The organism is Ruegeria sp. YS9, from assembly GCF_024628725.1.
In the GTDB taxonomy this organism is placed as follows: domain Bacteria; phylum Pseudomonadota; class Alphaproteobacteria; order Rhodobacterales; family Rhodobacteraceae; genus Ruegeria; species Ruegeria atlantica_C.
The window spans coordinates 1528712-1641693 of record NZ_CP102409.1; the positions used below are offsets into that span (position 1 = coordinate 1528712).

At 58.6% G+C, this 112982-nt stretch carries 105 protein-coding genes and 6 tRNA genes (2 of these 111 running past the window's edge); 51 read left to right on the top strand and 60 right to left on the bottom strand.

The window, feature by feature from the left end:
• Nucleotides 1-106, bottom strand: the start of a protein-coding gene (gene alaS / locus NOR97_RS07795; RefSeq protein WP_170344226.1) for an alanine--tRNA ligase. 2567 nt of this gene lie to the left of the window's left edge; the window shows 106 of its 2673 coding nt (coding positions 1-106); the start codon lies at nucleotides 104-106; its stop codon lies off the left edge, out of view.
• Between the two features lie 176 nt (nucleotides 107-282).
• The gene (gene recA / locus NOR97_RS07800; RefSeq protein ID WP_152458025.1) at nucleotides 283-1350 is read right to left on the bottom strand and encodes a recombinase RecA; all 1068 of its coding nucleotides are present in this window, start codon (nucleotides 1348-1350) and stop codon (nucleotides 283-285) included.
• Nucleotides 1351-1542: 192 nt separating this feature from the next.
• On the opposite strand from recA, the gene NOR97_RS07805 reads away from it, so the two are divergent.
• Nucleotides 1543-2136 (top strand): sulfotransferase family 2 domain-containing protein, encoded by a 594-nt coding sequence (locus NOR97_RS07805; RefSeq protein WP_257600758.1) that lies wholly within the window; start codon nucleotides 1543-1545, stop codon nucleotides 2134-2136.
• 5 nt (nucleotides 2137-2141) lie between these two features.
• On the opposite strand, the gene NOR97_RS07810 is transcribed toward NOR97_RS07805, so the two are convergent.
• From NOR97_RS07810 to guaB, 3 genes are all read right to left on the bottom strand, one after another.
• Nucleotides 2142-4433: an ATP-binding protein gene (locus tag NOR97_RS07810; protein ID WP_257600759.1), complete on the bottom strand. Its 2292-nt coding sequence runs from the start codon at nucleotides 4431-4433 to the stop codon at nucleotides 2142-2144.
• Between the two features lie 109 nt (nucleotides 4434-4542).
• Entirely contained in the window at nucleotides 4543-5700 is a 1158-nt protein-coding gene (locus NOR97_RS07815) for an RsmB/NOP family class I SAM-dependent RNA methyltransferase (RefSeq protein ID WP_257600760.1), read from the bottom strand.
• 92 nt (nucleotides 5701-5792) lie between these two features.
• Entirely contained in the window at nucleotides 5793-7241 is a 1449-nt protein-coding gene (gene guaB / locus NOR97_RS07820) for an IMP dehydrogenase (protein ID WP_170344221.1), read from the bottom strand.
• Nucleotides 7242-7457: 216 nt separating this feature from the next.
• Here guaB and NOR97_RS07825 point away from each other — a divergent pair, with 216 nt between their 5' ends.
• On the top strand, nucleotides 7458-9503 hold the full coding sequence (locus tag NOR97_RS07825) for an ASKHA domain-containing protein (RefSeq protein ID WP_257600846.1): 2046 nt from the start codon (nucleotides 7458-7460) through the stop codon (nucleotides 9501-9503).
• A 43-nt stretch (nucleotides 9504-9546) separates the two neighbouring features.
• On the opposite strand, the gene NOR97_RS07830 is transcribed toward NOR97_RS07825, so the two are convergent.
• From NOR97_RS07830 to NOR97_RS07880, 11 genes are all read right to left on the bottom strand, one after another.
• Nucleotides 9547-10662, bottom strand: coding sequence for an alpha-hydroxy acid oxidase (locus tag NOR97_RS07830; protein WP_257600761.1), 1116 nt, complete (start codon nucleotides 10660-10662; stop codon nucleotides 9547-9549).
• Complete coding sequence (gene comE, locus NOR97_RS07835; protein WP_170344217.1) at nucleotides 10662-11216, bottom strand: sulfopyruvate decarboxylase subunit beta; 555 nt, start codon at nucleotides 11214-11216, stop codon at nucleotides 10662-10664. Before comE ends, NOR97_RS07830 begins: the two co-directional genes overlap by 1 nt.
• Complete coding sequence (comD, locus tag NOR97_RS07840) at nucleotides 11213-11719, bottom strand: sulfopyruvate decarboxylase subunit alpha (RefSeq protein WP_117868908.1); 507 nt, start codon at nucleotides 11717-11719, stop codon at nucleotides 11213-11215. The genes comE and comD overlap by 4 nt, the downstream gene beginning before the upstream one ends.
• A 49-nt stretch (nucleotides 11720-11768) precedes the next feature.
• Nucleotides 11769-12179: a universal stress protein gene (locus tag NOR97_RS07845; protein ID WP_170344215.1), complete on the bottom strand. Its 411-nt coding sequence runs from the start codon at nucleotides 12177-12179 to the stop codon at nucleotides 11769-11771.
• Between the two features lie 23 nt (nucleotides 12180-12202).
• On the bottom strand, nucleotides 12203-13183 hold the full coding sequence (locus NOR97_RS07850; RefSeq protein ID WP_170344213.1) for a zinc-binding dehydrogenase: 981 nt from the start codon (nucleotides 13181-13183) through the stop codon (nucleotides 12203-12205).
• On the bottom strand, nucleotides 13180-13941 hold the full coding sequence (locus NOR97_RS07855) for an SDR family NAD(P)-dependent oxidoreductase (RefSeq protein WP_257600762.1): 762 nt from the start codon (nucleotides 13939-13941) through the stop codon (nucleotides 13180-13182). Before NOR97_RS07855 ends, NOR97_RS07850 begins: the two co-directional genes overlap by 4 nt.
• On the bottom strand, nucleotides 13934-15241 hold the full coding sequence (gene hisD, locus NOR97_RS07860) for a histidinol dehydrogenase (RefSeq protein ID WP_257600763.1): 1308 nt from the start codon (nucleotides 15239-15241) through the stop codon (nucleotides 13934-13936). The genes NOR97_RS07855 and hisD overlap by 8 nt, the downstream gene beginning before the upstream one ends.
• A gap of 12 nt (nucleotides 15242-15253) precedes the next feature.
• Complete coding sequence (locus NOR97_RS07865; protein ID WP_170344209.1) at nucleotides 15254-16582, bottom strand: TRAP transporter large permease; 1329 nt, start codon at nucleotides 16580-16582, stop codon at nucleotides 15254-15256.
• A gap of 11 nt (nucleotides 16583-16593) precedes the next feature.
• Nucleotides 16594-17106, bottom strand: coding sequence for a TRAP transporter small permease (locus NOR97_RS07870; RefSeq protein ID WP_170344207.1), 513 nt, complete (start codon nucleotides 17104-17106; stop codon nucleotides 16594-16596).
• Between the two features lie 111 nt (nucleotides 17107-17217).
• Nucleotides 17218-18363 (bottom strand): TRAP transporter substrate-binding protein, encoded by a 1146-nt coding sequence (locus tag NOR97_RS07875; RefSeq protein ID WP_171362834.1) that lies wholly within the window; start codon nucleotides 18361-18363, stop codon nucleotides 17218-17220.
• A 23-nt stretch (nucleotides 18364-18386) separates the two neighbouring features.
• Entirely contained in the window at nucleotides 18387-18572 is a 186-nt protein-coding gene (locus tag NOR97_RS07880) for a hypothetical protein (RefSeq protein WP_170344203.1), read from the bottom strand.
• Nucleotides 18573-18706: 134 nt separating this feature from the next.
• Here NOR97_RS07880 and NOR97_RS07885 point away from each other — a divergent pair, with 134 nt between their 5' ends.
• Nucleotides 18707-19729 carry a LacI family DNA-binding transcriptional regulator gene (locus NOR97_RS07885; protein ID WP_257600764.1) on the top strand — a complete coding sequence of 341 codons (1023 nt, stop codon included), beginning with the start codon at nucleotides 18707-18709 and terminating at the stop codon, nucleotides 19727-19729.
• A 124-nt stretch (nucleotides 19730-19853) separates the two neighbouring features.
• On the opposite strand, the gene NOR97_RS07890 is transcribed toward NOR97_RS07885, so the two are convergent.
• The 6 genes from NOR97_RS07890 to NOR97_RS07915 all read right to left on the bottom strand — a co-directional run bounded on the left by NOR97_RS07890 (nucleotide 19854) and on the right by NOR97_RS07915 (nucleotide 25404).
• Nucleotides 19854-19927, bottom strand: a tRNA-Gly gene (locus NOR97_RS07890).
• A 70-nt stretch (nucleotides 19928-19997) separates the two neighbouring features.
• A complete protein-coding gene (locus NOR97_RS07895; RefSeq protein ID WP_257600765.1) occupies nucleotides 19998-20825 on the bottom strand; it encodes a polyphosphate kinase 2 family protein in 828 nt (275 codons plus the stop codon).
• A 125-nt stretch (nucleotides 20826-20950) separates the two neighbouring features.
• Nucleotides 20951-22012 (bottom strand): methyltetrahydrofolate cobalamin methyltransferase, encoded by a 1062-nt coding sequence (locus tag NOR97_RS07900; protein ID WP_170344199.1) that lies wholly within the window; start codon nucleotides 22010-22012, stop codon nucleotides 20951-20953.
• A 9-nt stretch (nucleotides 22013-22021) separates the two neighbouring features.
• Nucleotides 22022-22948, bottom strand: coding sequence for a methylenetetrahydrofolate reductase (locus tag NOR97_RS07905; RefSeq protein ID WP_257600766.1), 927 nt, complete (start codon nucleotides 22946-22948; stop codon nucleotides 22022-22024).
• A gap of 25 nt (nucleotides 22949-22973) precedes the next feature.
• Nucleotides 22974-23270 carry a virulence factor gene (locus NOR97_RS07910; protein WP_117868895.1) on the bottom strand — a complete coding sequence of 99 codons (297 nt, stop codon included), beginning with the start codon at nucleotides 23268-23270 and terminating at the stop codon, nucleotides 22974-22976.
• A 247-nt stretch (nucleotides 23271-23517) separates the two neighbouring features.
• Nucleotides 23518-25404, bottom strand: a complete 1887-nt coding sequence (locus NOR97_RS07915; RefSeq protein WP_257600767.1) for a PhoX family phosphatase — start codon at nucleotides 25402-25404, stop codon at nucleotides 23518-23520.
• 180 nt (nucleotides 25405-25584) lie between these two features.
• Between NOR97_RS07915 and NOR97_RS07920 the strand changes: the two genes are divergently transcribed.
• Nucleotides 25585-26697 (top strand): Ppx/GppA phosphatase family protein, encoded by a 1113-nt coding sequence (locus tag NOR97_RS07920; protein WP_170344196.1) that lies wholly within the window; start codon nucleotides 25585-25587, stop codon nucleotides 26695-26697.
• Nucleotides 26697-27419: an RlmE family RNA methyltransferase gene (locus NOR97_RS07925; RefSeq protein ID WP_170344195.1), complete on the top strand. Its 723-nt coding sequence runs from the start codon at nucleotides 26697-26699 to the stop codon at nucleotides 27417-27419. The genes NOR97_RS07920 and NOR97_RS07925 overlap by 1 nt, the downstream gene beginning before the upstream one ends.
• Here NOR97_RS07925 and NOR97_RS07930 read toward each other — a convergent pair.
• The 3 genes from NOR97_RS07930 to NOR97_RS07940 all read right to left on the bottom strand — a co-directional run bounded on the left by NOR97_RS07930 (nucleotide 27416) and on the right by NOR97_RS07940 (nucleotide 30459).
• Nucleotides 27416-27556 carry a hypothetical protein gene (locus NOR97_RS07930; RefSeq protein WP_170344194.1) on the bottom strand — a complete coding sequence of 47 codons (141 nt, stop codon included), beginning with the start codon at nucleotides 27554-27556 and terminating at the stop codon, nucleotides 27416-27418. The genes NOR97_RS07925 and NOR97_RS07930 overlap by 4 nt on opposite strands.
• Nucleotides 27557-27694: 138 nt before the next feature.
• Nucleotides 27695-29596 (bottom strand): cytochrome c3 family protein, encoded by a 1902-nt coding sequence (locus NOR97_RS07935; protein ID WP_257600768.1) that lies wholly within the window; start codon nucleotides 29594-29596, stop codon nucleotides 27695-27697.
• Nucleotides 29593-30459, bottom strand: a complete 867-nt coding sequence (locus NOR97_RS07940) for a YihY/virulence factor BrkB family protein (protein WP_257600769.1) — start codon at nucleotides 30457-30459, stop codon at nucleotides 29593-29595. Before NOR97_RS07940 ends, NOR97_RS07935 begins: the two co-directional genes overlap by 4 nt.
• 159 nt (nucleotides 30460-30618) lie before the next feature.
• Between NOR97_RS07940 and NOR97_RS07945 the strand changes: the two genes are divergently transcribed.
• The 8 genes from NOR97_RS07945 (at nucleotide 30619) to NOR97_RS07980 (ending at nucleotide 39057) form a co-directional block, all read left to right on the top strand.
• On the top strand, nucleotides 30619-31704 hold the full coding sequence (locus tag NOR97_RS07945; protein WP_257600770.1) for an AI-2E family transporter: 1086 nt from the start codon (nucleotides 30619-30621) through the stop codon (nucleotides 31702-31704).
• A gap of 3 nt (nucleotides 31705-31707) precedes the next feature.
• Complete coding sequence (locus NOR97_RS07950; RefSeq protein WP_257600771.1) at nucleotides 31708-32814, top strand: acetoin utilization protein AcuC; 1107 nt, start codon at nucleotides 31708-31710, stop codon at nucleotides 32812-32814.
• A gap of 122 nt (nucleotides 32815-32936) precedes the next feature.
• The gene (locus NOR97_RS07955; protein WP_257600772.1) at nucleotides 32937-33914 is read left to right on the top strand and encodes a MoxR family ATPase; all 978 of its coding nucleotides are present in this window, start codon (nucleotides 32937-32939) and stop codon (nucleotides 33912-33914) included.
• A 17-nt stretch (nucleotides 33915-33931) separates the two neighbouring features.
• Nucleotides 33932-34879 (top strand): DUF58 domain-containing protein, encoded by a 948-nt coding sequence (locus NOR97_RS07960; protein WP_257600773.1) that lies wholly within the window; start codon nucleotides 33932-33934, stop codon nucleotides 34877-34879.
• Nucleotides 34876-35349 (top strand): DUF4381 domain-containing protein, encoded by a 474-nt coding sequence (locus NOR97_RS07965; RefSeq protein WP_257600774.1) that lies wholly within the window; start codon nucleotides 34876-34878, stop codon nucleotides 35347-35349. The genes NOR97_RS07960 and NOR97_RS07965 overlap by 4 nt, the downstream gene beginning before the upstream one ends.
• Nucleotides 35349-36332, top strand: coding sequence for a VWA domain-containing protein (locus tag NOR97_RS07970; protein ID WP_257600775.1), 984 nt, complete (start codon nucleotides 35349-35351; stop codon nucleotides 36330-36332). Before NOR97_RS07965 ends, NOR97_RS07970 begins: the two co-directional genes overlap by 1 nt.
• Nucleotides 36333-36334: 2 nt before the next feature.
• Complete coding sequence (locus NOR97_RS07975; RefSeq protein WP_257600776.1) at nucleotides 36335-37831, top strand: VWA domain-containing protein; 1497 nt, start codon at nucleotides 36335-36337, stop codon at nucleotides 37829-37831.
• Nucleotides 37828-39057 carry a hypothetical protein gene (locus NOR97_RS07980; protein ID WP_257600777.1) on the top strand — a complete coding sequence of 410 codons (1230 nt, stop codon included), beginning with the start codon at nucleotides 37828-37830 and terminating at the stop codon, nucleotides 39055-39057. Before NOR97_RS07975 ends, NOR97_RS07980 begins: the two co-directional genes overlap by 4 nt.
• Nucleotides 39058-39060: 3 nt before the next feature.
• Here NOR97_RS07980 and NOR97_RS07985 read toward each other — a convergent pair whose 3' ends face one another.
• The gene (locus NOR97_RS07985) at nucleotides 39061-39741 is read right to left on the bottom strand and encodes a Crp/Fnr family transcriptional regulator (protein ID WP_257600778.1); all 681 of its coding nucleotides are present in this window, start codon (nucleotides 39739-39741) and stop codon (nucleotides 39061-39063) included.
• Nucleotides 39742-39939: 198 nt separating this feature from the next.
• Between NOR97_RS07985 and NOR97_RS07990 the strand changes: the two genes are divergently transcribed.
• The 3 genes from NOR97_RS07990 (at nucleotide 39940) to cls (ending at nucleotide 44066) form a co-directional block, all read left to right on the top strand.
• Nucleotides 39940-41541 carry an arylsulfatase gene (locus NOR97_RS07990; RefSeq protein ID WP_257600779.1) on the top strand — a complete coding sequence of 534 codons (1602 nt, stop codon included), beginning with the start codon at nucleotides 39940-39942 and terminating at the stop codon, nucleotides 41539-41541.
• 99 nt (nucleotides 41542-41640) lie between these two features.
• Nucleotides 41641-42630 (top strand): HAD family phosphatase, encoded by a 990-nt coding sequence (locus tag NOR97_RS07995; RefSeq protein WP_257600781.1) that lies wholly within the window; start codon nucleotides 41641-41643, stop codon nucleotides 42628-42630.
• A 23-nt stretch (nucleotides 42631-42653) separates the two neighbouring features.
• Nucleotides 42654-44066 carry a cardiolipin synthase gene (gene cls / locus NOR97_RS08000; protein ID WP_257600782.1) on the top strand — a complete coding sequence of 471 codons (1413 nt, stop codon included), beginning with the start codon at nucleotides 42654-42656 and terminating at the stop codon, nucleotides 44064-44066.
• Here the strand turns inward: cls and NOR97_RS08005 are convergent.
• Nucleotides 44063-44497 (bottom strand): potassium channel family protein, encoded by a 435-nt coding sequence (locus NOR97_RS08005; RefSeq protein ID WP_257600783.1) that lies wholly within the window; start codon nucleotides 44495-44497, stop codon nucleotides 44063-44065. The genes cls and NOR97_RS08005 overlap by 4 nt on opposite strands.
• A 173-nt stretch (nucleotides 44498-44670) precedes the next feature.
• Here NOR97_RS08005 and NOR97_RS08010 point away from each other — a divergent pair, with 173 nt between their 5' ends.
• The 3 genes from NOR97_RS08010 to NOR97_RS08020 are packed head-to-tail and all read left to right on the top strand — an operon-like array spanning nucleotide 44671 to nucleotide 48759.
• A complete protein-coding gene (locus NOR97_RS08010) occupies nucleotides 44671-45318 on the top strand; it encodes an ABC transporter ATP-binding protein (protein WP_257600784.1) in 648 nt (215 codons plus the stop codon).
• Nucleotides 45315-47729, top strand: coding sequence for an ABC transporter permease (locus tag NOR97_RS08015; RefSeq protein WP_257600785.1), 2415 nt, complete (start codon nucleotides 45315-45317; stop codon nucleotides 47727-47729). The genes NOR97_RS08010 and NOR97_RS08015 overlap by 4 nt, the downstream gene beginning before the upstream one ends.
• Entirely contained in the window at nucleotides 47719-48759 is a 1041-nt protein-coding gene (locus NOR97_RS08020) for a lipocalin-like domain-containing protein (RefSeq protein ID WP_257600786.1), read from the top strand. The genes NOR97_RS08015 and NOR97_RS08020 overlap by 11 nt, the downstream gene beginning before the upstream one ends.
• Before the next feature lie 94 nt (nucleotides 48760-48853).
• Here NOR97_RS08020 and NOR97_RS08025 read toward each other — a convergent pair whose 3' ends face one another.
• From NOR97_RS08025 to NOR97_RS08040, 4 genes are all read right to left on the bottom strand, one after another.
• Entirely contained in the window at nucleotides 48854-49285 is a 432-nt protein-coding gene (locus tag NOR97_RS08025) for a universal stress protein (RefSeq protein WP_257600787.1), read from the bottom strand.
• Nucleotides 49282-51891: a TRAP transporter permease gene (locus NOR97_RS08030; RefSeq protein WP_170344174.1), complete on the bottom strand. Its 2610-nt coding sequence runs from the start codon at nucleotides 51889-51891 to the stop codon at nucleotides 49282-49284. Before NOR97_RS08030 ends, NOR97_RS08025 begins: the two co-directional genes overlap by 4 nt.
• Before the next feature lie 98 nt (nucleotides 51892-51989).
• A complete protein-coding gene (locus tag NOR97_RS08035; protein WP_170344173.1) occupies nucleotides 51990-52958 on the bottom strand; it encodes a TAXI family TRAP transporter solute-binding subunit in 969 nt (322 codons plus the stop codon).
• A 616-nt stretch (nucleotides 52959-53574) separates the two neighbouring features.
• Nucleotides 53575-53660, bottom strand: a tRNA-Leu gene (locus NOR97_RS08040).
• A 147-nt stretch (nucleotides 53661-53807) separates the two neighbouring features.
• On the opposite strand from NOR97_RS08040, the gene NOR97_RS08045 reads away from it, so the two are divergent.
• Both NOR97_RS08045 and NOR97_RS08050 read left to right on the top strand, forming a co-directional pair.
• Nucleotides 53808-54386 (top strand): YqaA family protein, encoded by a 579-nt coding sequence (locus NOR97_RS08045; RefSeq protein WP_152458071.1) that lies wholly within the window; start codon nucleotides 53808-53810, stop codon nucleotides 54384-54386.
• Nucleotides 54383-54853 carry a disulfide bond formation protein B gene (locus tag NOR97_RS08050; RefSeq protein WP_257600788.1) on the top strand — a complete coding sequence of 157 codons (471 nt, stop codon included), beginning with the start codon at nucleotides 54383-54385 and terminating at the stop codon, nucleotides 54851-54853. The genes NOR97_RS08045 and NOR97_RS08050 overlap by 4 nt, the downstream gene beginning before the upstream one ends.
• Here NOR97_RS08050 and NOR97_RS08055 read toward each other — a convergent pair.
• Nucleotides 54850-55437, bottom strand: a complete 588-nt coding sequence (locus NOR97_RS08055) for an HNH endonuclease (protein WP_257600789.1) — start codon at nucleotides 55435-55437, stop codon at nucleotides 54850-54852. The genes NOR97_RS08050 and NOR97_RS08055 overlap by 4 nt on opposite strands.
• Nucleotides 55438-55650: 213 nt before the next feature.
• On the opposite strand from NOR97_RS08055, the gene NOR97_RS08060 reads away from it, so the two are divergent.
• Together NOR97_RS08060 and NOR97_RS08065 are read left to right on the top strand one after the other, a co-directional pair.
• Nucleotides 55651-56256: an rRNA large subunit pseudouridine synthase E gene (locus NOR97_RS08060; protein WP_257600847.1), complete on the top strand. Its 606-nt coding sequence runs from the start codon at nucleotides 55651-55653 to the stop codon at nucleotides 56254-56256.
• A 32-nt stretch (nucleotides 56257-56288) separates the two neighbouring features.
• On the top strand, nucleotides 56289-56714 hold the full coding sequence (locus NOR97_RS08065; RefSeq protein ID WP_171115781.1) for a VOC family protein: 426 nt from the start codon (nucleotides 56289-56291) through the stop codon (nucleotides 56712-56714).
• A 40-nt stretch (nucleotides 56715-56754) separates the two neighbouring features.
• Here the strand turns inward: NOR97_RS08065 and NOR97_RS08070 are convergent, their stop codons facing one another.
• Together NOR97_RS08070 and NOR97_RS08075 are read right to left on the bottom strand one after the other, a co-directional pair.
• On the bottom strand, nucleotides 56755-57420 hold the full coding sequence (locus tag NOR97_RS08070) for an alpha/beta hydrolase (RefSeq protein WP_152458076.1): 666 nt from the start codon (nucleotides 57418-57420) through the stop codon (nucleotides 56755-56757).
• Nucleotides 57417-58049, bottom strand: a complete 633-nt coding sequence (locus NOR97_RS08075) for a DNA-3-methyladenine glycosylase (protein ID WP_257600791.1) — start codon at nucleotides 58047-58049, stop codon at nucleotides 57417-57419. Before NOR97_RS08075 ends, NOR97_RS08070 begins: the two co-directional genes overlap by 4 nt.
• Before the next feature lie 97 nt (nucleotides 58050-58146).
• On the opposite strand from NOR97_RS08075, the gene NOR97_RS08080 reads away from it, so the two are divergent.
• Nucleotides 58147-59373, top strand: coding sequence for an MFS transporter (locus NOR97_RS08080; RefSeq protein WP_257600792.1), 1227 nt, complete (start codon nucleotides 58147-58149; stop codon nucleotides 59371-59373).
• On the opposite strand, the gene NOR97_RS08085 is transcribed toward NOR97_RS08080, so the two are convergent.
• Genes NOR97_RS08085 through cysS form a run of 3 tightly spaced genes read right to left on the bottom strand, consistent with a single transcriptional unit; the run spans nucleotide 59374 to nucleotide 63184 of the window.
• The gene (locus tag NOR97_RS08085) at nucleotides 59374-60150 is read right to left on the bottom strand and encodes a squalene/phytoene synthase family protein (protein ID WP_257600848.1); all 777 of its coding nucleotides are present in this window, start codon (nucleotides 60148-60150) and stop codon (nucleotides 59374-59376) included.
• 2 nt (nucleotides 60151-60152) lie between these two features.
• Nucleotides 60153-61787, bottom strand: coding sequence for a citramalate synthase (gene cimA / locus NOR97_RS08090; protein ID WP_257600793.1), 1635 nt, complete (start codon nucleotides 61785-61787; stop codon nucleotides 60153-60155).
• Nucleotides 61787-63184: a cysteine--tRNA ligase gene (gene cysS, locus NOR97_RS08095; RefSeq protein WP_257600794.1), complete on the bottom strand. Its 1398-nt coding sequence runs from the start codon at nucleotides 63182-63184 to the stop codon at nucleotides 61787-61789. The genes cimA and cysS overlap by 1 nt, the downstream gene beginning before the upstream one ends.
• A 218-nt stretch (nucleotides 63185-63402) precedes the next feature.
• Between cysS and NOR97_RS08100 the strand changes: the two genes are divergently transcribed.
• A complete protein-coding gene (locus NOR97_RS08100; protein ID WP_170344164.1) occupies nucleotides 63403-63747 on the top strand; it encodes an MmcQ/YjbR family DNA-binding protein in 345 nt (114 codons plus the stop codon).
• Between the two features lie 56 nt (nucleotides 63748-63803).
• Nucleotides 63804-64991, top strand: a complete 1188-nt coding sequence (locus tag NOR97_RS08105; RefSeq protein ID WP_257600795.1) for a pyridoxal phosphate-dependent aminotransferase — start codon at nucleotides 63804-63806, stop codon at nucleotides 64989-64991.
• Nucleotides 64992-64999: 8 nt separating this feature from the next.
• Here NOR97_RS08105 and NOR97_RS08110 read toward each other — a convergent pair whose 3' ends face one another.
• Complete coding sequence (locus NOR97_RS08110; protein ID WP_257600797.1) at nucleotides 65000-65530, bottom strand: outer membrane protein; 531 nt, start codon at nucleotides 65528-65530, stop codon at nucleotides 65000-65002.
• Between the two features lie 400 nt (nucleotides 65531-65930).
• Between NOR97_RS08110 and NOR97_RS08115 the strand changes: the two genes are divergently transcribed.
• Entirely contained in the window at nucleotides 65931-67475 is a 1545-nt protein-coding gene (locus NOR97_RS08115) for a trimethylamine methyltransferase family protein (RefSeq protein WP_257600798.1), read from the top strand.
• A gap of 45 nt (nucleotides 67476-67520) precedes the next feature.
• On the opposite strand, the gene NOR97_RS08120 is transcribed toward NOR97_RS08115, so the two are convergent.
• Complete coding sequence (locus tag NOR97_RS08120; RefSeq protein ID WP_257600799.1) at nucleotides 67521-67766, bottom strand: hypothetical protein; 246 nt, start codon at nucleotides 67764-67766, stop codon at nucleotides 67521-67523.
• A gap of 540 nt (nucleotides 67767-68306) precedes the next feature.
• Nucleotides 68307-71927: a vitamin B12-dependent ribonucleotide reductase gene (locus tag NOR97_RS08125; protein WP_257600800.1), complete on the bottom strand. Its 3621-nt coding sequence runs from the start codon at nucleotides 71925-71927 to the stop codon at nucleotides 68307-68309.
• A gap of 542 nt (nucleotides 71928-72469) precedes the next feature.
• Between NOR97_RS08125 and NOR97_RS08130 the strand changes: the two genes are divergently transcribed.
• A complete protein-coding gene (locus tag NOR97_RS08130) occupies nucleotides 72470-72904 on the top strand; it encodes a hypothetical protein (protein WP_257600801.1) in 435 nt (144 codons plus the stop codon).
• Nucleotides 72905-72915: 11 nt separating this feature from the next.
• Here NOR97_RS08130 and NOR97_RS08135 read toward each other — a convergent pair.
• The 4 genes from NOR97_RS08135 to pdxH form a co-directional block, all read right to left on the bottom strand.
• A tRNA-Pro gene (locus tag NOR97_RS08135) sits at nucleotides 72916-72992 on the bottom strand.
• Nucleotides 72993-73035: 43 nt separating this feature from the next.
• A complete protein-coding gene (locus tag NOR97_RS08140) occupies nucleotides 73036-73503 on the bottom strand; it encodes a DUF192 domain-containing protein (RefSeq protein WP_257600802.1) in 468 nt (155 codons plus the stop codon).
• Between the two features lie 5 nt (nucleotides 73504-73508).
• Nucleotides 73509-74015, bottom strand: coding sequence for a cold-shock protein (locus tag NOR97_RS08145; RefSeq protein ID WP_174818371.1), 507 nt, complete (start codon nucleotides 74013-74015; stop codon nucleotides 73509-73511).
• Nucleotides 74016-74157: 142 nt separating this feature from the next.
• On the bottom strand, nucleotides 74158-74763 hold the full coding sequence (gene pdxH, locus NOR97_RS08150) for a pyridoxamine 5'-phosphate oxidase (RefSeq protein ID WP_170344157.1): 606 nt from the start codon (nucleotides 74761-74763) through the stop codon (nucleotides 74158-74160).
• A 135-nt stretch (nucleotides 74764-74898) separates the two neighbouring features.
• On the opposite strand from pdxH, the gene fabI reads away from it, so the two are divergent.
• The 5 genes from fabI to trpE all read left to right on the top strand — a co-directional run bounded on the left by fabI (nucleotide 74899) and on the right by trpE (nucleotide 80861).
• Nucleotides 74899-75705, top strand: a complete 807-nt coding sequence (fabI, locus tag NOR97_RS08155) for an enoyl-ACP reductase FabI (RefSeq protein ID WP_171725420.1) — start codon at nucleotides 74899-74901, stop codon at nucleotides 75703-75705.
• A 4-nt stretch (nucleotides 75706-75709) separates the two neighbouring features.
• Nucleotides 75710-76219 carry a xanthine phosphoribosyltransferase gene (gene gpt / locus NOR97_RS08160; protein WP_170344155.1) on the top strand — a complete coding sequence of 170 codons (510 nt, stop codon included), beginning with the start codon at nucleotides 75710-75712 and terminating at the stop codon, nucleotides 76217-76219.
• Between the two features lie 21 nt (nucleotides 76220-76240).
• Nucleotides 76241-77416, top strand: a complete 1176-nt coding sequence (locus tag NOR97_RS08165; RefSeq protein WP_257600803.1) for an aminotransferase — start codon at nucleotides 76241-76243, stop codon at nucleotides 77414-77416.
• Between the two features lie 80 nt (nucleotides 77417-77496).
• Nucleotides 77497-79338: a peptidylprolyl isomerase gene (locus NOR97_RS08170; RefSeq protein ID WP_257600804.1), complete on the top strand. Its 1842-nt coding sequence runs from the start codon at nucleotides 77497-77499 to the stop codon at nucleotides 79336-79338.
• Between the two features lie 11 nt (nucleotides 79339-79349).
• On the top strand, nucleotides 79350-80861 hold the full coding sequence (gene trpE, locus NOR97_RS08175; protein WP_257600805.1) for an anthranilate synthase component I: 1512 nt from the start codon (nucleotides 79350-79352) through the stop codon (nucleotides 80859-80861).
• A 58-nt stretch (nucleotides 80862-80919) separates the two neighbouring features.
• Here trpE and NOR97_RS08180 read toward each other — a convergent pair whose 3' ends face one another.
• A complete protein-coding gene (locus NOR97_RS08180) occupies nucleotides 80920-82353 on the bottom strand; it encodes a polysaccharide deacteylase family 2 protein (RefSeq protein ID WP_257600806.1) in 1434 nt (477 codons plus the stop codon).
• A 198-nt stretch (nucleotides 82354-82551) separates the two neighbouring features.
• Here NOR97_RS08180 and NOR97_RS08185 point away from each other — a divergent pair, with 198 nt between their 5' ends.
• The 6 genes from NOR97_RS08185 (at nucleotide 82552) to lexA (ending at nucleotide 87377) form a co-directional block, all read left to right on the top strand.
• Nucleotides 82552-83133: an aminodeoxychorismate/anthranilate synthase component II gene (locus NOR97_RS08185; protein WP_257600807.1), complete on the top strand. Its 582-nt coding sequence runs from the start codon at nucleotides 82552-82554 to the stop codon at nucleotides 83131-83133.
• Nucleotides 83130-84149: an anthranilate phosphoribosyltransferase gene (gene trpD, locus NOR97_RS08190; RefSeq protein ID WP_257600808.1), complete on the top strand. Its 1020-nt coding sequence runs from the start codon at nucleotides 83130-83132 to the stop codon at nucleotides 84147-84149. The genes NOR97_RS08185 and trpD overlap by 4 nt, the downstream gene beginning before the upstream one ends.
• Nucleotides 84146-84958 (top strand): indole-3-glycerol phosphate synthase TrpC, encoded by an 813-nt coding sequence (trpC, locus tag NOR97_RS08195; RefSeq protein ID WP_257600809.1) that lies wholly within the window; start codon nucleotides 84146-84148, stop codon nucleotides 84956-84958. The genes trpD and trpC overlap by 4 nt, the downstream gene beginning before the upstream one ends.
• The gene (gene moaC / locus NOR97_RS08200) at nucleotides 84958-85431 is read left to right on the top strand and encodes a cyclic pyranopterin monophosphate synthase MoaC (RefSeq protein ID WP_171725424.1); all 474 of its coding nucleotides are present in this window, start codon (nucleotides 84958-84960) and stop codon (nucleotides 85429-85431) included. Before trpC ends, moaC begins: the two co-directional genes overlap by 1 nt.
• Entirely contained in the window at nucleotides 85428-86600 is a 1173-nt protein-coding gene (gene glp, locus NOR97_RS08205) for a gephyrin-like molybdotransferase Glp (RefSeq protein WP_257600810.1), read from the top strand. Before moaC ends, glp begins: the two co-directional genes overlap by 4 nt.
• Nucleotides 86601-86678: 78 nt before the next feature.
• Nucleotides 86679-87377: a transcriptional repressor LexA gene (gene lexA / locus NOR97_RS08210; protein WP_152458099.1), complete on the top strand. Its 699-nt coding sequence runs from the start codon at nucleotides 86679-86681 to the stop codon at nucleotides 87375-87377.
• Here the strand turns inward: lexA and NOR97_RS21150 are convergent.
• Both NOR97_RS21150 and NOR97_RS21155 read right to left on the bottom strand, forming a co-directional pair.
• A complete protein-coding gene (locus NOR97_RS21150; protein ID WP_306980013.1) occupies nucleotides 87371-88690 on the bottom strand; it encodes a ComEC/Rec2 family competence protein in 1320 nt (439 codons plus the stop codon). The genes lexA and NOR97_RS21150 overlap by 7 nt on opposite strands.
• Nucleotides 88606-89451 (bottom strand): ComEC/Rec2 family competence protein, encoded by an 846-nt coding sequence (locus NOR97_RS21155; RefSeq protein ID WP_306979958.1) that lies wholly within the window; start codon nucleotides 89449-89451, stop codon nucleotides 88606-88608. The genes NOR97_RS21150 and NOR97_RS21155 overlap by 85 nt, the downstream gene beginning before the upstream one ends.
• Nucleotides 89452-89529: 78 nt before the next feature.
• On the opposite strand from NOR97_RS21155, the gene gltX reads away from it, so the two are divergent.
• The gene (gene gltX / locus NOR97_RS08220; RefSeq protein WP_257600811.1) at nucleotides 89530-90930 is read left to right on the top strand and encodes a glutamate--tRNA ligase; all 1401 of its coding nucleotides are present in this window, start codon (nucleotides 89530-89532) and stop codon (nucleotides 90928-90930) included.
• 121 nt (nucleotides 90931-91051) lie between these two features.
• A complete protein-coding gene (gltA, locus tag NOR97_RS08225) occupies nucleotides 91052-92347 on the top strand; it encodes a citrate synthase (RefSeq protein WP_257600813.1) in 1296 nt (431 codons plus the stop codon).
• Nucleotides 92348-92482: 135 nt separating this feature from the next.
• On the opposite strand, the gene NOR97_RS08230 is transcribed toward gltA, so the two are convergent.
• Complete coding sequence (locus NOR97_RS08230; protein WP_257600814.1) at nucleotides 92483-93550, bottom strand: PA0069 family radical SAM protein; 1068 nt, start codon at nucleotides 93548-93550, stop codon at nucleotides 92483-92485.
• Between the two features lie 270 nt (nucleotides 93551-93820).
• Between NOR97_RS08230 and NOR97_RS08235 the strand changes: the two genes are divergently transcribed.
• From NOR97_RS08235 to NOR97_RS08245, 3 genes are all read left to right on the top strand, one after another.
• Nucleotides 93821-94519: a B12-binding domain-containing protein gene (locus NOR97_RS08235; RefSeq protein ID WP_152458104.1), complete on the top strand. Its 699-nt coding sequence runs from the start codon at nucleotides 93821-93823 to the stop codon at nucleotides 94517-94519.
• A 146-nt stretch (nucleotides 94520-94665) separates the two neighbouring features.
• Nucleotides 94666-95703 carry a Hint domain-containing protein gene (locus NOR97_RS08240; protein WP_257598791.1) on the top strand — a complete coding sequence of 346 codons (1038 nt, stop codon included), beginning with the start codon at nucleotides 94666-94668 and terminating at the stop codon, nucleotides 95701-95703.
• Between the two features lie 77 nt (nucleotides 95704-95780).
• Nucleotides 95781-96440 (top strand): DUF1638 domain-containing protein, encoded by a 660-nt coding sequence (locus tag NOR97_RS08245; protein WP_257598792.1) that lies wholly within the window; start codon nucleotides 95781-95783, stop codon nucleotides 96438-96440.
• A 2-nt stretch (nucleotides 96441-96442) separates the two neighbouring features.
• Here NOR97_RS08245 and NOR97_RS08250 read toward each other — a convergent pair whose 3' ends face one another.
• A complete protein-coding gene (locus tag NOR97_RS08250; RefSeq protein ID WP_170344138.1) occupies nucleotides 96443-96853 on the bottom strand; it encodes a SufE family protein in 411 nt (136 codons plus the stop codon).
• A gap of 139 nt (nucleotides 96854-96992) precedes the next feature.
• On the opposite strand from NOR97_RS08250, the gene NOR97_RS08255 reads away from it, so the two are divergent.
• Complete coding sequence (locus NOR97_RS08255; RefSeq protein ID WP_170344137.1) at nucleotides 96993-97523, top strand: hypothetical protein; 531 nt, start codon at nucleotides 96993-96995, stop codon at nucleotides 97521-97523.
• Between the two features lie 6 nt (nucleotides 97524-97529).
• Here the strand turns inward: NOR97_RS08255 and rnd are convergent, their stop codons facing one another.
• The 3 genes from rnd to purM all read right to left on the bottom strand — a co-directional run bounded on the left by rnd (nucleotide 97530) and on the right by purM (nucleotide 100441).
• Entirely contained in the window at nucleotides 97530-98687 is a 1158-nt protein-coding gene (gene rnd, locus NOR97_RS08260) for a ribonuclease D (RefSeq protein WP_257598793.1), read from the bottom strand.
• A gap of 114 nt (nucleotides 98688-98801) precedes the next feature.
• Entirely contained in the window at nucleotides 98802-99398 is a 597-nt protein-coding gene (purN, locus tag NOR97_RS08265; RefSeq protein ID WP_170344135.1) for a phosphoribosylglycinamide formyltransferase, read from the bottom strand.
• The gene (gene purM, locus NOR97_RS08270) at nucleotides 99395-100441 is read right to left on the bottom strand and encodes a phosphoribosylformylglycinamidine cyclo-ligase (RefSeq protein ID WP_257598794.1); all 1047 of its coding nucleotides are present in this window, start codon (nucleotides 100439-100441) and stop codon (nucleotides 99395-99397) included. Before purM ends, purN begins: the two co-directional genes overlap by 4 nt.
• A 107-nt stretch (nucleotides 100442-100548) precedes the next feature.
• Between purM and NOR97_RS08275 the strand changes: the two genes are divergently transcribed.
• Nucleotides 100549-100625, top strand: a tRNA-Ile gene (locus NOR97_RS08275).
• 52 nt (nucleotides 100626-100677) lie between these two features.
• On the opposite strand, the gene NOR97_RS08280 is transcribed toward NOR97_RS08275, so the two are convergent.
• Nucleotides 100678-101235, bottom strand: a complete 558-nt coding sequence (locus NOR97_RS08280) for a hypothetical protein (protein ID WP_170344133.1) — start codon at nucleotides 101233-101235, stop codon at nucleotides 100678-100680.
• Nucleotides 101236-101333: 98 nt separating this feature from the next.
• Nucleotides 101334-102653 (bottom strand): ATP-binding protein, encoded by a 1320-nt coding sequence (locus NOR97_RS08285; protein WP_257598795.1) that lies wholly within the window; start codon nucleotides 102651-102653, stop codon nucleotides 101334-101336.
• 44 nt (nucleotides 102654-102697) lie between these two features.
• On the opposite strand from NOR97_RS08285, the gene NOR97_RS08290 reads away from it, so the two are divergent.
• The 3 genes from NOR97_RS08290 to NOR97_RS08300 all read left to right on the top strand — a co-directional run bounded on the left by NOR97_RS08290 (nucleotide 102698) and on the right by NOR97_RS08300 (nucleotide 103965).
• On the top strand, nucleotides 102698-103612 hold the full coding sequence (locus NOR97_RS08290) for an MBL fold metallo-hydrolase (protein WP_257598796.1): 915 nt from the start codon (nucleotides 102698-102700) through the stop codon (nucleotides 103610-103612).
• 76 nt (nucleotides 103613-103688) lie between these two features.
• Nucleotides 103689-103763 (top strand) — tRNA-Asn (locus NOR97_RS08295).
• 127 nt (nucleotides 103764-103890) lie between these two features.
• Nucleotides 103891-103965 (top strand) — tRNA-Asn (locus NOR97_RS08300).
• A 21-nt stretch (nucleotides 103966-103986) separates the two neighbouring features.
• Here NOR97_RS08300 and NOR97_RS08305 read toward each other — a convergent pair.
• From NOR97_RS08305 to zwf, 4 genes are all read right to left on the bottom strand, one after another.
• Complete coding sequence (locus NOR97_RS08305) at nucleotides 103987-105606, bottom strand: long-chain-fatty-acid--CoA ligase (protein ID WP_257598797.1); 1620 nt, start codon at nucleotides 105604-105606, stop codon at nucleotides 103987-103989.
• Nucleotides 105607-105792: 186 nt separating this feature from the next.
• Nucleotides 105793-107397 (bottom strand): glucose-6-phosphate isomerase, encoded by a 1605-nt coding sequence (gene pgi / locus NOR97_RS08310; protein WP_257598798.1) that lies wholly within the window; start codon nucleotides 107395-107397, stop codon nucleotides 105793-105795.
• 4 nt (nucleotides 107398-107401) lie between these two features.
• Nucleotides 107402-108073 carry a 6-phosphogluconolactonase gene (gene pgl / locus NOR97_RS08315; RefSeq protein ID WP_257598799.1) on the bottom strand — a complete coding sequence of 224 codons (672 nt, stop codon included), beginning with the start codon at nucleotides 108071-108073 and terminating at the stop codon, nucleotides 107402-107404.
• Nucleotides 108070-109524, bottom strand: coding sequence for a glucose-6-phosphate dehydrogenase (gene zwf / locus NOR97_RS08320; protein WP_257598800.1), 1455 nt, complete (start codon nucleotides 109522-109524; stop codon nucleotides 108070-108072). The genes pgl and zwf overlap by 4 nt, the downstream gene beginning before the upstream one ends.
• A 163-nt stretch (nucleotides 109525-109687) precedes the next feature.
• On the opposite strand from zwf, the gene NOR97_RS08325 reads away from it, so the two are divergent.
• Complete coding sequence (locus tag NOR97_RS08325; RefSeq protein ID WP_257598801.1) at nucleotides 109688-110641, top strand: radical SAM protein; 954 nt, start codon at nucleotides 109688-109690, stop codon at nucleotides 110639-110641.
• On the opposite strand, the gene NOR97_RS08330 is transcribed toward NOR97_RS08325, so the two are convergent.
• Together NOR97_RS08330 and NOR97_RS08335 are read right to left on the bottom strand one after the other, a co-directional pair.
• A complete protein-coding gene (locus NOR97_RS08330; RefSeq protein WP_257598802.1) occupies nucleotides 110642-111304 on the bottom strand; it encodes a hypothetical protein in 663 nt (220 codons plus the stop codon).
• A 98-nt stretch (nucleotides 111305-111402) separates the two neighbouring features.
• Entirely contained in the window at nucleotides 111403-111672 is a 270-nt protein-coding gene (locus tag NOR97_RS08335; RefSeq protein WP_152458119.1) for an usg protein, read from the bottom strand.
• 193 nt (nucleotides 111673-111865) lie between these two features.
• Between NOR97_RS08335 and gyrA the strand changes: the two genes are divergently transcribed.
• Nucleotides 111866-112982, top strand: the 5' end (the start) of a protein-coding gene (gyrA, locus tag NOR97_RS08340; RefSeq protein WP_257598803.1) for a DNA gyrase subunit A. 1610 nt of this gene lie beyond the right edge of the window; 1117 of the gene's 2727 nt are visible here — the first part of the coding sequence; its start codon is at nucleotides 111866-111868; its stop codon lies beyond the right edge, outside the window.

A 112982-nucleotide genomic window follows, 5' to 3' on the forward strand; every position in this document is an offset into this window, starting at 1 on the left:
GCGTCGGGTCGTTGCGCGGCACCAGCGGGCTGGACGCCACGACCTCATGCCCCTGTTTTTCAAAGTAGTTCAGAAAGGTCGATCGGATGTCGTTCAGGGTTGGCATAGGGCTCTCTCGGCGCACAAAAAAATTGGTCCCCGCAGGTTTATCCCCCTGTCAAACGAGTGTCCACAGCAGAGGCGTATCCGAACGAAACAAGGCGGCCCGGGGGACCGCCTTGTTCATGGTGTTTTCAACACAACACGTCGGACCGGAAACGTAACGCCCCCCGTCAGCGACCGTCAGGCTTCAAGGATGTCATCATCTTCGGCTGCGCCCGGAGGCATGTCGAAATCCAATCCGTGAGCCGCCCGAATCTTGTCTTCGATCTCAAAGGCAATGCGGCTGTTGTCGCGCAGATACTGTTTGGCGTTCTCACGCCCCTGCCCGATCCGTTCGTCGCCGTAACTGAACCATGACCCTGACTTTTCGACCACACCGGCTTTGACACCCAGATCCAGCAGTTCGCCCATCTTGCTGATGCCCTCGCCGTACATGATGTCGAATTCCACCTGCTTGAAAGGCGGCGCAACCTTGTTCTTGACGACCTTGACGCGCGTCTGGTTGCCGACAACTTCGTCCCGGTCCTTGATCGCGCCGATGCGGCGAATATCCAGACGGACCGAGCTGTAGAATTTCAGAGCATTCCCGCCGGTGGTGGTTTCGGGGCTGCCGAACATCACGCCGATTTTCATCCTGATCTGGTTGATGAAGATCACCATACAGTTCGAGCGGCTGATCGAGCCGGTCAGTTTCCGCATCGCCTGGCTCATCAGACGGGCCTGAACGCCAACATTGCTGTCACCCATATCGCCTTCCAGTTCGGATTTCGGCGTAAGCGCCGCAACCGAATCGACCACAACCATGTTGACCGCGCCCGAACGCACCAGCGTATCGGTGATCTCAAGCGCCTGCTCTCCGGTATCGGGCTGCGAGATCAGAAGCTCATCCAGATCAACGCCCAGCTTTCGGGCATATTGCGGGTCCAGCGCGTGCTCGGCGTCGACAAAGGCGCAGACGCCGCCGCGTTTCTGCTGTTCTGCAATGCAATGCAACGTCAGCGTCGTCTTCCCCGAGCTTTCGGGGCCGTAAATCTCAACGATCCGCCCCATCGGCAGACCACCAATTCCCAACGCTATGTCCAGCCCGAGCGAGCCTGTCGAACTTGCGTCGATGTCCTGTTTGGCGCCTTCGCCCAGCTTCATGATGGAGCCCTTACCGAACTGCCGTTCGATCTGGGCCAGCGCGCTGTCGAGCGCCTTTTGCTTGTCTGCGTTTTTCTTGTCGCTCATTGTCAGAAGATCCGCCATTGTCCTGTCGCCTTCCCTTTTGTCACACCCTTGATCGGGCGGCAATCGCTGCTTTGTTCGCCTCTTGTTCCTTATGGGACCAAAAAGAGAACATTTCAATAAAAACTTACAGGGTTTACTCTTCTTCAATTGTATTAAGGAGTCGTTTACGACAATCTGCGCGCATAGCCGGGTGACAATTGGAGCAATTAAATGCTTGTTTTCTTTGAGGAACGCCTTGCCTTCCTTGCCGTTCCGAAAACCGGCAGCACGGCTTATCACACAGCGTTGCGGGATCGCGCTGATATCGTCGTCACTCATCCGCCCGAGCTCAAACATGCTCCGGTGCGCAGGTATGATCGGTTTTTCCAGAACATTTTTCGCAAGATGTACGATACCGAGATGGAGATCCTGGCAGTTGTTCGCGAACCCGTTGACTGGCTGGGCAGCTGGTATCGATTTCGCAGCCGCGCCGACCTGATCGGTCACGTCCATTCGACCCGAGACATGAGTTTCGACACGTTTGTGCAGGCCTACATGACAAACCCGCGCCCGGATTTTGCCGATGTTGGCAGCCAAAGCCAGTTTTTCCGTACCCGCAGCAATGGTCGCGGTGCCACTCATATCTTCAAATACGAAAACCAGGACAAAATTCTCGACTTCCTGCAAGCGCGACTGAACATGCAGATCGACCTGCAGCAAGAGAATGTATCACCATCGGGTGATCTGACGCTGACGCCCGAGACACGGCAGAAATTTCATAAAAGACACGCAGAGGAATTCGCGCTCCACGATGCAGCATTGTAGGATGTTCAGTTCAATTGTTGGAAAACCGCCTCGGTCAACTGGTTGAGAGAAAACGGCTTGGGCAGGAAGGTCGAATTGGCGATCTCGGGTTCTGAATCGCCAAAGGCACCTTCCGTATAACCCGATACGAAGACCACGCGGGCCTCCGGGCGTGTTTCCCGAGCTTTGCGCACCCAGGTCGGCCCATCCATGCCGGGCATGACCACATCCGTCACAAATACGTCGACGTTCAAAGACGGATCCTCCAGAAGCCGCAGTGCTTCCTCGGCCGAATCCGCCTCCAGCACGGTATAGCCCTTGAGCCGCAGAGCCCTGGTTGCGAAGGCGCGGACCGGCGCTTCGTCTTCAACCAAAAGCACGACGCCCTCTCCTTGCCGGGCACTTTGGGATTCGGGTTGCGCCGGAGAATGCTGTTCCGCCTCTGCCACTGTGGCGCAAACCGGTAGAAAAACGGTGAATTCAGTGCCTCGGCCCACCGTGCTGTCGACAAAGATGAAACCGCCCGTCTGCTTGACGATGCCATAGGCCGTTGAAAGCCCAAGCCCTGTACCCTCGCCCGTACGCTTTGTCGTATAGAACGGCTCGAAGACCTTTTGCAGTTTGTCGGCAGGTATTCCCACGCCGCTGTCCATTACCCTGACCGTAACATATTCGCCTGGCTGGACGGTCGCCCTGTCCCTGCTGAGCGGTTGCGACAGGTTCAACACTTCGGTCTCGATACGTATTTCGCCCCCGTCCGGCATGGCATCGCGCGCGTTGACGACCAAGTTCATCAACACCTGTTCCAACTGCCGTTTGTCCGCCCGAACCGGCTTTAATACCGGATCATGGCTGAGGGTCAGCAGAACTTTCTCGCCCACCAATCGGTTCAGCAAGTGAATGAGGTCCGAGATCGTGTCACGCAAATCCAGAACTTCGGGCCTGAGAGTCTGTTTGCGCGAGAATGCCAGAAGCTGGCTGACCAGCGCAGCGGCCCGGTTGGCGTTCTGATTGATCTGCACCAGATCCCCGTAGTCCGGGTCATTCTGATCGTGGCGCAACAACAGCAGATCGCAGTGCCCGGAAATGGCCGTCAGCAGGTTGTTGAAATCATGCGCGACCCCGCCGGCCAATTGACCCACAGCCTGCATTTTCTGCCCTTGGACAAATTGAGCTTCCAGAGTTTTCAACTCGGTCGCATCATTCAGGACCGCGATAAGACAGATCTTGCCATCGACAACGACACGGCTCAGCGTGACCTGTACGAAGACCTCCTTGTCTTTTCGGGTCAACTGAAGAAACTCGGATCGTTGCGCGTCTTCTTGCGCGGCTGTCCGCGCCAGCCAATCCAGAATGGGGTGCCCCATACCCCGCATGATGTCGGCTATGTTGGTGCCTTCCAGGTTTTCATTTCCCAGCAACTTGTTCGCCAACCTGTTGGCATTCAGAATGGCCCCCGCCGGAGACAGGGTGAGAACCGGAACCGGAAGATCTGCAAAAGACGTGCTGGCCCCGGGCGCCTGAGTTTCAATGAGCGGCACCAACCCAAGGCTTCGTTCCTTGCTGGATCGGGAAAGCTCCGTCACAGCCACCGGAATCATTCCGTCCTGTGACTTGATAATGTTTGAGGCTCCGACCTGGGGGTCAACATCACCGAAGATGTCGCGAACCCGTTCGGGATGCGGCCCAAGCAACTTTTTCGCCGCCGGATTCGGGCACACCACGTCATCCACGCATCCGATGGTCAGAACCGGCAGGTTGAGAGACTGCCAGCTTTCCTGTTCTGACTGTTGAAACCGCCAGCAAAAAATGTCGGGAGCCAATTGAAACACGGTGACACTGTTTGTGTTTCCCCTGATCACGCAGTCTTCGCGGGCCCGACCGAAGGAACGGGCCTGAGATTGCAACCTCAACAAAATCACCTGAGGGGTCGAGAACGTCGAACCGAGGCAGCTTTCAAGGCTGGCTCCTTTCGCCGCGCCGAACTGTTCCCGCGCTGATGCGTTGGACGCCAGAATGTCGCCATAAGCATTTGCGATCAGGAAGGGTGACTCTTCCTGTTCTGCAAAAGCGGCCATGACGGCGGTGGTTTGTTGCGCGTGTCTGGCGGCGACCTGGCCTTTGATCACGACGCACAATACCACAATCAAAAGCGAAATCCCCGCGACCATCATGCCCGTGGTCCAATCCGGTGGCAGCAACCCGACCAAGGGCGCAATGCCGATCAACAACGCCACCGCCACCAACGACCAAAGACGAGATGCCGGGGGCGTGTGGGCAAGAGATGGGTCGCTGAAAAATTCTGCTGTGTCAGACATATACGGCTCGGGCGCAAAGTTATCGGCTATAACGGCCAAAATTGGTTAATTCCCGCTTAACGGCGTTTGGAAAGCGGCAATCTACCCAAGGTTGTTATTTGCCAAAAGCTCAGCGCGTCAAGTGCGACGTAAAGAACCCGTCAGATTCGTGTGTAACGTGCCACGTTTTCCGGTAGGTTTCCCGCCACTGGGAAAAATGATCCAGAAAATCGTCTATGATCGCGCCGTTTTCAACGTTCAGAACCGAACAGGTTGCGTAAGCCAACAGGCCGCCCGGATGCACCAAAGGAGCAATGTCGGATAAAATACGGGCCTGAATGGTGGTGAGGTCCCGCAAGCGATCCTCGGTCAAGGCCCATTTCCCGGCTGGCGCCCTTCGCCACGATCCGCTGCCAGAGCACGGCGCATCAACGAAAACAACATCAAACGGATCAACACCTGAAAGGTCATCGGAGTTGAGGATGGTTATCTTTGCGCCTGCTCGTTCCGCCCGCGTCGGAATATCTTTCATGCGGCCGGAATTCACATCATGTGCGTACACTTCGACGCCCTCGTGCGCTGCAAGTGCCAGCGCCTTGCCGCCACCACCCGCGCAATAATCCAGAACGCGCATTCCCGGCCGCAGATCCAGCGCGGCCACAACCGCCTGGCTTGCAGCGTCCTGAAGCTCGACCAGGCCCCGGGCATAGGCCTGACTTTGGGCAATGCGCCGGGCCCCCTCTGTCACTTCAAGGGCGGTTTGGCATGCCTGAACCGGATGGGCGACAATACCCTCGGACTTCAAGGCGTCGATGGCCCCGCCCAGATCGGTCTTTCTTAAGTTGACCCGCAGATGAACGGGCGCCCGGTTCTGCAATGACATCGCGCAAGGAACCAAGGCGTCCTTCAGAGAGTCAACGAACCGAGGCCACAGCCACTCCGGAACGTCATATTTCTCGGCCTCGGACGCGAAATCCCGCGTCGTTTCCGTTTCCTGAACCGGCATCGGAGCGTGACGGTTGCCGGTGAACAACTCGGCCAGATCACCGCCTGACGCACGGGTCGCACCGATCATCAAACCGCGCCCGGTGTCGGACCCTCCCAACGCAGCGTACGAGCGCTTGCGTCGCAGCGCGTCGAATACGTGATCGCGAATGGCCGCCCGATCCTTGGACCCTGCGAAACGACTGCGCCGCGCCCAGCCGGTGAGTGCTTTTTCGACCGGCGCGCCAGCCAGAATATCATCCAGAATTTCGATCGAGGCCTGAACACGGGCGGCGGGTGTCATGGTGGAATACCTCGGCGGAAATGGGCCCGGCTGGCCGATCCAATTGGTAAAAAGGCACCCGCTCGCGGGTGCCTTGTGTCTTGCTGGATGGCTTACATGACCCGGTAGTTCGGGCTTTCGCGGGTGATCTGAACATCGTGCACGTGGCTTTCCTTCAGACCGGCGCCGGTAATTTTCACGAAATTGCAGTTCTTGCGCATCTCTTCGATGGTGGCGCAGCCGGTATACCCCATCGCCGCACGCAAGCCGCCAACCAACTGGTGGATCACGGCACTGGCCGAACCTTTGTAGGGCACCTGACCTTCGATGCCTTCGGGCACCAGCTTGTCATTGGCTGCATCTTTCTGGAAATAGCGGTCGGCCGATCCGCGCGCCATTGCGCCCAGGCTGCCCATCCCGCGATAAGATTTGAACGAACGACCCTGATACAGGATCACCTCGCCCGGGCTTTCGTCGGTGCCCGCAATCATCGACCCGACCATGGCACAGGATGCCCCGGCGGCAATCGCCTTTGCAAAGTCACCCGAGAACTTGATACCACCATCCGCGATGACCGGAACGTCGCCCGCTGCTGCCGCACAATCGCTGATCGCGGTCAACTGAGGAACACCAACCCCTGCCACCATCCGTGTGGTACAGATCGACCCCGGGCCAATACCCACCTTGATCGCGTCGGCTCCAGCATCGATCAGCGCCTTGGTCGCCTCGCCGGTTGCAACGTTCCCGGCAATGATCTGAACCTCGTTCGACAGGGTCTTGACCCGCCTCACAGCGTCCAGCACGCCCTGAGAATGACCATGCGCCGTATCGACGACGATGATGTCGACACCCGAATCCACCAATTGTTCGGACCGTTCGAACCCGGCATCCCCGACCGACGTCGCCGCAGCGACCCGCAGGCGACCCAGACGGTCCTTGCAGGCGGTTGGGTTCAAAACGGCCTGTTCCGTATCCTTCAGCGTCAGAAGACCGGTCAGCTTGCCTTCGCCATCGACAACCAGCAGCTTTTCGATACGGCGCGCCCGCATCAGGCTTTTGGCTTCTTCCAGATCGGCCGGTTCCTGTAGCATCGCCAGGTTTTCCGAAGTCATCATCGCGTGTACCGGCGTATCGTCCGAGTTCGCAAAGCGCATGTCGCGGTTGGTCAGGATACCCACCACGCGGCCCTGCTCGTCGACGACTGGAAAACCGGTGAAGTTGTAGCGCTGTACCAGCGCGTTGGCGTCGGCCAATGTCTGATCCACCCGCAACGTCACGGGGTTATAGACAATACCGGATTCGAATCGCTTGACCCGGCGGACTTCGCGGGCCTGTTCTTCCACCGAAAGGTTCTTGTGTACCACACCGATGCCGCCCGCCTGCGCCATGGCAATGGCCATTCGCGCCTCGGTCACGGTGTCCATGGCCGAACTCAGCAGCGGGATGTTCATGGTGATCTCGCGCGTCACACGCGTGGTCGTATCCGCCGTTGCCGGCAGCACGGAAGATGCGCCCGGAACCAGGAGAACGTCGTCAAAGGTAAGTGCCTCACGAATCTGCATCTGAATACCCCATGCAAAAGCCCGTTTGGCGGTGACCCTATTACACGGATTGAACCAAAGGAAAAGCCCTTGGGGGCAACTCTTTGGCTCTGGCTGTCGATGCAGTGGAAGAAAACGACGCTCGTTGTGCAGATCGTGCCGCTGATGGCCTTTCCCTTTTCGCTCAAACCCATATCTTGCCCGGCATACGCGCGAATATGAAAAGGTATGTCACTGATGACCACCGACCCTCTTGTCGTCTTTACGCCATCCGGCAAACGCGGGCACTTCCCCGTCGGCACCCCCATACTGACGGCGGCCCGTCAATTGGGGGTGGATCTGGATTCGGTCTGCGGGGGCCGCGGCATCTGTTCAAAGTGCCAGATCACACCCAGCTATGGCGAATTTCCCAAGCACGGCGTCACGGTGTCCGAGGGCGCGCTGAGCGAATGGAACGCCGTCGAACAGCGTTATGACGACAAGCGCGGGTTGAAACCGGGCCGCCGTCTGGGCTGCCAGGCCTCGGTTCAGGGCGACGTGGTGATCGACGTACCGCCGGAAAGCCAGGTACACCGGCAGGTCGTGCGCAAGGCGGCCGCCGCGCGTGCCATCACGATGGACCCGGCCACTCGCCTTTATTTCGTTGTGGTGGAAGAACCCGACATGCATTCGCCCACCGGCGATCTGGAACGGCTCGAGCGGGCGTTGCGCGAGCAGTGGGACATTGATGCCGTCACGGCGGACCTGACGCTGATGTCCAAACTTCAACCGGTTCTGCGCAAGGGCAAATGGGAAGTCACCGTGGCGGTCCACAAAGGTCACAAGGACAGCGTGGCGCGTATCGTCGAAATCTGGCCCGGCCTGCATGAAGGCGGGCTGTATGGTCTGGCCATCGACCTCGGATCGACCACCATCGCCGCGCATCTGACCGATCTGGAAACCGGCGAGGTCAAGGCATCCTCTGGCCTCATGAATCCCCAGATCCGGTTCGGTGAAGACCTGATGAGCCGTGTTTCGTATTCCATGATGAACCCCGGCGGCGATCAGGAGATGACCAGGGCCGTGCGCGAGGCGATCAATGACCTGGCCACGTCGATTGCCGAAGAGGCGGGCATCGATGCCTCTCTGATCGTGGAAACGGTATTCGTCTGCAACCCGGTCATGCATCACTTGCTGCTGGGGCTGGACCCGGTGGAACTGGGTCAGGCGCCGTTTGCACTGGCAACGTCGGAAAGCATCTCCCTGCCCGCGCGCGAGATGGATCTGACCACCATGAACCCACGCGCGCAGGTCTATATCCTGCCCTGTATCGCGGGCCATGTGGGCGCGGACTGCGCGGCGGTGGCCCTGTCCGAAGAACCCGGCAAGTCCGAAGATCTGGTTCTGATCGTCGACGTGGGCACCAACGCTGAAATCCTGCTGGGCAATACCAGCCGCGTGCTCGCCTGTTCCTCGCCCACCGGGCCTGCCTTCGAAGGCGCTCAGATCAGTTCTGGCCAGCGCGCCGCACCCGGCGCAATCGAAAGAATCGAGATCGACCCCGTCACCAAGGAACCCCGGTTCCGCGTCATCGGGTCCGATAAATGGTCCGACGAAGACGGCTTTGATCTGGATATCGCCACGACCGGGATCACCGGCATCTGCGGTTCGGGTATAATCGAGGCAGTGGCCGAGATGCGTATCGCTGGCCTGCTGGACGAAGGCGGCCTGATCGGATCGGCGGAACAGACCGGTACGGCCCGCTGCGTGCCTGAAGGTCGCACACACGCCTATCTGATCCACGACGCCAGCGCCGAAGGTGGCCCCCGCATCACCGTCACGCAGGGTGACATCCGCGCCATTCAGCTTGCGAAATCCGCATTGTACGCAGGCGCACGCCTGCTGATGGACGAAATGGGCGTCGAAAAGGTGGATCGCGTGGTTCTGGCCGGTGCGTTCGGCGCGCATATCTCGACCAAACACGCCATGGTGCTGGGGATGATACCCGATGCGCCGCTGGAGAAAGTCTCGAGCGCGGGCAACGCCGCAGGTACCGGCGCGCGTATCGCGCTGTGCAATATCGGATCGCGCGCCGAGATCGAACGCGTCGTGCGCGAGATCACCAAGATCGAAACCGCCATCGAGCCGAAGTTTCAGGATCATTTCGTGGCCGCCAATGCGATCCCGCACAAGACCGACCCGTTCCCGGAACTGGCCCAGGTTGTCACACTGCCCAACCCAAGCTTCAACACCGGCGGCGAGACCGAAGCAGGTGGCGGACGTCGTCGCAGGCGCCGCGGTTAAACCGACAGTTCAGTGACCCGTGGGAAACCTCGGGTCATTGTCCTCACCGATAACAGGCGTTGCGTCGGACCTCGTCCAGCGACGTGACGCCTAGTTGGGCCATGGCGATGCTCATTTCTTCGCTGAGTACCGACCATAGCTGTTCAAGGCCCGCTTCGCCTTCGGCCGCTATTGCAAACTGAAGGATACGGCCAAAGAAGGCAAAGTCCGCCCCGTTCGCAAGTGCCTTGAGGACGTCTTCACCCGACCGCAACCCGCTGTCGTAGAAAAGCGGAAAATCCGGGCCGACGGCCTTGCGTATCTCAGGCAGAACCGTGATTGGCGCGGGAGCACTTTCCAACTGGCGTGCACCATGGCTTGAGACCTGAATGGCGTCCACGCCCGCTGACTTGAGCCTTTGCGCGTCGTCTGCATCCAATACGCCTTTGACCACCAGATTCCCGGCCCACTGGTCGCGCAGGCGGGCCAATGTCTCCCACGTGGCCTTGGCGCGGCTTTCGGTTCGGTCGAAATCGTAGCCATCCATCAGGAAATTCGCCATTTCCGGCTTGCCTTTCAGCAGCACCGGCAAGGACCACCGCGGGTGCAAGGCAAAATCCATCACCTGCTTGGGACCCATTTTGAAGGGCATCTTGAACCCATGGCGCAACTCGCGCGGGCGTCGTCCAACCTCGGGCACATCCACGGTCAGCACCAGTGTTTCATACCCCGCAGCCTTGGCGCGATCGACAAGCTTGAACGTGCCGCTGCCATCGCCGCTGAAATACAGCTGAAACCAGGCATGGCCTTCAGCTTCGACGATCAGATCCTCCATCGCGGTCGAGGCGACAGTCGAAACCCCAAGCGGCACTTCATGGCGTGCTGCGATGCGGGCCAGCATCAAGTCGGCCCCCGGCGCGGACAAATTGCACATGCCCATCGGCGCGATACCAAACGGGCGTTCCGCGGGCCGGTCGAACAGGGAACTTGCCAGAGATCTTTCACTGACGTCGCGCAGGATACGCGGGCGCAAGGTCATTGCATCCAAAGCGGACCGATTGCGACCGGCACCCATCTCGGCCCCGGCTGCACCATCAATATAGTCGAACACCATCCACGGAAGACGCCGCCGCGCCAGGCGGCGGGCGTCCTCGGCACTGTGGATGGCGCTTGCGCCCATCAGGCCTGAACGGCCTTCATGAAACGGTCGCGGATGACGACCGGATCCATCGTGATCGGCGGCATCTTGGCGTTGCCGCTTTCACATTTGCTGACGACGATTGTCATCTGTTTGGCATCCAGCGCCTCTTGCAGCACGCGTCCGGTGTCTTCGGCGGCACATTCGATCACGCGCTCACACCCGGCTGCTTCGGCCATTTTGGCCAGAGAGGTCTTTTGCCCGGCATAGGTCGGCTGATCGCCGGTCGAACCGTACGAACCATTGTCAACAATCAGCAGGATATAATTGTCTGCCACGTTGTTGGCGATGGTCGGCAACGTCCCCAGATTGGTCAGGATCGAGCCATCCCCATCAATGACGATCACCGGTTTAGGCTGGGCCAGCGCGAGCCCCAGACCGATCGAGGACGCCAGGCCCATTGTCCCCAGCATGTAGAAATTGCTCGGCTGGTCGTCGATGGCGTGCAGTTCCTGGCTGGGAATGCCGATGTTGCAGACAACCAGTTGATCACGCAGGATCGGGGCGATTTCTTTTAGTATTTCAGAACGGATCATTGGTCGCCATAGCCTCCCCAGAAATTGGCGTCGGTCAGGATGGCGACCGGCTTGTTGCACATGAATGTGTATTTCAGGATCGCGTCGAGCTCCTCGACATCCGCCTGATGGTGGAAGTGGTAGGTGGGGATGTTCAGCTGGGCCAACAGCGCCTTGGTGTGAACCGCCATTTCAACCTGGCAGGCAATGGGCTCGCGCAGTTCGCCCCGGTACGAGATCAGCATCGGCAGCGGCATACGGTAATACTGAATCAGCGTCGCCAGCGTGTTGATCGTCACGCCAATGGCCGTGTTCTGCATGATGATCGCGGGACGCTTGCCGCCCATCCACGCCCCTGCACACAGGCCCATCCCTTCGTCTTCCTTGTTGGACGGAATGTGATAGATGCCATCACGCTCATCGATTTCCGCGATGACACCTGCCAATTGCTTGCACGGGACAGTGGTGACAAACGAGATATCGTTCGCCACCAGATCGTCGGTGATCTTCTTGTCTATGTTCATGATCCAGCTTTTGGTCCTGTTTGGGGCGCTAGACGCGCGATTGAGGAATTCAGGCCCTTCGGTGCACGTGCACGGCACAGGGGGCATGGCGGACGACGCGCGAAGCGGTCGATCCTAGGAAGTAGTCGCTCAGGTCCGGTTTGTGCGAGCCGATTACGATACAGTCGACATCTTTGCTGCTGGCATAATCGATGATGGACCGTGCGGTATGACCTTTGACGATTTCGGCCGTCACCCCTTCAAGCCCCTCGATTTTTTGCAGCAATTGCAAACGGGCCCTTTCGAAACCTTCGGCGACAACCGATTTGTCCAGATAGGCGCTGACCGATCCCTGAGGCATCTCGTAGACATGCAGCGCAATTATTTCCGCGCCCTTTCCTGACAAGGCCCGTGCGATTTCCAGCGTGTGTTGCGATATGCCGTGATCCAAAGCCAACGGGACCAGTATTTTCGTGTACATGAAGGTCTCCAGTTCTGTCAGTTCTATCCCCAGGGTTTCAGGATAATCTTGGGTGCGGCCACGGCGCCAGATCGGATATCGCAAAACGCCTGCGCACCGTCGGCCAGGGCGCGTTCTTCGATCCAGTCCAGAGCCCCCAGCCGCCCGTCAAAGATCGCCTGAGCCGTCTGGCGAAAGTCCTTGGCGGTGTAGGTGTAAGTCCCGATGAATGTGATTTCCTGCAAGGTCATCCGGCGAATATCCAGACCACCGGCATCCTCACCCAACCCCACATGCGCGATCACGCCCCCCGGCTCGGCCATGGCCGAGGCAACTGACCGCGTCGCAGCATAGCCCACGGCATCTATGACCAACGGGTAAGTCCCCTTGGCTGAACCCACCAGCGCAAAGCTCTCGATTTTCGCCAGGTAGGTCCGACGCAGCTCATTTGGTTCCGCGATTGTCACGTCATCGACGCCCATTGCCCGCAAGGCCAAGGCCGCCGCAAGGCCGATGGCCCCGCCGCCGATCACCAGTGCGCGACGGTCCATTGCCGGATGCAGCGCCTCGATCCCCAACCGGACCGTATGCCAGCTTACCGCCAGCGGTTCCGCTAGCGCGGCTTTGGCAAACGATATATCTTCCGGAACTTCGACAAGATTGCTGGCAGGCATGGTGACGTATTGCGCGAACGCCCCTTCGCGCGGCGGCATCGAGATGATCTGGCGATCCGGGCACAGGTTTTCCCGGCCGGCAAGGCAGGCCGCGCATTGACCGCAGCTGACCAGCGGGTTGATCGTCACACGATCACCGGCGCGTTTCCCGTCAACAATCACACCGGCCGCCTCGTGCCCAAGGATCAGCGGTGCCGGACGACGCGCATCGTGTCCCAGATAGGCGTGCATGTCCGATCCACAGATGCCGACCGCCTCGATCCGGATCAAATGTTCGGATGGACCGGCCTCGGCATCCGGCACCTCACCGAACACCATCTGTTCCACACCTTGGTAAACCAGCGCCTTCATTTGGCCGTGAACCCTCCATCAACCATAAGAACCTGCCCCGTGACATAGCCGGACGCGTTCGAGCACAAAAACAGGATCGGTCCATCGATGTCCTGCATCTGTCCATTGCGCCCAATGCAGGTTTGAGCGGCGTTCCTCTCTGCGCGCTCGGGGTCGTCGAACACGGCCTGCGTCAGTTCAGTGGGAAAGAACCCCGGACCGATCGCGTTGGCGGTAATGCCAAAGGGCGACCAGGCCTCGGCCATCGCGCGGGTCAGTTGCCCGATCCCGGCCTTGGTGGCCCCATAGGCAATGCCGCCCGGAAACGCGCGCGTTGTTTGCAGCGAGGCGAAATTGACGATACGCCCCCAGCCCTTCTTTTTCATTTCGGGCACCATGGCCTGACTGAGGAAAAACGGCGCGCTGAGGTTCAGTGCAAGCGTGGCATCCCATCCTTCAGGAGTAACATCGTCGGCAGCCTCGCGTGTGTTGACCCCAGCCGCATGTACAATGATGTCCGGCGCTCCAAACTTCGAATTGACCGTCTGAACCAGCTCGCCCATTCCGTCACGATCCGAAACATCGGCGACCACCGCTTCTGCGTTGTTGCCGATTTCGGCCTGCATCTGCGCCAACGCGTCGCTGCGCCGGGCCACGCCGACAACACGCGCGCCGGCTGCGGCAAGTGTCCGCGCCACCTGCCGTCCCAGCCCCGAACTGGCGCCGGTGATGCAGGCCACCCGGCCCGTCAGGTCAAACAATGCGCGCGGGTCATCCATCGGCGGTCAGGTCGAACGTTTCATCCGGGAAATACTTGGCCAGACGCACATCCGCTGCACGGGCGTGACCCTCCATTCCTTCCAGTCGGGAAATCCGGGCGGTTGCTTCGGCGATCGATTTGGAACCTTCACGCGTGGCCCGCTGCCAGGTGACGATCTTCATGTATTTGTGAACACTCAAACCGCCGGTATAGCTGGCCGCACCGGACGTTGGCAGAACATGGTTCGTCCCGGTCGCCTTGTCTCCGTAGGACACGGTGGTTTCCTCACCCAGGAACAGTGAGCCATAACACGTCAACCGATCCAGCCACCAATCCAGTTCCTCGGCCTGAACCGTCAGGTGCTCGGGCGCATATTCATCGGAACAGGCGGCCATCTCTTCGCGGTCGGAACAGACGATGACTTCGGCATAGTCGCGCCACGCGGCCGAGGCATTTTCGCGGTTCAGCTCTGGCAGATCGTCGATCAAAACCGGAACCAGCTCCATGACTTTCTGCGCAAGGTCGCGATCATCCGTTACCAGCCAGACGGGCGAATTGTACCCGTGCTCTGCCTGACTGACCAGATCGGTTGCCACCACATGGGCGTCCGCGGAACTGTCGGCAAGGATCAGGCTGTCGGTCGGACCCGCGATCATGTCGATGCCAACCTTGCCGTACAGGATGCGCTTGGCTTCGGCCACGAACTGGTTGCCCGGCCCCACAAGGATATTGGCGCGCGGCAAACCGAACAAACCATAGGTCATGGCAGCCACGCCCTGTACACCGCCCATGGCCAGAATGCTGTCGGCTCCGCAGATATGCGCGGCATAGACAATCGCGGGCGCAACACCTTCGCCCGGTCGCGGAGGAGAACAGGCGGTGATATGACGGCACCCGGCGACCTTGGCCGTTGTCACCGTCATGATCGCGCTGGCGATATGGCTGTAGCGCCCACCGGGAACATAGCATCCTGCCGCATCCACCGGGATCGCCTTTTGCCCCGCAACGAAACCGGGAACGATCTCCATCTGTACGTCCGACACGGTAGCCTTCTGCGTCTCGGCAAAGCGTCGGACGTTGTCATGGGCAAAGCGTATATCGGCCTTCAGTTTTTCCGGCACCAGCGCGATGGCAGCATCAATCTCGTCCTGCGTCATCAGGACGTTTCCTTCGAACTTGTCGAACTTGACTGCGTATTCCAGCGCCTTGGCATCGCCACCGGCCTCGATATCGGCAAGGATGGTCTTGACCGTATCATGCACCTCTGAGGCATGTGATTGAGCGGTTAAAGTCGCCTTTTTCAAATATTCACGAGGCATGTTCAGCAGGTCCTATTGGTAGATTTCAGGAAGCAGTGTGGTCGACACAGCAGGCACGTAGGCGATCAGGATCACCACGATCAGCATGGTCAGTACGAAAGGAATGGCCCGGGCGGCAATCTTCAGAATGGACTCACCGGTAATGCCAGATACGACGAACAGGTTCAGACCCAGCGGCGGCGTGATGAAGCCCACACCCAACGCGGTGATCATCATGATGCAGAACTGGATTTCGTTCATGCCGATATTGTCGGCCAGCGGTTTCAGGATTGGTGCCAGGATCACGATGTTCGGCGTTGTCTCCATGACGCAGCCCGCTGCGATCAGGATGCCGATCATCAGCAAGATCAACAGATACGGATCATCGGTAAGCGACGTGACCGAGGCCACGAAGCCCTGTGGCACGCCCATGATCGCCAGTGCTTCGGCCAAGGGTGCCGAGAAGGCGATGATCGGCAGGATGACTCCGTTCACCTTGGCCGAACTGACCAGCATCGATGGAAAGTCCGCCAGCGTCAGTGTGCGCAGGATGAAGCCCATTATGATGGTGACGACCACGGCGGTTGCGCCGGCTTCGGTCGGGGTCAGGCGACCTGAGAAGATGCCGTAGAAAATGATCCCCGGTACGATGAACGCGTACCAGCCCGATTTCAGCGCCTTGCCCAGATTGGCCAGCCATTCCCCCATGGTCATCATGCCGCCGCCCTCATAGGCGTAAAGACGGTTCATGATGATGTTGGTAATCAGGATCGACACCAGGATGGCCAGACCCGGGATCAAGGCTGCTAGAAACAGGGTCGAGGCGGAAATACCCAGCACGAGGCCGATGATGATATAGGCGATCGAAGGCGGGATCAGGATGCCGGTACAGGCACCAGCCGCAACCAGAGCACAGGCATAGGGACGCGGATACCCGCTTTCCACCAGCCGATTGATGGTCATGCGCCCCACCGCAGCCGCCCCGGCAGCATCCGACCCTGAAATCGCGGCAAACATACCGCAGACCAGAACCGTGGCCGACCCGAACCCGCCCTTGGCAAAGCAGGTCAGCGCCTCGGCTACATCCAGAAATTTGCGCGACAGACCGGTCCGCACCAGAACGTCCCCGGTCAGGATGAACAATGGCACAGCGGTCAGGGCAAATGCGTCGATACCTGTGAACAGGCTTTCTCCGACCAGGCTGAGAGGTAGATCACCGGACATGATCAGCATCACGATCGCCGCTGTTCCTATGGCGGCCCAAACGGGCACGGCCAAGGCGATCAGGCCTACGAACAGGATCACCGGCAGGTAAAAATCCCAGCCCAGTTCAACGGTTTGATTGAGGGAATTCCAAAGCATCCGTATTCTCCTCAGTCAAACAGCTTGTCGCCTTCGAAGACGGGGGTGCCGTCACGAAGTGATTTCAGGTCACGCAGGAAGGATTGGATCAGCCGCCATATCATCAGGGCAAATCCAGTGGGCACGGCCATAAGAAACCAGACTTTCGAGACCCGAAGCCCATCCGTGACCGAGCCAAACTTGGCCGAAACGTGAACCGCCTCATACGACCAGTAGAGCGCGATGATCGCCACGCCGAACATCACCAGATCGCCAAAAATATAAAGCACCGCTTTGGGTCGTGGCCCGATGTAGTGCATGATCACATCGATCCGTATATGCGCCCGCTCTTTCACCGCAGCGGCAGCACCGATCCAGGCAAGGTAGATGAAGGAATACCGGACAATTTCCTCGCCCCAGATCGACGAATAGGCAAAAATCTCGCGCCGCAGCACCTCGATGGCCATGGTAATCACCAGCATCACGTAGAACACCAGCAGCAACCAGCGCTCTGCATTCCGGTCTATGTTTTGAAGAATGGTCATCTGATCCTCCGGCGCAGATACAGCCTGACCCACGCCTAGCTTGGCGGGATGTTGTCGGGCTGACTGAATGTAAAGTTCGTGGACGCCTGTCAGGCGTCCACGGCTTGGGCCTTAGGCGTCGTGGACGTAATATTTGCCTTGAGTACCGGCGGCTTCGACCAGCTTTTCGAAGTTTTCCATCGATCCGGCCAGTTCCATCTTGAACGGATCCCAATCGGCGTTCTGATACCCGCCTGCATCCTGCCATTCCGCCAGTTGATCGTCACTGAGCGAATGGAACTGCACCCCGGCCTTGTTCAGCTCGGCCATGGCATAGGCGCGGGCCGACGGAACCTTGGACAGGTTCTGGTGGCTGGTCATTTCCGATCCCCACATGATGCCTTCCTGTACATCGGCAGGCATCGAGTTGAACCATTCCAGGTTACAGGAATAAACCTGGCTGTCCGGCACCGCCTGCGTGAAGGTCACATGGCTGAGGATATCCTTGAAACCGAAGACATAGAGCGCGCCAACCGAAGGATCGAGCGCATCCGCAACGCCCTGCTTGATGGCCGACGGGGTCTCGCCCCAGGCTACCGGCGTCGGGTTGGCGCCGACCATCCGGTAGTATTGTTGCAGCATCTTCGATCCCGGCACGCGGAACTTGATCCCGCTCATGTCACCGGGGGTGAGCACGGCATTGCCGCCCTGACGAACTGCAACCACGCGCGGGTCGATGTTTACATAGAACAGGGCCTTGAATCCTGCGGCCTCGACCTTGGGGTGAACCTCATTTTTCCACGTGTCCGAATGGACAAGGTTGGTGAAACGCTGGTTCGAGCCGCACAGGTACGGCATGTTGATCAGGTCGACTGTCGACGCGAACGGCGCGAAATTCGACAGCGAATGCTGCGCGGCCTGAATGGTGCCGCCCTGCACCTTCTGGACCAGTGCGCCACCCGCACCAAGCTGACCGCCGGGGGCCAGTTTGACATAGACCTTGCCGTTTGTGGCGTTCTGAATGTTTTCTTTCAGGTCCAACTGCATGATCGGATAGCTGCGCGACGCGCCAAGCACATAGGCCGTGGCCACGGTCATCACGTGATCTGCGGCCTTTTCACGCTCGCTCTCTTCCTTCGCGGTCTGCGCAGCGGCCTCGGAAGACCACAAAACACCCCCTGCCCCAGCCACCATTGCGGCCGTGAACGCGCCACTGGCGCTCAGTTTCAGAAAATTGCGGCGCTCGGCCGATGCCAGTTCGGTCTTGTCGGTTTTCATCAATTGCCCTCCCAAGCAAAAGTTCAGCTGCCGTCTTGTGCGTTCCGGTCAGCTTCCTTTTTCAGAATTGCGACAACGAACAGGATCGAAGCCGCGAACAGAACCAACATCTCTCCAACGTCGCCAAGAAACGCGCTGCTCGCAAAAGCACCCAAAGCGACATTTGCGAAATAGATCGCAAAAACGATGACTGATGCAGCGAGATACATTTCCGGGACTCCCTTCAGAATCGGCTCAAATACCTTTGTAAGCGCTTACATCATAAATGCAAGCGCTTACATAAACGCTTTCATCCTTGGAAGAATGCGACTAACTTAGGCGAACCGGAATTAAGAGTTCGAGAATGTCAAAACATCGGTCCGCACCGACGCTGGATGACGTTGCCAAGGCAGCAGGCGTTTCCACTGCCACCGTGTCACGGTGCTTGAACACCCCGCAACAGGTGGTCGAGGCAACGCGGAAACGTGTTCTGTCTGCCGTGGACTCCCTGGGATACACGCCGAACTTTGCAGCACGCGTGATGGCTGCACGGCGTTCTTTCACGATTGGCGCGATAATCCCGACGATGGAAAATGCAATCTTCGCAAGGGGGTTGCAGGCGTTTCAAGAGGAGATTCACAAACAGGGCTACACCTTGCTGGTCTCCAGTTCGGCCTATCAACCGGCCGCAGAAGAAGAACAGATCCGAACGCTGGTTGCGCGGGGCGCCGACGGGCTGTTGCTGATCGGGCATGACCGTGACGCGCAAATCTACGACTATCTCGAAAGGCGTAAAGTGCCGGCCCTGGTCGCGTGGTCCTTCCTGCCAAACGAACCAATACCGTCCGTCGGGTTTGACAACAGACGGGCGATGGAGGCTTTGACAAGCAAGATCATCGAATTAGGCCATACGCGGTTGGCAACGATTTCAGGCATCAGCAAGGGCAACGACCGTGCGCGCCTGCGGATCCAGGGGATAAAAGACGCGATGTCCCGACATGACCTTTCGCAAGACGATCTGGTCGTGATCGAAACCTCGTACGAGATTGAAAATGGCGCCGAGGCATTCAAGCATCTCATGTCGAATGACAACCCGCCGACCGCGGTTTTGTGCGGCAACGACGTTCTGGCCGTCGGTGCGGTGCGGCAAGCTCAGCAGATGGGACTTCGGGTACCCGAAGATGTATCGATCACCGGATTTGATGATATCGAGCTTGCGCGCATCGTCGCCCCTGCCCTGACAACTGTCCATGTTCCTCATCGTGACATGGGACGCAAGGCTGCTTTGGCGTTGATACAGATGATCGAATCCAACGCACCGGGCAAATCTGTCGAACTGCCGACCCGCATCGTAGGCAGAGAGTCTCTGCTTGGCCTCAACAGGTAGCGCCGGCTTTATCAACCCGTTGAGCAGATCCACGGAAACATGCGCCGGTTAGATCCGTAAAGGTGGCGGAAAGCCACGCGGCGTCATCTTTTTGATTGATTAACAGCACTTTACAGATCGTTGCTGGAGCGGGTAGCGGGAATCGAACCCGCGCGTTCAGCTTGGGAAGCTGACAGGCTACCATTACATCATACCCGCCCTGTAAGATGAAATAGCACCAGAACAACCAGACGTTCAACCCGGATCGCAACCAACTTTTTTCGGTTTCTTACTCGGTTCGGGCCCGCAGGCTGTCGATCAGGGACTGGTCGACATCCAAGGCGGCGCCTGCTGCCTCCAAAGTTCGGCGATCGAGATGCTGGGGGTTCAGATCCACCCCTTTTGAAAACGCGTCAACAATGGCCTTCATGGCTGTGATCCGCGCGTATTTCTTGTTGTTGGACGGGATCACATGCCAAGGCGCAACTTCCGTCGACGTCCGCGCCAGCATTTCATCCACGGCCACTTCAGCGACATCCCATTTTTTGCGGTTTCTGAAATCTTCGTAAGTCAACTTCCAGCGTTTCATCGGATTGGTCAGACGCTCGGTAAAACGGCGCATCTGCTCTTCCTGTGAAATGTGGAAGAACAGTTTTACGATTCGAGTCCCGTCATCGACCAGCATTCGTTCGAAATCATTGATTTCCTGATACGCGGCCCGCCAGCGCGTTTCCGGGGTCAGTTTTTCGATCCGCTCCACCAGAACCCGACCATACCAGCTGCGGTCGAAAGCGGAAATCGCTCCCGAAGGCGGCAGGCGTTCCCAGAACCGCAGCAGATAATGCCGGTTGAGATAGTAGTTCCGAGGCGCGCCGATGGGCCAGACCTTGAAGCTGCGCGGGTCCAGGGCCTGACTGATCCTGCGAATGGTTCCGCCTTTTCCGGCAGCGTCCCACCCTTCGAACACCAACACACCTTTGAGCCCATGAAACAGATAGGCTTGCTGAATTCTGGCCAATCTTGTCTGCAATTCGACCAACTGACCAAAGTAGGCTTTTTTGTCCAGTTTCCTGGTCAGATCCGCATCCGAGAGTTTTGGGGGGTGATGTTTACTCATGCTGCCACCTGATCGATGCATCCTGGATCAGGATATCCTGAAGCCTTCTGCAAATTCGACATTGATCAGGGTCAAATGAAAAGGCCGGGCGCTGAGCCCGGCCTTTGCTGTCCGTGTCCTTCAGATCAGGCGCGGCGGCGACGGCCACCACCGCGACGGCCACCGGCGGCGCCGGCGGCGCCCGCCTCGTCCGGTGCTTTGTTGAACCGGATCCACTCACCGCCATGCGGGTCGTTGTTGGTCAGCAGGTTGGCGGCGCGAATGGCCTCCATTTCCTTACCGGCGCGCGGCTTGGTCGAGCCAAGACCGAACAGCTGGCAGAAGGTTTCATCATCCATGTCCGCAGGCAGAATGACACCCTTGGCTTCAATCTCGGCCTTTTTCTCTGCGATCTTCTTGGGCCCTACAGGCAACGCAACAGGGTTCATGATTGCCGAGGTCATACCAGCACCCATCGCCATTGGAAGGAAAGCGTTGTTGATGCCGTGGCGATTTGGCAGGCCGAACGACACGTTGGACGCACCACAGGTGGTGTTTACGCCCAGCTCTTCGCGCAAGCGACGGACCAGCGCGAATACCTGCAGACCAGCAGTTGCCATCGCACCGATGGGCATGACCAGCGGGTCGACCACGATGTCATGCGCGGGAATGCCGAAATCAGCCGCGCGCTCGACAATCTTCTTGGCCACTTCGAAACGCACATCGGGATCTTCCGAAATACCCGTGTCGTCATTCGAGATCGCCACAACCGGCACGTTGTACTTCTTGACCAGCGGCAGAACCAGCTCCAGACGCTCTTCTTCGCCGGTGACCGAGTTCAGCAGAGGACGCCCTTCAGCCGCCTCAAGACCGGCCTCCAACGCACCCGGCACCGACGAGTCGATGCACAGCGGCACGTCAACCAGACCCTGAACCAGTTCGACAATCTGGCGCATCAGCGGCGGCTCGGTCTCGTTCGGGTTGGGATTCGAGTTGTAGACAACGCCCGCATTGATATCCAGAACGGTCGCGCCAGCTGCCACCTGAGCCAAGGCGTCCTTTTCAACGGTCGAAAAATCGCCCGCTTCCAGCTCGGCGGCCAGTTTCTTGCGGCCTGTCGGGTTGATCCGCTCACCGATCACGCAGAACGGTTCGTCAAAGCCCAGGACGGCTGTTTTTGTTTTTGATTCTACGACTGTTCGGGTCATGTCCGTTCCTTAGGAGTTTACAGGCTTTGCCGAAGCGCCGCCGTTATTGATCGCCCAGTTGGCGTTGGTCTTGATTCCGCCCAGCGGGAAGAAGTGCACATTGGTGATGTTGAAATCCGGGTTGGCCGCCTTGTGGTTTGCCAGTTCGGTCACGACATCGGTCGGCTCGTAGGGCAGCAACAGCTTGGAGACATCCATGGCGCGCTTTTGCAGAACCTTCAGCGACGGCCCAACGCCGCACGCGATGGCGAATTTGATCAGGGTTTGCAGCTTGGCCGGACCCGCGATTCCGATATGGATCGGCAGATCGATACCCGCTTCTTTCAGGCTGTCGGCCCAGGCGATGATCGGCTTGGCGTCAAAGGCGAACTGGGTTGCCAGCGCCATTTCGGCATCCGTGGTCTCGTTGAACTTCTGCTTCCAGCGCAACGCGTCATCGACATTCTTGGTCGAGCCGTCCGGGTCGATGTCCTTGTTGCCTTCGGGGTGGCCCGCCACGTGCAGGCGCTTGAAGCCCGCCTTGTCGAACAGACCGGTTTCCAGCAGCTGCATCGAGCTGTCGAAATCGCCGTGCGGGTTGGCGACACCGCCGGCCAGCAACAACGCCTGTTCAACGCCTGCTTCGCCCTGGTACATGGCGATCCAGTTTTCCAACGTCGCCGCATCCTTGATGATCCGAGCCGGGAAGTGCGGCATGACAGGGTAACCTTCCGCCGCAATCCGCTTGGCGGTCTTGACCATGTCTTCGATCGGCGTGCCCTCGATATGGGCGATGTAAACGCGCGTCCCCTCGGGCAACAGCGCGCGGAAGTCATCGACCTTTTCGGCGGTACGCGGCATGACCTCGATCGAATAGCCCTGCAAAAAGGCTTCGACGGTCGGATTTACTGGGCCGTTTTCGACCGCATCACGTTTCTTGAAGTTCAGCAAAGCCATTTCGGCCTCCCATAAAGTCTGGGGCTCATGCCCAACCGTCATTGGCGATCAGCGCTTTGACGCGGTCCTGATCGTATTCCGTTTCCAGACGCACAGCTTCGGCTTCGGCAATCTCGGCAGGATCGCCTTCGACCGCGAAAGGTTCGGCTTTGCGCCATTCGGCCAGATAGGCATCACTGTCCTTGGCGTTCACCTTCATCGCGGCACGGTCGATGGCTTGTTCAAACCGTTCCTCCAACTGCCGCTTTGCGCCACGACGGCCTTTGCCGACGATGACCTGAGCGGGAATGTCGCGCCAATACACGATGGTGACGTCAGGCATTGCTGTGATTCCTCCTAACCCGATGGGCCGGTTCTAAACTTCAATGTAGGCCTGGGTCGGTCGATTTTCGACACACGGCGCTTTTCCAGCGACGTTTTTGCCCACGGTGGTGTATCGGGCTTGTAACCAGTTTTCCGGCAAACGCGCATATCATAATTCTCATCGTCACTATGAAAGCGCTGCATGAAAAAGAAAAACCCCGGACGGGAAAAACCGCCCGAGGCAAGAAGTGATGGGTCAAATGGCCTTAGCCGACCAGACCGCCATCTTCGCGGGTAATGGCGACAATGGCCGAACGCGGCACCGAGTCACCGCCTTCAGGCCAGTGGCTGTTGCCTTTTTCGCCCGGGTGCTGAATGCCGACGAACATCGTACGACGGTCCGGCGACCAGCTGAGACCGGTGACCTCGCATCCATTCGGTCCAACCAGAAAGCGGCGGATTTCACCGGTGACAGGGTCACCTGCCAGCATCTGGTTGTTGCCCTGACCGGCAAAGTCACCTTCGTTGCCGTAATTGCCATCGGTCTGGATCCACAACAAGCCATTGCTGTCGAACTTCAAACCGTCGGGCGAGTTGAACATGTTGTCGGCGTTCACGTTCTCGGATCCGGCATAGGCGTCTTCGTGGACCGTGGGATTGCCTGCCAGCACGTACAGATCCCAGCCGAAGCCAGCCGCAGCATGATCGCCGCCATCCGGACGCCAGCGAAGGATCTGACCGTAATGGTTCTTGTCCCGCGGGTTCGGGCCGTTGGTCGAGGTATCGTCGCCCCCTGCATTCGGCTTGACGCCACGGTTCTTGTTGTTGGTCAGGCAACAGTAAACCTCGGGCGCGTTTGGATTGGCCGCGACCCACTCGGGACGATCCATGGTGGTTGCTCCAACCGCCGAACCAGCCTGACGGGTGTGGATGCAAACCTCGGCCTGCGATGCAAGCCCGGTGGTTTCAGGTGTCAGATCGAGCCACTCACCGGTTCCGTCGTCGTTGAACTTGGCAACCGAAAGTGTGCCTTTTTCCAACAGCGCGTTGGTATCCACACCAGCGGCATAAACCCCTTCCGAGACAAAGCGGTAAAGAAACTCGCCGCGTTCATCATCGCCCATGTAAACGACGACACGGCCGTCGTTGTTCACTATGACTTCGGCGTTTTCGTGCTTGAAGCGTCCCAGTGCTGTCAGCTTGCGCGGTGTCGATGCCGGATCGGTCGGATCGATCTCGACGACATAACCGGCACGGTTCGGTTCGTTTGGGTTTTTCGAGACGTCGAAACGGTCGTCGATCTTGGCCCAGCCATAACCCCAATCGCTGGCCGATACGCCATAGCGCTTCAGTTCCGGGCTGGTCTCGTGGTTTTCATCCTCAGCCGAGAAGTAACCATTGAAGTTCTCTTCACAGGCCAGATACGAGCCCCACGGTGTCATGCCGTTTCCGCAATTGTTCCATGTTCCCTTGCACGTCGTGCCGGACGGATCGGCGGCGGTTTTCATCAAGTCATGGCCGGCGGCCGGACCCGTGATGGTCATTTCGGTCTGCGGTGTAACGCGGCGGTTATACGGGCTGTCCTTTACGATGCCCCAGTTGCCATCGGTGTTCGCGATTTCCACGATCGTGACACCATGCGCCATCATGCCCTTTGCGATGTCGTCATCGGATGCTGGCTTGGCGTCCGGATTGTTGCCCCAAAGAATGCCGCGGTTGGTATATTCGTTGTTCACCACCAGCAGAACATGGCCGTCGTGGAAAAACACATCCTGGCCATCCGTGTTGTCACCAAATGCGCGTGCCTGACTGGCCGCCGTGCCTCGGGTGTCATGATCGAATTCCGGAACGTCCGACCACAGCGGATCACCCCAGCGCACCATGACCTCGGCCTTGTAGCCCGAAGGCACAGTCACTTCGTCCGCCGTCGAAACCGGAATCGCCTCGAACGAGAAACGGTCCGCCGCCGCGCGGGCACCTGTCGGCAGAACCGAGCCGCCAACGGCAGCGAAACTGCCCATCGCCAGAACGCCCCCCATAAACCCGCGACGCGACAACGCACGCTCGACAACGCGGTCAAAGTCACATTCTTCGGGTCGTGGGCTTATGATTTCATCGTATTCATCAAAAGAAAGGGTGTGATCGTCTTTCATGGCAATCTCCATACCTGGCTGTAAGCTCGTAAAGAATCCTGCTGAGGGTTCCGTGGATGCCCATCGCACCCCAGTATGAACGGCACGTGACACGCGCGTTAATTTCAAACTTGAAATCACTTGCACGTCGGCGATCCCCCGCCTAGGGTCGGGGTAACTCGAAAATCGGAGGGCGTAAAAATGGCGCCCAAGCGTCCCAAAGGTGCGGGCGCGTTCCCGAAAGCGGTCGAAAGCCCCGCGCCGGCAAGACCCGATCCGGATGCTCTTTATGCGGCACTGGATCTGGGGACAAATAGTTGCCGCATGTTGATAGCCCAGCCCAAGGGAAGTGGGTTTCATGTGGTCGACAGCTTCTCCAAATCCGTGCAGTTGGGCGCGGGTCTGGAACGCACCGGACGACTGTCGCGGGCGTCGATGTCGCGCACCGTTCAGGCATTGCGAATCTGTCAGCAAAAGCTGAAACGCAACAAGGTCAAACGGATGCGTCTGATCGCCACCGAAGCGTGCCGCCGCGCCAAGAACTCGCGCGAATTCATCCGGCAGGTGAAGCGCGAAACCGGGCTCACGCTTGAGATCATTCAGCCCGAGGAAGAAGCCCGTCTGGCGGTGATTTCCTGTGCCCCGCTGGTTTCGACCAAGACCGAGCAGTTGTTGGTCGTCGACATTGGAGGCGGTTCGACCGAATTGGTCTGGATCGACATATCGTCCGTTCCACGCCGCGACCGACCCGCGGCCATCATGCGGCTGCATCACGGGTTTCACACTGTCGACAGCCCTTTTCCCGCGGCCAAGGTCGTTGACTGGATCAGCGTACCGCTGGGCGTCGCCACGCTGCGGGACCAGTTCAATGATGTCGAGGATGACGCCGCCCGTTTCGCGTTGATGAGTTGGTTTTTCGAGGAAAACCTTGCCGATTTTGCGCCCTACAAGGACGAACAGACGCGCGAAGGGTTTCAGATCGTCGGCACCAGCGGCACGGTCACCACCGTGGCGGCCTCGCATCTGGGCCTCAAGCGGTATGACCGGACCAAAGTGGACGGGCTGCGCATGACCAGCGATCAGATTGACAAAGTCATACGCGGGTATTTAGAACTCGGCCCTCATGGGCGGCGCCGGGACCCTCGCATCGGTGAAGACCGGCAAGCCCTGATCATGTCCGGTTCGGCCATATTGCAGGCTTTGCTTCGTTGCTGGCCCACTGACCGCCTTTCGGTGGCGGACCGGGGGCTGCGCGAAGGTCTGCTTTATGCACAGATGAGCGCGGACGGTGTATTGGAAGACGGACCGTTCTGATGGCGAAGACACCAAGTGGAAAAAACAATTCAGGCCGCGGACAGCGCGACCTGAAGGTCAAGGTCAAGACAGCGCGCGGGCGCAAGCTCAGCTCGACCCGCTGGCTCGAGCGGCAGTTGAACGATCCTTATGTAAAACGCGCTCAGGCCGATGGATATCGTGGGCGAGCGGCATATAAAATTCTGGAACTGGACGACAAATTCCGCTTTCTGGTGCCCGGCGCGCGCGTGGTGGATCTGGGTTGCGCGCCCGGTGGCTGGTGTCAGGTCGCCGTCAAGCGGGTGAACGCGCTGGGCGAGAAATCAGGCAAACGGATCGGATCGGTGCTGGGCATTGACCTGCAAGAGGTCGAACCGGTCGCCGGCGCCGAGATCCATGTTCTGGACTTCATGGAAGATGACGCCGACCAGAAGGTCAAAGACTGGCTGGACGGCAAGGCAGACGTCGTGATGTCGGATATGGCCGCGGCATCATCTGGTCACAAGCAGACCGATCACCTGCGAATCATGGCGCTGTGCGAAGCCGCAGCTTATTTCGCGTTTGACGTTCTGGAAGAAGGCGGAACCTTCGTCGCCAAAGTTCTGGCCGGTGGTGCTGAAGGCGATCTGCAAAAACTGCTGAAGCAGAAGTTTCAGAAAGTTGCCAACGTCAAACCGCCTGCGTCACGCTCGGACAGTTCGGAAAAATTCGTTGTGGCAACAGGGTTTCGCGGCGATTCTTAATCATCCAACCGAATGCGATTTCCGCTCAGGCGTTGTTCGCGCAACGACGTGGCCGCCATGCCCTGCAACATCAATGTGTCACCATGGGTCAGGTATTCAGGTTCGCGGCTGCGCAACTCTTCAATACGTTGCGCCAACGAAATAGATCGTACACCCGTTGGTCTCTGCTTTGACACTTCAATGGACATCCTTCACCTCTGAACAGCACACCTGAAATGTTGTTAGCGGGGAATTTTGCCGCGAACATGGAGCAAATCGGGCACGTATATGCCGGTTCAGGGGCTGAGTTGTTGCGACAATTGCAGCAGGTTCGGATCATCCGGCAGCCTGTCCAGCGCCTCTTGCAGCACTATGCGCGCAGCTTCCGGACCGCGATTGATCTGCGCCAGTTGTACCAGCATCGGCCACGCCTCGGCCCGCTGCGGGTCCAGCGTCACAACTTCGCGAAAGGCCTGTTCAGCCGCAGGAGCATTGCGAAGCGTCAAAGCCATGCCCCCCAGTACAAGGTGGGTTTCCGGGGCATCCAGCCTATTCGAAATCGACTGCTGCCATTCCGACATGCCCTGCCCAAGCTTGGCCCGTTGCTCGGCCGTCAAGCCCTGCGGCGGTATGCTCAAGAACTCTTTGGCGGCAGCGATGCGCACGTTTCGCAGAGGATCAGACAGCAACGGCTCGAGCCTGCGCACCTGATCTGCCGGGCTGGCCTGACGCTGTAGCACCACTGCATTCGCTCGTATCAGCGGGTCATCTTCCTGCAAAAGCGACGCTGTGACAGCGGCTATCTCTGGCGAGCCAAACGGCTGCATAAGATATGCGGCGGTTGCTCTGACGATCCCGGGCTGCGACGCATCCATTGCGACGGCAAGCAAACCCTCGGGCGTGTCGAGCTGCCCTTCGGCCGCAGCCTTGAAAACTGTCCCGTAATGCGGGCGTCGATTTGGCGATTCCGGAAACCAGCCTTCAATCTGGCTTGCAGCCCAGGCCTGGTCCTGGTCTTGATGGCAGTCCGTGCAGGCATCAACGCCCAGCCCAAGATCCGGTCGCGGTATGCGAAAGCTGTGATCGCGTCGACCGTCGACACCCATATAGGTCCGCTGGATCATATGGCAGCTTTTGCATTGGGCCCCTTCCCCGCCTTCCGGGTGATTGTGATGCGCAGGCGTGTCATAGTCCTTTGCGGCAAGGGTGGCGAATTCCGGATTTCCGGCAGGCGAATGGCACTGTGTGCAAACCCCGTTTCCTTCGGCTTTCAATTCTGCGCTGTGCGGCTCGTGGCAGTTCATGCATCCGACGCCCTGCGCGTACATCTTGGATTGCAGGAACGAGCCGTAGACGTAAACCTCATCCAGTATCTGCCCGTCGGGATGATAGGTCCCGGGGCGCAGCACAGCCAGATTATACGCATCATGGTACGGAGTTCCCGGAACCGGGTTTCCGTTGCCATGCGCCTCGCGCCGGGAATGACATCCGGCGCATTGCTGTATTTCTTCTTCGGTCCGCCCCTTGCCCCAACTCAACAGAAAGCCGGCATTGCCCAGGCCATCTGAAGACCCCTGTTCCCGGACCCAATCGATATGTGCGGACCCCGGCCCGTGGCAGGACTCGCACCCGACCCCGATTTCGACCTGCTGAGACGTGTAGGATCTGGTTTGAGGATTGTAGTTCTTCTCAAAACCCGTGGCATGACATTCAGCGCAGCGCGCACTCCAGTTCTTGTAGGGGCCTGTCCAATGCAACCCGTCATCAGGCGGCAGGTCCTGATCAGGGTACAGGTGATACCAGCGCTTTTGCTCTGTGTCCCAAACCACGTCGAAGCTTTGCAAACGGCCCGGTTCGGTCTCGAAAAGGTATTGCTGCAAGGGTTCGATTCCAACGACGGAATGCACGTCATATTCCGTCGTCGCACCGTCTTTTTCCGTTACGCGGGCCGAGTACCTGCCTGCCTCACGTTTGAACTGGACGGACATACCGTCATGATCGAACCGAGTTCCGTCAAAATCGGCCGCAAGAGCGCCGTCAGTGGTATCTGTCCACGCCAGCGCATGATGTGACCCAGCCCAGGCTTCGGCTTCTTGCTGATGACAGTCAGTACACTGATCTGAGCCCACATATTCTGGGGTCTGCGCCTGAACTTCGCCAGCGATTGCAAGGCAGGCCAGTATCAGGGCAAATCTCATGCCGTTTCTCCTTCTGAGGCGTTTTGCAGATCAATCAATGCACCATTGTATTCGGCCCCCAGAATCAGGATCGCTGAATAGAGATACAGGAAAATCAATGCCGCCATGGCCCCCGCCAATCCTGCATAGGTGGCGCTGTAGGTGGCGAACTGGCTGATATAAATTGAAAACGCCCATCCACCGGCCGCCCACAAAGCCAAAGTCAGCAGGACGCCGGGCAGAATTTGCATCAGGCTGTGCCTGCGGGTCGGCAGCACGAGATGTGCCAGAAGAACGGTGCCCGCAGGAACCGCCACCGTGAACGTCCAGCGCAGGCGATCCACGGAAAACCAGTTGGCCACGGCAACTTCCGTGTGTTCGGCCACCAGTTTCGTATAGACCGGCAAAACCACCTCGACGGCGGCGATGATCAGAATGGCCGACCCACCCAGAATGACCAGCACCAGGCAGAGCAGCCGGGTTTTCCAGAACGGCCAACTGTCTTCGTCATGGTAGGCCTGGTTCATGGCTGCACGTACGGCAGCAACGCCGTTGGAAGCAAAATAGATCGCCAGCAAACCACCCAAGGTGATGACACCCGAACCGGATCCGGCCAGAACGGCCCGCAGTTCGGCCACGATGGGATCTGCGACATCCTTGGGCCAAGCTCCAAAAATCAGGTCAATCAACTCATCCGTGACATAGCCTTGCGACAACGCCCCTGCCAGCGCCACGGTGAACAGCACAAAAGGAAACAGCGCCATCATCAGCGACATGGCCACATGGCTGCTCATGACAAAGCCGTTCTTTCTGCTGAACCGACGGATCGACAGCCAAAGCGCCTGAACAGGTCGGCCAAACAGGGGATTCGCGGCAGTGGTCATGCGGCAACCCTAACCTGCCGAAATGGAACACAGAACCCGTCATGAATATCTATTTGGAGAATGAGGGCCAACAAACGCCTGAACGCATTGCATAAACAAGACCTCGCGTGCAGGATTGGGTCGCGCAGGACGGTAAATGCGCCAGACACAGGATACCGAATGACCCCGGATCAAAAAGACATTGCGGTTAGTCCCAAGCTTCGACTGTCTGTTGTCCGGGATACATGCATCATCGCGACGCTGATCGTGCTGGGCCTCTATGCCGGGGCAAACTTCCTGATCCCGCTTGCCATGGCGCTGCTGGTCAATGTTCTGATCATCGCGCTGAGCGATCGCGTCGTCGCCCTGACCCGCGCTCCGGTCTGGCTGGCCAATATTGCCGGTGTGACCGTCGTTCTGGCGGGTTTGTTCATGATCATGTACGTGCTGGGCAGTCAGGCGACGCAGTTTGCACGCTCGATCAGCACCTATGAAAACCAGTTTGATGGTGCCGTCGAGCGTGTAACGGGGCTGGTCGGCAACGACGTGACCACCTTCATTCGTGACAATCTGGTCAGTATCGACATGTCCTATGTCGCACGCATATTGCTGGGCAGCGCCACCTCATTGTTGAACCAGTTCTTCCTGATCAGCCTTTATGTCGCCTTTCTGATGGCCGAACGACTGGCGTTTCGGAAAAAGATCCAACTGGCCGCCGGAGATCCTGTCGCCGCAGCCGAGTTTTCCGCCATGCTCGATGCGATTTCGGTCAGCTTGCAACGCTATGTCGGCGTCAAAACCCTGATCAGCCTGATAACGGCAACCATCAGCTATACGGTTTTCCGCTCGCTTGGTCTGGAATACGCGGAAACATGGGCCGTACTGACCTTTGCCCTGAACTTCATTCCTTCGATCGGTTCGATCATAGCGGTGTTTTTTCCGGCCATGATCGCGCTTGTTCAATTCGAAACGATCATTCCCTTCCTGGTCATCGTGCTGGGATGTGGAACGATCCAATTCCTGATCGGCAACTTCCTTGATCCGGCCATGCTTGGCCGATCCCTGAACATGTCGACCTTTCTTGTCATTCTGGCCCTGACCTTCTGGACAACGGTCTGGGGCCTGATCGGAGCGTTTCTGAGTGTGCCTTTGACCGTATGCATCCTGATCGTTTTCAGCCACATCCCGGCCCTTCGGCCGGTTGCCATACTGATGTCTCTGGATGGCAGATTGGGCGAGGACAACAGTCAGGCCGCAGCAAGCTAGGTCATGAAGCGCCCCCTGTTCATCGGATCCGATATCTACCGCAACTCGACCTACGGTTCAAAACACCCGCTGGCCATCCCGCGGGTTTCAACTGTCATCGATCTGTGTCGCGAACTGGGATGGTTGACCTCCGAGAACTACCGCGTCAGCCCCTGCGCAAAGCCAAGTGTATTGGAAAGGTTCCATACGCCGGACTATATCGCCGCCCTGCAAAAGGCGGAAGCGGACCAGCATGTCACGGACGAAACACGGGATAAATACGGTTTGGGGACGCTGTCGAACCCGGTCTTTGCCGAGATGTATCGCCGGCCGGCAACCGCCGCCGGTGGTTCCATGCTGGCCGCCGAACTGATCCGGGATGGAGGGATCGTTTTCAACCCTGCGGGCGGTACGCATCACGGCCTTGCGGACCGGGCGAACGGGTTTTGCTATCTGAACGATCCGGTTCTGGCGATACAGACCCTTTTGAACGCTGGCCTGGATCGCGTGGTCTATGTCGACATCGACGCCCATCATTGCGATGGGGTTGAACTTGCGTTTCGCGGGTCGGACAGAGTCCGGATGATCTCGGTGCATGAAACGCGGCGGTGGCCGTTCACGGGCCAACTTGAGGAAGACGCCGGTGGCGCGGCCTTCAACCTGCCGGTTCCAAGACATCTAAATGACGACGAATTCGCCGCCGTTCTGGATCAATTGATCCTGCCAGCCACCGAGGCGTTCAAACCGCAAGCGATTGTCCTGCAATGCGGGGCCGATGCCGTGGCCGAAGACCCGCTTTCGCGTTTGACCCTGTCCAACAACGCGCACTGGCGAACGGTCGCGGCGCTGAAACAGCTTTCGGCACGTTTTCTGGTTCTGGGCGGCGGAGGGTACAACCCCTGGTCCGTAGGGCGATTGTGGAGCGGCGTTTGGGCCACCCTGAATGACTTTGAAGTTCCTGACACACTTGACGACGCTCCACAGAAAATCCTGCGGGATCTGACCTGGAGCAGGGCCGCAGGACAGGCGCCTCAACCCCACTGGCTGAACAGTTTGCGAGACGCGCCAAACCCCGGCCCCATACGACAGGAAGTGAAGGACGATTTACGTCGCCTCACCGCCAGACATTGACAGTAGATCGGCCTGTCAAAGCCTGCTAACATTCCGACATTTCGGGATATTCCTGACCGACCCGACCCCTGTTCCGTCATCAATTCATTTCTTTCAGTTTGGCACCGATTGGACCACCACCTATGAATGCACTTAATCAGATACTTGATCTCAAGGCCCGCATGAGCCAGTCCATCATAGGGCAAACCGAGGTCATCGACCGACTGCTGATCGGGATGCTGGCCAACGGAAACCTTCTGATCGAAGGTCTGCCCGGATTGGCCAAAACACGTGCAGTCAAGGCAATGGCACGCAATCTGGACGCGGAGTTCAGCAGGATCCAGTTCACGCCTGATCTGCTGCCTTCAGACGTGACGGGAACCGAGGTGTTTCAACAAACTGATGAGGGCGGCACCTTTCACTTTGAACACGGGCCGATCTTTGCCAACATCGTACTCGCTGACGAGATCAACAGGGCACCGGCAAAGGTGCAGGCCGCTTTGCTGGAAGCGATGGAAGAACGGCAGGTCACGGTTTCCGGAACCACCCACAAGATGGAACCATTGTTCATCGTGATGGCAACCCAGAACCCCATTGAACAAGAAGGCACCTATCCCCTGCCCGAAGCGCAGATGGACCGGTTCCTGATGCATGTTCAGATCACCTATCCGCCGGTCGAAGACGAGGTTGAAGTGATCCGGCTGGTACGGGGCGAAGAGATCGCCGCCGGGAAAGGCGCGTCAAGCGAGCCACCACCGACGATCCCGCAGGACGCCGTTTTTGCAGCGCGTTCGGAAATCGGGCAGATCCATGTTTCGGATGCAATGGACCGCTATATGGCCGATCTGGTTCAGGCGACCCGGACGCCTGCGGCGTTCAGCGCAGAACTGGCCAGCTGGATCGAAATCGGCGCCAGCCCGCGTGCCTCATTGGCATTGGACAAATGCGGTCGGGCGCATGCGTGGATGAACCAGCGTGATTATGTGGACCCTGCGGATATTCGAGCCATAGCACATGACGTGTTCCGTCACCGCATCACGCTGAGCTTCGAAGCGCAGGGGAACGCCAAAACGGCAGATGACGTGATCGCGGAAATCCTGCGTCTCGTCGCGCTGCCCTGACGGTTCGGGTTGGCCGGGTGCATCAATCCTCAGCATATCCCGATGATCCCCGCATTCACGTCACTGCGGATCACCTGTTGCGTCTGGAACTGCATTCCCGTGCCCTGAGCTTTTTGCCACGTCAGCCTGCCCGGTCGATCCTGAATGGAACACACGCATCGCGCCTGCGCGGACGCGGCCTGAACTTCGAAGAATTGCGCAACTACCAACCGGGCGACGACATCCGCACCATTGACTGGAAAGTCACGGCGCGAACCGGTGAGCCCCATGTCAGGGTCTATACCGAGGAAAAAGACCGCCCTGCCCTGTTGCTGGTCGATCAACGCGTTTCGATGTTTTTCGGAACGGAGGTCTACATGAAATCGGTCATCGCCGCCGAAGCTGCCGCAATCACCGCGCATCGCGTTCTTGGCCAGGGCGATCGTGTCGGTGGTCTGGTCTTCAACGACACAAGCGTTGCGGAACACAGGCCGCAGCGCCGCGCTGCTGCGCTCATGCGGTTTCTGTCATCCATCGGGGCTGCCAATTCGGCCTTGCATGCTGCCTTGAACCCGCAACCCACCGTGGCTTTGAATGACATGTTGGCGGAAGCCGCGCGCATGTCCCAAACCAACGGGCTGGTTTGCCTGTTTTCCGATTGTGACGGGCTTGACGAAAGATCGGAATCCTTGCTGCGCCGCATTGCGGTCTCAAACGATCTGATCGTGTTCAATATTGCTGACAAAACAGCAAAGGGACTGGCGCCCGATCTGAAACTCACGGTCTCGGACGGGCGCGACCAGATCGAAATCGACAGCTCCGACCCCGAATTGTCCGGGAAAATTCGCAAGTCCATGGAGGACAGGTTGAACCACCTGCATACATGGTCCCGGCGATACGGTTTTCCCGTTGTTCCTTTGACAACCGCGGAACCCGCCCTGGATCAGTTGCTGTATCTGTTCGGGCATCGCAGGGGGCAGAAATGAGCATCGACACGACAGGGAAATCTCTGGTTGATCTGTTGAATATGCTCGAGCCGGCACCGGAACCCACGACTATTTCGATGGTTCCACAGACATGGGGATGGTTGGCGCTGGCCGTTATACTGCTTGGGTTTGTTGGACTGGTCTGTGTTCTTTTCGTCCGGCGAAGGCGGGCGAACGCGTATCGACACCAAGCGCTGGCCGAGCTGGCAGACCCGGATATCACGTCGGCAAAGGTTGCCGAAATCCTTCGCCGCACCGCGTTGGTCGCATATCCGCGCAAGCAGGTTGCAGGGATCCACGGGGATGATTGGTTGAGCTTCCTTTCGCAAACATCTGATGATTCCACATTTTTATCGAACATAGGACAATCACTGATCGAAGCGCCGTACAAGGACCTGCCGCCAAACCGCGCCTTGACACAACTTGCTCGGCATTGGGTCAAGTCCCATAAACCGCATCGGGGACCGTGATGTTTTCCTTCTCTGCGCCTTGGGTGTTTTTGCTCCTGCCGCTGCCGGTGCTGGTCTACGCCATTGCTCCGCCCCGGCGGGAAACAACCGCGTCCATTCGCATTCCGTTTTTCCGCCGCGTAGCCCAGGCGGCCTGTGTCGAGCCGCAATCCGGGTCAATGATCCGAACCCGGGCCCGGCTGCAAACAGCAAGCGCCGCCTTGATATGGATTCTGTTGGTTCTGGCGCTGGCGCGTCCGGAGCGTCTGGGCGATCCCGTCGTGATGGAAAAATCAGCCCGCGATGTGGTTTTGGCACTGGATATCTCTGGCTCGATGGATCAGCGCGACTTTCAGACCGGATCCGGTGCCCCGATGCAAAGGCTGGACGCGGTCAAAGAGGTTCTGAAGCAATTCATCTCTGAAAGAGATGGTGACAGGATGGCGCTGATCATCTTTGGAACACGCGCATTCATTCAAGCGCCTTTCACGGAAGATCTGAACAGTTTGAATGGGTTCCTGGACCAAACTCAAGTTGGCATGGCAGGTCCGAACACCGCTTTGGGCGATGCCATAGGACTTGGCATTCGAACCTTTGAATCCAGCGAGGTTGACCAGCGCCTGATGATCGTACTCAGCGATGGCGCCGATACGTCCAGTCGCATGACACCGGTCAATGCTTCGGCCATTGCTGCGGAAAAGAACGTGGTTGTCTATACGATTGGTGTCGGAGACCCGAATGCCACGGGCGAAGACCGCGTCGATCTTCAGGCATTGAAGGACATAGCCGATCGCACAGGCGGAGAGTATTTCTTTGCCGACGATGCAACGGCCCTTGAACAGACCTATGAACGCATTGATTCACTGAACCCCAGAATTGTGGAAACGCAAAGCTATCGCCCCAAACAAAGCCTTGCCCATATTCCGTTGCTATTCGCGCTGATCGTCATTTTGGTCAGCATGGCCGGGTTTCATTTCTCACAGCGACACCAGGGGGCCGTTTGACGATGGATCTGGCTGATTTCCATTTTATCCGAGGCTATTACCTGCTGCTTCTCATCCCCATCTTTGCGTTGTGGTGGCGGATCAGACCCAGACCGATGGCAGAAACCAAACGGCCGTCAGGGATCGCCCCGCATCTTGCCGAGGCCTTGCTGCTGGGCAAGGAAGAAAACCGGCGCGTCCAGCCCATTGACGTTGCGATGATCATTGCGGCGCTTGTCACATTGGCGGCCTCGGGCCCGACTTGGTCGCGTGCGCCCAACCCGCTGATCGCGGATACGGCTCCGTTGGTGATCGCTCTCAAAGTCACCGACGGCATGGAAAGCTCGGACCTTGCGCCATCCCGGCTGGATCGGGCACGGTTCAAGATTTCCGACCTGATCAACGAACGCGCCGGTGCTCGAACCGCCCTGATCGCCTATGCAGGAACCCCGCATCGCGTTGCCCCTTTGACCGAAGATGCGAACATACTTCGTCCGTTGCTTGAGGGGTTGACGCCCGAGGTGATGCCGAAGGACGGCGATGCCGCGGCCGATGCGCTTGCGTTGGCTCTGTCCATTCTGGATGACAGCGACGGTCCGGGGGCTGTGTTGTTCGTGCTGGATGACCTCGATCCATCTCAGGTATCTGGGTTAAACGCTTCGAATACTGATATTTTCTTTCTCACCATGCTGCCTGACGGTGGTCGTATTGCTCAGTTGGACAACCTCCAGAATGCATCAGTGGTGGCGTTTTCGTACGACGACCGGGACGTCACTCAACTGACGCGCCGTATCCAATCAGCCTATACAGCCGCCCTGGATGACGATGACCGCCTGGACTGGCAGGACAAAGGCTGGATTCTGGCCTGGCCTGCTGCACTGCTGTCCCTGCTATGGTTCCGGAAAGGCTGGGTGGTCCGATGGGCAATTCTGGCTTTGATTGTGTTGCCCACATCCGGAGCGCGCGCAGAAGGATGGAGAGACTGGTTTTTCACCCCTGACCAACAGGGCCAGATTGCGATGAACCAAAAACGGTTTGGCGACGCGGCCGAGATGTTCGAAGACCCATATCACAAGGGATATGCCTATCTCAGGGATGGTCAATACGAAAAGGCGTCGTCCGTCTTTTCCACGCTGGACACGCCGGAAGCTGCGTTTGCCGAAGGAATGGCCCAAATAAGGAACCGCGAGTATCGCCCAGCCATATCGGCGTTCGAAACCGCCTTGGAACGTCGCCCCGACTGGCCCGAAGCCCAACATAATCTCGACGTATCCAAAGCCATCCTGGACTATGTCGAAACGACGCGCGAACAGTCCGATACCGGCGAAGAAGCTGGCATCGGTGCAGATGATACGGTGTTTGACAACGACGCAGCACGCGGCAGTGACACCACGGTTCAAGCCGCCAAGGACCGGCCGCAGTCACTGTCCGCCGACCAGTGGATCAGTATGATCGACACCGATATGCAGGATTTTCTGAAAAACCGTTTCCTGTTGGAGAATCAGGAGCAAACAGAATGAGATACCTTGCTGTCTTCATTCTGCTGATGCCGGTTTCCTTGTCCGCACAGGACAGTTCATCCTACCAACCGCAGGTTTCAGTAGACATCCCGAACCAGGCCGTCATCGTCGGCCAGCCCGCCATCGTCCGCATCAAGGTTCTGGTTCCGACCTTCATGCCGCAACCGCCCGTATTCCCATCATTGGAGCAACAAAACATCCTGGTTCGCCTGCCTGAAAGGGCTTCTGGTCCGGTAAGCGAAACGGTGGACGGAGAGACGTGGTCGGGGGTGCAGCGCAGTTATCGCCTGTATCCGTTGGCACCAGGGCCGGTCGCGTATGACGCGCAAGAGGTTGTCGTGACATTTGCCGATCCGCAGTCCAATGATCCGGTTCAGGTTTCGATGGCGCTTCCCCCCATACAGCTCAATGCAGAAATCCCGGATGGCGCACAGGGTCTTGACCCGCTGATCATCGCAAGCGGTTTCTCTCTTGATCAGAAGCTAGACGGTCCGACCGATATGCAGGCCGGCGATTCCATCACGCGCGAGATAAGCGCGCAGATCTCTGGCACCACGGCCCTGACAATCCCGGCGCTGACGCCGCAGGATCAAAGCCAACTGCTTCGTGCCTATCCCAAGGAACCCCGCTTTTCAGAAACAGAGGACCGGGGCATCCTGTCCGGGCAGCGGGTCGAAGAAACCGTGTACATCGCCCAAGATGGTGGCGACACACAATTGTCGGCCGTTTCGATCGACTGGTTCAATCTGGACACCGGTCAGATCGAAACGGCATCACTTCCCGCGACCACGCTTTCACTGACACCCCCCAAGCGACAGCCACCAGACGCGAAAACCATCATCAAATCAGTTCTTTTCCTTGTCATTGCTGTATTCGCATTTTGGACATTGGGAAGGTTTCTGCGCCCGCGCTATGCAACCTGGAAAACGGAACGGCGCCGCAGGTATCTGGCTTCGGAGAGATATGCCGTCGATGCCTTGCAATCCGCTTTGCACTCACGGGATCTGCGCGCGGTTTATCAGGCATTGGATCTTTGGAAATCACGCAGCGCGCATCCCGAGCGTTCTTTGGATCTTGAGAACAGCCTGATGAAGATCGGTGCTGCGCGGTATTCAGCGACGGCTGGCAACAGCCCGGAAGATTGGCAAGCGGCCATGCAACACCTGGGTGCACTGAACAGCGCAAAAGAACGCAAGGGCGGGTCTTTGCCCCCGCTCAACCCTTAGATTTCAACTTTGACAGTTGCTGATCAGCTTGCGCCGGTCGATCAACCGTAGCCGGCCATAGCCCAATTCCACGAGGCCCAGATCCGCCAGGTGGTGCAGATGCCGGTGCAACGTCGGCTGAGATACCGCAACCATTTCAGCAAGCTCTTCCTGAGACACGACAATCCACCCATCAGATTTCAAGGTGCCTTCATCAAGATGCAACAGGCGCAGCACCAGACGCTTTTCAGACCCCGTAACCGCAAGGTTGGCCATGATGCGCAGTGCGGTCTTCATGTTTTCATGCGTCAACGCATAGAAATCACGGATGTATTCCGGGTTTTTCCGAACCAATCTTGCCACGCGGGAACCGGGAAAAAACAACGTGCGGGTCTTTTGCGTTGTCACGACGCTGACCAGCCGTTTCGCCCCGGAGAAAAGCGCAAGATCCCCGATCCAGAAACCCGATCCATCCTGATGCAAGACGAATTCCCGTCCGTCATCGGCAGGTGCGGTGATCTGAAGCGAGCCTGAAAGCACCGCGAAAATACCATTGGCCTGATCGCCGTGGTGGTAAAGGGTTTCTCCGGAATCGAAGGTTCTGTGAACTGCGACGGTCATAAGATCATTCTGAAACCTTGAATCGCGCGCGCCAAACCATTCGGTTTGGGTCAGAATCCGCATATCCTCATCAGAATCAAACATTTGTATCTTTCAAAATAATCATATGATAAGTTTTCGATACGTTTCATCGCTTAAAATAACTGTGTTCACTGCTCGAACAAGTATCTGTTTTTTGTGCGGGCAATCAACAACTTGCTTGCAGCTTCAAAGTATAGGCTCGCGGCTTCAATTATATTTTCTTTTCCGGGTCGTTAAGACCCGACTGATCAGGAGCACTTCATGTCATCTCCACGAATGATTGCAGACAATTGGCGCAGAACACTGCGCCGGTTCGCCGTGGCGACCGTTACTGTCGCCCTTGCCGTGCCCGCCTGGGCGCAGGATCAAAAACCCAATATTCTTGTGATATGGGGCGACGACATCGGTCAATCCAACATCTCTGCCTACACCATGGGCCTGATGGGATATCAAACTCCCAATATCGACAGGGTTGCCAAGGAAGGCATGATCTTTACCGACTACTACGGTGAACAATCCTGTACGGCTGGTCGGTCCTCGTTCATCATGGGCCAGTCTGTGTTCCGCACCGGATTGTCCAAAGTTGGTTTGCCGGGCGCGAAAGAGGGCATGCAGGTTGAAGATCCAACGATTGCCGGCCTACTAAAAGCTCAAGGCTATGCAACCGGTCAGTTTGGAAAGAACCACTTGGGCGATCGGGACGAAATGTTGCCGACCAATCATGGGTTTGATGAGTTTTTCGGAAATCTCTACCACCTGAACGCCGAGGAAGAGCCTGAAAACGAAGACTACCCCCAAAACCCGGAATTCCGCGAACGGTTCGGTCCGCGCGGGGTCATAAAATCCAGTGCTGACGGAATGATCGAAGACACCGGCCCACTGACCAAAAAGCGTATGGAAACGGTGGATGACGAAACGGTTGCGGCCGCGCTCGACTTCATCACGCGCAAAACGGAAGAAGGTGTTCCGTGGTTTGTTTGGTGGTCCGGCACCAGAATGCACTTCCGTACTCATGTCAAAGACGAAATGCGCACGAAAGCCGACGAAATCGCCGGCAAGCATATGGATGAATACCAAGCAGGGATGATCGAGCATGACATGCATGTCGGCCAATTCCTTGCCCTGCTGGATGAACTGGGGATCGCGGACAACACGATCGTTCATTATTCCACCGACAACGGCCCGCACATGAACACCTGGCCGGATGCGGCGATGACACCGTTCCGAGGGGAAAAGAACACAAACTACGAAGGTGGTTGGCGTGTTCCGTCAATGGTACGCTGGCCCGGCAAAATCGACGCCGGCTCGGTCAGCAACGAGATCATGCATCACATGGACTGGTTGCCGACCTATTTGGCGGTTGCAGGTAATCCGAACATCAAGGAACAGCTGCTTGAAGGGATCACCGTGGCCGAAGTTGGCGGCGGACGCGACTACAAAGTGCATTTGGATGGATACAACTTCCTGCCGTACCTGACGGGTGAAACAGATGAAGGCCCACGTCACGAGATTTTCTACTTCTCCGACGATGGTGATCTGACTGCGTTGCGTTACGATGACTGGAAGGCAGTGTTTCTTGAGCACCGCTATCCGCAGACTTTGCGTGCTTGGGCCGAGCCCTGGACCGAACTGCGTATTCCGTTGCTCTTCAACCTGCGCCGCGATCCGTACGAACGGTCCAATGTCACTTCCAACACCTACTGGGATTGGTATATCGACCGTGTTTACCTACTGCTGCCTGCGGCAGAATATGTGGGCCAGTTCCTGGAAACATTCGAAGAGTTCCCGCCGCGTCAGAAGCCGGGCAGCTTTACGATTGGCGACGCCAAGGACAAGATCTTCAGTCAGGTCGGCTCCAAGTAAAATCGCGACACCTGAACCCGCAGCACCTGATCGGCGCTGCGGGTTTTTTGTTTTATCCACGGTATTTCTTACCGAAACATGCGTCGAAGGAATTAGGCCATGACAAGAGAGCCCCTAGCCTTGGCTGTTGCAGTCGTACTGAGCGGACTTGCGAGCTTCACGGCATCCGCAGATCCGCTGCCCTCATGGGCGGACACGGAATCGCGGGACCATATCGTTGACTTTGTCGAGGCGGTGACAGACCCTGAGAACAAAAGCTACGTAACCCCGGCAGCCCGGATCGCGGTATTTGACAATGACGGTACGCTCTGGGCTGAACAGCCGGTGTATTTCCAGTTCATTTTCGCCATGGATCGGCTTTCTGAACTTGCCGAACAAGATCCTTCGATCCTGTCCACACCTGCTTTGAAAGCCGCTGCCGAAGGTGATCTTGCGACGGTTCTTCAAGGCGGTCACGATGCGTTGATCGAAGTTGTCAACGCGTCACATTCCGGGACGACTGTCGAGGCGTTTCAGGCCGCAGTCGCGGAATGGCTGGCCGAAGCGCGACACCCGGACACCGGATTGCCTTATGACCAGATGACCTATCAGCCCATGGTCGAGCTGTTGCGCTATCTGCGGGACGAAGGGTTCAAGACCTATATTGTCTCGGGTGGCGGTATTCACTTCATGCGGGTCTTTGCGGAACAAGCCTATGGCATTCCGCCGGAACAGATTCTGGGCACCTATGGAAACTCGACTTTCGAAGATGTCGATGGCGTTCCGACCGTCATCAAGGCCCCCGGGATTGCCTTCATCGACGACAAGGAAGGCAAACCCATCAACATCGAACGCACAATCGGCAAACGCCCTATTCTGGCCGCCGGAAACTCAGACGGCGATTTCGCCATGCTGGATTGGACAACCTCGGGCAATGGGCCACGGCTGGGTGTTCTGATCCACCATACCGATGCCGAGCGGGAATGGGCCTATGATCGGGAAAGTCCGATCGGACGGTTGGTTGACGGTTTGGATCAGGGGCCGGACAAAGGCTGGGTCATCGTCGATATGGCGAAAGACTGGTCGCGGGTCTACACTGGAGGAAACTGAACGACCCGAAAGACTTACCGCCCATGTGGACATTGCTGGTTTCCACCTTTGTTTTTTTGCTATATGCAATCGCAATTGTGTTTTCGGTGCGCGCTGCACAAACCGCGCGCACGCCGCAAGGAGCCGTTGGCTGGGTGGTCTTTTTGGTATCGGCACCGGTTTTTGCGGTGCCGATGTACCTGTTTCTGGGGCACCACAGGTTTCACGGCTATCGCATCGCGCGCCAGCAAAGCGAACGGGTCGTCGAAGGAATCAAGACCTTTGCCGACTATTCCAGACCTGATCCGACCACGATGTCGATCAATCCACGACCATTCGAGTTTCTGGCTCACCTTCCGGTCTCCAGTGGCAATGGCGCTCAGCTTCTGATTGATGGTCAGGCAACGTTTGATGCCATTTTCGAGGCGTTGGACGAGGCCAGAAACTATATCCTGATCCAGTTCTACATCGTCCGAGACGACGCGCTGGGCCGCAAGCTTCAGACCAAGCTGATCGAGGCCACGAAACGTGGGGTGCATGTCCGTTTCATGATCGATGCTGTCGGCAGTTATGGGTTGCCAAGCACCTACCTGGACACGATGCGCGATGCGGGAATTGACGTGGCCGACCCTCGCCGTCAACGCGGCCCGAATTTCCGGTTTCAGCTGAATTACCGAAACCACCGAAAGACTGTCGTTATCGACGGTGAAACAGGTTTTATCGGCGGTCACAACGTGGGCGTTGAATACCTGGGAGAAGACCCGCATTTCGGCCATTGGCGTGACACGCATATCAAGATGACCGGCCACATCGTCCGGCAATTGCAGCTCATCTTCACCGAAGACTGGCACTGGGCCCGCGATGAAGACCTGATTGATGATCTCGACTGGGCAGGCAGCGTGGCCGAGCAAGACATGAATGCCCTATTGGTGGCGACCGGACCCGGAGACGAAACCGAAACCGGCGCCATGATGTTCTTTTCGGCAATCGCCGAGGCGAAAGAAAGACTGTGGATCGCATCGCCCTATTTCGTGCCCGACATCGACGTCATGACCGCCCTGCAACATGCAGCGATGCGCGGGGTGGACGTGCGCATCCTTGTCCCGGATGTGATCGACCATCGGCTACCCTGGCTGGCCGCTTTTGCCTATTTCGACGAAATCCGCGACTGCGGCGTGCGAGTGTTCCGATATACGGATGGATTCATGCACCAGAAGGTGCTGGTGGTTGACGACACGCTGGCCGCGGTCGGCACGACCAATCTGGACAACCGGTCCTTCCGGCTGAACTTCGAGGCGATGGCCCTGTTTTTCGATGCCCGCGCAGCCTTGGCTGTTGATCACATGCTGCGCGCGGATTTCGAGGCGAGCTATGAGTTGACGCGCCGTCTGGCCCAGCAACCCTCGCATATCCGGTTTGGCGCCCCCTTGGCGCGGCTGTTTGCGCCTATCCTCTAGGAAAAGAACTTCTCCTGAAAGACGCGCGTCATCATCGCCACCAGATAAGCGGTCGACAGACCAAAGGCCAGCAGACCAGCAACCGCGGCAAAAGACCCGAAGATACGCAATCCTTCGCCCAAAACGATATCGCCGTATCCCAGAGTCGTGAACGTCACCAGTGAGAAATAGATGGCCGAGTTCCAATCCGGCAGAACCTCAAGCAACACCCATACGATGGCCCAGATCCAGACCTGAATCGTATGCGTGGCGACGATAAACGCCAAAGATACCGCGATTGGTGTTGCCGTTCCAAAGAACACCCCCTTGGCGGACCATCTTTCATCCCACTTGATGATCGCAACGGTACACCAGGTTAACAAAAGAATCTCGACCAAGAAGCAGAGCGCCAGAAATGTACTGCCCCATATGATCTGATGCAGCAACGTCATGTTTTTCATCCTGATTTACGACAGTGGACCGTCCGGGCAGAATGGCCCTTTGAGGTGCGGGGCACAACCCCGGCGATCGTGCCGCAAGCCTGCGGCGAATGGAACCGGGTACCGGTCCGCACTGGACAGTTTGGAATTCCGTCGCACATCCTTGGAAGAAAAAAGGCCAGATCATGCTGTTGACCATCGACCGTGTTCAGAAAACCTATCCCGGCGGGCGCCCGGTTCTGCGCGATGTGTCGCTGACCCTTGATCACGGGCAAACTCTGGCCCTGACCGGAGAAAGCGGCAGTGGCAAAAGCACTCTGCTGAACCTTGCCGCTGCGCTCGATTGTTTCGACGGCGGTGAAATCACTCTGAACGGTACGCCTCTGTCCCCTTTGGACGATGCCGGGCGGGCCGAGTTGCGGCGCAGGCAGGTCTCGCTGGTGTTTCAGCAGTTCAATCTGATCCCTTCGCTGACCGTTGCGCAGAACCTTTCCTTTCACGCCCGCCTTGCCGGCGTCGAGGATTCCGGTTGGACCGCACATCTGACCGAACGCTTGGGCCTGTCCGATCTTTTGGACCGATTTCCCGAAAACCTGTCCGGCGGGCAACAGCAGCGGGTCGCGATTGGCCGTGCGATGGCTGCGCGCCCGAAACTGCTGCTGGCGGATGAGCCAACGGGCAATCTGGATGAAACCGCCAGTGCAACAGTACTGGATCTGATGCTGGCACTTGTGGCCGATACCGGCGCAGCGCTTCTGTTGGTCACGCATTCCCAACAGATTGCGGCCCGTTTGGATCGAAGCCTCCAGCTCTGCGGTGGTCGTATCCAATGACAGGTGCCGTCATTCAGGCTTTGATGTCACATTGGCGGGTGCACTGGTTGCAGCTTGCAACGCTTTTGACAGGCATCGCGTTGGCCACGGGTCTCTGGTCCGCGGTTCAGGCCATCAATGCCGAAGCACGTGCCAGCTATGCCCGGGCCAACGCGCAACTCGCCCTTGGGCAGTTCGACGAGTTGCGCGATCCATCCGGTCTGATCCCGGTCTCGCGTTACGTCGATCTGCGTCGTGCTGGCTGGCAGGTGGCGGCCGTTCTGGAGGGCCCCTATCGGATCGCAGGCCGCACTTTGCGTCTGATGGGTGTGGACATGGTCGCCTACCCGGCCCTGCCAGCCGTTACCGAAGCCGACCAAAGCACCGCGCCGACTGAGCCGGCGGACATGCTGACCGCCCCGGGGCGGCTTCTGATCGCGGCAGAACTCGCGCCGCTGTTGCGCGACCAGGACAACCTTCCGCCGTTTTCACTCACCACGGCGCTGCCACCAGACGTTATCCTGACGGATATCGGCACAGCCGAAGCCCTGCTGAACCAAACCGGTTTCATCTCGCGCCTCATTGTTTTGCCGGATCAGCCGCGTGATCGCCCCCCCTCGGCCGAAATCGCGCCCGAACTGGAGCGCGCCAGCCCATCCTCGCAAGTCGATACTGCACGGCTGACTGACAGTTTTCACCTGAATCTGTCGGCTTTTGGCCTGTTGTCCTTTGCCGTTGGCCTGTTCATCGTGAACGGCACTGTCGGGCTGGCTTTTGCCCAACGCCGAGGCATGATCCGTACCCTGCGAGCGCTGGGTGTTTCGATGCGGCGGCTGGTCTTCCTGATCCTGACCGAACTGACGGGGCTGGCCCTGATCGGTGGAACCATGGGTCTGCTTCTTGGGTTCTTTCTGGCCGGAGCGTTGTTGCCCGATGTCGCAGCAACCCTTCGCGGCCTGTATGGTGCGCCCGTGACCGGACAGCTGACATTGCACCCCCATTGGGTGTTTGCCGGGATGGCAATGGCTGTCTGCGGCACCTTGTTTGCCAGTGGCCATGCGCTGTGGCGATTGTCTCATATGCCTCTGCTGGCGGGGCCCGGAGTGCAAGCCTGGCAGGGCAATGCGCGGACACGCCTTGTGACCGGTTTGCTCGGCTTGGCCCTGATCTTCGGCGGTACCATCGCCTATCTCGGCATCGGTGGGCTGGTTGCCGGTTTCGTGCTGTTGGCCGGATTGCTGACCGGTGCCGCGCTTTTGTTGCCGGCGCTTCTGACCTTTGCGCTTTCCGTCTTTGGCAACAGGTCCCGTGGTGCCGTCGCGCAGTGGGTCTGGGCCGACATGCGCGCCCAATTGCCCGGGCTGTCGCTTGCCCTGATGGCCCTGTTGCTTGCGCTTGCGGCAAATATCGGTGTGGGCACGATGGTTTCAAGTTTCCGGCTGACCTTTGTCGGCTGGCTCGACCAACGCCTGACTTCAGAACTCTATCTGACCGTCCGTGACGAAGAACAGGGGCGCGAGATCACGGATTGGCTGCGGCCACAGGTCAAGGCCATCCTTCCAATTCGCAACATGGAACTGCCACATGAAACGGGCTCCCTGTTCCTGTACGGGGTCATTGAGGATCCGGTCTATCGGCAGCACTGGCCGTTGATATCAGCAACCGCGACCGTATGGGGCGACGTCATGGCCGGAGACGCGGTTCTGATCAACGAACAACTGGCACGGCGCGCGAACCTCTGGCCCGGAGATACGCTGACACTGTCCCCGGATCATGCGTTGGCCATAGCCGGGGTGTATTCGGATTACGGAAACCCGACCGGGCAAGCCATTGTCTCGATGGCCCAGCTTGACCGCATCGCGCCGGGGGCAGAGACCCGACGGTTTGGCATCCGTTTGAACCCCGAACAGGCGACTGAAATGGCGCAAACCTTGCGCGAACGGTTCGCCCTGCCGCGTCAGGCCGTGGTTCAGCAGGCCGCCATGAAGGCGCAATCATTGGCAATCTTCGAAAAGACCTTTGTCGTGACCTCGGCACTCAACGTTCTGACCCTCGGCGTGGCGGGATTTGCCATACTTACCAGCCTGCTGACCCTTTGGACCCAGCGCTTGCCTCAGATTGCTCCGGTTTGGGCACTGGGGCTGAACCGGGCGCAACTGGCGCGGCTGGAACTGCTGCGCAGCGTGCTGCTCGCGGCTCTGACCGCGTGTCTGGCGTTGCCGCTTGGTCTGATCCTCGCCTGGGTTCTGTTGGCAGTGATCAACGTACAGGCCTTTGGCTGGCGATTGCCGATGTTCGTGTTTCCCTGGGATTGGTTGTGGCTGTTCCTGTTGACCCTGCTGGCCGCCCTGGTTGCCGCGGCCCTGCCCGCGCTGCGCATGGTGCGTCTGCCCCCTGCCGATCTGCTGAAGGTGTTCGCCAATGAACGTTAAAGCCCTTTTGGCCGTTCTCGTGTTTTTGTGCCCATCGCCGCTGTGGGCGCAGGGCTATGCTGGCCTTGGAGGATCAGCCGAAGGATTCGAGATTCCGCAGTCGGGGATCGCGTTCGACTTTCCCAAAGACCACGGGCCACATCCCGCCTATCGGATCGAATGGTGGTATCTGACGGCCAACCTCAAAGGCGAGGACGGGCGTGACTATGGTATACAATGGACCCTTTTCCGGTCGGCCCTGAAGCCATTTGAAACAGATGGATGGCAAAGCCCGCAGATCTGGATGGGCCATGCGGCTACCACCACGCCTGACACCCACTATTTTGCCGAACGCCTGTCGCGTGGGGGGATCGGACAGGCAGGTGTTGCGGCGCAACCGTTCGAAGCCTGGATCGACGAATGGCGCATGGCCGGACCGGACATGGACACCCTGACCCTGACGGCAAACGGGGCTGATTTCGGGTATGATCTTGCGCTGAGCGCACAAGGCCCGTTGGTGTTTCATGGCCAAGCGGGCTATTCCGTCAAATCCGCCGACGGGCAAGCCAGTTATTACTATTCGCAACCCTTCTATTCAGTTGAAGGCATACTGCACCTGCCGGACGGCGATATGCGCGTCACTGGTCAGGGCTGGCTGGACCGGGAATGGTCATCGCAACCCCTGGCCGAGGATCAAACCGGCTGGGACTGGTTTTCGCTCAGCTTCGAGGGCGGAGACAAACTGATGGCCTTTCGCCTGCGCGGTGGTCGCGGCGATTTCACGTCGGCCACATGGATCAATTCAGACGGCAGCACCGATGCCATCCCCGACGGATCCGTCAGGCTAGAGCCGCTTGCGACCGATCAGGTGGCAGGCCGCGACGTCCCGACGCAATGGCGCGTCGTGCTTGCGGACCGAGGCATCGACGTCAAGGTATCCGCCCTGACGCCAGATGCCTGGATGGGGACGCGTTTCGAATACTGGGAAGGCCCGGTTACAGTCACTGGCAGCCACGAAGGCGTTGGTTATCTGGAAATGACAGGCTACTGAAACAGCTGCCGCACAGATGCTTCCTGAATGATCCGACGGCAGCGGACTGCCGTCGGCGTTTCAACACATTTGCGTACTGGATCTGCTTTTCGCGTCAGCGCACCACGTAGACCGAGACGTTGGAATGTCGCACCACACGTGCCGCATTCGGGCCCAGCAGGTAATCCTTCAAATCCGGCTTGTGGGCTCCGATTACGATCAAATCAGAGCCGGCACTTTCGGCCGTCTTCAAAATCTCCTGATAAGCTGTTCCTGTCGCAACCACATGGCGGATGGTTTCATTGCGCTCGGCCCCCAGGGTCGATACGCACAGCGCCGTCAGCTTGGCCTGCGCTTCCTCCAACGCCTTGTCGTGAAAACCGGATTCAAAAAACCCCGACACCCAGCTTTCCCCGAAATCGGGCAGCACCGTCACCACGTCAAGTTGCGCCCCTTCCATATCCGCCAGCACGGCTGCTTTTTTCAGAACCGGTGCATCAATCTCGCCGTTGCTGATATCAACGGCACACAGAACAGAGCGTGTCATGCGGGCACTCCTTGTCTTGCGGCACGACCGCGTTGCAGGAAAGCGATAAGGCCGAGAAGGATCATCGCCGGGATATAGACCAGTTGCTTCGGAGGCTGGCTGGACGGCAGGCTGACCGAGCTCAGGCGCACAGCCTCGTCACCGTAATAGTCAAAGTTGGCCAGATCATCGGCAACCGGTGAACCAAACATCGGCTCATCTAGTTTCACAAGACCATCCTCTTCGAGCAACAGCAGCCCCATGGCATCGACGCGCGCGTCACCGCCCTCTTCTGATCCGACTGGCACGACAACCGTGGTGTCCACCATCTTACCGGTGTCAAAATCCGGCCCGCTGATCACCATGCGAACCTCGGTTCCGGGTGGAGTCTGGCCGATGGTTTCGACAAACGCCGCAGGCTCGACCGAAGTGTATGGAGGTGCGATGCGATCCATGAAGAAATCCGGCCTGAACAGCGCGAATGCCACGGCGATCAGCGCGATGCTTTCATAGATCCGGCTGCGGGTCAGGAAATACCCCATGGTGCCTGCCGTAAAGACAAGGATCGCTATGGTCGCGAAAATCGCCACTGTGATCCCTTCGACCCATGTCACATCGATCAGCAGAAGATCGGTGTTGAAAATGAACACGAAGGGCAGCGCCACGGTGCGCAGGCTGTAGAAGAAGGCCGTGAAACCGGTTTTGATCGCATCACCGCCCGACACAGCCGCGGCGGCAAAACTGGCAAGCCCGACCGGAGGTGTCACGTCGGCCATGATCCCGAAGTAGAAAACGAACAGATGGACGGCGATCAGGGGAACGATCAGCCCGCTTTGCGCACCCAGTTCAACAACCACCCCGGCCATCAACGAGCTGACAACGATATAGTTCGCGGTTGTCGGCAAGCCCATGCCCAGGATCAGGCTGAGCAGCCCAACCATGACCAGCATCAGGATCAGATTGCCGCCCGACAGGAACTCGACCAGATCGGCCATCACCTGACCAACACCCGTCAACGTGACGGTTCCCACGATCACGCCCGCGGTTGCCGTGGCAAGCGCAATGCCGATCATGTTGCGTGCCCCGTCGATCAGCCCTTGCCACAGGTCGGCAACACCATCGATGAAAGTGTTGTACAGGTTGCTCTGCCCCCGGAACATCGCCTTCAGCGGCTTCTGCGTCAGCAGGATGACAAACAGCAGCGATGTGGCCCAGAAGGCGGACAGGCCCGGTGACTTCTGTTCAATCATCAGGAAATAGACCAGAACGATGATCGGCAGCAGGTAATGCAGACCTGCCTTGTAGATATCGGCGATGACCGGCAGCGTAACCTCTTTTGCGTTCGGGTCATCCGGTTCCAAATCAGGCACCTGGGCCGCCAGATACAGCAGGGCAACATATACCGCGCAGATAATCAGGCTCAGCACCAGACCGGCCGCCGACGGCACCCAGCTTGTCACGGCATCCACCGGGAATTGTGACCCATAGCAAAGACCTGCAAACACCAGGAAGAATGCAAGCATCCCCACCACGGTCCGCGCCAGATGCACATCGCGGTCGCCCAGCGTGGGCATGTTCCGCTTCACCGCCTCAAGGTGCACGATATAGACCAGCGCGATGTAGGAAATCGCGGCTGGCAGGAAGGCGTGGGTGATCACCTCAACGTAAGAAATACCCACATATTCCACCATCAGGAAGGCAGCGGCCCCCATCACCGGCGGCATGATCTGCCCGTTCACGGAACTGGCGACCTCGACCGAGCCGGCTTGTTCGCTGCTGAACCCGACGCGCTTCATCAGCGGGATGGTGAATGTACCCGTGGTGACAACGTTGGCAATCGACGAGCCCGAAATCAGGCCGGTCGCAGCCGAGCCCACGACAGCCGCCTTGGCCGGACCACCGCGCAGGTGGCCAAGCGCCCCAAAGGCCATCTTGATGAAATAGTTCCCTGCCCCGGCTTTATCCAGCAATGCGCCGAACAGCACGAACAGGAAGACGAATTTCGTGGAAACACCCAGTGCGATACCAAACACGCCTTCTGACGTGATCCACATGTGGCTCATCGCCTTTTTCAGGCTCGCGCCCTTCCAGCGGATAACTTCAGGCACCCATTCCGAGGCACCGAAGAAGACATAGGCCAAAAATATCGTCGCAATGATTGCCATGGCCGGGCCAAGCGCGCGGCGCGCGGCCTCGAACAGCAGGATCAAGCCAAGCAACGCAACCCATTTATCGGTGTCGTCGGCCAAACCGCCCGCATTGACGATCTTGTCATAGAAGAAATAGCCGTACAGCGCGACGAACGCGCCCACCAATCCCATGATCCAATCCTGAACCGGGATGAAATCCCGCGGGCTGGATTTCAGCGCGGGATAGGCTGCAAAAGCCAGAAACAGGGCAAAAGCCAGGTGGAATTGCCGTGCATTGTTCACGACGCTTCCGGGCAAGACATAATTCGCCAGGGGCGAAGCCAGAACAACTTGAAATATCGACCAGATCGCGGCCACGACCGCCAGGAAAACGCCCACGTTCCCGACCGGGTTGCGCCCTCCTGCGTCAGAAGACGCAACCAGATCCTGAAGCTCTTCTTCGGAAAGCGGACGATTGGATTGAGTGTCGGAATTCATCAAATGTCTCCCCGTCGCGGCCATTTTTCGGCCATCTGAACCCCGTTTCTTACGGGTTTTGTGCAGGGCGCCCTTGGGCACCCTGCGTCAGGTCTGGTTTACTGAATCCAGCCTTTTTCTTTGTAGTACTTCTCGGCACCCGGATGCAGCGGAGCCGACAGGCCGTCCGCAATCATCTCTTCCGGCTTCAGGTTCGCAAATGCCGGGTGCAGCTTTTTGAAATCATCGAAGTTTTCAAAGACCGAGCTGACGACCGCGTAAACCGCATCTTCCGATACATCGGCCGAGGTCACGAAGGTCGCGCCCACACCAAAGGTCGCGGTGTCTTCGTCGGATCCACGGTACATGCCACCGGGAATGGTTGCCTTGCGGTAGAACGAGTTTTCGTTGACCAGCTTGTCCACGGCCTCACCGCTGACGTTCACCAGAACCGAGTCACATGCGGTGGTGGCTTCCTGAATCGAACCCGAGGGGTGGCCAACGGTGTATACCATCGCGTCGATCTGGTTGTCGCACAAGGCTGCTGACTGTTCAGCCGCTTTCAGCTCGGTCGCCAGTTCGAAATCGTCGGTGGTCCAGCCCATTTCGCCCAGCAGGACTTCCATGGTGCCGCGCTGACCGGAACCGGGGTTGCCGATGTTGACGCGCTTGCCCTTCAGGTCTTCAAAGTTGGTGATGCCGGAATCGGCGCGGGCCACGACGGTGAAGGGTTCGGGGTGCACCGAGAACACGGCGCGCAGGCCTTCGAACGGGCCCGCTTCTTCGAATTTCGAGGTGCCGTTATAGGCGTGGTACTGCCAGTCGGACTGGGCCACACCAAACTCCAGTTCGCCTTCGCGGATGGTGTTGATGTTGTAAACCGAACCACCGGTCGATTCGACCGAGCAGCGCACGCCGTGCTCTTTCCGGCCTTTGTTGACCAGACGACAGATCGCGCCGCCGGTCGGATAGTAAACGCCGGTGACACCGCCGGTACCGATTGTAATGAACTCTTCGGCATATGCCGCCGGAGCCAGAAGGGCTGCGGTGACGAAGGCGCCGACGCTCAGTTTGCTGCTGTTTTTCATCTGTTAACTCCCACTTTTTTTGTCTGGCAGTTGGAAATCAAGTTTGATCACCTGCTCAGGGAAGCGTGCCGATAATACAAACCGGCCCGCATCGCAACGGCTACAAATCTTTGAATTTCCCAATTTCTCCCAACCCTTTCGAGGTTTCATTCAGATACCCACAATGTCAAGGCCGGCACCGGTCGGACCTGCGCCAATTCGCATATATGAGCACAAATCACGAACTTTCCCCATCAGTTCACAGCGAACAGTCTGGGGTCACACGATCAATCGAAGCCCAACACTCCGTTTCATCCTCGATGCAATGAACCGGCACGAGTCGGCGCGAAAAAGAGCGATCCGCGTTTTCGAACATGGACGCAGGGCATGTCACGTTTGTGCGTTGGGGCGAATCTGACAAAAGCCCCCCAATACCAACCCGGTTCACGATTCACACCGCCGGGGACCTGATGACCTGACTGCTGATGCAGGCCCGGAACGTTGTGGCATTTGCGGCCCGCTACAGAAGGCCTCGAACAAGACATGAAGACCAAGGTTGCGGGTCAGCACCTTGATCACGGCACCAGCACGGAACCCCGCCATAAGGACGGACGGAATTCTGAATTCGTCGGGATTGTGGTGCCCAAGGAGAGACTCGAACTCTCACGCCCGTGAAGGCGGGGGATTTTGAATCCCCTGCGTCTACCATTCCGCCACTTGGGCCACGAACACTGGATTAGCGCCCATCCGAGCGAAGGTCCAGAGGCAAAAACCATCCAATATTCCATTTGTTTCGCCCTCGGCTGTTGACGGTCCGTCAGGCGCATGGTTTGGCTTGGCTTCAGACCGGAAACTGGATTTGAGTGCTTTATGTTACGATCGCTTTATGACTGGACCATTCGTCTGGCCGAACACCCTCACGCGCTGTGGGCGCTGGCCATCGTGGCTTTCATCGAGAGTTCGTTTTTTCCGATTCCCCCGGATGTGTTGATGATTCCGATGATTCTGGCCCGCCCGTCGCGCGCATGGCTGATCGCAACCGTGGCGTTGGTGGCGTCGGTTCTGGGGGGCATGCTGGGCTATGCGATTGGTGCGTTTTTCTATGAAAGCATCGGGCAGCCCATTCTGGAATCCATGGGAAAAGCCCATGCCATGGAAGAATTCAATACCCGGTTCAACGACTTCGGGTTCTGGGCCGTTCTGGCCGCGGGTGTGACCCCCTTCCCCTACAAGGTCATCACCATTATGTCCGGCTGGACCGGCATGCCGCTTGGAACTTTCATCGCGACCTCAATTCTGGCCCGCGCCTTGAGGTTCTTCCTGGTTGCCGGCCTGCTCTGGGGATTCGGTGAGCCGATCCGCGACTTCATCGAAAAGCGCCTGGGGCTAATGTTCACTTTGTTCATCATCCTCCTGTTTGGCGGATTCCTGGTGGTGAAATACTTATGACGAGACGTTCGCAACTTGTCGCGGTGGCAAGTCTAGGATCACTGGCCCTTCTTCTGGCCGCTTTTGGCTTTCAGCATCTCGGCGGGCTTGCGCCGTGCAAGATGTGCATCTGGCAGCGCTATCCACATGCAGTGGCCATCGCGATCGGCGCCGCGGCGCTGGCATTGCCAAGGCTGACCTTTCTTCCTTTGCTGGGCGCAGCGGCGGCCGCGACGACATCGGCGGTGGGTTTATTTCACGCCGGCGTTGAACAAGGCTGGTGGGAAGGCCCAAGCAGCTGCACATCCGGCAGCATCAGCGGTCTGTCCGCTGACGATCTGTTTGATCAAATCATGTCCGCGCCTTTGGTGCGGTGCGATGATATCCCCTGGGAGATGTTCGGCATCTCGATGGCAGGTTGGAACGCCATTGCTTCTGCCATTCTGGTACTGATCTGGCTGGCCGCGTGGAAATCCCGCGCGGCTTAGAACTGATCCAGTTCTGCATCCCAGTACAGGAAATCGATCCAGCTTTCATGCAGGTGGTTCGGCGGGAATTTCCGACCGATATTGCGCAACGCTTCGGCATCGGGTTGGCGCGGCGGCTTGCGCAAGGTCATCCGAGCCTGGCGCAGCGATTTTGAACCTTTGCGCAAATTGCACGGGCTGCACGCCGCCACCACGTTCTGCCAGCTGGTCACACCACCGGCGGCCCGTGGTACCACATGATCGAAGGTCAGGTTGTCACGGCTGCCGCAATACTGGCAGCGGAATTCATCCCGCAGAAATAAATTAAAGCGCGTGAAGGCCACGCGCTTTCTGGGTTTTACATAGTCTTTCAAAACAACGACCGAGGGGATTCGGATCTCGGTGCTCGGGCTGCGGACGACCTCGTCATATTCAGCCACGATATCGACCCGATCCAGCCAGGCGGCCTTGATCGCTTCTTGCCAGGGCCACAGTGACAGCGGGTAATAGGACAAGGGGCGATAATCGGCGTTCAAAACCAGGGCCGGGTGTTGTTTGAGCGCACCCGGCTCCCTTACAAATTCGGCCCTGAAGTCTCCGTCCATCACAGAATCGCTCCTCGCTCTCAGCTGCCCGTTTGTGACACCAGAGCGGGGAGCACCCGCCCCGGTCTTTTGATAACTATATATCGTGTTAAAACTCTGACAAGCCCTGAGTTTCCACAATATGTCGCAGACGGGGTAACGCGAATCGGTAACAGGCACGTGACAGTTATCCACAGCTTGCACCGGGGGCGCCGTTCGGGCTATGCGCAGGTCATGTCCTGGTTCATCCGCTTCAACAAACCTTATGATGTTCTGCCGCAGTTCACCGACCGCGCCAACGCGGACAGCCCACGCAGCACGCTGTCTGATTTCATTGATCTGCCCGGCGTCTATCCGGCAGGCAGGCTGGACCGTGACAGTGAAGGTTTGATGCTGCTGACGGATCATGGAAAGCTGCAATCCCAGATCTCTGACCCAAAGCACAAGATGGCCAAAACCTATTGGGTTCAAGTCGAAGGCACCCCCGACGAGGCTGCCCTGAAAACGCTTCGCAACGGGGTCGAATTGAAGGATGGTCTGACCCGCCCCGCCAAGGCCCGCCAGATCGACGAGCCCGAGGCGCTCTGGCCCCGAACCCCACCGATCCGCGAACGCAAGTCAGTCCCGGACAGTTGGCTTGAACTGACCATCCGCGAAGGCAAAAACCGGCAAGTGCGGCGGATGACGGCGGCAGTTGGCCTGCCGACCCTGCGCCTGATCCGGTACCGCATCGGAGACTGGACCCTGGATGATCTTGAGCCCGGGCACTGGGACAGTCTGCCAATGCCGACACTGAACGCGTCCCCCCAACGCAAGCGCGACCGTCGCCCGCGACGGTGACAGACCCTGCCCCGATCTGCTAAACTGGGGTCATGAAGAAAACGCCTGACATCCCGGCCCCTTCGGCCATTCTGGAAGCGGCGCTCTATGTTGATGACCTGGACGCGGCAGAACAGTTTTACGGCGAAGTTCTTGGGCTCGAACGCATACAACGTGTCGCTGACCGCCATGTTTTCTATCGCATCGGCGGATCGGTCCTGCTGATTTTCAATCCCGACCAGACCGAACAACCGCCGCTTGACCCCGACATGCCGGTTCCGCCCCACGGCGCGCGCGGCCCCGGACATGTGTGTCTTGTGCTGTCACGAGAGGACATCGCGGCGATGCGCAAACACCTTCTGGACTGGAATATTCCGGTAGATGCCGAGTTTGACTGGCCCGGAGGCGCACGGTCTTTGTATGTGCGCGACCCGGCCGGAAACTCGGTCGAGTTCGCCGAAGGTCACTTGTGGGATTGAACCGGTGCGGAACGCATGGGCGCTCCGCAGGTTCCAAACACTAAAGACTCAGCTTGTCGCGCATGAAGGCCAGCGCAACGCTCAGCCCATCCGGGGCGATACCGTGCCCGGTGCCTTTCATGACATGGGCATAGACCTCTTTGAAACCGGCAGCTTGCAAGGCTTCGGCCGCTTCCGGCAGGGATTGTGGCGGGACAACGTCATCAGCGTCGCCATGCACCAGCAAGACAGGCATCCGGCTGACGGTTTCATCCACCAGCAGATCGGGTTCCAGCAAACGGCCTGAAAAGGCTACGATCCCGGCCACGGGATCTTCCCGGCGTGGTGCGACATGCAGGCTCATCATCGTGCCCTGGCTGAAACCAAACAGAACAACCTGTTCGGGCAGGACATCTTCGTCCACCATCAGCGCGTCCAGAAAGGCGTTGAAGTCCTCGACCGCCATTTCCATGCCCCGGCGGGCCTCTTCCTCGGAAGATCCATCGATCCACGGAATCGGGAACCACTGATACCCGTTGGGCATTCCGGGGATCTGCTCGGGGGCGTCGGGGGCCACGAACAACGTGTCAGGCAGGTGTTCGCCCAGCGGATCGGCCAATCCCAGCAGATCGGCACCGTTTGCGCCATAGCCATGCACGAACACCACGACCGAGCGCGTGTCGCCCGAAACAGGCTCTTTCCGGAGCGCATTCAAAACCCGTGTCATCTGATCCCTTCTCTTTGCTTTGCAACCCGGTAATAGGCCCACAGAACCCGCGCCGCAACCGAACGCCAGGGCGACCAGGCCTCGGCCATTTTGCGCAGTTCCTTGTCTGTCGGACGTTCAGGCAGGTCATAGAGGATGCGCGCCGCCTCTTGCAGGGCCAGATCACCGGGTGCGATGACATCTGCGCGACCCAGCGAGAACATGGCATAGATTTCGGCTGTCCAGACACCGATTCCCGATACTTGCGTCAAAGTAGCGACAACATCTGCGTCAGTTGCATCGCGCAACGCCTTATAGTCGATGCGTGCCTCGGCCAGAGCCCGCGCATATCGGATCTTCTGACGGCTCAGGCCAACGGCCCGCAGATCATCATCCGTCGCCCACAGGATCTTGCGCGGGCCGGTCAGCTTGGCATCCCGAAGCCGTTTCCAGATCGCATTGGCCGAAGCCACACTCACCTGCTGGCTGACAATTGCACTCAGCAATTGCGCAAACCCGTCAGGGCGGCGGCGCAGCGGCAACGGGCCGGTCTGATCCATCGCGTAGGCCATTCGCGGACAGGATTGGGCCAGCCATTCGGCCCCTTCGGCAACACAGTCCGGTGTTTCGATGATGCGGCCTGCGGACATGCGGCCTCCCTGCTCTGCTATCTCGGGCACGTTAGGCGCATGTGACGCAGATGCAACCCGCTTGTGCCGCAAACACTTAGCCGATAACCATTCGCCCATGACCATGATTTCAACCCTTCCGGACGACCGGCAGGCCAAACGCAATGTGGCCGTGCTGGTGGCTGCCCAAGCCATACTGGGCGCGCAGATGCCCATGATGTTCATCGTTGGCGGACTTGCAGGTCAGTCGCTGGCTTCGAACCCCTGTTTGGCGACCCTGCCGATATCCCTGATCGTTCTGGGATCGATGCTGGCGGCCACGCCGATCTCGGCCATCATGCAAAAATGGGGCCGACGCGTGGGGTTTCTTGTCGGGGCAACCGCCGGCGCATTGGGCGGATTGATAGGAGCTTATGGCCTGTTCCTTGGTTCCTTCCCCATCTTTCTGGTCGGCAGCCTGCTGACCGGCATCTATATGAGCGCACACGGGTTCTATCGCTTTGCAGCAGCAGACACCGCTTCAGACGATTTCCGCCCCAAGGCGATTTCATATGTCATGGCGGGCGGATTGGCGGCCGCCATCATTGGGCCTCAGATCGTGAAGCTGACGTCTGAAGCTTACGTCATCCCTTTTCTGGGTACATATATGGCCGTAATCGGCATCAACGTTCTGGGTTCGGTGCTGTTCTTCTTTCTCGACATTCCGACGCCTGCGAAACCTGCGGCTGATGAACCCAAGGGGCGGTCACGGATCGAGCTGTTGAAAACGCCCCGCATTGCCGTCGCGATAATCTGTGCCATGGTGTCTTATGCGCTGATGAATCTTGTCATGACCTCGACACCGCTTGCGGTTGTCGGATGTGGGTTTTCGGCCAATGACGCGGCGGATATCGTGACAAGTCACGTGCTGGCAATGTATGTTCCCAGCTTCTTCACCGGGCACCTGATCGCCCGGTTTGGCGTTGAAAAGATCGTCGCTCTGGGCCTGGCCATACTTGCCGCATCAGGAGTGGTTGCGCTGCAAGGCGTTGAATTGGGAAACTTTTTTGTTGCCCTCGTCCTTCTGGGCATTGGTTGGAATTTCGGCTTTATCGGCGCGACCACGATGCTGGCCGCATCTCATGAACCGCAAGAGCGTGGTCGGATGCAGGGCCTCAATGACCTGCTGGTGTTTGGCGGTGTGACACTTGCATCGCTGGCCTCGGGTGGGTTGATGAACTGCTCGGGCGGATCCGCGATCGAGGGGTGGAATGCCGTTAACCTTGCCATGATCCCCTTGCTGACACTGGCAGGTGGCGCATTGCTGTGGCTGGTTCTGCGCCCGGCCGATCCCGAAAGCGTCTGATCACCAGCGCCCGCTGCCGACGGTCCACATCAGGGACAGGCGCTGACGCATTTCGCTTGGGTCAAGCGTTCCTGCCGCCACCCGCTGGGGCTGGGCGATGGCCTGCTTCAGAACCCGTTCCGCCAGCCAGCCCGCATACAGCGCGGGACGCGCCTCAGGCGCTATGTCGCCTCGGTTTGATCGTGCGTTGCGCAATCGATCCAAAGCGGTTTGGGCCAATTGCTGAACGCCACCCGTCGTGCCATCAAGCAAAGGTACACGACCCCGCTTTTCCAGTTCGGGAATGGCGCGGAACCAATTTGCCACACCGACTCCGTACCCGAAATCGCGCAGCACGCTTTCCTCCGCCGCACCCAACGCCTGCGCTGAGGCCACGAAAAGCGACCCGGAACTGTGTTGGATATAGGCGTCAAAATGCTCCTGATCCTCAAACGGGTCCTTATATATATCCCAACGCCTTACGGCGACAAATTCATCCAGAATACCTGCCAGATGCGGCGACAGGACCCGAGACAGAGGCGTCACCACCTCATGCCGCCGCACAGGGGCGCCTTCTGCAATCTCCTGCAACGCGTCGCGCCACCATTGCAGCCGCATTTCGGCAATCATGGGTTCTTGCGTCACCCACGGAGCGCGGGCGACTTCAACATTCAGCGCATAGACCGGAAACAACACCGACCGAGCCGACACCGGAGCCGCCATCGTCGCGCGGAATCGGTCAGGATCAGCCCGCTGCACCAGCGCGGCGCAGGCTTTGACATCGTCATCAAAAACCACGCTCACTCGGCCGCTGCCTTTTGCGGATCACAATCACGGACCAGTTTCCACTGGATCGCATCCAGCAGCGCCTCAAAGGACGCATCAACTATGTTCGCACTCACGCCAACGGTCGACCAGCGCCGCCCCTGACCGTCTTCGCTGTCGATGATGACGCGGGTCACCGCCTCGGTCCCGCCCTGGGTGATACGGACCTTGAAATCGACAAGGCGCATGTCTGACAGGACCTGCGAGTATTGACCCAGATCCTTCGCCAACGCTTTGGCCAGCGCGTTCACAGGCCCCCTGTCGTTGCCGGACTCGTCCATGGATTCGCTGACCGACAGTTTCTTTTCACCGTCCACTTTCACCACGACGACAGCCTCGGACAGGCTGACCATCTTGTTGTATTTGTTCTTCCGACGCTCAACAGTGACCTTGTAGCGCTTGACCTCGAAGAATTCTGGCAGTTGCCCCAGTTCATCCCGCGCCAACAGTTCGAAACTGGCCTGTGCGGTGTCATAGGAATACCCTTCAGCTTCACGGAGCTTGATCCGTTCAAGGATGCGGCCCAATGCGGGATCGCCGGATTCAACGCTCAGCCCTGCTTCGGTCAGACGTTTGCGCAAGTTCGACTGGCCAGCCTGGTTCGACATCGGAATGATGCGTTCATTGCCAACGCTCGCCGGGTCCACGTGTTCATAAGTCGACGGGTCCTTGAGGATCGCGCTGGCGTGCAACCCAGCCTTATGCGCGAAGGCCGATGCGCCTACATAAGCCGCCTGCTTGCTGGGCACCCGGTTCAGAACATCATCCAACATGCGGCTGGTTCGGGTCAGCCCGGCCAACGCATCAAGGCTGACGCCTGTTGCAAACTGCGAGGCGTAGGGTTCTTTCAGCAGCAATGTCGGGATCAGCGCCGTCAGGTTTGCGTTGCCACAACGTTCACCCAGACCATTCAGCGTTCCCTGAATTTGCCGCGCACCTGCTTCGACAGCCGCCAGAGAACAGGCCACTGCGTTCTCGGTGTCGTTATGGGTGTGGATACCCAACCGTTCACCCGGCAGGCCTGCCGCGATCACTTCGGACACGATCCGCCCGACCTCGGACGGCAACGCGCCACCGTTGGTATCGCATAGCACAACCCATCTCGCACCCGCCTCCAGTGCCGCACGGCAAACTTCGGTCGCGTATTCCGGGTTGTCCTTGTACCCGTCAAAGAAATGTTCCGCATCGAACAGCGCCTCGCGCCCTTGCGCAACGATATGTGCCACCGAAGCACGAACGTTTTCCGTGTTCTCTTCAAGCGAAATACCAAGCGCGTGGGTCACGTGATAGTCATGCGACTTGCCAACCAGACAAACGGCCTGCGTTCCCGCATTCATCACCGCAGCCAGCACATCGTCATTCTCGGCCGAGCGCCCCGCCCGCTTGGTCATGCCAAAGGCCGTCAACCGGGCCGCAGTCTTTGGGGCGGCGTCAAAAAACGCGCTGTCGGTGGGGTTGGCACCGGGCCAACCGCCTTCGATGTAATCCACCCCCAATGCGTCCAGCGCCTGTGCGATCTGCACCTTTTCAGCGGTCGAAAACTGCACGCCCTGGGTCTGCTGCCCGTCACGCAGCGTCGTGTCATAAAGATAGAGGCGTTCCCTGGTCATCAAACCTCCTCCAGCTTGGTGGCATCAAAGCCCGCGCCCGGCACCAGTTCGACACCTTCCTTGCTCATTCGAACCTCAAGCCCTGCCGCTACATACGCAGCCTTGAGTCGATCGACCTCCGAGAAATCCTTGTTTTGCATTGCAGCTACGCGCGCCTTCGCCAAGCGATCTTCATGGGCGCTCAGGTCTACGGACGCGGTGTCCGCCCACCCTCCCATCTGGGGCAGCAGCAAACCCAGCAGTTGCGCGCTTGCCAGCAATCCCGCAGCGTCTCCATCTGACGCCAGGCGGTAAAGCTCGGCCATGGCACCTGCCGTGTTCAGGTCGTCGCTCAGCGCCGCGATCACCTCAGGTGCCGCGCTGGCGGCGGGCTCGATGCCCGCTGTCAGCGCCCGCCACTTGCGCAGCGTCGCCTCTGCCTCACGGGCCTTCTTCTCGGTCCAGTCCATCGGCTTGCGATAATGCGTCTGCAAGAAGACAAAGCGGATCACTTCGCCCGGAACGCCCTGTTCCAGCAGATCATGCACGGTAAAGAAATTGCCCAGCGATTTGGACATCTTCTTGCCTTCGACCTGCAACATCTCGTTATGCAGCCAGACCCGCGCGAATTCACCCTGCGGGTGCGCGCATTTGCTCTGGGCGATCTCGTTTTCGTGGTGCGGGAACATCAGGTCGTTGCCGCCACCATGGATATCAAAACTCTCACCCAGCAATTCATAGCTCATGGCCGAGCATTCGATGTGCCAGCCCGGACGTCCCCGCCCCCATGGGCTGTCCCAGCCCGGCAGTTCATCGGTCGAGGGTTTCCACAAGACAAAATCCATCGGGTTCTTCTTGTAGGGCGCCACCTCGACCCTCGCGCCCGCGATCATGTCATCGACCGAGCGCCCCGACAGCTTGCCGTAGCTCTCTTTCCAGCTGTCCACCGCAAACAGAACATGGCCTTCGGCGGCATAGGCATGGCCCTTGGCGATCAGATCCTCGATCATTGCGATCATCTGAGCGATATACTGGGTCGCACGCGGCATCTCGTTCGGCTCCAACGTGCCCAAAGCACCCATATCATGCAGGTACCAGCCGATGGTTTCATCCGACCGTTCCTGCACCAATTGTTCCAGCGTACCTTCCGCACCCGCCTGTTTGCGGGCCAGCGCCGTGGCGTTGATCTTGTCGTCTACGTCGGTGAAGTTGCGCACATAGGTCACGTGCTCTGCGCCATAGACATGGCGCAACAGACGATACAGCACATCGAACACCACCACCGGCCGTGCGTTGCCCAGATGCGCGCGGTCATAGACCGTCGGACCACAGACATACATCCGCACGTTATCAGGGTCGATCGGTACGAAATCTTCCTTCGTCCGCGTCCGCGTGTTGTGCAGCTTGATCGTCGTCATCGGTCGGGCTCCTAGAAAACAGCAAAGGCTTGCGCGTTGGCGCGGGCTTAGCAACTTGTCTCAGGGATGAAAACGAAAGAAACCGGCCCGCTTGATAAATCAGCAGGTAATGCAGCAGATAATGATGCAGGTCACCGGGTTCATGCCTCTCGGTTAGCACGGGAACCCCGCCAAGCCAAGCGTTGAGTTTGCTCACCCGGTCCGGCAGAGTGCCAGCCATGGATCGAGACTTCATCAATTCCATCTGCAAGGAATTTCCCGGAGCCGAGCTGTCAGACCCGTGGGGCGGCGGTCATGACGCGTGGAAGGTTGGCGGCAAGATGTTTGCCTGTATCGGAACTGCAAATGACGGCGTGTCGGTCAAAACACCCGACGTGGAAACGGCTCAGATGGTGATTGATGCCGGTGTCGCGGTGAAAGCCCCCTATTTTCACCGCAGCTGGGTCCGCCTGCCGTTTGATGCCGAGACCGAGGAGCTGCGCCATCGTTTGACGGTTTCATATGATCTCGTTCGCGCTTCGTTGACTAAAAAGCTTCAGGCGAAGCTGCCACCGCGAAGCTGATTGACAAACGGCCACTGCTCTGCCCCATTCAGCGCAAGGCAAGCAGGGGCGATGGGATGAAACTGTCTGAACGCATCACGCAGATCACCGGCGGCGGCAGCGATGGCTGGGACGTGTTTTATCGCGCCCGCCGGATGCAGAGCGAAGGACAAGCCGTAACAGAACTGACGATCGGTGAACATGACACCCGAACCGACCCTTCGATTCTTCAGGCGATGGAGCTGTCGGCCCGCAACGGCCACACAGGTTACGCGATGGTGCCCGGCACGGACCTGCTGCGCGACACGGTCGCCGCTCGAGTTCAGACCCGCACAGGTGTTCCGACCTCTCGGAACAACGTTCTGATCACCCCCGGCGGGCAAGCTGCCCTGTTCGCGGCACATATGGCCGTTTGCGATCCCGGTGATGTCGGATTGTATCTCGACCCCTACTACGCCACCTATCCCGGCACGATTCGGGGCGTTGGCGCCATGGCCCGCGCGGTTCAAACCACCGCTGAAGGCGCTTTCCAGCCCCAGGCCGAACGGATCGATGCCGCCGCTGAAGGCGCGGTTTCGCTGTTGATCAACACGCCGAACAATCCGACCGGTGTGGTCTATTCCCGTCAATCGCTCGAGGCGGTCGCTGACGTGTGCAAACGGCGCGATCTTTGGCTGATTTCGGATGAGGTATACGACACCCAGGTCTGGGACGGCGAGCACATTTCGCCGCGTGCGCTGCCCGACATGGCAGAGCGAACGCTTGTGGTTGGATCCATGTCCAAGTCCCATGCCATGACCGGGTCTCGGTGTGGATGGGTCGTCGGCCCCGAGGATGTCATCGCCCATCTGATCAATCTGGCGACCCACACCACCTACGGCGTTCCCGGGTTCGTACAGGACGCCTCCAGCTTTGCGCTGACCGCGGGTGTTGAACTGGAAGAAAAAATCGCCGCCCCGTTCCGCCGCCGGCGTGCCCTGGCAATGGACATTCTGGCCTCGCAAAACATCGTCGGCCTCGTCCCCGCGCAGGGTGCCATGTATCTGATGCTGGATATCCGCGCGACCGGGTTGTCGGGGGACGCGTTTGCCAACGCGCTGCTGGACGCACACAGAATTGCCGTCATGCCCGGCGAAAGCTTCGGCAAGGCCGCTGCCGGGCACGTACGGGTGGCCATGACCGTGGCGGATGAACGCTTTGCGGATGCGCTGAAAACGCTGTGCAAATTCGCGTCGCAACTTGCGAGGAAGCACGCAGCTGAATAAGCCTGTTGTCAGAAACGGAACGTTGTACGCAGGTTGAAGACGTTGGATTCCAGACCACCGGTGGATCGGGTCACATCATCGAAGTCTTGCCGCAGCGCTTCACCGCTGATGACAAAATTCTCGCCAATCGGATAAGCGATGCCGATTCCGTAAACGGCGGCGGTATCGCTGTCGACGGATGTTTCGGCCCGTGCCGCGCCAACGACGACATACCCCAGCGCACTGCCGAAATCGTACCCGCCACGCAGTTTCAAGCGCGTCATGCTGTCCAAGCTTCCCTGAGATTGGCTGAGGTTCAGGGACAGGCGGTTGTATTCAAGTTCACCGCCCAGAACGAAAGCCCCGAAATCCTGGTCATAGCCTACATGCGCACCAAAGGCGGTGTCGTCCCCGCTTGATCCACCCGGTCCATCCGCATCCGCGTACCCAAAGCTGAGCCCAACGTAACCTCCTGTCCAATCCTCTGCCATAACCGGACTGGCGCTGGCTGTCAGAGCCACGACAATCAGGACAGAAAAAAGTTCAAAAGTCTGTTTCAACGCGATTTCACTCGGGATTCAGATCATGTCTAGCTTTGAATTCAACTGGGATCGCTTTTGTCAGAGTTCAATTCCTTGCACGCAAAGCTCAAGAGTAAGTGAATGCAGTATAACAGATTTCTGTCACCGCGGGAGAAAATCTGCCTCAGAATTCCGTCAGTGGACCGTTGGGCAAACATTTGCTGAAGTTAATTCCGTTGAGGTCGCAAACAGAACAGATTGCGTCGCCGTGTTTTGGAACTCTTGCGCCAAACGTTGAGAGGCGGAATGACTGACCACGACTGGAAAATCAGCCTGATCAGCCGCACCATTGGTGCGGACCGGGGGCGTGCAGCGAGAGGGCGGCCGTAAGCGGCCACTTGCTAGTTCCCCAAACATCTCTCACAGATCGGAAAAAGAAATGAACGACCAATCCCGCAACACATCGCGCAGCGGCGGTCGCGCTGCGCGTCGCGCTGCCCGTGCAACCGCATTGCCTGAACATCTGCGCCCCGTGCGCCCCGGTATGGAAGGCGGTGTCCTGAATGTCCTGACCCAGGCACAGATCGAACGTATCCACGAGGCCGCCCTGACCGCATTGGAAACCATTGGTCTGGCAGACGCGCCGCAAAGCGGAATCGACTATCTGGTCGGTGCAGGCTGCATACTGGGCGACGATGGCCGCATCCGCTTTCCCCGTGCCCTTGTCGAAGACACGATCGCAAAGGCGAACCGCAAGGTCACTTTGTACAGCCGCGATGGAAAAACCGATCTGGACCTGACCGGTACAAAAGTACATTACGGCACGGCTGGTGCCGCCGTTTCCATGGTCGACGTGCATGGTCGCGAGTATCGTGATTCAACCGTTCAGGATTTGCACGATGCCGCACGCATCTGCCAACAGCTTGACAATATTCACTTTGTTCAACGCCCCATGGTCTGTCGCGATATCGCCGACAACCTGGAAATGGACCTGAACACGATCTACGCAAGTTGTTCGGGAACGTTCAAACATATCGGCACGTCCTTCACGGAACCCAGCCACGTCGCCCCCGCGATGGAGATGATCTACATGATCGCGGGCGGCGAGGACAAATATCGCGAGCGACCTTTCGTGTCGAACTCGAACTGCTTCGTCGTCCCTCCGATGAAATTCGCCACAGAAAGCTGCGAAGTGATGGAGGAGTGCATCAAGGCCGGGATGCCGGTGCTGTTGCTGTCAGCCGGGATGGCCGGTGCCACCGCGCCATCGACAATCGCCGGAGCAATCACCCAAGCCACGGCGGAATGCCTTGCGGGATTGGTTTATGTAAACGCCGTAAGTCCCGGCGCACCCGCAGTTTTCGGCACCTGGCCTTTTGGTCTTGATCTGCGGACCGGCGCAATGTCCATCGGTTCCGGAGAACAAGCCCTGCTGACGGCAGGCTGCGCCCAGATGCACCGTTTCTACGACTTGCCTGGGGGTGCGGCGGCCGGTGCATCAGATTCGAAGCTGCCCGACATGCAGGCCGGGTGGGAACAGATGTGCTCGAACGTGATGGCGGGGCTGTCCGGGTTGAACATGGTTTATGAAGCCGCTGGCATGCACGCCTCGCTGCTGGGTTTCTGCTTTGAAAGCCTCATCCTCAGCGACGACCTGATCGGTCAGGCACTGCGCTGTGTGCGCGGGATCGAAGTGACCGATGAAACCCTGGCATTGGATCAGATCGCATCCGTATGCATGGGCGGCCCCGGTCATTATCTGGGCACCGATGCGACCCTCAGCCGGATGCAGGCCGACTATGTCTATCCGACCTTTGGTGACCGCTCGTCCCCCAAGGAGTGGGTGGAGCTTGGCAAACCGGATCTGGTTGAAAAGGCAGTGGCCCGAAAGAATGAAATCCTGTCCACCCCGTCGGCGGCCCGGTTCGACCCTCTTCTGGATGCTGAAATTCGGGAAAAATTCAACATTCACTTGCCGTTATAGCATCTGAAAAAGCGGCCCGATGAGTGTCGGGCCGCCCTTTCTTGTTTACCCGTTGCTGGGTGGAAGCAAACCTGCCTCTTGCGCAACGGCCACTTCATCAGCATCCAGCGCCCCGTCGCCGTTTGCGTCCATCGCCGAGAAAGTGTCGGCGTCGACGTTGGGCAACACGGCCTGGATTTCTTCGATGGTCAGAACGCCATCGCCATTGGCATCGGTTGAGGACTGCGCCGAGAGCACTCCCGGCAGGGTCAGAGCAGCGATGGAAATCCCAATCAAGTACTGCGGTTTCATTTTGGTGCCTCCTGGATAGGTTGATTATGTCTTCGTCCGGACAGGCCCCAGAAACACCGCAACAGCCGCAGGCGTCACCCGTTTTGCGCGATCGGGAGGAAATCGCGCCAATCCTTGCGTGTTTGACCGAGTCGGAGTCGCGAAGCGCCGCCGGGCAAAACCTTGCCAGACCCATTTCGGCGGGACATGCCCGAAAGGCATGGCCCGATCCGGCAAGACTGCGCTTATCCGGGCAACCAGTCGCAAAAAAGAAAGGGGGCCGAAGCCCCCTGTCAGTTTCGCCATCCAGGCTCATTTCGTTGACCGCCCGGTGTTTTTTTGCCTGCGGCCTGGACGTCGCATGGAACGAGCGCACCCGTTCCGTGAAAGAGTGGGAGGGAGCAAATATTCCGCCCCACCCTGTTCCCGGCCAACACGGGCATGTCGGCCGAGTGAAGAAAGGACATCCGGTAAGTCTTGTATCCTTTCTTCGTATTCGTCGGGGTCGGTTACCTAGGGCAGCGTCCGACCCCTACGCCCCGGGGTGCCGGGGCGCTGTCCTTAACTACACCCGCTTGTCGCGCCACAGGTGTTGCATTTCATGCAGGTGCCGTTGCGCACCAGCGTGTAGTTTCCGCATTCGCCGCAGGGATCGCCCTCGTACCCCTGCATCTTGGCCTTCGTGCGGGCGTCCATGCCGGTGGCCACCGCCGTTTCGGCTGCCGGTGCTTCGAAGGAAGCCGCCGGTTCAGCCATGCCGTTCACCTCGACCTGACCGGCGTTGAACACCGCCAGATCTTGCGGCAAGCGCTTGCGCAGATAACCGGTGGAGCTGATTTGTTTCAGCACTTCCAACGACCTGGACGCGGCTGATTCGCTGATTTCCGAAACGTTCGAGACACCCTCGTCTTCGCCCCGGCCCAGATCATCGAAGGTTGCGCCTTCGGGTTTCACATGGGCCAGATCGGTACGATCCAGATAAGACACGGCCAATTCGCGGAAGATGTAATCCAGGATCGACGTCGCGTTCTTGATCGAGTCGTTGCCCTGCACCATCCCCGCGGGTTCGAACTTGGTGAAGGTGAAGGCGTCCACGAATTCTTCCAGCGGCACGCCGTATTGCAGACCAACCGACACGGCGATGGCAAAGTTGTTCATCATCGCCCGGAAGCCAGCGCCTTCCTTGTGCATGTCGATGAAAATCTCGCCCAACTGGCCGTCTTCGAACTCACCAGTGCGCAGATAGACCTTGTGGCCACCGACGATTGCCTTCTGGGTATAGCCCTTGCGGCGATGCGGCAGTTTTTCACGATGGCTGCGGATGATTTCCTTGACCACAACCTTCTCGATCACCTTCTCGGCCAGAACGACGGCCTTTTCCTGCGCCGATCCGCTTTCCAGCACCTCTGCCGCCTCGTCGTCATCCTCGACCAGTGCTGCCGCCAGCGGTTGCGACAGTTTCGAACCGTCACGATAAAGCGCGTTGGCCTTCACACCCAGCGACCAGCTGAGTTCATAGGCTTTCTGACAGTCTTCGATGGTCGCGTCATTCGGCATGTTGATCGTCTTCGAGATCGCACCCGAAATGAAGCTCTGTGCCGCCGCCATCATGGTGATATGACTGTCAACACCAAGGAAACGCTTGCCTTTTTTTCCGCACGGGTTGGCGCAATCAAAGATCGAATAATGCTCTTCCTTCAGATGCGGCGCACCTTCCAGTGTCATGGTTCCGCAGACATGGTCGTTGGCCGCGTCGATATCCGCCTTGGTAAAGCCCAGATGGCGCAGCAGGTCGAATGTCGGGTCATTCAGCTTGGTCGCCGGGATGCCAAGAACGCCGGTGCAGAAATCCTCGCCCAGCGTCCACTGGTTGAAGACGAACCGGATATCGAAGGCGCTTTCCAGCGCCGCGTCCACCTTTGCCAGTTCATTCGGGCCAAAGCCGTGACCGGTCAGCGAGGTGTGGTTGATCCCCGGCGCGTTGCCGATGGTGCCGTGACCAACGGCATAGGACACGATCTCTTCGATCTGCGACGAGGAATAGCCCAGCTTTTCCAGCGCCGAAGGCACCGAGCGGTTGATGATCTTGAAGTAACCGCCACCGGCCAGCTTCTTGAACTTTACCAGCGCAAAGTCAGGCTCGATCCCGGTGGTGTCGCAATCCATCACCAGACCAATGGTGCCGGTTGGCGCGATCACGGTGGCCTGCGCGTTGCGATAGCCGTTTTTCTCACCAAGGCTCAGCGCCTCATCCCAGGCTGACATGGCCAGATCGACCAGACGCTTGTCCGGGCAGTTGCCGTGATCCAGTGGCACCGGCTTGACCGCCAGTTTCTCGTAGCCCTCGGTCACACCTTGTGCCGCGCGGCGGTGGTTGCGGATGACCCGCAACATGTGGTCGGCGTTGCGTTCGTAGCCTTTGAACGGGCCAAGCTCACCGGCGATCTCAGCCGAGGTTGCATAGGCCACACCGGTCATGATCGCGGTCAGCGCACCACAGATCGCCCGACCCTCATCCGAGTCGTAGCTGTAGCCCATATTCATCAGCAGACCGCCGATATTGGCGTAGCCCAGACCCAGTGTGCGGAAGTCATAGGACAGTTGCGCGATTTCCTTCGACGGGAACTGCGCCATCGTCACCGAGATTTCCAGCGTCAGGGTCCACAGACGCGAGGCGTGCATGTAGTCCGCCGCCTGGAACTCACCATCCTTCAGGAAGGTCAGCAGGTTCATCGACGCCAGGTTACAGGCCGTATCGTCGAGGAACATGTACTCCGAGCACGGGTTCGAGCCGCGGATCTCACCATCTTCGGGGCATGTGTGCCACTCGTTGACGGTATCGTGGAACTGGATGCCCGGATCGGCGCAAGCCCACGCGGCGTGGCCGACCTTTTCCCAAAGATCACGCGCCTTGACCACCTTGGCCACCTTGCCGTCGGTGCGGTTGATCAACTCCCAATCGGCATCCTTTTCAACCGCCTTGAGGAACGCATTGGTCACGCGGATCGAGTTGTTCGAGTTCTGGCCCGAAACCGAGCTGTACGCCTCTGAATCCCAGTCTGTATCATAGGTCGGGAACTCGATGCTGTCGTGGCCCTGCTTGGCATAATCCAAGACGCGCTTGATGTAAGTTTCTGGGATCGCGACCTTTTTCGCTTTACGAACCGCCTTCTTCAGCGCGTCGTTCTTGTTCGGATCATAGGCGTCATCGGCAGATCCATCCCAAGATCGGATGGCCTCGAAAATGCCGTTCAGCATCTTCTCGTGCATCTTCGATCCGGCAACGATCGAGGCCACCTTCTGTTCTTCGATCACCTTCCATTGGATGAATTGCTCGATGTCCGGGTGATCCGCATCGACGATGACCATCTTTGCTGCCCGACGGGTCGTTCCGCCTGATTTGATCGCGCCGGCGGCGCGGTCGCCGATCTTGAGAAAGCCCATGAGGCCCGAGGACTTGCCGCCGCCCGACAGCGCCTCGCCCTCTGCGCGCAGATGGCTGAAATTGGTCCCGGTTCCCGAGCCGTATTTGAACAGGCGCGCCTCGCGCACCCACAGATCCATGATGCCGCCTTCGTTCACCAGATCATCATCGACCGACTGGATGAAGCACGCGTGCGGCTGCGGATGTTCGTAGGCCGATTTGGATTTGGTCAGCTTGCCGGTCTTGTAATCGACATAATGGTGCCCCTGTGCCGGGCCATCGATTCCATAAGCCCAGTGCAGGCCCGTGTTGAACCACTGCGGTGAGTTCGGCGCCGCGCGCTGGGTCGCCAGCATAAAGCGCATCTCGTCGAAATAGGCGCGCGCATCTTCCTCGGTCGAGAAATAGCCGCCCTTCCAGCCCCAATAGGCCCAGGCTCCGGCCAGACGGTCGAACACTTGCTTCGACGAAGTTTCTCCTACGAACTCGGCGCCTTCTGCGGGAACCGAGCGCCACAGAAACTCGGGAACATCTTTTTCCTTCACTTTCTTGAGCTTGGTGGGCACGCCCGCCTTGCGAAAGTATTTCTGCGCAATCACATCACTTGCGACCTGCGACCAGCTGGAGGGGACTTCGATGTCATCCAGACGAAAAACGATTGTGCCATCCGGATTTCTGATTTCAGACGTTGCAGACACAAAATTCAGTTCCGCATAGGCGTCCTGATCCGGTTTGGTGAATTTTCTTTCAATCTTCATGTCCGCAGCCCTGGTTAATACAGCTCAATTTCCGATTCCCGACACCAAATCTTGTGTTGCGGGGTGTCGCCCACAACGCCCTGAGACGCGTGCAAAAAGGTACTGTTCGCTGTCTGAGACAGCGCAAAGCCGCAAATGCGACCGCACGTAAAACGATTGTGCTTTTCCGACCCTCGCCCGCTGCCTTTTCCGGATTATACACCAGATATTGTGGCAATCTCGTTGGCCCATACAATTTGACGTATGTTCCCATAGAAGGTCAACGCCCTTTTTCGGTCATTTTCCAAATCTTTTTTGTTGACCTGATGGTTGCGTAAAGTCTTCTGCGCGCAGGCCGCGATTCCTCCACAGCTTCATCCACGGCGTATTTCCGCTGATGTTTTGAATTCTCAAAATGAATTCCCGTTTTTACCAGCATAGTTATCGGTATTTGATCAACCAATGACATGCTGGTTACCCTGAAGGGGAATCAATACCGCCCAGACAAACTGTCCCGCACCGTCTGCCGAACGGTCTACCCACGAGCGAGGGAGCTCAAGCGAATGAAGTTGTTTCCTTTTGTCCCGGCCACAGCCTTCATCGTGGCGTGCGCACCACAGGATGTGCCCATCCCGTCACGCAGCGCACAGTTCGACTCCTTCCCTCAACGACTGTTCGATACGTTCGAGACCAGCTGCTCGGGCCCAGGCGAGTCTTTCAGGAAAACCGGGAACCAAATCTTTGAATGCAGTGAGTTCCTGCCCCCAAAGGCCACAGCTTATTTGATTCTGAACTATGACGGTCATCCGCAGGACCTGCCCCAAAGCGTCATGCGCCTGACGTCGACGAAGACAAGCGCAGGGTATCGCGTGGACGCGCGTGTTTTCTTCCACGTCCCGCAAAAATCCGGTGCGGCCGTCGAAGTTCCGGTTGAAAGCAAGCTTCTGAACCAAGCCATCAGCGAGCTCTACCAGTCAATGGGTGGCTCGCCGAATTAGCTTGATGGAAATGGTCGGGGCGGCAGGATTCGAACCTACGACCCCCTGTACCCAAAACAGGTGCGCTACCAGACTGCGCCACGCCCCGGACCGTGCGCCTTCCTAACGATGCCGTTCTGATTTGAAAAGCCCTAACAGGGCCAAATTGCAGGTCCTTGCGAAAAAATTTCGTGCTTCATCTGTGTCCCGGGCCCGATGGAGTAGCGCGCGGACAATCCTGCATTGATTTCCAGCACCGCAAATACGGAATCGCCCCCTTCAATCGGCGTAAGATCACCCGGAATCGCCCCTTCATGCACACGAGTCACCAAACCGGTGCGATCCAGAAAAATCATATCCAGCGGGATCAGGGTGTTCTTCATCCAGAAGGCAACAGGCTGCGGCGGGTCAAAGACGAACAGCATACCGGATCGGGTCGGCAACGATTCGCGAAACATCAAACCGCGGGATCGCTCTTGCGGTGTAACGGCGATTTCCACGTCAAATTGCACCGTCGCACTGTCATTTCTGAGCGTGACACGGTCGGATCTGCATGCGGCAGCGGCAACTCCTGCCCACAACGTTAAGAATATGGTCAAGAGTATCCGAAGCCGTTTCATCCGGTTCAGCTGTCCAAAGCCGCTTCCCAGGCCAGAACCTGCGCGGCCATCCGACCCCGCTTGCCGTCGATCACCCTCATGGCCAGTGCTTCACCTGGTTGCAGATCGGCAAGCCCCGAACGGCGCAACACCTCGATATGAAGGAATACGTCTTCGCCGCGCCCGAAGACATTTGCAAATCCGAAACCTTTGCCCTTGTCGAACCATTTCACCCGTGCGGCTTCCAACGGCGCTTCTGCGATGACCTCCGGATCCAGCTCGGCGAAATCAGCAAGCATCATCGAGTCGGTCCGCGCCGGCGGATCAATCGCGATGACCTCGACCGCCTGAACCCCTCGGTCCGTGCGATGAGTCATGATTTCAATGCTGGCACCGTCTGCGACCGAGCTCTGGCCGTAGTTGCGCAGAACATTCACGTGCAACAGAATATCCGGGCCGCCCTCTTCGGACACAACAAAGCCATACCCCTTGGCAGGGTCGAACCATTTTACGTGTCCACGGACGCGGTACATGTTGTTCAGGTCTTCTGGCACGGTTTTCCCATCGCGAATATCAACAGTTCGTTAAGGGTTTGTTGTTTAGGGGAATGGCAGGCAAATTCAAGCTGAAAAAATCGTTTGTTTTCTGCTTGTTGCATTTCACGACACGTGAACGTCATGGATTCAACCTTTCAACATGCCATGCCGATCCCGGCTCAATTCGTTGCCATCTGAACCGATCATGCAAGCGGAACGCTCCATCGGCCCAGAACTCAATCTCGGTGGGCGTCAATCTGTACCCGCCCCAAAATGGCGGACGCGGCGGATTTGGCCCTAGTTTCGCCGTCACTTTCGCGACTTCTGCCATCAAAGCTGTCCGGCTCGAAAGCGGTTGCGACTGCTTTGAAGCCCACGCGCCCAGCCGGCTTTTCAATGACCTTGATGCATAATACTCATCTGCCTGGGGCCCGTTTTCACGACTTATTGTACCACGAACGCGAAGTTGACGCCGCAAAGATTTCCAATGCATCACAAATGCAGCTTTTCCGGCGGTGTCCAGTTCCCTGGCCTTGGCGCTTTCGTAGTTTGTATAGAAAACAAACGAGTCCGCTTCGATTTCCTTTAGCAACACCATGCGTGCATTGGGCAAGCCATCCGGGTCAACGGTTGCAAGCGCAATCGCATTCGGGTCGTTCATTTCGGTTTCTTCAGCCTCAGCCAACCACCGGGCCGCTATTTCAAACGGATCGGAGCCAGCAAAGATGCCATCACGCTCGGTCATTTCCATCCCCTGGAAAGTATTAACGACGAACCTAAGGCGAGAACCCGCTGCGGGCAAGAGCGCACGGCCTTGATGCAACGCAACCAATGGCATAAACCAACTCAACATAACGCGAAGACAGGCGGAGAACCGAACATGTCAAATCAGTTGATGGCCGGCAAACGCGGCCTCATCATGGGACTGGCCAATGACAAATCAATCGCATGGGGAATCGCCCGCGCCTTGTCGAATGCCGGGGCCGAGCTGGCCTTTTCCTATCAGGGCGAGGCTTTGAAAAAGCGTGTCGACCCGCTGGCGGCGCAATTGGGCAGCGAAATCGTTCTGCCCTGCGACGTCAGTGACGAAGCATCCATCGACGCGCTCTTTGCAGCGCTGGAAGAGAAATGGGGCAAGATGGACTTCATCGTCCACGCCATCGGCTTTTCCGACAAGAACGAGCTGCGCGGTCGCTATGTCGACACCAGTCGCGCGAATTTCAAACTGACGATGGATGTGTCGGTCTATTCTTTCACGGCCGTGATGCAGCGTGCTGAAAAGATGATGTCCGAGGGCGGCAGCGCTGTGACCCTGACCTATTACGGCGCCGAGCAGGTCATGCCGCATTACAATGTTATGGGCGTCGCCAAGGCCGCGCTCGAGGCCTCGGTCAAATACCTGGCTGAGGATCTGGGCAAGGATGGCATCCGCGTGAACTCGATCTCGGCCGGTCCGATCAAAACCCTGGCCGCCAGCGGCATCGGCGATTTCCGCTATATCATGAAGTGGAACGAATATAACTCGCCACTGCGCCGCAACGTGACCATTGACGATGTCGGAAACTCGGCGCTGTATCTTCTGTCGGATCTGTCCAGCGGCGTAACCGGTGAAAACCTGCATGTGGATTCCGGGTATCATATCGTCGGCATGAAGGCCGTTGACGCCCCGGACATGGAAAAAGGTTAAGAACATGAGCGCCAAGGACCGCCTGCCCCACGAAAAAGGCTTTCACATCAGCTGGGACCAGATTCATCGCGATTCGCGTGCACTGGCCTGGCGTCTTGACGGGCAAGGGCCCGATGATGGCAACTGGCGGGGTGTTGTCGCGATCACCCGCGGCGGCATGGCGCCTGCGATGATCGTCAGCCGCGAACTGGACATCCGTACGGTGGATACGATCAGCGTGCGTTCGTACCACCATCAGGAACAGGGTGAAGCAGAGGTGTTGAAATCTCCGGACGCCGACCTGATGGGTGACGGAACCGGTATTCTGATCATCGACGATCTGGTCGACAGTGGAAAGACGCTGGAACTGGTGCGGGAAATGTACCCGAACGCACATTTCGCAACGGTTTACGCCAAACCCAAGGGCCGTCCGATGGTGGATACCTTCATCACCGAGGTCAGCCAGGACACATGGATCTTCTTCCCATGGGATATGGCCCTTCAATATGTCGAGCCGTATCGCGGCACCGATTGATTCCAGAACAGTAGACCGCACATGACGCTCAGCCGTACCGCCGCAACGTTCGCACCCCCGGTGATGGAGGCGCGCCGATGGGTCGAGGGCGTTTCCTTCCCATCCGACCGCCCGTTGATCAACGTAAGCCAGGCGGCCCCGGTCGATCCGCCGCCGCTGGCCTTGCGGCAGGCCATGGCCGAGTTCGCCGTTCGCGAAGACAGCGCGCATCTTTATGGCCCGGTTTTGGGCAATGACGATCTGCGCGCTGAACTGGCGGCGCAGATCAGTTCTCACTATGCAGCACGGGTAGATTCACCCCGGATCGCCATCACATCAGGCTGCAATCAGGCGTTTTCGGCCGTGATATCGGCGATCACCGGCGAAGCCGATGAGGTCATTCTGCCAACCCCCTGGTATTTCAACCATAAAATGTGGCTGGACATGGCAGGGGTACAGGCCGTGGACCTGCCGACCGGCGATGACCTTCTACCCGATCCAGAGCGTGCGCGCGGTTTGATTACGGACAAGACCCGCGCCATTGCGCTGGTCACGCCCAACAATCCGGGCGGCATCGAATACCCTGCCGAACTTGTCAGGGCCTTTTACAACCTGGCCCGTGAAACCGGGATTCGCCTGATCGTCGATGAAACCTATCGCGATTTCGACAGCCGCAGCGGCCCTCCGCATGATCTGTTTCAACAACCCGGATGGGACGAAACGCTTGTCCACCTGTACTCTTTTTCCAAGGCTTATCGTCTGACGGGCCACAGGGTTGGCGCCATCGCGACAAGCCCGGAGCTGTCGTCCGAGGTTGAGAAATTTCTGGATACGGTCGCCATTTGCCCCGGCCAGATCGGCCAGTTCGCTGCGTTGTGGGGTATGCAAAACCTGTCGCAATGGCTGGCCGGCGAGCGCGATGAAATTCTTGACCGCCGCGCAGCCATTGCAGAAGGGATGCCGGCGCTTGAAACCCGGGGTTGGCGGCTTTTGGGACTTGGGGCCTATTTTGCCTATCTCGAACATCCGTTCGACATGTCGTCAGACGAGCTTGCGCGCCGTCTGGTCAGCGAAGCCGGTGTGCTGCTGTTGCCCGGCACCATGTTCATGCCCGATCATGACCCGGATGGAAAACGGCAGGTGCGCATTGCTTTTGCCAATCTGGATCGGGCCGGGCTGGGCCAATTGTTCGACCGGTTGCAGGACCTGTCCTTCTAAGCTTGCCCCTCGGCGGTGTGCGTCGTATTCAGGGCCGCAACCGACAGGGCAGAACTCTGCCAAAAAAACAAGAGGGCATCATGGCCGCAGGCGCTAAAAGTCTTTCGAAAACCTTTGTCTGGATTCTGATGGGCCTGCTGATGCTGGGCCTTGCGGGATTTGGCGCGGTCAACCTCAGCGGGACGATCCGCACAGTTGCGCAAGTCGGCGACGAAAGCATCTCGGTCGATGACTATGTGCGCGAATTGCAGCGCGAAATCCGAGCGGTCGAAGCACAATCCGGGCAGCCTTTGCAGATGTCGCAAGCGCGCGAGCTGGGTTTGGATCGAAACGCCCTTGCCCGCCTGACCGCTTTGGCAGCGCTGGACAACGAGGTCCGTCAGCTTGGGATTTCCATCGGCGATGAGAACCTTCAGCAAGAGATCATCTCGATCCCGGCGTTTCAGGGTGTCAACGGAACTTTTGACCGAGAATCCTATCGCTTTCAGCTGGAACAGGTCGGCATGACCGATTCCGAATTCGAATCCGATCTGCGCAAGGAATCCGCCCGAACCATCGTGCAGGGCGCTATCATGGGCGGCGTGAAAATGCCCGCAACGATGACGGACACGATGGTCGACTACATCGGCGCGCGGCGCAGCTTTACGGTCGCAACTGTCGGGGCGGAAGCACTGGACACACCTGTGGCCGAACCAACGGACGCGCAGATCCAGGCATTCTACGATGACAATGGAGATCAGTTTACCCTGCCTCGCACCAAGCAGCTGACTTATGCGATTCTGTCGCCTGCAATGTTGGTGGACACGGTCGAAATCGACGAAGACGCGTTGCGGAAGCTTTATGAAGAACGGTCCGACGAATACAACCAACCCGAACGCCGTCTGGTTGAACGTCTGAACTTCCCAAGCGAACAGGCCGCCAAGGACGCTTTGGCGCAGCTCGAGGTTGGCGGCACGACCTTTGAACAGTTGGTTCGGGATCGCGATCTGGAACTGAACGACATAGATCTGGGCGACGTGACGCGTGAGGATCTGGGCGAAGCTGCGGACGCCGTTTTTGCGGCCGAGCTTGACGCTGTCGTGGGCCCGTTGCCTTCGGTGTTCGGTCCGGCCCTGTTCCGTGTCAACGGATCACTGGCCGCGAACAATGTTCCATATGACGAGGCCGAGCCGGCACTTCGGGAAGAGTTGGCGACTGAACGCGCCCGCCGCCTGATCGAGGCGCAATCCGAAGATATCAACGACATGCTGGCGGGCGGTGCCACTCTGGAAGAACTGGCGGAAGAAACCGAAATGGAACTGGGTCAGATCGACTGGACCCGTGACAGCGACGAAGGCGTTGCGGCCTATGACGGGTTCCGAGCGGCCGCAGAAGCCGTGCAGGAAGGGGATTTTCCTGAAATTGCCTTCCTCGAAGACGGGTCAATTTTTGCCCTGCGCCTGGACGAGGTTCTGCCGCGCCGCCCGGAACCGCTGGAGAGCGCGCGCGACCGTGTCGCCGCGGCCTGGCAACAGGCCGAGACCAACAAAGCCCTGCGCGAAAAGGCGGATGCCATTCTGAACCAACTGGCCACTGACGGTGATTTTGCCGCGACCGGCCTGCCCTTCCGCGTCGAAAACGCCCTGACCCGCACCGCGTTTCTGGATGACGTTCCCGCCGATTTCATGACCGAAGTATTCGCCATGGAACCGGGCGAGTTGCGCGTTATTGGCGGCAACGGTGCGGCCTGGATTGTGCGTCTGGACGAAATCCTGCCGCCGGCGGATACGGATGAACTGCGCCAGTTGCATGATGCCCTGAGCACACAGATGGATCAGGCTCTGGCACAGAATATTTTCAACGCCTATGTACGTGATGCCCAGACCCGGGCGCGCCCCGTCGTGGATCAGCAGGCTCTGAACGCCGTGCAGGCGAGCTTTTAAACGAGACCGATATGGCCCTGACACCCGAATTCGACACCTTCGCGCGCGCCTTTGAAGCGGGCGAAAACCAGGTTGTTTACACACGTCTGGCCGCCGATCTGGACACACCTGTGTCACTGATGCTCAAGCTGACGGGCGCGCAGAAAGACGCGTTCATGCTGGAATCGGTGACAGGCGGTGAGGTGCGTGGCCGCTATTCGATCATCGGTATGAAACCTGATCTGGTCTGGCGCTGTCGCGGCGAAACATCTGAGCTGAACCGCTCGGCCCGTTTCGATTCCGAGGCGTTCTCGCCTCAGGATGGCAACCCGATGGACAACCTGCGGGCGCTTCTGGCCGAAAGCCGTATAGAATTGCCCGATGACTTGCCGCAGGCCGCTGCCGGGCTGTTCGGGTATCTGGGATATGACATGGTTCGGCTGGTGGAACACCTTCCGAATGTGAACCCCGATCCCCTGGGTCTGCCCGATGCGATCATGCTGCGCCCGTCTGTCATCGCGGTGCTGGATGGGGTCAAGGGTGAGGTAACAGTGGTGTCACCCGCCTGGGCCAGTGACGGTCAATCGGCCAAAGCTGCGTATGCGCAGGCGGCTGAGCGTGTAATGGATGCGGTCCGCGATCTGGAACGTGCCATGCCCGCAGAAACCCGCGATCTGGGTGACGCGCGCGAAGTCGCCCCACCGGTGTCGAACTTCACCAAGTCCGGCTATATGAAGGCGGTTGAAAAGGCCAAGGAATACATCCGCGCGGGTGACATTTTCCAAGTTGTTCCTGCTCAGCGCTGGACGCAGGATTTTCCGCTGCCGCCATTTGCTCTCTACCGGTCCTTGCGGCGCACGAATCCGTCACCCTTCATGTTCTATTTCAACTTCGGCGGTTTCCAGGTCGTGGGCGCAAGCCCCGAGATTTTGGTGCGTGTGTTCGGCAATGAAGTCACCATTCGTCCCATCGCAGGCACCCGCCCCCGTGGCGCGACGCCAGAAGAAGACAAGGCGAATGAGCTTGATCTGCTGGCCGACAAGAAAGAACTGGCCGAGCATCTGATGCTGCTGGATCTGGGTCGCAACGATACCGGTCGCGTATCAAAGATCGGAACAGTACGCCCGACCGAAGAGTTCATCATCGAACGCTACAGCCACGTGATGCACATTGTGTCGAACGTGGTGGGCGAACTGGCCGAAGACAAAGACGCGCTGGACGCTTTCTTTGCCGGGATGCCTGCGGGCACCGTCTCGGGCGCGCCCAAAGTGCGCGCGATGGAGATCATCGACGAGTTGGAGCCTGAAAAACGCGGCGTTTATGGCGGCGGCGTCGGCTATTTCAGCGCGGGCGGCGACATGGACATGTGTATCGCCCTGCGCACGGCCATCGTGAAAGATCAGAAACTCTATATCCAAGCCGGCGGTGGCGTCGTCTATGACAGCGATCCCGAAGCCGAGTTTATGGAAACCGTTCATAAATCCAACGCCATACGGCGCGCAGCAGCTGACGCAGCGCGGTTTACCGGGAACGGAAACGGCTAAAAAAACAGGGGCGGCCGGTCAGATGATCACCGCCCCTTTTCGTTGCTTTCTGCACTGGTCACTGCACGTTTTTCATCATGACTGCCGAGATCGGAGCCATTGCCACGCGGTTGCCCCGATCTTCCAGCCCCCACAGCAACAGGGCTGAAATCGTCTCGGGACGCACGCGCCCCAGCATGACCACTGTCCCTTCCTGACCGGCACGGAAAGCGGCCTGATCCAGGAACCTGCGCATGATTTTGGGGTCCTGCCGTGCGCCGTCGATATCGCGGAAAACGACACTGGACGGAATTCCGTTTCGCGCCGCCAGTTTCTGAACGGTGTTGAGCCCATTGTCCTGCGTAATCAGCCCACGACCGGTTCCCGCAGCAATCGCGGCGACCTGATCGGCCAGTTTGCGATTGCCTTGAATCCCGCTGTTCACACCTTCCAGAATACCAACCGTTTCCGGCAGGGTATCCAGCCACACCGACAGCGACACCTCGGCGTCCTGTGCACTTGCCGCCTCGGGCAGATCCGCCAGTGCCAGCACCTCGAACCCGGCCTTGCGATGGCGTGCCATCTTTTCTGTCGCATCAGGGTCCGATGGGTTCACGGCGAAGCTGATCGGATACGGAAAGTCCTGCAACGCTTCGGACCCGAATGAACCCTCGTCATCAATCAGAATGATGGACATCAGCGGCTTGGATTCGGGGTTTTCGAACTTTGCCGCAAAACGCTCGATCGGCTTGTCCGATTTCGGCTGTTCAGCCGAGGCCTGTTCCACGACGGGTTCATCATCGCGTTCCGTCAACGGTACGACGCGTTTCCCGATGATCGAGCTGGCACTTGCTTTCTGCTCGCCCCCGATCTGGGGCAGCGCAGCGATGCGCGGCAGTTCACGTGGCATGGTGTCTTCATCGCCTTCCACGGCAATCGGGCTGTTTTCAAAGGGGTTCTGTTCTTCGGCCTCTGTCGACTCTGCCTCCGGTTCTGGCGCTGCCTGTGGCAGAGGGTCCGGTTCGGGCGCAAGCGCGGCCATCTCGGTGTTCTCGGGCTCGGCTGGCGGGGCCGGTGTTTCATCAATGACCGCAGGCAGCACATCGTCTGGCTGAATCGCGGGAACCTGACTTGGCTCTGGCAGGGCGGCGGGTGCTTCGATCACGAATGACACTTCATTTGCATCTGCTGATTCCGGTTGGATCAATTCGTCCGTTGCGGCGCCGACAACTGGCTGGGAATCGACTGATGTTTCCAGACCCGACAGATCGGCCAGATCCTCGCTGGCCTCATCGGCGGCTTCTGGCGCACGCGGAGCCAGTTCCACCAGATCGGCGTCAGAACCGGCCTCAGCCACTTCAGCCGGAGCTTCGGGCGTTTCAGAAATCGTCGGTGCCGGTGCTTCGGTTGCGACAACCGGGGTATTCACCATCGGCGTCTTGAGAGACACGACCGCGCCCAAGATCAAAACAACGATCGCGCCCGCGACCATTCCTCCGAAAAATCCGCCCATTTTCCTGCCTTTCGCCTCTTTCCTCTGCCTCGTCCAGCTCTGCGCCATCTGGTGTGGCGCTCGGCCAATTGAACGCGTCAGAAACGGTATGTCCTCTTGACGCTGCCGCTCAAGCCTGAGCATGTATGTGCGGACATTATACCGTGGCCCGGGGCTGCATCGCCAGCCCGAAATGCCCAAGCGAAGATAAGTGCCCAAATGCTGCTGCTGATCGACAACTACGACTCGTTTACCTACAATTTGGTACATTATTTAGGCGAACTTGGTGCCGAAATGGTCATTCGCCGAAATGATGCGCTGGATGTGCAGGAAGCGATGGCCATGAACCCTGCCGGCATCCTACTGAGCCCTGGCCCCTGCGATCCGGATCAGGCGGGGATTTGCCTGGCACTGACACAAGCTGCGGCCGAAACCAAAACGCCGCTTTTGGGGGTTTGCCTGGGCCATCAGACCATAGGTCAGGTGTTTGGCGGCAAGGTGGTTCGATGCCATGAGATCGTTCATGGCAAGATGGGCACGGTGAAGCACACCGGCAAAGGCCTGTTTGCCGGACTGCCCTCACCCTTTGAAGCAACCCGATACCATTCGCTGGTGGTCGAGCGCGAGACCCTGCCCGATTGCCTCGAGATCACGGCCGAGCTGGACGACGGCACCATCATGGGGCTGCAACACAAGGAATTGCCGATCCACGGTGTGCAGTTCCATCCGGAATCCATCGCATCCGAGCACGGCCACGCCCTTCTCAAGAACTTCCTGCAAGAACTGAAAGTCCCGGCATGAGCGACGCGCTTAAACCGCTGATCGGAGCCGCAGCCGATCGTCCTTTGACACGTGCCGAGGCCGAAAAGGCCTTTGCCATATTGTTCGATGGTGAAGCCACGCCCAGCCAGATCGGCGGTTTGCTCATGGCCATGCGAACACGCGGCGAGACGGTCGATGAATACGCCGCGGCGGCGGCCGTGATGCGCGCGAAATGCAATGCCGTGAACGCACCCGAGGGGGCGATGGATATCGTCGGCACCGGTGGCGATGGCAAAGGCACCCTGAATATTTCGACCGCGACCGCTTTTGTCGTGGCCGGTGCCGGAGTCACGGTCGCGAAACACGGCAATCGCAACCTGAGCTCCAAATCCGGCGCGGCGGATGCATTGGGCCAGATGGGCATCAACGTCATGGTTGGCCCGCAAGTCGTTGAAAATGTGCTGAAAGACGTTGGAATCGGCTTCATGATGGCGCCAATGCACCACCCTGCCATCGCCCATGTGATGCCGTCCCGGCAAGAACTGGGAACGCGCACGATCTTCAATATTCTCGGCCCCCTGACCAACCCTGCTGGCGTCAAACGGCAATTGACCGGTGCCTTTAGCCGCGACCTGATCCGCCCGATGGCCGAAACGCTTGGCCTGCTGGGCTCGGACCGGGCCTGGCTGGTGCATGGCTCGGACGGGACGGACGAGCTCACGATTACCGGCATCAGCTGGGTCGCCGCTCTGGAAGACGAGATGGTGAAAGAGGTCGAACTGCACCCAGAAGACGCTGGTCTTCCCGTGCATCCTTTCGAGGACATCATCGGAGGCACGCCCGAGGAAAACGCCGTTGCGTTCCGGGCTTTGCTGGACGGTGCCCCGTCAGCGTATCGTGACGCGGTGCTGCTGAATTCGGCCGCCGCTCTGGTCGTCGCCGAAGCGGCAAATGATCTGCGCGAAGGCGTGGCCATGGCTGCTGAAAGCATCGACAGTGGCAATGCCAAAAACAAAATCACGGCCTTGGCCGCCAAGACACAGGAAGCCGCATGACCGAAACCGTTCTGGACAGAATCAAAGCCTACAAACTGGAAGAGGTCGCGGCGGACAAGGCCCGGAAATCTTTGGAAACACTGGAAGGTGAGGCACGGGCCGCCTCGGAGCCCCGTGGCTTTGCCAATGCGCTGCAACACGCCTCGCGGCAAGGCTATGGCCTGATCGCCGAGATCAAGAAAGCCAGCCCGTCCAAGGGGCTGATCCGGCCGGATTTCGACCCGCCCGTTCTTGCAAAGGCTTATGAAGATGGTGGCGCGACATGTTTGTCCGTCCTGACCGACACCCCCAGTTTTCAGGGCAAGAAAGAGTACCTGACGCAAGCACGCGAGGCGACATCCCTGCCCGCTTTGCGCAAGGATTTCATGTACGACCCGTATCAGGTGGTCGAAGCTCGCGCCCTGGGGGCGGACTGTATTCTGATCATCATGGCCTCGGTCAGTGATGATCAGGCGGCTGAACTGGAAAACACTGCATTCGATTGGGAGATGGACGTTCTGATCGAAGTCCACGACGAAGCAGAGCTTGAACGCGCGGCACAGCTGAAAAGCCCGCTGATCGGTATCAACAACCGCAATCTGAAGACCTTCGAGACAACGCTCGACACGACGCGCCGCCTGTCCAAGCTGGTGCCCGCCGATCGCACCATCGTTTGCGAAAGCGGATTGGGCACGCCAGACGATCTGAGGGACATAGCGCGGTATGGGGCCCGCTGCTTCTTGATCGGAGAAAGTCTGATGCGCCAGGACGATGTCGAAGCCGCAACGCGCCATATCCTGTCCAACCCGCTGATCCCCGGAGTGATGTGATGCCACTGACCCATTTCGATGCCCAAGGTCAGGCACATATGGTCGATGTCTCGGGCAAGGAGGTGACAGATCGTGTCGCCGTTGCCGAAGGTCACATCAGGATGGCGCCTGAAACCTTTGAAATCATTTCCGAAGGTCGCGCCAAGAAGGGCGATGTTCTGGGCATTGCCCGTTTGGCCGGCATCATGGGCGCAAAGAAGACGCCGGACCTCATTCCGCTGTGTCATCCTTTGCCGGTGACCAAAGTGGCGGTCGAGCTTACACTTGACCCGGACCTGCCCGGTGTTCGGATCCAGGCCACCGTAAAGACCTCGGGCCAGACCGGAGTCGAGATGGAAGCGCTGACCGCCGTATCGACAGCCGCCTTGACGGTATACGACATGACCAAGGCCGTCGATAAGGCGATGGAGATAGGCGGCATTCGCGTTCTGCTTAAAGATGGCGGCAAATCAGGGCGTTACGAGGCGAAATGATTACTGTCGAAGAGGCGCGCGCCCTGTTGTTCGATCTTGTGGGGCCATTGCCGGCGGAAGAGGTTCCACTGGCCCAGTCCGCAGGGCGCGTTCTGTCGCGGGACGTCACCGCCACGCGGGATCAACCGCCTTTTGCCGCCTCTTCCATGGATGGCTATGCGGTCAAATCTGACGAGGTCGAACTGCACGCCATGTTCAAAGTCGTGGGCGAGTCAGCGGCCGGGCGTCGTTTTGAAGGCGCTGTAGGCCCAGGACAGGCCGTTCGCATCTATACCGGCGCCCCTGTACCCGAGGGTGCGGATTTCGTTGTGATTCAAGAGGATACGGACCGCCGCGGCGATCTTCTGACAATCACGGACACACCCGGCGCCAAAACCAACATTCGGCCCGCTGGTGTGGATTTCAAGGCTGGCACGTCCATATCGGCCCCGCGTTTGATCCGCGCGGAAGATGTGGCCTTGATGGCCGCTATGAACATCCCCCGCGTCCCGGTTTCGCGCAAACCCGTGATCGCCCTCATCTCGACAGGAGACGAGTTGGTCATGCCCGGGGAAGAACCCGGCCCGGATCAGATCATTGCGTCGAACACGTTTGGGCTGAAGGCAATGCTCGAAGGATTGGGGGCTGTGGTGCGCGTGCTTCCGATCGCGCGGGATACTGTTTCGTCGCTCGAAACGGCCTTTGGCCTTGCGCAGGGGGCGGATCTGGTCGTGACGATCGGCGGGGCGTCGGTTGGCGATTATGACCTCGTGTCGGACGTCTCGCAGGGGTTGGGAATGAAGCAATCCTTCTACAAGATCCGAATGCGCCCCGGAAAACCCCTGATGGCCGGTCGTCTCGGCAACGCGGCCATGGTCGGGTTACCGGGCAATCCGGTCAGCGCCATGGTCTGCGGCTATCTGTTTCTGGCTCCGATGGTGCGCCGGATGCTGGGGCTTGAACAGGTGCTGCCCTCCTTCCGCACGGCCCGGCTGAGTGGTCCTTTGCCCGAGAATGGCCCGCGCGAACATTATATGCGCGCCGTGGTGACGGATGCCGGTATCGAAGCTTGCGCAGATCAGGACAGTTCGCTTCTCAGTGTACTGGCCCAGTCCAACGCGCTGTTGGTCCGCGCCCCAAACGATCCGGCGCGCGACATCGGGGAAATGGTCGAATACCTGCCGATCTGACCTGCCCTCAAATTCATTGACACAAAACGTGAACATGCGTAGAACAAAAGAAAACGCATGAGCGACGAGGTGTGAGCGATGCTGACCAAGAAGCAATTGGATTTGCTGGAATTCATCCACAAACGCGTGCAGGCGGACGGTGTTCCGCCCAGTTTTGATGAAATGAAGGCTGCTCTCGACCTGCGGTCGAAATCCGGCATTCACAGGTTGATCACCGCATTGGAGGAACGCGGGTTTATCCGCCGCCTTGCCCATCGCGCTCGGGCCATTGAGATTGTGAAACTGCCCGAAAGCCTTGGCGGCGAGCCAACGGCCGGCTTTACACCCCGCGTTATCGAAGGTGACAGGCCCAAGGGTCCCCGCCCTGCGAACGTGGAGCCTGTATCGGTGGACGCGCTGGAGCTGCCAGTCATGGGCCGGATCGCAGCCGGTGTTCCCATCGAAGCAATCAGCCATGTTTCGCATCACGTGGCCGTCCCCGGCCCCATGGTTTCGGGACAGGGTCAGCATTATGCATTGGAAGTTCGCGGTGATTCGATGATCGATGCCGGCATCAATGACGGTGATGTGGTCGTCATCCGGGAAACCTCGACCGCGGATAACGGCGACATTGTGGTTGCTCTGGTCGAAGATCAGGAAGCGACCCTCAAGCGGTACTTCCGCCGCGGCAATGCAATCGCGCTGGAGGCTGCAAACCCGGCCTATGAAACGCGCGTCCTGCCCGAAGAGAAGGTCAAGGTTCAGGGCCGGTTGGTCGGACTGATCCGCACCTATTGAGCCTGCTTGGAATGACGGTCCCCGGCAGGTTTCGGGGACCAAAGCCGATGGCCGGTCATGTCTGCGCTTGAGGTCAGCTTTCCGTTCGAAACCGACAGGCTGCCGGTTTCGTACAACCGTTCCGGATCGAACACCCCGCACGGACCTTGCAGGGCAAGCGCAACAGCCGAGATGATGATCTGGTTGTCCCGACATTCGTCAAACGCGCGCGCCGCCCTTTTTCCGGTGATATGGATGATCTCATAGTCCTTCAGCGGGTAACGTTGAACGATGCTGCCGTCCGGCCATCTGAGCGCCGCCTCGATCTGATCAACGCCGTCCCCGTCATTTTCAAGCCAGACACCGGCGACAAACCCGCTGCCTTTGCTTTTACTGAGGGCCCGCCCCTTGTCGGTCATGACCCCTACCAATCCGCCGTTTTCAGCGATCAGAACATCCGGTCTGTGCCCCGAGTTCCAAAGCAGAAATGCCAGGACAACAGGCACTGCTCCGGCCCGCCGTGCATGTCCCTGCCACAAGGCCATCCACAAGGCGCCGAATGCGACCAGTGGCAGGATGTACCATGGCGGGCTGACCACAAAACCCTGCGCCCCCTCAAGGTTCGACACCCAGTCGGAAACCGTAAGGATCCAATGCAATGCCCACCCCATGACGGTCAGGGCAAGTGCCTCCAGTCCAAACGGGGCAAGAAATGCAGCGACGACGGCAGAGGGTACGACGAGAAGCCCCATGACGGGAACGGAAAGCAGGTTTGCCAGCAGACCGTAATGGGACATCGTATTGAAATGCGCCGCACCAATGGGGGCTGTCGCAAGACCTGCAATTGCCGATGACATCACCACGCCAACGACCGGTTTCAACCAGTTTGGGCCGGGTAACGGGCCTACCTCTCGCAACGCTCCGAAGACGGCGACCAAGGCTGTGGTTGCGGCGAACGACATTTGAAATCCGGGGCTCAGCAGCGACTCGGGTCGAAGAACCAGAACGATCACGGCGGCAACAGCAACCGCACGCAGCGAAATCGCGCGTCGGTCGATCAACACGGCCCCCAGCATGACGCTGACCATGACAAAGGCCCGTTCGGTTGCAACGTTCCCCCCGGACAACAACAGATAAAGGGTTGCGGCACAAAGCGCGAGCACAGCGGCCACTTTCCGAACCGGAAGTCGCAACGCCACAGGAGGGCACAGCGACAGACCCAATCGGCAAGCCACGAACACGAAACCGGTCAGAAGCCCCATGTGAAGCCCGGAAATGGCCAACAGATGCGCAAGGTTGGACGCCCGCAAGGATGAAAGCGTCTCCTGCCCCATCCCGCTGCGATCTCCGGTGGTGACGGCCGCGGCAAATCCACCGATTTCTCCGGGCAGGATCTGCCTGACCCGCTGCGAAATGGCCATGCGGATCGCAGTGACCCGAATGCCGGCAATCCCCTCTGTCGCGGGTGCGATGGTCCGGCAATCCCCTCTGTCGCGGGTGCGATGGTCATGACCGGGACGCGGGTATAACCGACCGCGCCCAATCGTTGAAACCAGGCATGGCGACGAAAGTCGAACCCTCCGGGCTCGACCGGGCCTTGCGGCGGCGAAAGATGACCGGTGGTCATAATGCGCTGCCCCGGTGCGATAGTGCCCGCCGGACCATGAACGGAAAGACGGATGCGCTGCGGCCTGCGCTCCTGAGGCACATCCCCTATGCGTACCTGATCAAGCGTCAACCGCAACGCATCCGAGGCAGACCGATCCATGGCGACGACCCTCCCCTCGACAGGGCCATAATATCGCCACGACAGAACCGGTTCCGCCACCATATGGGCGCGAACGCCTGCCAGAATGAAACCGGCAGCGATCAGCGCCCCCCCGATTGCCAACGTTCCCACCCCCGGTGGCAGCCGGCGGCGCAAGGCGACTAGAGCAATTCCAAGACAGACAAGACCGGCATAAACTGACCGATCCGGCTCGACGCGGACGCCGAAATAAAGACCAATCCCCGTCGCCAGCAAAACCGGCGTCCAGGGGAAAAGGTAGCCTGTCTGGTGCAGCAGCGCGGCCTCGACCCGTGCAAGAACACGCATGGTTGCCCCCGTCCTTCGGGCTCGTTAGACAGGCGTCAAACTATGCCAGATACGGTTACCAAAAGGTTAATCCTCACCATGACTGAACAGGTCGTCACTCGTTTTGCCCCCTCGCCCACCGGTTTCCTGCATATCGGCGGCGCGCGCACTGCATTGTTCAATTGGCTGTATGCGCGTGGTCGGGGTGGCAAATTCCTGCTGCGGATCGAAGACACCGATCGCGAACGTTCGACACCCGAGGCGACCGCCGCGATCCTTCAGGGCATGGCCTGGCTTGGCCTTGATCACGACGGTGATGTGATCAGCCAGTTCGAAGGGGCCGCCCGTCACGCCGAAGTCGCGCATCAGTTGCTGGCCGAGGGCAAAGCATACAAATGTTTCTCGTTTCAGGAAGAAATCGCGGCTTTCCGGGACCAAGCGCGCAGCGAAGGGAAATCAACCCTGTTCCGCAGCCCATGGCGGGACGCCGATCCCTCGACACATCCGGATGCACCTTTTGCCATACGCATCAAGGCGCCTCAGGACGGGGTGACCGTGATCCACGATCAGGTTCAGGGCGATGTGAGCATCCGCAACGACCAGTTGGACGACATGATTCTTCTGCGCTCGGACGGAACACCCGTCTACATGCTGGCAGTCGTCGTCGACGATCACGACATGGGCGTCACCCATGTCATCCGCGGCGACGATCACCTCAACAATGCCGCGCGGCAAATGATGATCTACGAAGCCATGGGCTGGGACGTTCCGGTCTGGGCGCATATCCCGCTGATTCACGGGCCTGATGGCAAGAAGCTGTCCAAGCGCCATGGTGCGCTTGGAGCGCAGGAGTATCAGGCCATGGGCTATCCCGCAGCCGGGATGCGCAATTACCTGGCCCGGCTGGGCTGGAGCCATGGCGACGATGAGTTTTTCACGGACGCGCAGGCAAAGGACTGGTTCGATCTGGATGGGATCGGCAAAAGCCCTGCACGGTTCGATCTGAAAAAGCTTGAAAACCTGTGTGGACAACATATCGCAATCTCGGACGATGCTGCATTGCGGCAAGAGATCGAAGCATATCTGGCCGCAGCAGACCTTCCGCCCCTTACTGAGACACAATCCAGTGATCTGGAACGTGCGATGTATTGCCTCAAGGACCGGGCGCGCACCTTCCCTGAACTGCTTGAAAAGGCTCATTTTGCACTGACAAGCCGCCCGATCGCTCCGGATGAAAAAGCCGCAAAGGCGCTGGCAACTGTATCCGATGGTATACTGACGGAATTGACGCCGCATCTGCAAAATGTTAGCTGGTCGCGGAACGAACTGGAGGAGGCACTGAATTCCTTTGCCGAGTCAAAGGAGCTCAAGTTCGGCAAGCTGGCCGGTCCGCTGAGGGCCGCTCTGGCGGGTCGTGCCGTTACGCCTTCGGTTTTTGACATGATGCTTGTGCTGGGACGGGAAGAAACCCTGGCGCGGCTTTCTGAAGCAGCGAAATAACCCAAGCTTCATAAACGGGTAACGCTGCTCCGCTTACACCCGGACTGCGCGTCCACGCGCAGTCATTGCCCGTATCACCGGAGGTATCTCTGGCGTGCGCATGAATGAAGAAGGGACAACCATGACTGAAAGCAACAAAACAGCCACTCTGACCGTTCACGGCAAAGAGTACGAGTTGCCTGTTCATTCTCCGACCGCTGGTCCGGATGTCATTGATATCCGCAAGCTTTATGGTCAGGCCGGCGTCTTCACCTACGATCCCGGCTTCACTTCGACCGCAAGCTGCGACAGCACCATCACCTATATCAACGGCGAAAAAGGCGAACTGCTGCACCGGGGCTATCCGATCGACCAACTGGCCGAGAAATCGCATTTCCTCGAAGTCTGCTATCTTCTGCTGTACGGAGAACTGCCGGCGGCAAAGGATCTTGAGAAATTCGAGACCACGATCACACGCCACACCATGCTGCACGAGCAGATGCAGTATTTCTATCGCGGTTTCCGCCGCGACGCGCACCCGATGGCCATCATGGTCGGCGTCGTCGGCGCGATGTCGGCCTTCTATCACGATTCAACGGATATCTCGGACCCGCAGCAGCGTGAAATCGCATCGCATCGTCTGATCGCCAAGATGCCGACTATTGCTGCATGGGCCTACAAGTACCACACCGGTCAGCCTTTCGTGTATCCGCGCAACGATCTGGACTATGCGTCGAACTTCCTGCGCATGTGTTTCAGCGTTCCTGCCGAGGAATATGAGGTCAACCCGATCCTCAGCCGCGCCATGGACCGCATCTTTACGCTGCATGCGGATCACGAACAGAATGCCTCGACATCGACCGTGCGTCTGGCGTCGTCGTCGGGGGCAAACCCGTTTGCCTGTATCGCCGCCGGCATCGCTTGCCTTTGGGGTCCGGCTCATGGTGGCGCAAATCAGGCCTGCCTGGAAATGCTGGAAGAGATCGGCACAGTTGATCGCATTCCCGAGTTCATTGCCCGCGCCAAGGACAAGAACGATCCGTTCCGCCTGATGGGCTTTGGTCACCGCGTTTACAAGAATTTCGACCCGCGCGCCAAAGTGATGAAGCAATCGGCAGACGAAGTTCTTGATCTGCTGGGCGTTGAGGACAACCCGAAATTGCAGGTTGCCAAGGAACTGGAACGCGAAGCGCTGGAAGACCCGTATTTCGCCGAAAAGAAGTTGTTCCCGAATGTCGACTTCTACTCGGGCATCATCCTCGAAGCGATGGGTTTCCCGACTTCGATGTTCACGCCGATCTTCGCCCTGTCGCGCACCGTTGGCTGGGTCAGCCAGTGGAAAGAGATGATCGCCGATCCGCAAAACAAAATCGGCCGCCCGCGTCAGCTGTACTTGGGCGAAACGCTGCGCGATTACGTGGATATCGAAAATCGCTGATACGCGCCTCACGAAGATCTGTTCCGAAGGCCCCGGTACTGCCGGGGTCTTTTTGTTTGGGCTCAAGCAATGAGAGCGCGAAGACCCGGTATTTTCCCGCGCAAGACAGCAGCGGACATGCCGGGGCGCATGACCTCAGAACAGGCTCAGTTGGTCTCCGGGCTGCGGCGGCACCGCAAACAAGTCGCAACGCAACGGGGCCGATCTTACGGACAGCCCCAGACGTTTGCAGGACTTCAAAAACCTTTGAGCGATGATCCCGGCATACTCACCCTCGCCCCGCATTCTGTGCCCCCAACGCGGATCGTAATCCCGCCCCCCATGCATTTCCCGCAGTTTGGACATGACCTTTTCCGCCCGCGAAGGCTCATGATCGGCAAGCCAGCCCTGCCAAAGCTGCGAAACCTCGCGCGGCAGGCGCAACATGATCCAGCTAGCGGCATCCGCGCCAGCCTCTTTCCCGGCTTCCAGCAGGCTTTCAAGTTCATGATCCGTCAGCCCCGGCACGATGGGTGATGTCATAACGCGCACCGGAATGCCCGCTTCCGTCAGCGCTCGGATCACGCGCAGCCGCCGAAGTGGCGACGGTGCCCTTGGTTCCATCCGGCGGGACAAATCCGCATCCAGCGTGGTCAGCGAAATGCCAACCCGTACCAGCCCCCGGCCTGCCATGTCGGCAAGCAACTCCAGATCCCGCTCTATCAGAGTACCCTTGGTGACGATTGCGACCGGGTGATTGAACGCACTCAAAACCTCAAGGCAGGACTTTGTAATCATGTGCTTTTTCTCAATCGGCTGATACGGGTCCGTATTCGTGCCCATTGCAATCGGCGCGACTTTGTAGGATCTGGCGGACAATTCCTTGCGCAGAACATGTCCCATGTTGGGTCGTGCGATCAGGCGGGTTTCGAAATCCAACCCTGACGATAACCCCAGATACGCGTGGCTGGGCCGTGCAAAACAGTAAACGCAGCCATGTTCACATCCCCGGTACGGGTTGATCGACCGATCGAAGGGCAAGTCAGGGGATCGGTTGTAAGCAATAGCGCTGCGCGCAACCTCTTCACGTGTCTCGGTACGCAGCGGCGGCAATTCTTCTTCAATGTCCCACCCGTCTTCGGTTGCCGTGGTGACAAAACGTTCAAACCGACCAGCTTCGTTCGTCGTTGTTCCTCTTGCCTTGATCGTCCGCGCGATGTTCATGTCAGCTTGTTCTTCTTTTGTTCCCTCCCGAACATAGAGGGGGCGCCAATTTGGCGCAAGCCCCGCCAAATCACCAACGGATTGAAGCGAGTTGAAAACTCCGCAGGATGATCTTGCAGACTTTTCTATCGAGCCCCCGCTTTTTTTGTCTTATAGGTCGGTCCCGAAACGACCGACGTCGCAATCGTCACAGTCAGGATGCGACGTTTTGGCCAAAACGGAAAAAATGCCACCACGGGCCGATTGCCCGCCCAGCACAGGGAACACCCCATGTCCGACGAAGAAGACATCGTCCTGTCCGAACTGAATGATGACGAACTGGTCGAGCAGATGTTCGACGATCTCTACGATGGCCTGAAGGAAGAGATCGAAGAAGGCACCAACATCCTGCTGGAACGCGGATGGACACCTTATGACATCCTGACCAAGGCTCTGGTTGGCGGTATGACCATCGTGGGCCATGACTTCCGCGACGGCATCCTGTTCGTCCCCGAAGTTCTGCTGGCCGCAAACGCGATGAAGGGCGGCATGTCCATTCTCAAGCCGCTGCTGGCCGAAACCGGAGCACCGCGCGTCGGCAAGATGGTCATCGGCACCGTGAAGGGCGACATCCACGACATCGGCAAGAATCTTGTTTCGATGATGATGGAAGGCGCTGGCTTCGAAGTTGTCGATCTGGGCATCAACAACCCGGTCGAAAACTACCTGGAAGCGCTGGAAAACGAACAACCCGACATTCTGGGCATGTCGGCCCTGCTGACCACTACGATGCCTTACATGAAAGTGGTCATCGACACGATGGTCGAACAGGGCGTCCGCGACGATTACATCGTTCTGGTCGGCGGCGCGCCCCTGAATGAAGAGTTCGGCAAGGCCATCGGCGCGGATGCTTATTGCCGCGACGCAGCTGTTGCAGTGGAAACCGCCAAGGAATTCGTGGGCCGCAAGCACAACCAACTGGCTGGCTAAGACCCGGAGAATATTGATTGAAAGGCCGTCCGATCCGGGCGGCCTTTTCGATTCTGAAGCGCTTTGTCACCGGAAGATCCGGATTATCCAATTGTAAATCAAAGCAGGTCTAAAAGAACGAGGCATCCACATCGCAAGGGGGTCTCGTGCCGACTACGTTCACAGCCATCTCGCTCGGCAAGCTAGCCGATATCGACAGTTTCGAAGGCAACAACACAGCTGAAAACGCTTCGGCGCTTGTGGGGAAAACCTTTGGCGGGTCCGACGATCCGCTGGCTCACAACAGCGTCACCTGGAGCGCAGTCGGCAATCCGGGTTCGTACTACAACATGAACAACATGTCGGCCAATGATCGGTTTTCGATCGATGGCGGGCCGCCTCAGACATTCGATGGCACTTCGGTCTACAACGCCACGATCACCTATTTTGACGGATCAACTGCCAGGATTACCGCAGTTGTGGCGCAGGATGTGGATGGCAACACCTATCTGATGCCGGAATTCTCGGACAATTCGGACCAAGCCGCTTTGGAGGCTGGCCCTGTCCGCTCGATCACGCTCAACAGCCTTGCCGGAAACCGGTATTCAGGCCTGACATCCCGCCGTGAGGATTGGGATCTGGTGCCCTGCTTTACCCCCGGAACGATGATCCGCACCGAGCAAGGCGCGCGGCCGATTGATACCCTGTCCGTTGGCGACCGGATCGAAACCCATGATCATGGGCTGCAAACCCTGCGTTGGATGGGGCGACGAACCGTCAAGGCAACGGGTCCGCATGCGCCTGTTCTTTTCAAAGCGGGCGCCATCGGAAACACGCGCGACCTTATGGTGTCACAACAGCACCGCATGCTGATTGGGGATTGGCGTCTCGAGCTGCACACCGGACATAGCGAAGCCCTGGCGCCTGCCAAACATCTCGTGAACGGGTCCGACATCATGCTGCGGCCCGGAGGGTTGGTGACCTACATCCACCTGCTGTTCGATCACCACGAGCTGCTCTGGGCCGAAGATTGCCTGAGCGAGAGCTTTCATCCCGGCGCGCAAATCTGGGACAGTCTCGGTTCCGCCGCACGGCAGGAAATCCAGTCGCTGTTTCCGGAACTGACGTTGAATGGGCTTGCCGCGTACGGCCCGCTGGCCCGGCCCCTGTTGACCGCGTTCGAAGCGCATGCGTCGGCAGCCTGACATGAGATGTCGGATCGGGGCTTGCCCAATGGCCGCAATCATCCTCCTATGGGAACAGCCCCGTAGGATACCAAGTGATGTCAAACGAATCCCTGCCAGATGATGCAAGCCTGACCACGAAAGGTTATGACGATACAGGCAAGGGAAGCATCCTGTTGATTGCCTGCGGCGCTCTTGCGCGCGAAATACTGGACATCAAAACAAGGAATGGCTGGGATCACATGGCTCTGACCTGCCTGCCGGCGATCCTGCACGTTCACCCGGAACGGATCACCCAGGCCGTGGAAGACGCCGTAGCCAGGCATCAAGGCAATTTTGACAAGATCTACATCGTTTACGCCGATTGCGGGACCGGGGGGCTGCTTCAGACCGCCTGCGAAAAACTTGGGGTCGAAATGGTGAAGGGCCCCCATTGCTATTCCTTCTTCGAAGGAAACCAGGCCTTTGAGGACCGCAGAGAAGACGAAACAACCGCTTTCTATCTGACAGATTTCCTGGCCCGGCAATTCGACGCTTTTGTCTGGAAGCCCCTTGGCCTGGACCGCCACCCGGAACTGCGTGACATGTATTTCGGCAATTACACCAAACTTGTCTATCAGGCCCAGATCGACAGCCCAGAGCTGACGGAACGCGCGCGCGAATGCGCAGACCGGATGGGGCTTGAATTCGAACGCCGGTTCACCGGTTACGGCGATCTGGAAAACACGCTGTCGGACTGGGCAAACCGCCCAAAATGAGGTCAGGCGTTCTCCTGTGCGACCTGCCGTATGCGTTCGATCATCGACCGCAGGCCGTTTGAGCGCTGAGCGGACAGGTGATCGTTCAGCCCAAGGCGTGCCAGTTCAGCCCCCGCATCGACTTTGGGAACTTCGGCCACGGGCAAACCGTTGTACAAGGCCCGAAGAACAGCGATCAGGCCACGCACGATCAGTGCGTCGCTGTCACCATCGAACTTGAAAACGCCGGAATCGATCATCGGATGCAGCCAGACCTGACTGGCGCATCCATGCACTTTTGTCGCCGGAACCTTGAATGCGTCGTCCAACGGCTCCATTGCCTTGCCCTGCTCGATGACATGGCGATACCGATCTTCCCAATCCTCGAGAAACTCGAAATCCTCGACAATCTCTTCAAAGGCGGGCGTGGCCATGATGCGGTGATCCTTTGATTGCATTCACAATTGTGACCTAAGCCGGTCGCTGGCCACTGTCCAGCCCCCGCGGTGGCTTTTCAACGCGAAGAAATTGCGCTAACCCATTGCCTGAACTCGTGTGAAAGTCTGTGGGTCCATGCAAAAACCTCTGTCCGTTCTCATCATCGCCACGCTGACCCTGACTGCATGCAGCAGCTGGCGTGACTCTCGGGTGAACCCGTCAAACTGGTTCGGATCCAGCAGATCTGTCGAAGCCGAAACACCGCCCGACCCAAATGCCGCCGACGCGCTGGTTCCGAAGCAAAGCGAAGGTACCGGTCTGTTTTCACGCCCCGATGCCGAAGACACCAGCATTCCAATTGGTCAGATCGACGAATTGCGTATCGACCCGACCCCCTCCGGCGCGATCATCTATGCGTCCGGCACGGCTGTCCGACAGGGGGCGTACAATGCGCGTCTGGTTCCTGTTGAAAAGGAAGAAAACCAGAAGAACGGAACTTTGGAATTTGTGTTCCGCGTGAACTACCCCAGCTATGAGACACCGCAAGGGTCGGAACGTACTCGGATGGTATCGGACGCCATCAATATCTCGAATCAGGAACTGCAAGGTATTCGGCTGGTCCGCGTGGTCGGACAGCAGAACGCACTGGAATCACGGCGCCGGTAAGCGCCGTTACAGGGACACGACCTTGACCGACTGTCCTTTGGCCGCCAGGGCAATCTTGCCTTCGCACAGCTTGAGAGCATCCTCGCCAAAGACCTCGAACCGCCATCCCGACAAGGCTGGAACATCCCGCTCGCCGGCCGCAATCTGATCCAGGTCCGAACTTGTGGCGATCAATTTCGCCGCCACACCTGAACTTTCGGTCTTGGACTTCAGCAGAACCCTCAGCAGGTCAGCCAGCGCCGGATTGACCTTGAGCTTGTCGCGCGAAGTGTCGACCTTGGGCAATTTGTCGGGCGGGCAATTCACGCCACGCTGGACTGCGGCCAGAATACCTTCGGCGATCGCCCCCTTGCGGGCTTCGCGCAACAACAGGCGGGATCCGCCCAAATCCGAATGTGTTTTGGGTTTGGTCGATGCCAGCTCGATCAGCGCGTCGTCTTTGAATACGCGGTTCCGTGGCACGTTGTTTTCCTGCGCATAGGCTTCGCGAAACTGCGCCAATTCCCGCACTACGGCCAGAAACTTGGCCGAGTTCGTACGCGTCTTTACCCGCTTCCATGCGTCCTCAGGGCGGATGTCATATGTGGCAGGCTGTGTCAGCGTCCGCAATTCTTCGGCAACCCAATGGCTGCGCTGCGTCTTTTCAAGTTCTGCGGCCAGGTATTCATAGATCCCGCGCAGATGCGTCACGTCTGCCAGAGCATAGTTTTTTTGAGCATCGGTGAGAGGACGCCGGGACCAGTCGGTGAACCGAGAGGTCTTGTCAACGCCTTGTTTGCAGATTTTCCGGACCAGAGTTTCATAGCCAACCTGTTCGCCAAACCCGCACACCATCGCTGCGACCTGTGTGTCAAACAGCGGCTTGGGAAAGACGCCGGCCTCGACCCAGAAAATCTCAAGGTCCTGGCGGGCGGCATGGAACACCTTGACCACGCTTTCGTTCCGGAAAAGATCGTAAAGCGGGTCAAGCGACAAGCCATCGGCAAGCGGATCAACCAGAACAGCGCTGTCTTCATCCTCGGACGGAACCGCCAGCTGCACCAGGCACAGCTTGGAGTAATACGTCCGCTCGCGCAGGAATTCGGTGTCGACCGTAATATAGGGATAGCCTTCGGCGGCCTTGCAGAAATCGGCCAGCTCTTGCGTCGTCGTCAGGGTTTTCATGCGCCGTACTAGTATCGCTCTTGTTTTTGTGCCTGCCCGTTTTTGTCCTCGTCCCGAGCGTTGTCGACGACCATAGGCCGATTATTGCACGGGTGTAAATCACCCACCGAGCGTTCACGGCAACAGGACGGGCGACCTGTTGCCTTCTGCAAAGCGCCGCAGCACCTCGGGGTAGAGTTTGTGTTCCCACACCAGCACCCGCGCAGCCAGCGATTCCGGTGTATCATCGGCTTGGATCGGAACCCGTGCCTGGCCCAGAATCGGGCCGTCATCCAGTGCCGCCGTCACTTCGTGCACCGAGCAGCCGTGTTCGGAATCTCCGGCCTCAATCGCGCGCGCATGAGTGTGTAACCCTTTGTATTTTGGCAATAATGAAGGATGGATATTCAGCATCCGACCTTGAAACCGAGACACGAAATCCGCTGTCAGCACCCGCATGAAACCAGCCAGACAGACAATGTCGGGTTGCGCCTCTTGCAGGGGCTTCAAAAGCTCGGCCTCAAAGGCGGCGCGGTCCCCCTTGAAGGGGCGATGATCAACCACTGCGGTCGGAATGCCACGGTCCGCAGCTTTTTTCAGCCCGCCTGCCTGCGCATCATTGGACAGCACCAAACAGGGCCGCGCCGGATGATCTTTGGTCATGCTGTCAACCAGCGACACCATGTTCGATCCGCCCCCGGAGATCAGGATCGCGACGCGCTTGTGACTCACAGCAGTTTGCCCGAATAAGCAACGCCGGGCGTTTCCGTGACGGTACCGATCCGAGCGACGGTTTCACCGGCATCCGCCAGCAGGGCCGACAGGTCATCCGCCTTGTCTGCGGCGCACACGACGATAAGGCCGATTCCGCAATTGAAGGTCTTGAGCATTTCCGCCTCAACGATACTGCCGGTCTTCGCCATCCAGCCAAAGACAGGGGGCAGATTCCAGCTGTCCAGATCGATCCGGGCCCCCAGCCCTTGGGGCAGCACGCGCGGAAGATTTTCGGTCAACCCACCACCGGTGATATGCGCCAGCGCGTGCACACCACCCGCACGAACCGCTGCCAAAGCCGGTTTCACGTAGAGGCGTGTGGGCGTCAGCAACGCCTCACCCAGGTTGCCCTCACCAAAGGGTGATGGCGCGTCCCAGCCCAGACCGGACAGTTCGACCAGCTTGCGCACAAGCGAATAGCCGTTGGAATGCACCCCGTTCGAGGCCAGACCCAAAAGGACGTCGCCGGCTTGAACGCCCGCGGGCAGTTCTGCGCCGCGTTCCATCGCACCGACCGCAAAACCGGCCAGATCAAAATCGCCATCGGGATACATTCCCGGCATCTCGGCGGTTTCACCACCGATCAGGGCGCAGCCAGACTGCGCACAGCCTTCGGCAATCCCTTCGATGATCCGTGCCGCCGTATCGGTATCCAGCCTGCCGGTCGCGAAATAGTCGAGGAAGAACAGCGGCTCGGCCCCCTGGCAGATCAGGTCATTGACGCACATGGCCACCAGATCGACCCCGACCCCGTCCACGACACCGGTATCAATCGCGATCCGCAGCTTGGTGCCTACACCATCCGTCGCACCGACCAGGATCGGGTCCTGGTACCCGGCAGCCTTCAGATCGAACAGCGCGCCGAATCCACCCAGGCCACTCATCACACCGGGGCGGTTGGTCCGCTTGGCGGCGGGTTTGATCCGATCGACCAGGGCGTTGCCCGCGTCGATATCCACACCTGCATCGGCATAGGTGATTCCGTTTTTACCCGCTGTCATGTTCGATCCCTCAAGAAAGCTTTGCGGGCGGGTTAGTCGATTGTGGCGTTTGTTGCAACGGTCAGGCTTGACGCGGCTGTTCACCGTGATACCCAAGGCGCCGAGGCGGGCCTGTAGCTCAATTGGTTAGAGCAGAGCGCTCATAACGCTTTGGTTGGGGGTTCGAGTCCCTCCGGGCCTACCATTTCGCCGAAACATCCGGGTGGGTTGTTGCCGTCTGGATGTTATGCGCAGGCTTATCCGTCCGAATCTTCCAACCCAAAATAGGCGTCGAGCTCCTCTTGGGTTACTTGCCATTCATAGGAATAGCCGTCGCGCCCACCAAAGCTGTAATCCTCGTAACTGCCGGACAGGCCCGGATCTTGATGCACCGCCTCCAAATACGTCTCGAATTCAGCAGGATCGACCCAGAACGAAGCATCCATGATCATCATGTAATAATCATAGGCGAGAGGCTCATCGAACTTGCCGAAGTCATTCTGCAAATAGTCCAGCATTTCAGCGCAAAATATCGCCATATTGGCACGCACCTGAACCGGAAGAGGTGCCAGATCCTCGTCGCCATCCACCACGTCTTGCTGCGACGCATGCCACAACTCGGATGCCAACGACTCGATCAGGTCGGACCGCAACCATTTCAGACATGTATCGCCTGCCCCGATAAAACCGGTCAGACGCTCCACCCGTCTTTCATCGGTTTCGTCATACCACTGCCAAAGAGGCAGCAGGGCCGCAAGTGTCGCGCACCCGACAAACCCCCTTTCGGCCAATTTCACGAATCCTGCGATAACCATCTTATGCGCCCCCCAAAAAGCAAAAAACTATTGGGACAGGATGCCATGGTCAGACAAATTAACAAAATTGAACCCAATGCGAAGACATAACAGGGGGTCTATCGTCCGATAATAATGTCCGCGCAGAGCCCGCCGAGACGTTCGCTTTTGCCCAGACGCAAAGTACCGCCATGCGCGCGCGCGACATCCGCCACGATCGCAAGGCCCAGGCCCACGCCACTGCCCTTGTTCTGATTGCGTGCCGGGTCGAGTCGCGTGAAAGGCTTTACCGCCTCGGCGCGTTGGTCGGCAGGTATTCCGGGGCCGTCATCCTCAACGCGGATGCGCATCGATTTCGCGTTCAGAAACAGGCTCAGCTCGGCCCGGCTGCCATAGCGCATGGCATTACCAATCAGGTTTTCCACCGCCCGGCGTACAGCCATGGGGCGTATCATGACCGTCCCCTGCCCCTCGACCGCGATCAGCTCTGCCTGATGTCCGGCCCGTTTTGCGTCATCCACGATCTGGCGGAGAAATTCATCCGGCTGGACCTCTTCCGCCGATCCCTCGGCAGCCCCACGCGAAAAATCCAGAAACGCATCCAGCAAGGACTGCATTTCCGTGACATCCTTTTGCAACGGTGCGGCCTCGTCTTCCGGCAACATCGACAGCCCAAGCTTCAGACGCGTCAGCGGGGTGCGCAGATCGTGGCTGACACCCGACAGCATCAACGTCCGCTGCTCGATCTGGCGTTCGATCCGGGACCGCATGTCCAGAAACGCATTTCCCGCCGCGCGCACCTCGATGGCTCCACCGGGTGAATACGGAACGATTCGTCCCCGCCCGAATGCCTGGGCCGCATCAGCAAGGCGCGTGATGGGGCGCAATTGATTCCGCATGTAAAGAAACGAGATCGTCGTCATGATGACCGCAAAGAACACCATGGTGACGATCAATTGATGCGGGGCCGCGGGCGACAACCTGCGCCGATCGAACGTCAATTGCAGCAGCCCCAGATGCGTCTTCAGATAGACCCGCGCCTCTTTGCTGCTGGGCAAAGCCACAGCGTCAAGATTGGGCAATCTGGCATACAGTTCGGATTCGACCTGCGGTGCGATGAAATCATACCATCGCCGCGCGCCGATCTCGGGCTGTTCGTTGACGCCCAGAAACCTGGCCTTTATTTCAAGGGCCTGCAAATCCGGACGAATCGACGCCAGCGCCTGTTGTTGCGTTTCCGCGTCCTCGATCATTGTCGTGATCAGCATCACCTCGCGGGATGCCGCGCGCGTCATCTGGCCGGTGACATCCTCAAGATGCCTTTGAAGGAAAGCGTTTCCCACGACCAGCAACAGCACGATCACAGGTAAAACCAGGATCAGCGCTGCCCGGGCGTAGAGACTGCGAGGCATATAAGGTTTGAGCCAGTGCGAAGACATGCGCTAAACCTAACGGGCTGCCCGGACAAGAGAAAGAGCACAGAATGCAGGCATCAGATGATTTCGATCCGCCCGTCGGCAAGCCAGAGGAACTGCATCCGGGTTTGCGGCGTATTCTGGCTCCGAATCCCTCTCCGATGACCTATCGTGGCACCAACACGTACCTGCTGGGTGATCGCGACCTTGCCGTCATCGATCCAGGCCCCGCAAGCGAGGCACATCTGAACGCAATTCTGGAGTCGTTGGCGCCGGATCAAAGGATCAGCCATATCATTGTCACGCATACGCATGTGGACCATTCCCCCCTGGCGGCTCCGCTGGCGGCGCGCACAGGGGCGACGATTTATGCTTATGGTGGGCCTGCGGCGGGGCGCAGCGCCGTCATGACCGATCTTGCCGCGCAGGGGCTGACCGGCGGCGGCGAAGGCATCGACACCACGTTTCGCCCTGATGTCGAAGTGGTGGATGGTGAGTTTATCAATGGCGACGGGTGGCAGCTTGAGGTCATTCACACTCCGGGCCATCTGGGCAATCACATTGCCCTGGCCTGGCAGAACATCTGTTTCACGGCGGATCATGTCATGGGTTGGGCCAGCTCGTTGGTGTCTCCTCCGGATGGTGATCTGACCGACTTCATGGCTGCCTGCCATCGGCTGCGCGCGCGCGACTGGTCGGTTTTCCACGCCGGCCATGGCGCACCGATCACCAGCCCTGCCGAACGTTTGGACTGGCTGATTGCACATCGCCAGACCCGCGAGGCCCAGATCTTGAGCGCACTGGAAGATGCAGACGGCACGGCACGGCATCTGGCTGAGCGTATCTATACGGATACGCCAGCGGCATTGCTGCCTGCGGCCGAGCGGAATGTTTTCGCTCATCTCGTTGATCTGAATGGAAAAAACAAAGTGGCGCCCATTGGCCCACTGTCAGTTTCATCTGTTTTTCGACGGGTTTGCTAAAACAGCAAAAAATTTTGATGGTTCTCGTACTTAACCACTGGACGTCCGGAATCGGGGTTGCTATATGCGCCTCAGTTCCGGCGTAGCTCAGCGGTAGAGCAGTTGACTGTTAATCAATTGGTCGTAGGTTCGATCCCTACCGCCGGAGCCAAATTCCCCTTTCGTCCAAACCCGCATTGACGTTCAAAATCGCATCGGTTTCTGCCGGATTTTTTCGTTGAAAAACACACGCACCCTCTGGACGTTGGGAAACCGGATTGCTATACGGCGCGAACCGTTCCGGCGTAGCTCAGCGGTAGAGCAGTTGACTGTTAATCAATTGGTCGTAGGTTCGATCCCTACCGCCGGAGCCATTTTTCCAAGATCCGCACGCGCTACCCTGTCAGGGCGTCTCCGAACTCTGCCCGAAGCTTGCGTTTCAATACCTTTCCGGTCGCGCTCAGTGGCAGCGCATCGACAAAGACAACCTTGTCCGGGATCTGCCACTTGGCGATTTTGCCTTCGAAAAAGGCAAGCAAATCCTCTTCGCCGGGCTCTTCACCGTCGGCTTTCACTGCAACCAGCAAGGGGCGTTCATCCCATTTCGGATGCGGAACACCGATCACGGCGGCCGTCGCAAGCTGGGGGTGGGCCACGGCGATGTTTTCCAGCTCGACCGAACTGATCCATTCCCCACCGGATTTGATGATGTCCTTGGATCTGTCGCGAATGGTCATGTAGCCATCCGGGTCCAAAGTGGCCACATCCCCGGTGGCGAACCAGCCATCCTGCAACAAATTCTGATCCTGCAACTGGAAGTAGCTGTCCAGAACCCAGTGGCCCCGCACCAGCAAGTCACCCTGGGTTTCACCGTCATGCGGCAGATCATTCCCATCTTCGTCCACGATTTTCAATTCGACCCCAAAGGGTGGTCTGCCCTGGCTCAGGCGGATCTTGTGCTGTTCTTCCGGCGGCAGCTTCAGGTGTTTGGCCAAGGGATAATTCGTCGTGCCCAGCGGGCTCATCTCGCTCATGCCCCAGGCGTGGACCGTGTCAACGCCATAGGTTTCGCGGAACGTTTCGATCATCGACGGCGGGCACGCGGCGCCGCCGATAACCGTGCGTTCAAGGCTTTTGAGTTCGGTTCCGCATGCCGCGGCATGGGCCAGCAAGCCCTGCCAGATGGTCGGCACACCCATGGCCAAGGTCACGCCATAGGTGTCGATCAGATTGACCAGCGCTTCGCCGTGCAAATCCGGCCCGGGCAACACAAGCCGCGATCCCGACATGGCGCAGGCGTAGGGCGACCCCCAGGCGTTGACGTGGAACATCGGCACAACCGGCATGACAACATCCATCGCTGAATATCCAATCACATCCCGTGTGTTCGATGCAAAACTGTGCAGCAGTGTTGACCGATGGGAATACAACACGCCCTTAGGGTTGCCCGTGGTTCCCGACGTATAGCACAGACCGCAGGCCGTCTTTTCATCCAGCTCAGGCCATTGGAAACCTGCATCCCCGGTCTCCAGCAACTCGTCATAGAACTTCAGATCAGGAACCTGAGCCGCAGCCTCTTCATTGCGCGGCCCCATGAGGACAAAATGCTGAACTTCGGACAAAGCGTCATGCAGCGCGGCGACCAGCGGAACAAAAGTCGCATCAAAGAACAGAACCCTGTCCTGGGCATGATTGATGATAAAGGTCAGCTGCTCGGGGAACAGGCGGGGATTGACCGTGTGACAGACATAGCCGGCACCCGACGTGGCAAAGTAGATCTCAAGATGCCGCCGATTGTTCCAGGCCAGTGTCCCGATCCTGTCCTGCGGTTCCAGCCCCAGATTCGTCAAGGCCGACGCCATCCGTCGGGCATTCACCGCAATCTCGGACCAGTTGGTTTCAGTGACCGTTCCGTCCGTTTCAACCGAAACAATCTCGGTCTGGCCGTGACAGCGGTCTGCGTGATCGATCAGCGACGAAACCAGCAGGGGCTGCGTCATCATCTGTCCTAGCATGGACATCCTCCCGTCCTTGGCGAGACCTTGGATGGCCTCTGCCTTATCCATCTTGCATTGACGGCTTGGGGTGTGACCCGACGCGTCAATACAGTCGTTTCCTACGGAGGAACCCTGCCAATCATTTAATTGTCTGACAATAAAAGAATGCAGCCCAACACGGCCGTGGGCGGCATTTTTTCGCTCTTAGTTTCGGTGTTTCAGCGCATAGGCGACCAATGCGGCTGTTGATCCGTCTTTACCTTCAGCGCTCGCAACACCTTCCACGACAGGACCAAGCGAGTTGGCAAGCTCTTTGCCCAACTCCACCCCCCACTGATCAAAGGAATTGATGCCAAGCAGAACGCCTTCGACAAACACGCGATGCTCGTACAGCGCGATAATCTGCCCCAGAACGAACGGTGTGAGTTTCGGATACATCAGCGTTGTAGAGGGGCGGTTGCCCGGGAACACCCGGTGTCGCGCCTGCCGATCAAGTTCGTCGCCATCAAGGCCTTTCTCCGCCATACGCTCACGGGCTTCATCCAAAGAGCGACCACGCATCAAAGCCTCTGACTGGGCCAGACAGTTGGCCAAAAGCAGGCGGTGATGGTGGGTCAACTCGGGTTCGTGCCCTTCGGCGGCGACCATGAATTCGCAGGGAATGACATCCGTGCCCTGATGGATCAGCTGATAGAACGCATGCTGACCGTTGGTGCCCGGCTCACCCCAGACCACTGGCCCCGAAGGGACGGCCAGCGAAGATCCGTCCATCGCGACGGATTTGCCGTTCGATTCCATTTCCAACTGCTGGAGATATGCGGGCAGACGCAACAGACGCTGATCATAGGGCAGCACGGCCCGGCTGGTGCAACCCAGAACCTGACGGTGCCATATACCGACGAGCGCCAGCATCACAGGCATGTTTTCAACCCAATCCGCCGAGCGGAAATGCAGATCCATCGCCTGCCCGCCCCGCAGAAACGCATCAAATGCATTCGAACCGACGGCAATCATGACCGGCAATCCGACCGGCCCCCAGACCGAATAGCGCCCGCCCACCCAATCGGCGAAACCAAAAACATGCGCCTCGGGAATGCCGAAGGCCTGCGTCTTGTCCAGCGCGCTGGATACGGCCGCAAACTGGCGGGACGGATCACCTCCGCCTTCGGACATCCAGGCGCGGGCCGTTCGCGCATTGGTCATCGTTTCGATCGTGGTGAATGTCTTCGACGCGACAATCACCAGCGTCCGTGTCGGGTCCAGCTGGCGCAACGTATCAGCGATATGGGCCCCATCCACGTTCGAGACGTAGTGCACCCGCGGACCATCGTGATAAGGGGCCAGTGCGTGCGTGGCCATCACCGGGCCAAGGTCGGATCCCCCGATGCCGATATTCACCACGTCGGTGAAACTGCCCCCTGCCCCTGCAATGGCGCCGCCACGCACCTCCTCGGCAAAGACGCGCATCCGTTGCAGCGTGTCCAGAACCCCGGGCATGACATCCTGACCGTCCACCTCGACGGGCCCGCCATCCAGGTTGCGCAGGGCGGTGTGCAGCACCGCGCGCCCTTCGGTTTCGTTGATCTTTTTCCCGGCAAACATGGCGTCGCGCCGCGTCGCTAGCCCGGCATCTTCGCACAATTGCAGCAGCGCCGCGCGCACGTCTTCATCGATCTGCGTTTTCGAATAATCGAACAGCATATCCCCTGTTGAGGCTGAAAACGACCCGGCCCGGCTTGCATCCTTTGCGAACAAATCGACGATACGGCGGTCAGCCGCTGCAAGCGCCTTCAAAGCATTCAGATGCATTGCCTCACTCCGCCCAATGAACCGTCATGCCACTGAGAACGGCGGCGATCGGTGCTTCTTCCGGCGGCATCGACATGGCCTTTTCCAAAACGTCTCGTTTTGCCTGCCCGTAGATGACCAAGTGTTTCGACAAAGCCCCGTCCAGAACAGGGGCCGTCAAAGAAATCCGGGGCTCTGGCTGAACATCGGTCCGGGCAACGATCAGGGTCGGCGCCTGGCTGTCGAGGGCCTTATCCAGCCCGTCCATTCCGGGGAACAATGAGGCCGTGTGCATGTCTTCGCCCATCCCGAGGACCAGAACCGACAATGGCAGTACCGGCGCGATCAGCGATTCAACCTCTGGCAAAGCCGCTTCAGGCTCTGCGCCCGGTACATAGAGTGGAATGTACTGCGCCACGGATGCCCGGTTGGTCAGCAGTCTCTCCCGGATCAGCCGTTCGTTCGAACGTTCGTGATCAGCCGGTACGCAGCGCTCATCCGTAGGCAGAACGCGCACGCGGTCCCACTCGAGATCAGCGGCGCACAGACTGTCAAAAATCGGCCCCGGTGTTGTCCCGCCGGGGACAGCCAACGCAACCGTGTCGTTGTGCAACAAAGCGGTCTCAAGCTCACCCGCCAACGCGTTTGCCACATCGATGGCAAGCATTTCCCGATCGGCATATTCCTGAATGTTCATGGCTTTATTCCTTGCCAGCGGCGACCATCGCGTTTCATCAGCAGCTCGGCGTCGCCCGGTCCGGTGCTGCCGCTGTCATAAGGTTTGGGCACGTCCCCACGCGCCAGCCATCCGGCGATGATCGGATCAGTCCAGGCCCATGCGGCCTCGACCTCGTCCCCACGCATGAACAGCGTCTGGTTGCCCCGGATCACGTCCATGACGAGGCGTTCGTAAGCATCTGGCGGGTCTTGATTCTCGGGCCCCAGCGCTTCGGCAAAACTCATGTCCAAAGGCACGTCGATCAACCGCATCCCGCCCGGCCCCGGTTCCTTGATCGTCACTTTAAGTGTGATTCCCTCATTGGGTTGCAACCGGATCGACAGTGCATTGGCGTGACGCCCGGCTTCTTCCCCGAAAATCGAATGCGGTGCGTCCTTGAACATCACATTGATAATCGAAGATCGCGCCACCAGCCGTTTACCCGTACGCAAATAAAACGGCGTACCCGCCCATCGCCAATTGCTGACATGCGCCTTCAACGCCACGTAGCTTTCGGTGGTCGAGCGTGGATTGCCGACACATTCGCGGTATCCCGGCCCGTCCGGCCCTGCCGAAAACTGGCCGCGCACGATGTGATGCGGTTCCACCGGATCAAGCGCCCGGATCACCTTGAGCTTTTCATCCCGCACCGCGTCCGGATCGAACTTTGCCGGGGGTTCCATTGCAATCAGACACAGCAGCTGCATCAGGTGGTTCTGCACCATGTCCCGCATCGCACCCGCGCGCTCATAGTATTCTTCGCGCCCTTCGATACCGACGGTTTCCGCAACCGTGATCTGGATGTGGTCGACATACTGGCTGTTCCACAGCGGTTCGAACAGCATATTGCCAAACCGCACAGCCATCAGGTTCTGGACGGTTTCCTTGCCCAGGTAATGATCGATCCGGTAAATCTGGCTTTCATCAAAATGCGCAGCCAGTGTGGCATTCAGCTCTCGCGCGCTGTTCAGGTCATGCCCGAACGGCTTTTCCACCACGATGCGCGTATCTTCGGTTGCCAGATCATAGGCCCGGACCCGCTCGGCCAGGGGGCCGAACAGACTGGGGCCGACCGAGAAATAGAACGCGCGCACACGGTTGGGTGACAGTTTTTCACCCAGCAGATCCCATCCTTCGGTTGATACTGCATCCAGCGGGACATAGTCGACCCGCTGTAGAAAACGCGACACCCCCTGGGACTCCGAAGCGCAGACCGCAGCATGCCGGTGAAGCGATTCTGCGACCATCCGTCGGAAATCTTCCGCGGAATGGCCCGCGCGCGCGGCGGCGATAATCCTTGCATCCTCATGCCATTGCCCGGCGCAAAAGCGACGGTAAAGCGCAGGCAGGATCTTGCGCTGCGCCAGATCGCCGGTGCCGCCGAAAATGATCAGATCAAAGGGATCAACTGGTATGACGCGTGAAACCATGAGTTGTCCTTACCTCGCCCCTTCCGGCATGTCCAATGTTAGCGCAACCATTCGGCAAGAAATCACTCTGTTCAAAACTCTGTCAGAACCGCTGCGTCACCCTTACCAAATCCGCGACAAAGGGCTAGATCAGATCGACGACCTCAAAGAACCGGATGCGGGAATGAAAGACAACGCCCCTCAGCTTGCCAATATCGGCAAGTTTCAAAACAAATCGGTGACAGCTGACGGCCAGGCCCGCGCAAAGGTTTCCCTGACACGGCCCGAAACCCTTTGGTTCAATACGGGCACTTTGTGCAATATCGAATGCGTGAACTGCTATATCGCCAGCAGCCCGACCAATGACGCGTTGGTTTACATCTCGGCTGACGAGGTCCGGAACTACCTGGATCAGATCGAAGACCGCAACTGGCCCGTGCACGAAATCGGGTTCACGGGCGGTGAGCCGTTCATGAACCCTGACATGATCGACATGACACACGCCGCGCTGGAACGCGGGTACAAGGTTCTGATCCTGACCAACGCAATGGCGCCGATGATGCGCCGCAAAATGCGCGAAGGGTTGCTGGGGTTGCAAAAGGAATTCAACCACATGTTGACTCTGCGCATTTCGGTCGATCACTTCCGCCCGGCCCTGCACGATGAAGAACGCGGCGACGGCAGTTTCGACAAAACCCTGGCCGGGATGGAATGGTTGCGCGACCACGGATTCAACATGGCCATCGCCGGGCGTACGGTCTGGGGGGATTCAGATGCGGAAAGCCGTGCGGGCTATGCCAGGTTCTTTGCCGAGCACGGATTTGATATTGACCCGCAGAACCCGGCTCGGACCGTTCTGTTCCCCGAAATGGACGAAACTGTCGAGGTTCCCGAAATCACCTCCGCTTGCTGGGGAATTCTGGACAAATCCCCCAACGACGTCATGTGCGCCAGCGCCCGTATGGTGGTCAAACGCAAGGGGGCCGAAAAACCTGCTGTCCTGGCCTGCACCCTGCTGCCCTACGAGCCCGAGTTCGAGATGGGCCATACCCTGGCCGAGGCCGAGGTGGACGTGTATCTGAACCACCCTCATTGCGCAAAGTTCTGCGTTTTGGGCGGGGCCAGTTGTTCTGGCTGATCAGTTCAACTCGGGCGATTTCCAGAACTTGGTGCCCGACGCGCCAGCCGATACGCGCCAGCCTTTTTTGTTGAGAACGAAGAACGAGCGTCCGTCCGTAAAACGCAGGGTTTCGCCCGTTTTGTCCTCGCCATACATGGCCCCTGTTTCTGCGGTCGCGTCATAGCCCTGGTTTATGAACTTATCCAGATCAGCAGGGGTTTCGAACAGGATCACGAATTTGGTCTCGAAACCGCCGATGCCGATGGCACCGCCAACACCGCCTGTTCCCATGTTCATGTATGTGTGTTGCCCGGTGTCTTTCGACACCGCCACACCCCGGCCATAGCCCGCCGACACAGGGAATACTGTAACCTTACGAGAGTCGAACACCGCATATCCGGAACTGACGTCATAGAGTGGCCGCGCATCGGGGTTTTCCGCCAAAAGCTGATCCAAAATCTCGCCTGCCATCGCGTCAAGCTTTGCGCGCGTCTCTTCGGGCGTTGCCTCGTTGGACAGCAGCTCCGAGGTGGACGTGATCGTATCGTCAACCGCCTCGGCGCCTTTGTCGATCGTCTTCCCGACGCTCTCGGCACCTTTCTTGATCTTGTCCAGAACACCCTCGGCCAAAACAGGGCTGCTTATGCAAAGCGCGGCAACAAAGAGAATGGCTCTGGTCATGGTTTTTCCTGTGATACCATCAGATTGGCAGTCACCATACGCGACTTGCCTCAAATGGGAACAGGAATTCCGAAACGCAGTCGGACCTGGCCGGTCACTCAGTTCACGCGAAACTCGCCAACCATGTTGCGCCACTCGCCCGGTGCGATCATCTTGCGGTGCGTGAATTTCACGGAATGCAGCGGCCCTTCGATTTCTCGTTGCCAAAACTCGATGAATTCGAACAGTTTGGGATGATCCGGCGCAAGGTCATATTCCTGCCAAATGAAGGTATTCAGGACGTGGACGTAATCGGGCATGTGATAGAAAAACTCGGCCGTTGTCAGGCCATAGCCCTTGAGCATCAATTCGGTTTCACTTGTCTTCATACAGACCTCCGGTTTGTTGCACGGTATTCTCAGGCTAGCACGAAAACCCCCTAATACTTAGATAACAATATGTTACTTGGATGTTACCAAGGATTCGGACCTCGGGAAGCGCTGCTTGCTTGCACCTTATGTGCCGGGTCTGATAAGGTGCATCCACAAGATATAGACCCAGCACAAAATACGGGCAGTTTACGTGAGCGATACGCCAGAAATCCCAGAAAACATGGATGAAACCCCGCCCGAGCGCCCTGTCTATGACGGCCCGACGGTCTCGATCGAATCCGAGATGCGCACGTCCTATCTGGACTATGCGATGTCGGTCATCGTGTCCCGCGCGATCCCCGATCTGCGCGACGGTTTGAAACCGGTACATCGGCGCATCCTCTATGCGATGCACGAGACCGGAAACACCCATGACAAACCCTATCGAAAATCGGCCCGTCCGGTGGGTGACGTGATGGGTAAGTATCACCCGCACGGCGACAGCGCGATCTATGACGCGCTGGTGCGGATGGCTCAGGATTTCTCGATGTCGCTGCCGCTGCTGGATGGTCAGGGCAATTTCGGCTCGATGGACGGCGACAACCCGGCGGCCATGCGTTACACCGAGGTCCGCATGGACAAGCCCGCCGCCGCCCTGCTGGCGGATATCGAGAAAGAAACGGTCGATTTCCAGGACAATTATGACGGCAAGGACAAGGAACCTACCGTCCTGCCCGCGCGGTTCCCCAACATGCTGGTCAACGGCGCCGGCGGTATCGCGGTCGGCATGGCCACCAACATCCCGCCGCACAATCTGGGCGAAGTGGTCGACGCGACGCTGGCGCTGATCGACGATCCGGACCTGACCAGCGAACAGCTGATCGAATACGTCCCCGGCCCCGATTTCCCCACAGGCGGCGTGATGCTGGGCCGATCCGGCGCGCGCAAGGCCTATCTGGAAGGCCGCGGCAGCGTCATCATCCGTGCCAAGACCCGCGTCGAGGAGTTGCGCAAGGACCGCTATGCCATCGTCGTGGACGAGATCCCCTATCAGGTGAACAAGGCCTCGATGATCGAGAAGATCGCCGAAGCGGTGCGTGAAAAGCGCATCGAAGGTGTCAGCCATGTTCAGGACGAATCCGACCGCAACGGCGTACGGGTGGTGGTCGAGCTGAAGCGCGACGCGACACCCGAGGTGGTGCTGAATCAGCTGTACCGCTTCACGCCGATGCAGACCTCGTTCGGCTGCAACATGCTGGCGTTGAACGGCGGCCGCCCCGAGCAGCTGACCCTGCGCCGCTTCCTGACCAGCTTCATCGACTTCCGCG

What these genes read in the sequence shown, in the direction of transcription:
- NOR97_RS07995 (WP_257600781.1), top strand. Translation starts at nt 41,641, where the DNA reads ATGACAAGAGAGCCCCTAGCCTTGGCTGTTGCAGTCGTACTGAGCGGA.
- gltX (WP_257600811.1), top strand. Translation starts at nt 89,530, where the DNA reads ATGACTGAACAGGTCGTCACTCGTTTTGCCCCCTCGCCCACCGGTTTC.
- NOR97_RS07855 (WP_257600762.1), bottom strand. Translation starts at nt 13,941, where the DNA reads ATGGATGACCCGCGCGCATTGTTTGACCTGACGGGCCGGGTGGCCTGC.
- NOR97_RS08165 (WP_257600803.1), top strand. Translation starts at nt 76,241, where the DNA reads ATGACGCTCAGCCGTACCGCCGCAACGTTCGCACCCCCGGTGATGGAG.
- NOR97_RS07905 (WP_257600766.1), bottom strand. Translation starts at nt 22,948, where the DNA reads ATGGCTTTGCTGAACTTCAAGAAACGTGATGCGGTCGAAAACGGCCCA.
- NOR97_RS07940 (WP_257600769.1), bottom strand. Translation starts at nt 30,459, where the DNA reads ATGACCACTGCCGCGAATCCCCTGTTTGGCCGACCTGTTCAGGCGCTT.
- NOR97_RS08290 (WP_257598796.1), top strand. Translation starts at nt 102,698, where the DNA reads ATGCAGGCATCAGATGATTTCGATCCGCCCGTCGGCAAGCCAGAGGAA.
- NOR97_RS08045 (WP_152458071.1), top strand. Translation starts at nt 53,808, where the DNA reads ATGTTACGATCGCTTTATGACTGGACCATTCGTCTGGCCGAACACCCT.
- NOR97_RS08235 (WP_152458104.1), top strand. Translation starts at nt 93,821, where the DNA reads ATGTCCGACGAAGAAGACATCGTCCTGTCCGAACTGAATGATGACGAA.
- zwf (WP_257598800.1), bottom strand. Translation starts at nt 109,524, where the DNA reads ATGGTTTCACGCGTCATACCAGTTGATCCCTTTGATCTGATCATTTTC.
- NOR97_RS08185 (WP_257600807.1), top strand. Translation starts at nt 82,552, where the DNA reads ATGCTGCTGCTGATCGACAACTACGACTCGTTTACCTACAATTTGGTA.
- NOR97_RS07810 (WP_257600759.1), bottom strand. Translation starts at nt 4,433, where the DNA reads ATGTCTGACACAGCAGAATTTTTCAGCGACCCATCTCTTGCCCACACG.
- guaB (WP_170344221.1), bottom strand. Translation starts at nt 7,241, where the DNA reads ATGCAGATTCGTGAGGCACTTACCTTTGACGACGTTCTCCTGGTTCCG.
- NOR97_RS07985 (WP_257600778.1), bottom strand. Translation starts at nt 39,741, where the DNA reads ATGTTTGATTCTGATGAGGATATGCGGATTCTGACCCAAACCGAATGG.
- rnd (WP_257598793.1), bottom strand. Translation starts at nt 98,687, where the DNA reads ATGAAAACCCTGACGACGACGCAAGAGCTGGCCGATTTCTGCAAGGCC.
- NOR97_RS21155 (WP_306979958.1), bottom strand. Translation starts at nt 89,451, where the DNA reads ATGCGTGTTCTTGCACGGGTCGAGGCCGCGCTGCTGCACCAGACAGGC.
- recA (WP_152458025.1), bottom strand. Translation starts at nt 1,350, where the DNA reads ATGGCGGATCTTCTGACAATGAGCGACAAGAAAAACGCAGACAAGCAA.
- lexA (WP_152458099.1), top strand. Translation starts at nt 86,679, where the DNA reads ATGCTGACCAAGAAGCAATTGGATTTGCTGGAATTCATCCACAAACGC.
- trpE (WP_257600805.1), top strand. Translation starts at nt 79,350, where the DNA reads ATGGCCCTGACACCCGAATTCGACACCTTCGCGCGCGCCTTTGAAGCG.
- NOR97_RS08020 (WP_257600786.1), top strand. Translation starts at nt 47,719, where the DNA reads ATGAACGTTAAAGCCCTTTTGGCCGTTCTCGTGTTTTTGTGCCCATCG.
- NOR97_RS07955 (WP_257600772.1), top strand. Translation starts at nt 32,937, where the DNA reads ATGAATGCACTTAATCAGATACTTGATCTCAAGGCCCGCATGAGCCAG.
- NOR97_RS08080 (WP_257600792.1), top strand. Translation starts at nt 58,147, where the DNA reads ATGACCATGATTTCAACCCTTCCGGACGACCGGCAGGCCAAACGCAAT.
- NOR97_RS07910 (WP_117868895.1), bottom strand. Translation starts at nt 23,270, where the DNA reads ATGCCTGACGTCACCATCGTGTATTGGCGCGACATTCCCGCTCAGGTC.
- NOR97_RS07990 (WP_257600779.1), top strand. Translation starts at nt 39,940, where the DNA reads ATGTCATCTCCACGAATGATTGCAGACAATTGGCGCAGAACACTGCGC.
- NOR97_RS07885 (WP_257600764.1), top strand. Translation starts at nt 18,707, where the DNA reads ATGTCAAAACATCGGTCCGCACCGACGCTGGATGACGTTGCCAAGGCA.
- NOR97_RS08115 (WP_257600798.1), top strand. Translation starts at nt 65,931, where the DNA reads ATGAACGACCAATCCCGCAACACATCGCGCAGCGGCGGTCGCGCTGCG.
- NOR97_RS08245 (WP_257598792.1), top strand. Translation starts at nt 95,781, where the DNA reads ATGTCAAACGAATCCCTGCCAGATGATGCAAGCCTGACCACGAAAGGT.
- fabI (WP_171725420.1), top strand. Translation starts at nt 74,899, where the DNA reads ATGTCAAATCAGTTGATGGCCGGCAAACGCGGCCTCATCATGGGACTG.
- comD (WP_117868908.1), bottom strand. Translation starts at nt 11,719, where the DNA reads ATGAACATAGACAAGAAGATCACCGACGATCTGGTGGCGAACGATATC.
- pgl (WP_257598799.1), bottom strand. Translation starts at nt 108,073, where the DNA reads ATGAACATTCAGGAATATGCCGATCGGGAAATGCTTGCCATCGATGTG.
- gltA (WP_257600813.1), top strand. Translation starts at nt 91,052, where the DNA reads ATGACTGAAAGCAACAAAACAGCCACTCTGACCGTTCACGGCAAAGAG.
- NOR97_RS07945 (WP_257600770.1), top strand. Translation starts at nt 30,619, where the DNA reads ATGACCCCGGATCAAAAAGACATTGCGGTTAGTCCCAAGCTTCGACTG.
- NOR97_RS07895 (WP_257600765.1), bottom strand. Translation starts at nt 20,825, where the DNA reads ATGAGTAAACATCACCCCCCAAAACTCTCGGATGCGGATCTGACCAGG.
- NOR97_RS08125 (WP_257600800.1), bottom strand. Translation starts at nt 71,927, where the DNA reads ATGAAGATTGAAAGAAAATTCACCAAACCGGATCAGGACGCCTATGCG.
- NOR97_RS08070 (WP_152458076.1), bottom strand. Translation starts at nt 57,420, where the DNA reads ATGACACGGGTTTTGAATGCGCTCCGGAAAGAGCCTGTTTCGGGCGAC.
- NOR97_RS08075 (WP_257600791.1), bottom strand. Translation starts at nt 58,049, where the DNA reads ATGTCCGCAGGCCGCATCATCGAAACACCGGACTGTGTTGCCGAAGGG.
- NOR97_RS08145 (WP_174818371.1), bottom strand. Translation starts at nt 74,015, where the DNA reads ATGTACCGCGTCCGTGGACACGTAAAATGGTTCGACCCTGCCAAGGGG.
- NOR97_RS08100 (WP_170344164.1), top strand. Translation starts at nt 63,403, where the DNA reads ATGGATCGAGACTTCATCAATTCCATCTGCAAGGAATTTCCCGGAGCC.
- NOR97_RS08025 (WP_257600787.1), bottom strand. Translation starts at nt 49,285, where the DNA reads ATGACACGCTCTGTTCTGTGTGCCGTTGATATCAGCAACGGCGAGATT.
- NOR97_RS07965 (WP_257600774.1), top strand. Translation starts at nt 34,876, where the DNA reads ATGAGCATCGACACGACAGGGAAATCTCTGGTTGATCTGTTGAATATG.
- NOR97_RS08335 (WP_152458119.1), bottom strand. Translation starts at nt 111,672, where the DNA reads ATGAAGACAAGTGAAACCGAATTGATGCTCAAGGGCTATGGCCTGACA.
- pgi (WP_257598798.1), bottom strand. Translation starts at nt 107,397, where the DNA reads ATGCATCTGAATGCTTTGAAGGCGCTTGCAGCGGCTGACCGCCGTATC.
- moaC (WP_171725424.1), top strand. Translation starts at nt 84,958, where the DNA reads ATGCCACTGACCCATTTCGATGCCCAAGGTCAGGCACATATGGTCGAT.
- NOR97_RS08280 (WP_170344133.1), bottom strand. Translation starts at nt 101,235, where the DNA reads ATGGTTATCGCAGGATTCGTGAAATTGGCCGAAAGGGGGTTTGTCGGG.
- NOR97_RS08330 (WP_257598802.1), bottom strand. Translation starts at nt 111,304, where the DNA reads ATGACCAGAGCCATTCTCTTTGTTGCCGCGCTTTGCATAAGCAGCCCT.
- NOR97_RS08065 (WP_171115781.1), top strand. Translation starts at nt 56,289, where the DNA reads ATGAAGAAAACGCCTGACATCCCGGCCCCTTCGGCCATTCTGGAAGCG.
- NOR97_RS08010 (WP_257600784.1), top strand. Translation starts at nt 44,671, where the DNA reads ATGCTGTTGACCATCGACCGTGTTCAGAAAACCTATCCCGGCGGGCGC.
- NOR97_RS07980 (WP_257600777.1), top strand. Translation starts at nt 37,828, where the DNA reads ATGAGATACCTTGCTGTCTTCATTCTGCTGATGCCGGTTTCCTTGTCC.
- NOR97_RS08250 (WP_170344138.1), bottom strand. Translation starts at nt 96,853, where the DNA reads ATGGCCACGCCCGCCTTTGAAGAGATTGTCGAGGATTTCGAGTTTCTC.
- NOR97_RS08015 (WP_257600785.1), top strand. Translation starts at nt 45,315, where the DNA reads ATGACAGGTGCCGTCATTCAGGCTTTGATGTCACATTGGCGGGTGCAC.
- NOR97_RS08055 (WP_257600789.1), bottom strand. Translation starts at nt 55,437, where the DNA reads ATGGACGGAGACTTCAGGGCCGAATTTGTAAGGGAGCCGGGTGCGCTC.
- NOR97_RS08255 (WP_170344137.1), top strand. Translation starts at nt 96,993, where the DNA reads ATGCAAAAACCTCTGTCCGTTCTCATCATCGCCACGCTGACCCTGACT.
- NOR97_RS07920 (WP_170344196.1), top strand. Translation starts at nt 25,585, where the DNA reads ATGGCGCCCAAGCGTCCCAAAGGTGCGGGCGCGTTCCCGAAAGCGGTC.
- NOR97_RS08120 (WP_257600799.1), bottom strand. Translation starts at nt 67,766, where the DNA reads ATGAAACCGCAGTACTTGATTGGGATTTCCATCGCTGCTCTGACCCTG.
- NOR97_RS07975 (WP_257600776.1), top strand. Translation starts at nt 36,335, where the DNA reads ATGGATCTGGCTGATTTCCATTTTATCCGAGGCTATTACCTGCTGCTT.
- NOR97_RS07825 (WP_257600846.1), top strand. Translation starts at nt 7,458, where the DNA reads ATGACCACCGACCCTCTTGTCGTCTTTACGCCATCCGGCAAACGCGGG.
- NOR97_RS07915 (WP_257600767.1), bottom strand. Translation starts at nt 25,404, where the DNA reads ATGAAAGACGATCACACCCTTTCTTTTGATGAATACGATGAAATCATA.
- NOR97_RS07870 (WP_170344207.1), bottom strand. Translation starts at nt 17,106, where the DNA reads ATGACCATTCTTCAAAACATAGACCGGAATGCAGAGCGCTGGTTGCTG.
- NOR97_RS08105 (WP_257600795.1), top strand. Translation starts at nt 63,804, where the DNA reads ATGAAACTGTCTGAACGCATCACGCAGATCACCGGCGGCGGCAGCGAT.
- pdxH (WP_170344157.1), bottom strand. Translation starts at nt 74,763, where the DNA reads ATGACCGAGCGTGATGGCATCTTTGCTGGCTCCGATCCGTTTGAAATA.
- purM (WP_257598794.1), bottom strand. Translation starts at nt 100,441, where the DNA reads ATGACAGCGGGTAAAAACGGAATCACCTATGCCGATGCAGGTGTGGAT.
- NOR97_RS07925 (WP_170344195.1), top strand. Translation starts at nt 26,697, where the DNA reads ATGGCGAAGACACCAAGTGGAAAAAACAATTCAGGCCGCGGACAGCGC.
- NOR97_RS08170 (WP_257600804.1), top strand. Translation starts at nt 77,497, where the DNA reads ATGGCCGCAGGCGCTAAAAGTCTTTCGAAAACCTTTGTCTGGATTCTG.
- NOR97_RS08325 (WP_257598801.1), top strand. Translation starts at nt 109,688, where the DNA reads ATGAAAGACAACGCCCCTCAGCTTGCCAATATCGGCAAGTTTCAAAAC.
- gpt (WP_170344155.1), top strand. Translation starts at nt 75,710, where the DNA reads ATGAGCGCCAAGGACCGCCTGCCCCACGAAAAAGGCTTTCACATCAGC.
- NOR97_RS21150 (WP_306980013.1), bottom strand. Translation starts at nt 88,690, where the DNA reads ATGGGGCAGGAGACGCTTTCATCCTTGCGGGCGTCCAACCTTGCGCAT.
- NOR97_RS07865 (WP_170344209.1), bottom strand. Translation starts at nt 16,582, where the DNA reads ATGCTTTGGAATTCCCTCAATCAAACCGTTGAACTGGGCTGGGATTTT.
- NOR97_RS07950 (WP_257600771.1), top strand. Translation starts at nt 31,708, where the DNA reads ATGAAGCGCCCCCTGTTCATCGGATCCGATATCTACCGCAACTCGACC.
- NOR97_RS08130 (WP_257600801.1), top strand. Translation starts at nt 72,470, where the DNA reads ATGAAGTTGTTTCCTTTTGTCCCGGCCACAGCCTTCATCGTGGCGTGC.
- NOR97_RS07850 (WP_170344213.1), bottom strand. Translation starts at nt 13,183, where the DNA reads ATGAAGGCGCTGGTTTACCAAGGTGTGGAACAGATGGTGTTCGGTGAG.
- NOR97_RS08060 (WP_257600847.1), top strand. Translation starts at nt 55,651, where the DNA reads ATGTCCTGGTTCATCCGCTTCAACAAACCTTATGATGTTCTGCCGCAG.
- NOR97_RS08030 (WP_170344174.1), bottom strand. Translation starts at nt 51,891, where the DNA reads ATGAATTCCGACACTCAATCCAATCGTCCGCTTTCCGAAGAAGAGCTT.
- NOR97_RS08050 (WP_257600788.1), top strand. Translation starts at nt 54,383, where the DNA reads ATGACGAGACGTTCGCAACTTGTCGCGGTGGCAAGTCTAGGATCACTG.
- NOR97_RS07880 (WP_170344203.1), bottom strand. Translation starts at nt 18,572, where the DNA reads ATGTATCTCGCTGCATCAGTCATCGTTTTTGCGATCTATTTCGCAAAT.
- cysS (WP_257600794.1), bottom strand. Translation starts at nt 63,184, where the DNA reads ATGACGACGATCAAGCTGCACAACACGCGGACGCGGACGAAGGAAGAT.
- NOR97_RS07845 (WP_170344215.1), bottom strand. Translation starts at nt 12,179, where the DNA reads ATGTACACGAAAATACTGGTCCCGTTGGCTTTGGATCACGGCATATCG.
- glp (WP_257600810.1), top strand. Translation starts at nt 85,428, where the DNA reads ATGATTACTGTCGAAGAGGCGCGCGCCCTGTTGTTCGATCTTGTGGGG.
- NOR97_RS07970 (WP_257600775.1), top strand. Translation starts at nt 35,349, where the DNA reads ATGTTTTCCTTCTCTGCGCCTTGGGTGTTTTTGCTCCTGCCGCTGCCG.
- trpC (WP_257600809.1), top strand. Translation starts at nt 84,146, where the DNA reads ATGACCGAAACCGTTCTGGACAGAATCAAAGCCTACAAACTGGAAGAG.
- NOR97_RS08305 (WP_257598797.1), bottom strand. Translation starts at nt 105,606, where the DNA reads ATGCTAGGACAGATGATGACGCAGCCCCTGCTGGTTTCGTCGCTGATC.
- cls (WP_257600782.1), top strand. Translation starts at nt 42,654, where the DNA reads ATGTGGACATTGCTGGTTTCCACCTTTGTTTTTTTGCTATATGCAATC.
- NOR97_RS07830 (WP_257600761.1), bottom strand. Translation starts at nt 10,662, where the DNA reads ATGGGCGCAAGCGCCATCCACAGTGCCGAGGACGCCCGCCGCCTGGCG.
- NOR97_RS07805 (WP_257600758.1), top strand. Translation starts at nt 1,543, where the DNA reads ATGCTTGTTTTCTTTGAGGAACGCCTTGCCTTCCTTGCCGTTCCGAAA.
- NOR97_RS07815 (WP_257600760.1), bottom strand. Translation starts at nt 5,700, where the DNA reads ATGACACCCGCCGCCCGTGTTCAGGCCTCGATCGAAATTCTGGATGAT.
- NOR97_RS07900 (WP_170344199.1), bottom strand. Translation starts at nt 22,012, where the DNA reads ATGACCCGAACAGTCGTAGAATCAAAAACAAAAACAGCCGTCCTGGGC.
- NOR97_RS08035 (WP_170344173.1), bottom strand. Translation starts at nt 52,958, where the DNA reads ATGAAAAACAGCAGCAAACTGAGCGTCGGCGCCTTCGTCACCGCAGCC.
- NOR97_RS07875 (WP_171362834.1), bottom strand. Translation starts at nt 18,363, where the DNA reads ATGAAAACCGACAAGACCGAACTGGCATCGGCCGAGCGCCGCAATTTT.
- NOR97_RS08005 (WP_257600783.1), bottom strand. Translation starts at nt 44,497, where the DNA reads ATGACGTTGCTGCATCAGATCATATGGGGCAGTACATTTCTGGCGCTC.
- cimA (WP_257600793.1), bottom strand. Translation starts at nt 61,787, where the DNA reads ATGACCAGGGAACGCCTCTATCTTTATGACACGACGCTGCGTGACGGG.
- NOR97_RS08285 (WP_257598795.1), bottom strand. Translation starts at nt 102,653, where the DNA reads ATGTCTTCGCACTGGCTCAAACCTTATATGCCTCGCAGTCTCTACGCC.
- hisD (WP_257600763.1), bottom strand. Translation starts at nt 15,241, where the DNA reads ATGCCTCGTGAATATTTGAAAAAGGCGACTTTAACCGCTCAATCACAT.
- comE (WP_170344217.1), bottom strand. Translation starts at nt 11,216, where the DNA reads ATGATCCGTTCTGAAATACTAAAAGAAATCGCCCCGATCCTGCGTGAT.
- NOR97_RS08180 (WP_257600806.1), bottom strand. Translation starts at nt 82,353, where the DNA reads ATGGGCGGATTTTTCGGAGGAATGGTCGCGGGCGCGATCGTTGTTTTG.
- NOR97_RS08230 (WP_257600814.1), bottom strand. Translation starts at nt 93,550, where the DNA reads ATGAACATCGCGCGGACGATCAAGGCAAGAGGAACAACGACGAACGAA.
- NOR97_RS07935 (WP_257600768.1), bottom strand. Translation starts at nt 29,596, where the DNA reads ATGAGATTTGCCCTGATACTGGCCTGCCTTGCAATCGCTGGCGAAGTT.
- NOR97_RS08140 (WP_257600802.1), bottom strand. Translation starts at nt 73,503, where the DNA reads ATGAAACGGCTTCGGATACTCTTGACCATATTCTTAACGTTGTGGGCA.
- trpD (WP_257600808.1), top strand. Translation starts at nt 83,130, where the DNA reads ATGAGCGACGCGCTTAAACCGCTGATCGGAGCCGCAGCCGATCGTCCT.